The organism is Mycobacterium sp. 852002-51163_SCH5372311 (genome assembly GCF_001667115.1).
In the GTDB taxonomy this organism is placed as follows: Bacteria; Actinomycetota; Actinomycetes; order Mycobacteriales; family Mycobacteriaceae; genus Mycobacterium.
The window spans coordinates 57672-148719 of the sequence record NZ_LZIJ01000079.1; the positions used below are offsets into that span (position 1 = coordinate 57672).

Sequence of the window (91048 nt, forward strand, 5' to 3'; positions counted from 1 at the left end):
ACCATAAGCAAGCGCCGTTCATGCCGTACCGGCGGATGCTGCGGCGCCCCAGTTTGCGCCGTATCCCACCGAAACCTCGAGCGGCACGTCGAGCGGATAGGCGTCGGTCATGTGTTCACTCGTCAACGCCGCCAACGTGTCGCGCTCGCCATGCGCAACCTCGAAGAGCAGCTCGTCATCGACCTGCAACACCATGCGTGATTTCAGACCGGCGTCCTTGATCGCCTGGTTGATGCCGGCCATCGCGACCTTGACGATGTCCGCTGCGCTGCCCTCTACAGACATGGCCAGCGCCGCACGCTCCGCAGCCTCACGGACCTGAGGGTCACTGCTGTCAAGGTCCGGCAGGTAGCGGCGGCGGCCCAGCAGGGTGGACGCGTACCCGAGCCTGCGGGCGTCGTCGACGATCGAGAGCTTGGACTCGGCGTGATCCTCGCTGCTGGCTTCGATCAGGCCCGCATTGCCGCACAGGTGGGCCAGGACCCGCGGTTCGATCCGCCGGTAGTGCGCCGTCATCAGTTCGGCGTAGCCCTCCCCCGCCACCAACGCCTCCCGGATCTGCCGGCCGGCACGCGGATGGTTGGTGATGTCGTGCAGATGTGGATCGGAAGACGAAAGCCTGCCGCTGGTCTGGTGAAAGGTGGCGTGGATACGGCCGTCGGAGGCGATCGAACTCAACAGTCCGCCGACGGTGTCTTCGTCGACAACATCCCGGATGCGCGTCAGCACCGTGCGATCCACCGCGATGCCGGCGGTTTCCATGTCGACCAACGCCCGCTGGGCCGGCAGCTCCAGCCGACCCAGCAGCGACGAGGAGTCGATACGCGCCAATTCCTCGTCGAGCACGTCAGCGAGATCGAGCACGGCGCAGGCCCTCAGGATCAACGCCGGCGCCGCCTCTGGGTTGGGCGATGAAAGTTGCTGCAATGCAGCAGCTTCCGTGGGCAGCGCACAACGCATGTGGTGTATCAACAGATCATTGAGCGCCAAGCTTCGATGCTCGGGGCGCAACAGGTATGCCGCCAACGCGGTGTCCGAGGTGACACCGCGCAACGTCCAGCCGCATCCGGCCAGAGCATGCGTCGCCGGCTTCGCGTCGTGTACCGCCTTGGGCGGGCCAGGGTCGGCAAGCCAGGACGCCAACGCTGCCTCGTCGTCGGGCGTCAACGCGGCGGCGTCGATGTAGCGACCATCTCCGTCGGCTGCCACGATCGCCAGGACGACAGCTCTTGCGCCGTAGCCCAGACCGGTACCGGCGACGGTTAGGCCGAAGCGATTCCCCAGGCTGTGTTCGGCCAGCCAGGCGGCGAGCTCTCCGTCTTGCAGCGCTCGCCCGCGCACGTCGAATCCATTCGACACGTTCTTCATCTCCGCCATGGTCTGCCAACCATTGTGACGACCCGCTGCGCATGACCCTCTCATGTACCCGATCGACCGGTGTCGCTACGGTCACTAGATAAGTGACGGAGGTTTCTATGGCTGGGCAAATCCCGTTGGTCGATTATCTGGTGCTCGACGATGGCGAACCGCATCTGGTCGCGCAGGAATGTACGAATTGCGGTGCTCGGTTCTTCGATCGCCGCAACGCGTGTGCCGGCTGTTTTGCGACCGAGTTCAAGTCCGTCCCGGTGGCGACCGAGGGCACGGTGCGAACGTTCACCATCGTCACCTTCGCGGCGCCCGGGATTCCCGTCCCGTTCGTGGCTTCGGTGGTCGACTGCGATGGCACCCAGGTCCGGGCCAACCTGATCAACGTCGAACCCAGTCCCGAGCATGTGCGCGACGGCATGAAAGTGCGGTTGGCCACCTACCCCATCGGCACCGACTCGGCAGGCACCGAGGCGATCGGCTTCGGTTTCGAGCCCGTCACCTGACTTAGCAGCGATTGACAAAGGAGCAGCGACGATGAGCGCCAGCGACGAGATTTGGATCCTCGGTATCCGGATGACCAAGTTCGGCAAGCACCCCGACCGCGACACGGTCGACCTTGCGGCCGAAGCAGCCACCGGCGCGCTGACCGACGCCGGCGTGAGCATGGCCGACATCGGAGTTCTGGCGGCGGGCAACCTGATGAATGCGAATGCCGGCCTCGGCCAGCAGCTGCAGAAGCAGATCGGCCAGACCGGTATTCCCGTCTACAACGTGGCCAACGCGTGCGCGACCGGCGCCACCGCGCTGCGCACGGCCATCATGGCCGTCAAGGCCGGCGAGGTTGATTACGGCATGGCCGTAGGCGTGGAAAAGCTGTCCGGTGCGGGGCTGCTCGGAGCGGGCGGAAAGACAAAGGCCGACACCGACGTCTGGGCGCCGAAGGGGCGCTATGGCGCCGTCGCGCCCGTCGACGGGCGGATCGGCACTGAGGCAATGCCCGGTGTGTTCGCCCAGATCGGCACCGAGTACGGCCACAGGTACGGCGGCACCAGCTTCGAACTGTTCGCCAAGATCAGCGAGAAGAACCACGCCCATTCGACGCTGAATCCCCTTGCCGCCTACCAAAAGCGGTTCACTCTCGAACAGATCATGAACGACGTCATGATCGCCTACCCCAACACGCGGCCGATGTGTTCGGCCAACTGTGACGGTGCCGCGGCCGCGGTCGTGTGCAATGGCGAGACGCTGAAATCGCTGTCGCCCGAGCAGCGTCGGCGCGCGGTGAAGGTGTCGGCGTCGGTGCTGACCACCGACCCCTACGAGCCGGGGTGCCAGGTGTTGCCGAACGTCAACACACTGACCCGCAACGCCGCACGGACGGCATACGAGCAAGCCGGAATCGGACCGAGCGACCTCGACCTCGTCGAGCTGCACGACTGCTTCGCCACCGCCGAGCTGGTGCACTACGACAACTTGATGCTGTGCGACGAAGGCGGCGCCGCCGACTTCTTCAACTCCGGCGCCACTTGGCGCGACGGGTCGACACCGGTGAACGTGTCGGGCGGGCTGCAGTCCAAGGGCCACCCGATCGCGGCCACCGGCATCGCCAACATCTGGGAAATCTGCCACCATCTCCGGGGAGAAGCCGGCGATCGTCAGATCGACAATGCGAAAGTCGGCCTGGCCCACGTCATCGGCCTGGGCTCGGCCTGCGGCGTGCACATCCTGGAAAAGTCGGCGGCCTAGTAGCGCGAGCAGCACTGCGGGTCGAGCCCGTCGTCACCGCAGAATCAATCCGCACCGATTCGTGAGCCGCAAGAATTTCGCAAGCCAACCGATGCAAGATTCCACTAGCTCGGCGCGGCAATGAAGAGGACCGATCATGAGGCGAGGCATCGCATGGCTGACAACGGCTCTGCTGATGTCCGGTGGCGTGGTTCTGGCGGGTCTGGGTACGGGGACCGCGCAGGCGACCGGCCGGCCGTACTGCCCAGGCGATCCGCCGAACTGGGCTCCTGGCGGCCCGCCGAACACGAGTTTCGTGCACTGGAACTGGAACGTCTGCCACAACTATCACTACGGCCCTACCGGTGTGGTCGACGAGGACACGGGTCATGTGTGGCTTTATCCCACCGGTCCTATCCCGCCGGCAGGGCCACCCGCGCCTCCGGGATCACCGCCGCCGCCCGGCTGTCCGCCGTGGGCCACGATCTTCAGCGGCCCGGCGCAGTGCGGCGGCCTGTGAGGACCTAGATCGGGGCTACCCGGTCGGTCCACGGGAGCGCCTGTTCAAGCTGGGCCGCCAGCCGGATCAGCAGTAACTCGCCGCCCAGCGGCGCGACGAACTGCACACCGAGCGGCAGAGACTCGGCGGTCCAATGGAGCGGAAGCGAAATCGCCGGGCGCCCAGTGAGATTCGCCAGCTGGGTGTACGGCACCCAGCCGAGGTTCTGCTGCACCATGTCGTCGACGATCTTGGTGTGACGCAACAGGCCGGCGGCGCGGGTCTTGATCAGCGCGTCGGCTCCGCGCTGCAATGCGCCCGGCAAGTCGAATTCGCCGATCTTCGGCGGCGGGGTCGCCAATGTGGGGGTCAGTAGCAGGTCGTACGACTCGAAGAACGTGGTCAGCCGTCGGGTGTGCTCGTGGCGCTGCTGGACGGCGTGGACATAGTCGACGCCGCTGGTCGCGCGGCCGAGTGCGGCCATGATCAGCGTGTCGCGCTCGAATGACTCGTTGCCCGCTCCGGTCAACCGTTTCGCCTCGTCGACCTCCCAGGCCAGGTGGACGAACCAGGTGAGCAGGAACTCTCGGGCGAGGGCGGCGTCGTCGTACGGTGCTTGCGCCAGTTCCTCGACGTCGTGGCCAAGGTCGGTCAGCACGCGTGCGGCCGCTTCGACGGCCGCGAAGGCCTCCCGGTGCGGCTTCGGATTGATCGCCGACGGCACCCGCACGCCGATCCGGAGTTTCCCGGGGTCCCCGTCCAGGGACGACGTGAACGGCGCGTCCGGCACGGCAGGCAGGTATGGCCCGAAAGGTTCTCCGCCGCAAATGATGTCGAGCATGGCGGCCGTGTCGCGCACAGTCCGTGAAACCACGCCCTGCACCGCCGCGCCGTGCATGGACTCACCGGTTGCAGGGCCCATGGGCGTCAGCCCACGCCCTGGCTTCAGACCGACCAGACCGCAGCACGCCGCCGGGATGCGCGTCGACCCGCCGCCATCGTTCGCGCCGGCGCACGGAACGATGCCCGCCGCGACCGCGGCTGCCGACCCGCCTGACGACCCGCCCGGCGTCCGCTGCAGATCCCACGGATTGCGCGCCGGCCCCCAGGCCACCGGCTCGGTGATCCCCTTGGCCCCGAACTCCGGCAGGTTGGTCTTGCCGAAGATCACCAGACCGGCGTCGATCCAGCGCTGGACAACGGTGGCGTGCTCGGCAACAGGCGTCGACATCAGCGAGCGTGAGCCTTGCGAGGTGGGCAGACCCGCGTAGTCCTGGGCGATGTCCTTGATCAGAAACGGGACCCCAGCGAATGGGCCACTGAGGTCGTCGGGCGACGCAGGGATGTCACGCACGATCGCGTTGATCCGCGGGTTCACGGCGGCGGCCCGCTCCCGAGCCTGCGTGAGCAGCTCGGCTGCCGTCACCTCTTTGTCAGCGACCAGCTTCGCCAGCCCGGTGGCGTCGTATTTCCGGTACTCGTCGAAGTTCATCGTCTGACCGTATGTCGGGCGGCCGCCTTTCGGTAACGACGAGTACCCATGGCAGGGTTTCGCGGCGAGTGATTCGGGAGATCCTGATCGGAAGCAACTACTGACTTCCGGGGAGGCTTAGCGTGGATCAGCCAGGCAACAGCAATTCGGCGCCGGTGCCGAAGGACGCCCGGAAGGCAACCGAAGCGCAACGTGAAGAGGAAGAGCAACTGGAGCACCAAGGCGACGACCCTGACGCGCCGGGCTCGCACCAGTCTCAACGCCAACTTCCCGATGAGAGCACGCGGTAGCCCGCCGCTGCCGTAGTGCCATTCACGCTTCGCGGTGCGGAACAAGATTTCCGCAATTGCTGCTTCGGCGCGACGGCCAGGAACAGGAAGCGCCATGGACGATTGGGTGGCCGATCAGAACGCCCCGGAAAAACGGGTCGCGGCTTCCCACGGTTTCGTTCTCAGGTTGCCGGCGGGCTGACCGGGTGTTAGCCGGCGCAGGCTACGGCTTCGGATGTCGCCGGGGCTATCGTTTTGCAGACACGCAACACGGCCCGATTTTCCGATGCGCGAATGGCGGGTGTGATCGGGTGCCATCGTTAACATGCTCCGCGCCGGAGGGGTGAGCAATGACAATCAGCGTGGACGAACGTGCCGAGTTGAAGGCAGCGATCCGAGACCTGCTGCATGACAGCTGCACCGAGGCCGACGTGCGCCGTGTGATCGACACCGAAGACGGGTTCGATCACCACGTTTGGCGGATGCTGGCCGAACAAGGGGTCACCGGCGTCCTGGTCGACAGCGAGTACGGAGGGGTCGGACTGAGCGCGCTCGAACTCGAGGCCGTCGCGGAGGAGATCGGCGCCGCACTACTTCCCTCGCCGTGGTTGTCCAGCGCGGTCCTGACCGTCGCGCTGATTCAGGCGGCGAGTTCGGAGGACGACAAGCGCCGGCTGTTACCTGGCCTCGCCGACGGCTCAGCGATCGGTACCGTCGCGATTACCGGTGAGCGCGGAACTTGGACACCGGAAGGCGTTGCCGTGCAGACGAACACCGACACTACGCTCTCCGGTGCTGCACATTACGTCACCTGGGGCCAGGTCGCCGACGTCATTCTCGTTGTCGCCCACACCCCCGACGGCATCGGCGTATTCGAGGTGGCACCCGACGCCGACGGTTTCGCCCGCACCGCGGCAACGGTTTTCGATCCCACCGTGCGACTGTCGACGTTCACGTTTCGTCACACACCTGCGCGACGACTTGGCAGCGCGGGATGGCAAGCCGTTCAGGACGCGCTGGACTTCGCGGTGATCGCACTCGCAGGAGAGCAGGTCGGCGGATCTCGCAGGATCTTCGATATGACAATCGATTACCTCAAGACGCGGGTCCAATTCGGGCGGGCGATCGGCAGCTTCCAGGCGCTCAAACATATGGCCGCCGATCTACTCCTGGAGAATGAATCCGCGATGTCCGCGGCACACCATGCCGCGGCGACAAAGGCTTCACAAAGCGAGAAATCCACCGGGGCAATCGCTCTGGCGGGATTCGTATGCGCCGAAGCCTACGAGTCCACTGCCATGCAAGCGATTCAGATGCACGGCGGCATCGGATTCACTTGGGAGCACCCCGCCCACCTTTTCCTTCGTCGGGCCCGCACCGGCATGCAGCTGTTCGGAGCCCCCGCACTCTTCCGCGAGCGTTACCTCGTTTCGAAAGGCGCGTGAAATGTCCTCCGCTACTTTGCCTCCCGCCGGCGAATTGCGCGCCGAGGTCCGCGGATGGCTGGCCGCCAACTGGACCGAGCTTCCGAAATCCGATGATCCATGGAGCAGTCCGCCGGAGCGGATTGCGTGGCTGGAGAAGGTCGTCGACGAAGGCTATGCGGTACCGACGTATCCAACCGAATGGTTCGGTCGGGGGTATCCCCCTGAACTCGCCACTGTGGTGATCGAGGAGTTCCGTGCTGTCAAGGCGCCCGGTGCTGGACAGGACAAATACAACATTTTCGCCAACACCGCGCTGAAGTTGGGCTCCGACACGCTCAAGCACGAGTTGCTGCGCGACTTCCTGACCGAGCGTGCCCGAACCTGCCTGTTGTACAGCGAGCCCGGAGCAGGCTCCGACCTTGCCAGCGTGCGCACGACAGCGGTCAGACAAGGCGACCACTGGATTGTCAACGGGCAGAAGGTGTGGACGTCGGGGGCGAAGACCGCCGACTACGCACTTCTGATCGCCCGCACCGATTGGGATGTACCCAAACACAATGGGCTGACTTTCTTCCTTCTCCCGATGAAACAGCCCGGTATCGAGGTCAGACCGTTGGTGCAGATCACCGGAGAGTCGCACTTTAACGAAGTCTTCATCACCGACGCGACGGTGCCCGACGAATACCTCCTCGGTGGCGAGGGCAACGGGTGGCGATCGCTGCAGACCGCGCTGGCCTACGAGCGCTCCATCATGGGTGACAGCGGTCGCGGTTCCCGTAACCGTTCGCGTGCGGACGATCTCATCGCGTTGGCCCGCGACCATGGCCGCCTCGACGATCCCGCCGTCCGGCTGCGATTGGCCAAGGTCGTGGCCATGCGAGAACTCAACTCGCTCAACAATGCACGCGCCAAAGCCACGGCAGCACAGGGCACGTCGAGTTCGATCATGTCCCTGGGAAAACTTGCGATGTCGAAGATTCTGCACGCCGAGGCCCGGATGAAAACCGAGCTGATCGGAGCCCAAGCTCTGCTGGCGGGCCGCGACAACCCCGAGGCCGACGACGTCAACTTCCTTGCCCTCAACGCCTTCTTCACCTCGATCGGGGGCGGTACCGATCAGATCCAACGCAACATCATCGGGGAACGCGTGCTGGGGCTGCCCAAGGAACCCGAAGCCGACCGCGACATTCCCTTCCGCCAAGCCCGGCGCAGCTGAACCATGGCCTCTACAGGTTGAGCCCGGAGAACATGACCCGGCCGGGATCATACTTCTGCCGTACGGCGCTCAGCTGGGACAGATTCGGCCCGAAGTACCGCGACGCAGGCTGGTTGGGCTCCAGATAATTCACGTAGCCGCCTACCGAATACGGTTGCACCGCTTGGTGTGCCGTGTTGAGCCAGCCGGCCGCCGCCGATGGGTCACCCGAAGTTTCGACATACCACTGCACCAGCGCGGACTGTCGGCGCCAGGGAAAGGCGGTTGCCCCCGGTGCCACGCTGGCCATGGCGCCGTCCAGCGCGTGCATGATGGCCAGCATGCGGCCCGCGCCACGGGGAAAGGCGTCGACCGCGGCGGCGATCCCCTTTGCGACGGCGGCGTTGACGGTGGGGAAGACATCAGAACCGCCGACATATCCGAGCGGCGACGGGTTGAGGTTCCCGACGGCCAGATACTTCACCAGGTCCATGTAGTCGAAAGTATGGTTCTCGGTGCCGGTTGGTTGTAGTCCGACAGCCGAAATGATCGCGGCCGCAACGCTATTCCCCGACCCGGCCGGGCTGGTCGCAAGAATCCGGCAATGTGTACCCGTCGGTTCGACGGTGGCGTCCGCCAGTGCCCAGCTGTTTCGGTCGGCGGTACGCAGCCAGTTCTGCCAACCGACCAGCACCTGTGCGAAAGACTGCGGCGGAAAGTTGAGGTTGACCACGTCGAGGTTCTTGGTGGCGAACGTGGCAAAGGTCAGCGAGGTTGTCACCCCGAAATTACCGCCGCCCCCGCCGCGCAACGCCCAGAACAGATCGGGGTTGCTGGCGGCTGACGCGGTGACCGCCTGGCCGCCGGGCAGCACCACCGATGCCGACGTCAACTGGTCGCAGAGCAGGCCCGCGTGACGGGAATTGGCCCCCATTCCACCGCCCAGGGCATGCCCTGCGGAGCCGACCGACGGGCAGGTCCCGGTCGGGATGCCCCGGCCGGCTCCGGCCAGCGCCTCATGCATCGCGTACAAACTCGTCGCGGGAGTCACCGTGACCTGGCCGCTGCCGGCGTCGAAATTGATGCCACCCGGCGACTGACGCAGGTCGAGCACCATGGTTCCGTTGGCGGTGGACGCCCCTGTATAGGAGTGGCCTCCACTGCGCGGCGCGACCTTGAGATTGTGGGCACTGGCGAATGCCATGGCCTTTTGCACGTCGGCAGTCGAGGTCGGAGTGACGATCGCGGCCGGCGTCGAGTTGTTGTAATTGGTGTTGAAAACTTGTTTGGCCGTTGCGAATTGGGGCCCATCCGGGAGCAACACCTTCCCGCCGAGGGCGGAAGAAAGGCCTTCCCAGCCAGAGGCGTTAGGAGCGGCCGTGGCACGCACCGGGCCGAAGACCGCGCCGGCGGCCAACGCTCCGGCGGCACCCCGCAGAAACGTCTGACGCGAAAACTCATGCGCCAACGTCGCGCTCCTGTGCAGTGACGGTCGCGAGCGCGGCGCAGCCGGGCGCTGCGGGCCGGCACCATCCCGCGTTTTGCGTCATGTCCCGCATTGTTAGCTATGGGAGGACGACTTCCCCGGTTGCCATGTCGCGCGATACTTAACCGTGGCCGAACCTTTACCGTTGGCGGGCAGACGGTTTTCGGGCGTGGCCTCAGCCGGCGCCCTTGCCGTTGTCAACCCGGTAGACGGCACCGTGAACGGCCGCGGCGTCGTCGCTCGCAAGAAATGCGATCACGTTGGCGACATCACCGGGCTGCATCATGCCGCGCGGTGCGGCCGAACGCATGATCAGATCGTAGTTGGGATGCTCTGGGGCGCTGAACTGTTCGATCTGCGGTGTGAGCATCCCGCCGGGGCATACTGCGTTGACGCGCAAGCGATCCGCCGTGTACTCCACGGCCAGCGCACGGGTCAACCCGATCAACCCGTGTTTGGCCGCGCAGTATCCGGCCGAATACGCCTGGCCCTCGACGCCGGCGATGGAGGCGACGTTGACGATATTGCCGCCGCGGGCCAGCAGGTGCGGCAACGCGGCGCGGCACAGGTAGAACGGGCCGCTCAGATTGGTGGCGAGGTCGTCGGTCCAGTCCTCGTCGCTCATCAGCTCGGTTCGGCGCATCTGGTGCCGCCCGGCGATGTTGATCAGCACATCGAGTCCACCGAACCTTGCGACGCACTGCTCGACAGCACCGCTGCAGGCTTGCGCCGAGACCACATCCACCGATGCATAGGCACCACCCTCGACGTCGGCGAACACCGCGGCGAGCCGATCGGCGTCTCGTGCGATGCCGAAGACCGTCGCGCCCCGGTGGGACAGCAGGCGTGCCGTCTCCGCGCCCAGACCCGACGAGGCGCCTGTCACCAGCGCGATCTTGTCCCTCAAAGCTGTCAATGTCTGCCTTCCGACCTCAGCCGTCGCTCTCTAGATGCGTTGTGCCGCAAAGGTATCAGATGCCTACGTATCTCCGTTTGACGCATGTCAATAGTTGCACCCGGTGGACGGGCCCAAGCGGCCTTGTCTCGAGCGACGGCCTCTGTGAGTCGACGTTGCGGCGCTCGGCCCGAGTGGTTCGACAAACCAGCTACGGCGACGCAACTACGGGCGTAACGTAACGGCTGCTATGGGGGCCCATGACTTGCGTCGTCCGCACAGCCGGCTACTGCGCCCGTCCAGACATCCGTGGCCTGCGTTCCACGGATGACTTTGGGTATCCCCTGTGGGACGTACAGGCACACGAGTCTGCGCGGCGCGGAGTCGGGCTTTGCGCGCTGGATTGCTGCTGCCGATGCGTCCAATGATCGAGGTCGCTCTGACGGGAGGACGACGTGACGTCCAAGAGGCGAGATGAGTCGCCAGACGGCAGGGTTGTTCAGGAGAAGGATCCTCCGCCAGTCGGCCATCACGGTATGCCCCAGCCGGCAGACGAGGCCTGGACCTCGCAGTTGGCTGACGAACTGAGCGTCATCGACGAGGTGCTGGGAGCCGGCGGCTCGCAGCGGGTCGGCAGATTCCGATTTTTCCTCGAAGGCCAGCGCTGGGAATGGTCAGACGCGGTGGCGCGCATGCACGGCTACGAAAGTAGCGAAGCGGTACAGCCCACAACTGAGCTCCTGTTGCGACACAAGCATCCCGACGACCGGCACCAAGTGGCGGCTGCCTTGGAACGAGTGCTGCGGGGCGAACCGTTCAGCAGCCGGCACCGCATCATCGACACCGCCGGACACACCCGCACGGTGGTAGTGGTCGGCGACTCCTTACTCGACAAAACCGGGACGGTCGTCGGCACTACCGGGTTCTACGTCGACGTCACCGAGGCAGTGCAATCCGACATCACCGCCGTGCTCTCCGAGGCGGCGACCGCCCGGGCCCGTATCGAACAGGCCAAGGGCGTACTGATGGCCGCGTATGGGATATCGGCCGAGCGTGCCTTCGACATCCTGGTTTGGCGCTCCCAGGAAACCAACTCCAAGCTGCGCGACCTGGCCACCCGCTTCCTGGCCGCCATCAAAGAGAAAGCACCGCCCGAACGGCTGGCCTACATCGACCACGCCCTGCTCACCGCTTAGCAAGCGGACGCACGCGTCCGGTGGGCTACGACTTCGTCAGCTCGACATACCGCGCGACGTGTTGATCCGTCGTCCCGAACTCGTACTGAATTGCGGTGAGCCGCTTGAAGTAATGGCCGATCGCCAGCTCCTCGGTCATCCCCATCCCGCCGTGCAGCTGCACGGCTTGCTGGCCGATGAACCGCGCCGCCCGGCCGACGGTCGCCTTGGCAACCGATACCGCGCGAGCCCGGAGAGCGTCGTCGGCGTCCAGGTTGAGGATTGCGAGATAGACCGCGGCGACAGATTGTTCGAGTTCCATATACATGTCGACCATGCGGTGTTGCAGCACCTGAAACCGGCCGATCGGCTGCCCGAACTGCTGGCGCTGCTTGCAGTATTCGACGGTGTCCGCCAAGACTTTTCGCATGCAGCCAACTGCCTCGGAGCAGATCGCCGCGGCGCCCTCGTCTCGCGCCCGAGCCAAAGATGGCCATGCTTTGCCCGCATCGCCGAGCAAGGCGTGCGATGGCAGCCAAAGATCATTGAACTCGATGTCGGCCGCACGCCGGTCGTCGATGGTTCGATACGGGTGTGTCTCGATACCAGTGGCGCCAACCTCGGTGAGAAACAACGAGATTCCGTCTGCGCCGGGGGTGCGTGCGGTAACCAGAAGATGGGTGGCGAGCGGCGCACCCATAGCCATGATCTTGGAGCCATTCAATGCCCAGCCGTCACCGTCGGGTTGGGCCACCGTCGACACGTCCTGCCAACGATCACCCGAATTCGCCTCCGCAGCAGCCAACGCCACAATTGCATTTCCCGCAATGATCTCCTCCAGCACCGATGTCGCGGCCGGCCCACCGGCGCGGCGCAACAACCCGCCGGCAACCACGACCGCGTCGACATACGGTTCGATCGCAAGTGCGTGGCCGAGCGCCTCGGTGATAACCATGAGTTCGACTGGGCCGCCGCCGATTCCGCCGACATCTTCGGGAAACGAGGCGCCCAGAATGCCCAGCTCGGCCGCGAAGCCGCGCCAGATATCAGGTTGCCAGCCGGCACCGGTCTTCGCGGCCGCGCGGCTCGTCTCGAGGTTGTATCGTGCGGCGAGAAACCTTGCCAGCCCGTCCCGCAGCAGTTGCTGCTCATCGGTCAGATTGAAGTCCATTTACAGTCCCAGCGCCGCCTTGGCAAGGATGTTTCGCTGAATCTCATTGCTGCCCGCGTAAATTGAGCCAGCCCGGTCGTTGAAATACCGAAGCGGCGCTACCGCCTGCCACGGCTCGCCGGACAGGTATCCGTCGGCAGGCGGCTGGAATTCGGCGATCGGGCCGCCGGGCATCGTCGCGTGGGGCTGGTAGGCGCGGGCGCGTGGTCCGGCCGCCTCCAGCGCGAGTTCGGTGAGCACCTGACTGAGTTCGGTGCCCAGGATCTTGAGCATCGACGACGACGCGCCGGGGTTGCGGCCCTCGGCCACCGCGGCCAGCACCCGGTACTCGAGAACCTCTAACACCTCCGCCTTGATACGGGCGTCCGCCAGTTTGCGCATGAAGGCTTGGTCGTCGGCCAGCCGTCCGCCGCCCGGTCCGGGTTGGCCTTTTGCCGCCGCACCAATCTCCTCGGCCCGTACTTGCAGGGCCGGCGCTACCGCGCCGCCACCGCGCTCGAACTCCAACAAATACTTCGCCACCGTCCAGCCGCTGTCGATTTCGCCGACGACATTGGCTTTGGGCACCCGTACTTCGTCGAAGAACACCTGGTTCTGAATCTGTTCACCCGAGGTCATGACCAGCGGGCGAATCGACACACCGGGCGAGGTCATGTCTATCAACACGAATGTGATGCCTTGCTGTTTCTTTTGCATGCGGGAGGTGCGTACCAGCGCAAACATCCAATTCGCCTCGGCGGCATGGGTGGTCCAGATCTTGCTGCCGGTACATACCAGATCGTCGCCGTCCGCTACGGCAGCCATCGACAGCGCCGCCAAATCCGACCCGGCCTCGGGCTCGGAGTATCCCTGGCAAAAGAAGACCTCGCCGGTCAGGATGCGGGGCAAGAAGTAGTCTTTCTGCGCGTCGGTGCCATACGCGATGATCGCGTGCGCGACCATCCGAATTCCCATGGGAGACAACGCCGGAGCGCCTGCGAGTGCCGATTCGCGACTGAAGATGTAGTGCTGCGTCAGGGTCCAGTCACAACCGCCGTATTCAACCGGCCACGCCGGCGCCGCCCAGCCGCGTTCGTGCAGAACTGCCTGCCACGCCATGCTCGCGTCGTGGTCGGCGTAGACGCTGGTCATCAGACGGCCCGCTCGGCGCAGATCGGGGGTCAGCTTCTGGTCAAGAAAACGCCGGACCTCGTCCCGGAATGCCCGGTCAGCCTCTGACCATTGCAGATCCATGTATGTCCCGGCGGTGAAGTCGTATCAGGTCCGGTGAGTCTAGCTCTCACTGAACCGGTTGTAGCTGTGGGTTCGCCTGCACCGGCAGCGTCAGTCGACGACCCGGTACTCGACGTCGAGTGAGCGGTAGGTGCGCTCCGCCCGGCGGTCACGCGTGAGCAGGATCCGGCGATGGGTCAATGCGGCCTTGCCGACAAGAGCGTCATAGACCGATCCGCCGAGGATATTGTCGACGGCGAGTTGCTCGAATAGGCGGTCTGTCGCCGTTGCATCGAGCCAACACTTTGTCGGGAATGCCTCCATCAGCACCGCGGCCGCTTGGGTAGCAGTCAGACGCAGCGGAATCGGTAGCCGAGTCAGCACCGAATACGTCTCGAACATCGCATGGCCTGCGAGTGCCGGGCGAAATTGGACGAGTGCTCGTCGGCACGCCGAGTGGGCTTCGTGGGTCGGATCGAGAGCAGCGACAGCAACGCTGGTGTCGCATGCCCAACGGTCACCTTTGGACGTCATCGCGAAGTCGGCGGACGTCATCATCCGTCAGCACGGCACCCTCGATGCTGCCGAGTATCGGAAGCCCGTCTCGTGTCTCGATCGACCGTTGTCGCCGCTGCACGGGCTCGATTCGTAAACCGGAGCCGTCCGGAATCAATTCGAGTTGCGTGTCCGGTGTGATGCCCAGTGCTACGCGCAGCGCCTTGGGAATGACTAGCCGCCCCAGCCGATCCACCGTCACCTGCATGGCACCAAATTACCATCCAATTGGCAAAATGGTAGCTGGCTGACATGAACGACGTCGCGCCTGTTCAAAAGGCCCAGCTTCCCTGCGGGGAGAGAACCCAGCCGTGTCGTTGGTCGTCGTTCGTCAGCTCACAGGCCGTCTCGAAGTGTCCGCGCCGCACCTCTGCAGCGGTCCGTCGGTATAACTCGGACAGCCGGCAACGCGTCGCCACGCGCTAGTGTGCTTCGGTCGGCCTCAACAACCAGCCGACGGAACGGTAGAGGAATCATGACCGCAGCAGCAGAGGCATCGGCGATCGAATCGCGGGTCGGCCACTACTACCGGATGGCGGACACCTACGAGGTCGGCCGCGAGAAAGTGCGCGAATACGCCCGTGCAGTCCAGGACTATCACCCTGCGCATTGGGATGTCGCCGCCGCTGCCGAGCTGGGTTATTCGGGCCTGGTGGCGCCGCTGACGTTCACATCGGTCCCAGGCATGGCGTGCAATCGGCGGATGTTCGAAGAGGTGGTCGTTGGTTACGACACCTACGTGCAGACCGAGGAAGTTTTCGAGCAGCACCGCCCGATCGTGGCGGGCGACGACCTGCTGGTCGACGTCGAATTGACATCGGTACGCAGGATCGCCGGAAGAGACCTGATCACCGTGACCAATACCTTCACCGACACCGCCGGCGAGCGGGTGCACACCCTGCACACCACCGTCGTCGGCCTCACCACCGAGGATGTCGATCCTGCGGTCAAGGCCGCCGTGCACAGGGCGATGATGCACGATTTCAACGTCCTCGATATTGAGGAGTCCCATTCCGCCTACCAGAAAACGGTGCGGCCTGAGGGTGAGGTTCGGATCTCCGAGGGCGGCACGACCCGCACGCCGGGGAGTAGGTCTTTCGACGACGTGAAGGTCGGCGACGAGCTACCGGTGCATCATGCCCGGCTGTCCCGTGGCGACCTGGTCAACTATGCGGGGGTGGCCGGCGACGCCAACCCGATCCACTGGGACGAGAACCTTGCCAAGCTGGCCGGGCTGCCCGACATGATCGCCCACGGAATGCTCACCATGGGTTTGGGCGCCGGATTCGCCTCCGCATGGTCGGGCGACCCCGGTGCCGTTACCCGCTACGCGGTACGGCTGTCCGCGCCGGCGATCGTATCGGCCGCAGAGGGCGCAGACATCGAATTCAGCGGCCGGATCAAGTCCCTGGACCCGGCCACCCGCAGCGGTGTCGTCATCGTCGGCGCGAAATCCGGCGGCCGAAAGATCTTCGGCCTGGCGACGTTGCACGTCCGCTTCCGCTGAGCAGACGCAAAAGCCCCCAATTTCGTTGTGGATCGGGGGCTTTCGCGTTTGCTCGTCAGGCTGGTGCTACCTCGCCTGCACGAGCTGATTTCCGTCCGCGTCGAAGAGTTCCTTGGACCAGCGGTCGAGGACCTCGGTGCTGTCCCAGTCGTCGGGGTGGAATCCCGGGCGGGTGTAGGAGGCGATGCGACGACGAGTCTCGGCGCTCAGCAACGGCGATTTGCGGAAATCGTTGAGGCTTCGCAGCAGCCGTCGGGGATTGTAAGACGCGCGGTCGCGGGCCATCGACCGGAGCGTCTGGAAGACCACCTCGGCCAAAAAGATCACCGTGGCAATCCGCATGGCCCGCACCCGGCTGCGCTCGGTTCCGCCGACCGCTTGGAAAACATCGAAGGCCACCGCTTTGTGCTCACACTCTTCGAAGGCGTGCCACAGCAGGATCGGGCGCACGTCCGATCGGCCGAGCAGCTCCAGCATCTCGTCGTCGGTGAGCAGGAGCTCCGCCAGCGTCGCCGTGTAGTGCTCCAGGGCCGCGGTGCCGGCCAGGGCCATCTCGGTGGAGAACATCTTTTCCAGCTTGGCGAGCAACCACGCGACGTGGCGGTCGATCCGCGCGGTGGGATAACCCATCTCCAGGAGCCGGTCGTTGAGCATCCGGTGCTGATGGCGATGGGTGGCCTCCTGAGCGATAAATCCCTTGACCGCATCCTGCAGTTCCGGGTCGGTCACCTGGTCGCGATAGTTGCGCACGGACCGGATGAACAAGTCCTCACCCTCCGGAAACACCGCGGACAGCACCGCGAGGAAGTGGCTCATCACCAGGTCGTCGCCGCAGAAATGCTTCCGGCTGCCCGTGGGAAGCGTGAACTGAACCCGGCGGGCTTTCAGAGCAGGGCGTTTGGCCGGCGATGCGCTGGACATAGCGGTCTCCTGTCGGTAGAAACTTACATCTGACTTTACGCCTAGTCAGATAGGAATGACAGACTGTAGCCCGTGAGTCCGGCGCGGATTTATGGCGGCATGACAGCTGAGCAGCGCGAGGCGGGACGTCGAGCACGTCTCATTGATACGGCGATCGAGCTGATGGGCACCCGGGGCGCCGCCGACACCACGGTCACCGCGGTCTGCGCGACGTCCGGGGTGACCTCGCGCTACTTCTACCAGCACTTTGCTGACCGCGACGCGCTGCTGCGCGCCGTCGCCGAGCAACTCCGCACCACCATGCAAGGCGCCATCGTGGCGGCTATCCCCGAAGGTAACCTCGCACCCGATGCGCTGGCGCAAGCCCCGATCCGCGCGATGCTGACCATGATCCACAACGACCCGCGGCTGGCCCGGATACTGTTCGTGGAATCCGGCACCGAACCCACTTTGCGCCAACTCCGCAGCGAGCTGATGGCGAGCTTCGCCGACCTCGTCTGGCAACAGGCCCGGCTGCACCTGGACATCTCCGATTCCGCGGTCGAGGTCGGCCAACTCGCCGCAATCCTGGGTGTCGGCGGAGTGTTCGAAGTGCTGCGCCGCTGGGCCGACGGCGAACTCGACTACCACCCTGATCAACTGGTTGAGCACTGCGCCGGGTTGTTGGGCAGCCTCGCCGGCTACGTTCTGGCGGACCGCGCCGCCGAATAGCTGGTCCCGTAGTTCGATACGCCGCCTGTCGAACTCGAGGTCGCCGATTACGCTCAACACCAGAGACCAGCCGCCGGCTGAATCTCAGATCGCAAAGTCTCCGGACTTACCGGTGCAGTTCAGAATGTGAAGTAGGACATGCAGGTGAGCGAACCGGATCTGGTCGGCGCTAAGCGGGTGTCGGCAGTGGCGATTTGGGAGCTCTCCGGGGATGTGCTTGGTGTGCTTCCGCGGCACCGGCATAGCTTGTCACGTGATGCGGTGCGCTCCTCGCAGGAGGCCCGGTTGCGGGTGGCCACCGTGGAGGTCGTGGCAGAACGCGGCTACAGCGGGGCCAGTGTGCGCCAGATCGCCGCGCGGGCGGGAATTTCGACGAAGACGTTCTACGAGCTGTATCCCGACAAAGAGAGCGCTTTTCTGGCGACCTATTCGGCGGTCGACCTCCTCGTGTATCGGATGCGGGTGGCTGCCGCTGCAGCTCAGAGCGCGAAGGCAGTGATTGGAGCCGGGCTGACCACTTACCTGGCAACGCTGGCCGCCAATCCGGCTTTCACGCAGAGTCTGGTGGTGGAGGCGGTGGCCTCCACCGACCGGATCCGAGAGCGTAGATCACGCGGTTTGGCGGATTTTGCGGCGGTGCTGGTGGAAGGACTGCGCCGGGTACGCGGTCCGGAAGGGCCGGATCCGGCATCGACCTCGATGGACCGTGCGCTGATCATTGCTGGACTCGGCGGGGTCAATGAGCTTGTGGTGCAACATCTCGGATCGGCGCCGGCGTCGAGCTTGCTTGACATCACTGCGCCAGCGCAGGCGGTGCTGGAACGCGTCGTGCTCACCGTTGAAGAACGCCAGCAGCCGCTCGGCAAACCCTAGCAACGGCATCGCCGCGGCGCACTCAACGACCCATCGGCGGCTGGCGGTCGTCGGGAGGGGCATGCTAACGTCCCCCCAATTGAGAAGACGGTCGTTTTCTGATCTCAGTTCACCCGCTTGTGAGGAGTTCGTTGTGGCATACGCCCCCGCCCCCGCCGCCAGCCGCAGCTCCGTGCTGGCCGAAGTCGATTCGGACGCTGCCCGCCCGCAGGTCTCCGCCGGGAGGCTCGAAGACCCGCTCGGTGAAGGTACATTCGGCCGCTGGGTAGTCGCTCATCCTCTGGTATTGCTGTACGCCAACGTGCCAGCGCTGATCATGCCGACGCTGCACCCCAAGATCGCCCATGTCCTCAGCGAAAAGGACCGTGCACTGAGCGGCAGCGAGGACCTTCCCACACTGCAAGCCGCCAGCCGACGGCTGCTGAGCACCTACGAGATGGTGATGGGCATTGTGTTCGCCGGCCCCGAAAGCGACGACGTCGCACACGGACTACACGAACTGCATCGCCCGGTGGCGGGTTCAATGCCGGACGGCAGCGCCTACCACGCGTGGAACAAGGACATGTGGAACTGGACCTGGGGTTCCATACTCAAGGGCGGGATCGACATCGCCGACCAGTTCGGCTTGCTGCGCAATGACGCTGAGCTTGAGGACGCCTATCGCGGTCTCAACGAGCTGGGACGCCGGTTCGGTGTGCGCAGCCTGCCCGACACCTACCCCGAGTTCTGCGCCTACTGGCAGCCCATCGTCGACGACACGCTCCAAGTCAACCCACAGGTCCGGTTTATCGTCGAGCACGCTCTCCGACCGCCGAAACCGCGCGGATGGGACCGGGTCCCCATGCCGGTGTGGCGGCTGGTGTCGCTGCCGCTGACACGCACCATCCGGGTCGGCGTGCTGGCGGGTGTTCCGCAGAAATTCCACGCCGACATGGGATTACGAACGACGTTCGTCGACCGCGTCGAACGCCGTGCCCACAGTCTTTTCTGGCGCGCCGTGCCACGGCCCGTCACTGGCCGTTTCGGCCCCACCTACTTTGCCCTTCGCCGGCGCTTCGGCCAGCCGGGCTGGCGAACCCACTACTCCCGTGCCCAGCTGGCGGCCAACCGCCCCGCCGCCGACGAAGCCCGCCTCGCCGCCCAGGCGGGTTGATCGGCACAGACAACCCGGTGGACATTCTCGTCGCCGAAATCCGATAGCCACGACATCAGGAGAACGTCTGTGGGCCACTACAAGAGCAACCTCCGGGACCTGGAGTTCAACCTGTTCGAGGTGCTCGGGATCGGTGAAGTCCTGCAGACCGGCGACTACGGAGATCTGCGCGAAGACGTCGCCCGCGCCATCCTTGACGAGGTGCGTCGTCTGACTGAGGGACCCTACGCCGAGTCGTTCGCCGAGGCCGACCGCAACCCGCCGACTTTTGATCCCCGCACCCATGAGGTGACTTTGCCCGAGTCGTTGAAAACCTCACTGCGCACCGCTTTCGAAGGCGGCTGGGACCGGCTTGGCTTGCGACCTGAGGTCGGCGGCACACCTGCACCGAAGGCGCTGTACTGGGCGATGGTGGAAATGTTTTTGGGGTCTAATCCGGCCGCGCATGTGTACTGGGCCGGCGCAACCTTCGCCAACATTTTGTTCGGTCTTGGCACTGAGGAACAACAGAAGTGGGCAACCCTCGCCGCCGAACGCCATTGGGGCGCAACGATGGTGCTCACCGAACCTGACGCAGGCTCAGATGTCGGCGCCGCGCGAACCAAGGCGGTCAGGCAAGCCGACGGGTCGTGGCATATTGACGGCGTCAAACGGTTCATCACTTCAGGCGATTCCGGCGATCTGTATGAGAACATCTTTCACCTGGTGCTGGCGCGCCCAGACGGAGCCGGACCAGGCACCAAGGGGTTGAGCTTATTCTTCGTCCCCAAGTTTCACTTCGATACCCAAACCGGTGATCTCGGCGAACGCAACGGCGTGTTCGCCACCAACCTCGAACACAAGATGGGTCTGAAAGGCTCGGCCACCTGCGAGCTGACGTTCGGCGGCCACGGGATCCCAGCGGTGGGATGGCTGGTCGGTGAGGTGCATCAAGGCATCGCGCAGATGTTCGACGTGATCGAGTACGCGCGAATGTTGGTGGGCACCAAGGCGATCGCCACGCTGTCCACCGGTTACCTCAATGCGCGCGAGTACGCAAGGACCCGCATCCAAGGGTCGGATATCACCCAGATGACTGACAAGACCGCGGCCAAGGTCACCATCATGCATCACCCCGACGTGCGGCGGTCATTGATGATGCAGAAGGCCTATACCGAGGGTCTGCGTGCGGTCTACCTCTACACCGCCGCCCACCAGAATCACGATGTGGCGCAATTGGTTTCGGGCGCCGATCAGGACCTTGCGTTCCGCGTGAACGACCTCCTGCTCCCGGTGGTCAAGGGTGTCGGCTCCGAACGCGCCTATCAATGCCTCGCCGAGTCGTTGCAGGTGCTCGGGGGATCGGGTTATCTGCAGGACTATCCGATCGAGCAGTACATCCGAGACGCCAAGATCGACTCTCTGTATGAGGGCACCACCGCCATTCAGGCCCAAGACTTCTTCTTCCGCAAGATTGCCCGCGATAAGGGCGTCGCACTGGCGCATTTGGCGACACAGGTCCAAAAATTCATCGACAAGCCGCCCAACGGCTGCCTTGACCCCGAACGAACCCTTTTGGGCGCCGCCCTGGCCGATGTGCAGGCCATGACCGCCGCGCTGACCGGCTACCTGATGGGCGCGGCGGCGCAGCCGACCGAACTCTACAAAGTGGGCCTGGGCTCCGTGCGGTTCCTGCTCGCCTTCGGCGACCTGCTCATCGGCTGGCAACTGCTGCGGCAGGCCGACGTCGCGATCGCCGCCCTCGCAGCCGACCCAACCCGTTCCGATGCGGCGTTCTATGAGGGCAAGGTCACGGTCGCGAAGTTCTTCTCCCGCAATGTTTTACCGCAGCTGACCGCCTTGCGCCACACCCTGACCACTCTGGACAACGACATCATGGAACTCACCGAGTCAGGATTCTAAGGATCCGCGACGGTGACATTGACGCTTTCGGGGTCGCGGTCAGCTGAATGCATCGCGGCGGGAGAAGCTGCCCAGGCCGATCGGCGTGCCGTCGCGCATGGTCATTGCCGAAGGTCGCGAACGGCCTGCGTTGCCGCTGGGGTCACCGGATCCAGAATGTCATCGAAATCGTGATGCTTTTTGACGTACTTGGCGACATAGGGGCACACCGCGACGATGCGCTTGCCGTCCGCGCGGGTGTCGCTCAATGCCGCCGCCACCAGGGTCGCGGCCAGGCCGCGGTCGGAGAACTCGGGGCTGGTCTCGGTGTGGTAGAAGATCCGCTGACCGTTGGTGTCGACATAGGCGGCAAACCCGGCGCTATCCCCATCGATCGTGATCTCGTAACGTTGCGACTCGACCGCGTTGTGGACCACCCGCGCACCGGGCGGCTCGGGACCATCAGGTGACATACCAAACCAGTATGCCCGCAGCGGTGGTGCAGCTGCACACATACGCCCGAGCTGTACCCAAGGATGGAAAGGTGGTGTCGTGTCCGGCATGCAATTCGGGATTTTCACCGTCGGCGATGTGACCCCGGACCCGACCACCGGGGTGCTACCCACCGAAACCGAGCGCATCCGGGCAACCGTGGCGATCGCCAAGAAAGTCGAAGAGGTCGGTTTGGACGTCTTCGCCACCGGCGAGCACCACAATCCCCCATTCACCCCGTCATCACCGACGACATTGCTGGGGTACATCGCCGGACAAACCGAGCGGATCATTCTGTCCACCTCGACCACGCTGATCACCACCAACGATCCGGTCAAGATCGCCGAAGACTTCAGCGTTCTGCAGCACCTGTCCGGTGGCCGCGTCGACGTGATGCTCGGTCGCGGCAACACCGGGCCGGTGTACCCCTGGTTCGGTCAAGACATCCGAGCGGCGCTGCCGTTGACGGTCGAGCACTACGGCCTGTTGCGCCGGCTCTGGCGTGAGGAGGTGGTGGACTGGGAAGGCAAATTCCGTACTCCCCTGCAGGGTTTCACGCTCGCCCCGCGTCCACTGGACAATGTGTCGCCCTTCGTCTGGCACGGGTCGATCCGAACCCCGGAAATCGCTGAACTGGCCGCGTACTACGGTGACGGTTTTTTCGCCAACCACATCTTCTGGCCGTCCTCGCACACCGCCCGGATGGTGCAGCTGTACCGGCAACGGTTCGAACATTACGGTCACGGCAGCGCCTCCCAGGCGATTGTCGGTTTGGGCGGGCAGCTCTTCATCCGGAAGAACAGCCAGGACGCGATCGCCGAATTCCGGCCGTATTTCGACAACGCCCCGGTATATGGGCACGGGCCTTCGTTGGAGGACTTCATGGCGCAAACCCCGTTGACGGTCGGCTCACCGCAGCAGATCATCGACCGAACCCTGGGGTTTCGCGACTACGCCGGCGACTACCAACGGCAACTGTTTTTGATCGATCACGCGGGCCTGCCGCTCAAGACCGTTCTCGAGCAGCTCGACTTGCTGGGTGAGGACGTGATCCCGGTGCTTCGCAAAGAATTCGCCGCGGTGAGGGCCAGCAACGTGCCCGACGCCCCGACCCACGAGTCCCTGGTGGCATCGGCAGCAGCCGAGTCAGACAAAGGCGACCAACCAGATGAGGAGAGCACGTGACGACCACCCTCGCGATCATCTCCGGAGGACTACGGGAACCGTCTTCCACCCGACTTCTGGCCGATCGGATCGACACCGCCGTGCGCGCCGAACTGGCCGGCTTAAAGGCGCCGGCGACCTCATCGGTGGTCGAACTGCGCCCGATCGGCCGGGCCATCATGGACGCGATGCTGACCGGGTTCCCGCCCAGCGACCTGGAATCAGCGTTCGACATCGTCGCCGAAGCCGACGGTGTCATCGCCGTGACACCGGCATTCAATGCCTCCTACAGCGGATTGTTCAAATCGTTCTTCGACGTCTTGCCCGAAGGGATTTTGTCCGACATGCCGGTGCTGATCGCGGCGACCGGCGGGACCGAGCGTCATTCGCTGGTGCTCGAACACGCGTTGCGGCCGATGTTCTCCTACCTGCACGCCATCGTGTCCCCCACCGGCGTGTACGCAGCCACCGATGACTTCGGCGCCCGGCAAGGAACGGCGCTCAGCGAGCGGATCACCAAGGCGGCCGCCGACTATGCCCGATTGGTGCAATCCTGCGGCTCCCACCAGCGACGCGACCTGTTCGCCGAGGAAGCCGCAACCATGGAACAGCTGCTGGAATCGGCTGGCGGCGCTGGTTCCTGGCGCGATAGAGCCGACGCCGGCACCGTCGAGGACTGAGCTCCCCCAGCAAACGTGGTCTATCGACGCGTGGCGGGAAACTTCAAGCACCGCACGGCCGTCGCGCAAGTCGAGCACCTGGTTGACCCCGGCGACTCCGTTGCGCAGTTGCAGGGAGGTGATCTGATCGCCGTCGTCACCGTCGGTGAGGAAAGCAGTCCGGACTAGGAGTCGAATCAGTTCCGCCGCAACGCAAAGAGAGGATCACACAGATGGGGCAACTAAACAGGCTTGAAGGCAAGCGGGCGCTGGTGACCGGTGGCGGTCGCGGAATCGGCGCGGCTATCGTGCGTCGGCTCGCGGCCGAGGGGGCAGCGGTGGCCGTCAATTATGTGTCCAACGCTGCTTCCGCGGAGGCTCTGGTGAGGGAGTTGCGCGACGCCGGACATCAGGCGTCGGCATTTCAGGCTGATGTTGGCGACCCGGCGCAAACCAGGGAGCTGGTGCAGAAAGTGGTGGCCGAGTTCGGCGGGCTCGACCTGCTGGCCAGCAACGCCGGTGTCGAGCATTTCGGCGCGCTGGACTCTATCACCCAGGCCGATTTCGATCGTGTTTTCCAAATCAACGTCGCCGGCCAGCTCTTCGCCACCCAAGCTGCGGTCGCCGCGATGTCTGAGGGTGGGCGGATCACGCTGACCGCCTCGATAAGCGCCCGCATCTCGGTCTACCAGCACACCCTCTACGGGGCGGCCAAGGCCGCGGTGTCGGCCATGGCGCGCAACCTCGCACCCGAACTCGCTGAACGGGGTATCGCCATCAACGCCATCGCGCCCGGGGGCACCCACACCGACATGGCCGCCACCGCCACGGACAGCTATATCCACCCCGCCCTTAGGGAGCAGGACCGCGAGGCGGTGCTCAAATCGAAGAACGCGTTGGGCCGATGGGCCGACCCGCGCGAAATCGCCGCCGCTGTAGCGTTTTTGCTCTCCCCCGACGCCTCCTACATCACCGGCTCCACTCTCGAGGCCGCCGGCGGCTGGATGTAGACCGCCACTGCAGGAAGTGGTGCACCAGCTCGGCGCACCACTTGAGCCGGAGTGGGGATACCGCGGTCCGATTTCATGGCAAACAGTTCGCACTCGTCGTGGACCTCGGTCGAGCGCTCACAAAGCTGAATTGCGGACATGCGAGTGAGGCCGCTACGGCATAGTGGTTCGGTATGTCAGAGGACCGTTCCGAGCCGACCGAGACGCCCTCGGTCAGAAATGCAGAAGAATCGCACCGCTATGAGATCTGCGTCGGCGAAGAACTCGCGGGACTGACCGCATACGTCGATACCGATGGCCAGCGGATCTTCTACCACACCGAGACCAGCCCCGAGTTCTCCGACCGCGGCCTGGCCGCGACCCTGGTGGCGGCGGCATTGAGCGACACCCGCGCGGACGGCAAGCGCATCGTCGCGGTGTGCCCCTATGTCGCCAAGTACGTCAAAAAGCATCACGACTTCGATGACGTCCTCGATCCCGTGACACCCGCGGCGTTGACGGCAGTTCGCGCCCGCCAGGGTTGACGTGATGCCAGGACGAATTTTCATCGATAAGCAAACACCGCTGGTTTACAAAGCACTTGTCACCACGGCAACCGAGTTGCAGGCGCAGGCGAAAGCGGCCGGTTTGTCGCGCACCACAATGGAATTGGTCAATATCCGGGTCTCTCAGCTCAACCGGTGCGTCTACTGTCTCGATCTGCACACACATCTGGCGCTGGAGGCCGGTGAAGCGCCGCAGCGCCTGGCCGTTCTACCTGGCTGGAGAGAAACCGAGTTCTTCAGCGGCCTCGAGCGGGCGGCACTCGAACTCGCCGAGGCGGTCACATTGGTCGCCGAGCATCACCTCAGCGACGAGCAATACACCCGAGCCAGAATGCATCTCACCGACGAGCAGGTGTCGGTGCTGCTGTGGGGTGCGATCACGATCAACGCATTCAACCGGGTCTCCATCCTCAGCAGGCACCCAGTACCGCGTCGGCCCGCGGCCGCACCGGCCGCTACATGAGGCCGAGTTGCTGCATGAACGCCAGCCGGTCCCAGAAGATGCTCACCTCCGAGATCTGCCCCTCGTCGTCAAACACCAGATGCATGGCCGCGCGCAGATCGAATTTCTTGCCGGTCGGTTCGATGGTGCGCCCGCTGGTCGGATCGACGTACGAGCCGGTGAGGGTACCGGTGACGCGTTCCCACGATGCCGCCTCGTTGCCCTCGATCGTCGAGCCTTCCCCGTGAAAGTGCATGTCGGGGAAGGCGTTCCAGAGCATCCCGAAAAACTCGACCATGTCCGGTTTGGTCAATGGCCTGGGGTTCTGCGGCTGGTGCATCACGACGTCGTCGGACATGATCTCGGCGAGCTTGCGCGAATCCAGGGTATTGCCCGCGTCCAGCCAGCGTTGCACGTGGGCCTTGGTAATCGTTACCATCCCTAGTTCTCCTTACTTGCGGTCACTAACCAGCCGGGCAGTGGCACCCATCCGCGCTCTTCGGCAGCGACAGTGGACGATTCGGACCCAACGGGCAGCGCGGTGTTAGTCGCGCACAAGCTCGCCGGGCGGATCTCATCGACATGGAAGTATTTGGACACCAAATCGCGCAGCTCATCCTCGCTGAACTGTGCGGGCAGCGGTTCGGTATACCCGGGGAAGGCGCCGGCCCCGAAGGCCAAAATGTAGAACTTCGCCCCCGCAGTGGCAGCGCGATACATCGACTGCAGGTAATTGTCACGCGCGTCGGCCGGCAGCGCGTGCAGCAGACCGCTGTCGAAAATGGTGGAGAACCGGCCGTCGAAGCCGGTAAGCGAAGAGATATCGGCCTGCACGAACGTGACGTTGGAAAGTCCGCGCTCTTTGGCAGTCGCGGTGGCAATCTCGACCGCCGTCGGCGTCAACTCGACGCCGACCACCCGATAACCGCGCGCGGCCAAGGCCAGCGACAATTCGGCGTAGCCGCAGCCGGCGTCGAGCACCTCGCCGCGAACCGCGCCCTCTCGGTCGATCAACTTGGCCAACTCGGGCTGCGGCTCACCGAGGTTCCATGCCGGGGCCTGCTCTTGGCGGTAAGCCTCGTCCCAATCTATGCGTTCTGTCACGTACCGCTCCTTCCGTTTAAATCCTTGACACCAGCAATCGGTCAATGACGGGCACCGGTGTCGACGTTGCGTGCGGTGGTGCCTGGTCCGTCAAGTCCCCATGCCACGATCCGTCGGGGCACGATCGAGATGATGTCGCCACTCAAGCCGCCCTCGGTGCTGCCGCATCCGGTCAGTCCCGCGGCGATGCCGCGGACTTCGATGCCGCGGGCGTTAGGCGGCTGCACGGAGATCACTTCGTCGACGATGAACGCCACCCGGGGATTGCGGATGACGTTGCGCCACTTTTGGGTTTGTGCGAGCGCGTGTCCGACGATCTCGATGGTCGAGCCGTCGTGACCAAGATGCACAGCGACCGGTCTGATTTGCGGTTCGCCCGATGGCCCGATCGTGCACAGACGCCCGATCGGCTGCTGCCGTAGATACGCCATCTCGGCGGGGGAAAAAATCATGCTCTGTCCTCTGCCGCTTTCAGTCGCTCCCCCAGCCTGGTGAAAGCGCGTCCCATACACGCCAGTTCATCAGGTTCGAGGTTGGCAAGGAACAGTTCGCGCACCGATGCCGCATGTTTGACCGCTGCCCGGCGCAGGGTCTCGTACCCCGTGGCGGTAAGCACGGCCCGGTAGCCACGGCCATCATCTGGGGCTGGTTCGCGCACCACGTGTCCCCGCCTAGCAAGCGAATTGACCTGGTAGGTGATCCTGCTTCGAGAAAAGACCATCGAGTCGGCGAGCTCGTTCATGCGCAGCCGATGCTGCGGCGCCTCCGAGAGCAATACCAGCAGGTGATAGTCGATCAGGGTCAGCCCAGTCCCGGCACGCAGCGCTTCATCGAGCCGCGTTTCCAGGCGGATGCTGGCTTCGATGTACGCACGCCACGCCCGCTGCTCGTCGGGACATAACGCTGCGACCATCAGGGACCTCTCTTTGATTGGGACAGTTCAATGTCATACAATATTTAACTAGTCTGACTAAGGCTATCCGGCCGCCGCCGGAGAGATGTTGTGAGAACTAGACTACCACAGTAGATACATTTAGTATAAATTAAAACTACTTTGGATCTGCACGTTAGAGGGACGGTAACTTCCCGGGCAACGCCCGCCTCAGTGGTCGGTGAAGCTTCAACAATCTCGGTGTTGGCAGGTGAACACGTACGGAGGCGAGTAAGCATGGCTGACAACGTATTCGAGTACACGATCTATGTTGCGACTGATTCTCATCGCCTCTGGCAGGCGCTGACCGATCCGGCAGACACCAATCGCTGGTGGGGCGTGCGGTTCGACACAGATTGGCAAGCGGGCTCGCCGATGGTCTGGGAAAGCGCGGGCGCGCGGGTCGATGATCCCGATCAGCGCGTCGTCGAGGCCGAACCATCCCGCCGGTTGGCCTACACCTGGCACGGATTCACCTCCGAGTGGGCACACTCCCACGGGTTCGGCGACGACGTGGTGCCAATAGCCAGCGCCGAGCCGGTGTCCACCGTACGGTTCGAGCTCGAACAGCTCGGGCCGCTCGAAGGATTGCCGACAATCGTCAAGCTCAGCGTCGTCCACGACGGTTTTCCCGCCGACAGTGTGGTGCGTGCGTCGGTCGCCCGCGATTGGCCAGCGGCCTTGTCCAGCCTCAAGACGCTGCTCGAGACCGGCCAGCCGCTGCCCAGCGTGCATGCTTACGAAAAATGACGCCGACGGACACCGCCATGACGAGGGTCGGCCTCAACGGTTTGGGCAAGATGGGTGCGGGATGGGGGCCGACGCAATGCAAACGGTGAAGCTAGGCGCCGATGACGTCCTGTCGGAGCAGGAACGCCAGCGCCGCACTCGTGAAGGCCGCCGTCTGCTCGAGCATCACCCAGTGACCGCAATTGGGAAACACATGCAGTTCGGCGTTGGGAATGGTGCGCATCGGAATCAGCGCCATATCCAGCGGCGTGACCCTGTCGTCGCGACCCCAGCAGAGCAGGGTGGGCGCAATGATCGCATGCATCATCGCCCACGGCGGCGGACCGTGCGGGTGCGCGGAGGCCTTGACCACGTCTGCGAAGGCGGACTGGGCGAACGTCCGCCGGGCACTGGCCAGCGTGTGCGGCTGGGCGGTGCCGTTCCAGCGCTCCTCGATGAGTTGTTCTGTCAGGGTGGTCGGGTCGAACAGCATCGCGTGCATCCAACGGATCAACCGCTCGCGACTGGGATTGTCGCTGAAATCCTGCAGCACCCGGATGGCTTCCGAGGGAGCCGCGCTGAAGAGGTTCGGACCGCCGCCGCCGATGGTTACCAGTCGGCGCACCTTGCCCGGGTTGGCGATCGCGTAGTCGATACCGACACCGCCGCCCATCGAGTTGCCGATGATGCTTACGCGGTCCAGGCCAAGAGCGTTCATGAACCGGACAAAAGAATCCAGCGCGGTCAACATCGGATGGCCGTCAACATTGTCGCTGACGCCGAAGCCGGGAAACTCAAGGATCAGGCAGCGAAAGTTCTCAGCGAACGCTGGCAGCACCCCGCGGAAGTCACGCCAGCCCGTCACACCCGGGTCAGAACCGTGCAACAACATCAGCGGCGGACCGTCGCCGACTTCGCGATAGCGCAAAATGCCTTGGTCCGTGGCGATCTCGCGCAGCGTTGCTTCCGATGTGGGGCCCGAAGCCATGCCTGCCTACCCCCGTCGATGCCAATCCCGATGCCGGCGACGAACGTGTCGTCATCGCACAGCATAACGATCACCGCGGCCGCCGCAGTGGAATCCGGCCTGCCGGCGCTGGCAGGCGGCGGCGCAGTCAGCGCCATCGATATCAGGCTAGGGCACAACGGCCCGGTCGCGAACGCGCAGAAGAATTTGCCTGCAACAGAAGGCTTTTCACGGTTCCTTGCGAATCTCGCCAATCAGCGACGCTACGCATTTTCAACCACCAACCCAGCCGGTGGTACGGCCGCGATCCTCAATTCGGTTGCTACCAATAGCCGAAAGGCGCATAACAATGACTAACACAAGCGAGCAGTTGCCTGAGCCCAGCCCTTCCTCCGCGGTAAGCAAGGGAGGGGGCCCGCAATTCGCCTCCATCCACGTCTACGTGCAGCCGCGTCAGGCGGACCCGTTCATCAACAGCTGGATCGCCACCTTCGGCGGCCGCGTCAATCCCATGGGCATTGTCACGGTCACACCCACGCCCAGCCTGATCAACTCGGAGGTCATCCTCTCACCGGTCGGGACTCTGTCGGTGTTCGAGTTCATCGGACCGATGCCCTACCCGTTCGGCAACGAACGCGTCGGCTGGCGGGTCGCTGACCTCGACGCTGCCGTCCACGAAGCCCGCACCAACGGCGCGGCGATCCTGGTCGCACCGTTCGGGGACCCGGTCGGGCGACACGCCATCGTCCAGCTACCGGGGGCCATCACCGTGCAGCTGTATCGAGTAGGCCTACCGCTGCCGTGGGGCCCGCTGGAGACGATTCCCGATAGTCGGATATATCTCTCACCAGACACCGTCGACGCGTTCTTGCACGCCTACCTGCCAATAACGGCAGGCCAGGTAGCCGCCGACGATGCTGAGGCGGACGGCGCCGCAATCGGCAAGCCAGGCAGCATATTTCGACAAATCCGGATCACCTCGCCGATCGGCAACACCGTGGTCTTGGTGACCGATGGGCACCTGCCCTATCCTTTTGGGCGCGAGATCGCCGGCTACAGCGTGGCCGATCTGAATGCCACCCTCGTCAAGGCCAAATCGGCCGGCGTGGCGGTGCTGGCAGCTCCGATTCGCGTGGGCGGGACTCACAGTGCGGTGTTGCAGTTCCCGGGCGGCTATATCGCCGAAGTTCACGCGTCGGACGCCGCAGACAACGGTCCCTGACCAAGGCTTGCCCCGGACATCGATCTGTGCTCGGTTGCACGCAAAGGTCGGCGTTGTCAGCGGAATTGGATCTGAGTCACTGGTTAGCTCCGCCGCTTTGCGCGGGCGGATCGGCCAATATGCCTTGTAGCAGACCGGTGGCTTGACCCACCTCGATCAGATAGCCGTCCGGATCGCGCAGATAGCAGCGCAGCTCGGCCTTACGGTCGATGGGTGGAGTCAGAAATCGCGCGCCTTTGGCGCTCCACTGCTCATAACAGGCCGCGATGTCAGCGACGCGAAGGTTCAAAAAACTCGAGACCGTGCTCGGGTCTCCTGGAGGTTCCAGCGTGACGTCGGGCTTGTCCGGGGTCGGCCCGCCGCCCGGGTTCATGATCAGCCAGCTGTTCGCCAGCTTGACGATGCACGGGTTCTCCTCCAGCACCACCTGCCCGCCGAGAACCTCGGTGTAGAAGCGTCGTGCGCGGGCAATGTCGCGCACCGTCAAGAAATGTGTCACGAGCATCCCCTCTTCCGGGGCCGGCAAATCGGTTGTCACCGTTGTTCTCCTCGACCGCGTTGTCCGACGACCACCGCCGGGCTGCAACACCAGTGCAGCATCACGGTCGCCATGTCGCAGCACTTTGCGTGCCAACGCTCGAAGTGTGGTCGGCGCACCGATTCGACCGGAATGTGCATCGCCTCGACACCGGCGTACTGTCCTTGATTGCTTGCAGACCGATTGATAGCACTGCCCTCGGGCCGGCGGCCTCTGGCAGCCCTACGCCCTGCGCCACCGGGCGCACAAGAAGTCGCGGTTCACTCCGGACTCGATCAGCTTCCATGCCGAGGTAGTGGGAAGCAGCCGACCACCGCTACCCAGCGTGCGCGGGGCATAGGTGACAATCAGCTCGTCGACTAACCCCGCGTCGACGAATTGCGCCGCAGCGTCACCGCCACCCACCACCCAAATGTCCTGGTAGCCAGCCACCGCCATCAGTTGTGGGTGCAACTCGGCTACGTCGCCGCTGAATGTGTGGACCCGATGGCCCGAGGCCACGATCTGTGGGCGGTGGGTCAACACCCAGGTCGGCTGCGAATAGGGCCATCCGCCGGATTGTTGGTTCGCCATCCACTCGTAGGTTTTGGCCCCCATCACCACCGCACCCACCGAACGGCTGAACGCTGCATAACCAAAGGGACCCGCGGGCTCTAACTCGCACGAGACCAACCAATCCATGCTGCCGCGGTCATCGACGATATATCCGTCCAGGCTGGACGCGGTGAAGTAAATGGTCGGCATCTACACTCCTGCAGGGCGACGATTGAACGGGGCAAGTTACGCCGTTGCGCGTTCGAGGATTGCACGGTTGATGCCGCTGACGCGGGTGTGCGGTTAGGGCGATGCACCGAGTCGGTCGTAGAGCTGGTCACGGGTGAGCCCGAACCTTCCGAGCAAATCATCGTCTCGTGTCAGGTCGATGGGGTCAGGCAACGCCGATTTAGCCTCTTCGACTCGTGCGGGCGGCGCTCCCACTTTGCGCATCTCGTCCAAAGCAACGTCGCGCGGACATGATGTCATGGCGGCCAGCCTAGCGCGGTCAGCGCAACCGCGGCGACCAGGTTGCCAGCACAATCGGAAGGCCGGACCCCGTGACTTCGCGAGCGGCTGAGGTGGGGCGGGCTTTGTCAAAGATGGACGATCTCGAACGCCGCTGCCAAATCGGTGCCCAGTCGTTGTCCGGCGTGCTGTGCCATGTCACGCAGCATCGGCATGGGGTCTGAATCGGCGCCTAGCGCGGCGAGATAGCCGCGGTGCTCGGCCAACGAAGCCATCCCCGTCTGGAAGGTGTCGGTGACGTCGACGGCGTGGGTGGCGTGCGGCGAGCCGCCGATCGCGACCATCGTTACACCACCCCAGGCGAGCAAACCCTGATCGGCCAGCTCAGGGAAGATCCACCGGTTGCCCGCGTCGCGGGCGGCATCAATCGCCGCCACACCGACCGCGCGGTGATCTGCCATATTCCACCCGCCTGTTGGCCAGTGGTCGTGATGATTAAGCGTCAAGACCAGCTCAGGGCGGTAACGCCGGATCGCTGCGGCGATATCTCGCCGCAGCGCAAGGCTATACATGATGGTGCCGTCCGGATAGTCGAGGAAATCGACATGCTCGACGCCGACCACGGCCGCCGCGGCCCGCTGCTCGGCCTCGCGCTGCGGGCCAGTCTGCTCGGGGGGAAGATCGTCGATGCCAGCTTCCCCGCGACTCGCCAGCAGATAGGCGACCTGCTTACCCTGCGCAGTGAACCCAGCGACGGCCGCCGCCAGACCGTACTCGACGTCGTCAGGGTGGGCGACCACCGCTAGCGCGCGCCGCCAATCCTGCGGAAAGTGCTCTAACGGCGAGCTGTTCACAAGCGATCACCCTCACCGAATGTCCATGAAGTCCTTGCGGGCGCGCTGCCGACCTCGAGCAGGGCAGACCAGTTCCACGTTGCCATATTCACCGCGCGTCCACCGTTGTTGTAGTTGAGCTAAGTGGCGACGAGGCCGAGGAGCTCGTCCACCGACCACTGATCGTCGGCGTGCACGCCGTACTTGCGAGCGAGCACGGTTCCATCGGGGGCGATGAGGAAGTCTGCCGGCCTGCCTAAGTGATCCTCGCCGATTCCGAGTGGGCCGGCCAGCGATCGACTGCGTAGCAGCCCGCGGACGGCGCCACGCATCGCGCCGGGATGCAGCACCGCGCCAATCGATGACTCCACACCAAATTCCTTGTACAGCTTACGATCTGGGTCAGCGACCACCGCGAAGGGCAAGTCGGACTGGTAGCGGCGGAGCGCATCGGGGGCAGAGTGGAAGACCACGATTTCGGTGACTCCGGCTTCGGTGATCTCGCTGCTGCGGCGGGCCATCTCGCGAAGATGAAGGCTGCAAATGGGGCAGCCGGCGAACCGTCGAAATTGAAGGTGCACGGTTTCATTCGGTGCCGGAAACGCGATCTCCGCGCCACCGATCGTCGTGAGTGTCCGCGGGTCGACCTTGTCGCCGGCCTTCAGCATCGCGGGACCTCCATTATTGAGTGAAACGACTCCAAACCCTTAATCGCAGTATTGAGTAAAATGACTCCAAATGTCAAGCTCACCCGTTGCCGACGCGCGTGGCCCGGGGCGCCCGGCACAGTTCGATCGTGACCAGGCGCTCGACGGTCTGCTGATGTTGATCTGGCGGAAGGGCTACGACGCGGCCACGCAAGAGGAGATGCTAGCCGCGACCGGCCTCTCGTCGTCGACGCTCTACCGATCCTTTGGCAACAAGGCAGACATCCTAGGGGTCGTTCTGCAGCGCTATCTCACTTCCACGAACGCGATGCTCGCCCCGCTCGAAAACGGCCGCGCGGGCACCGCGGATGTGCACGCGTTCCTCAACCACATCCGCGCGCAGCTCGACGGCCCAATGAGCACCGCCGGATGTCTCGTGGTGGACACCATGCAAGACCCGATAAATCAGGACCCACGAATCAAGCGCCTTACCGATAGCCACATGGACCGGATGCGTCGGGGCCTTACCGCAGCGCTGCAACGCGCCGCAGATGCCGGCGAGCTTGCGCCGTCCGCAGCGTCGACATTGGCCGACGCTCTGCGGGCCGGCGTCTTCGGCGTGCTGGTCCGGGCCCGAGCCGGCGACATCGAGGACGCAATCACATTGCTCAGGGGCGTGCGCTCGCTGCTACCAAAACAGGGGCGCTACGTTTCCGGCTCACGTGTCACAAACGACATCGAGATGACACGGCAAACCGGAAAATGACACGCGGAGTGAAGAACATACACACCACGACACCTGCCGCTGCTGCGGAAGAGGCTGTCTCCGTATGCATTCCGTCACAGTGACGCCTGTGCGTCTGATCGCCCGACGCTGGGCATCACCGTACTGACGCAGTAGTCGCACGCCGATATCTACACCGTTGGCCTGGGCTGGCGGCGGTGGCGCGATTCCGAAGAGCACTACACCCGTCGCAACATCCGGGACTACTGCAGGCCCTCCTCGACGCTGGCGTGTATCGCCACGGCGTCCCCGTGGAGGCAATGGCACAACTGGGGATATTACCCAAATCGGCATCGCGCTCGCCGAAGCGCCCAAGCGAACGCGCAGACAGATCCGACACGAGCTGACGACTGCAATGCACCCGCTCATGGCAGGCCAACGCCGACCCACTCCGAAGGCGAAACGAAGCCCAGCCACCGAAGCAGGCACCACCTGGGCGAGATACGTTCAGCGGTAGGAAAGTTCGGACTCCGGACCCGATCAGTCGCGTTTCGTCTCGTAGCGCAGCAGGACCGTGCCGCCCGGGAAGGTGCGATTCTCCAACAGTCGCAGCGAGATCCATGACGGCAGGGTCGGGAAGAACGGGGTGCCGCCGCCCACGGCGGTGGGCGTGACCACGATCCGGTATTCGTCCACCAGTCCGGCCTGCACGATCGGTGCGGCCAGCGTCGCGCCGGCCACCTCCAGCCTGCCGTCGGTTTCGGCTTTCAGCTTCGTCACCACCTTGACAGGCTCGCCACGTTCCAGGCGGGAGTTCCAGCCGACGGACTCCAGGGTGCGCGAGAACACGACCTTGGGCATGTCGCGCCAAATGCGGGCGAAGTCAACGATCAAAGGGGTGGCATCCGGCGCCTTGTCGGCGGTCGGCCAGTACGCGGACATCAGTTCGTAGAGCCGCCGGCCGTAGAACGCAAGGGCGGTCTCCCGCTCGAAGTCGTTCCAGTACTGGTGCAGTTCTTCGCTCGGATCGGCCCAGTCAATGTTGCGTCGTGCGTCGGCGATGTACCCGTCCACCGACACGTTGAAGCCATAGATCAGTTTGCCCATGCAGATCAGACTTCACCGGAGGGCAAAACTCATCGCGACGCCACACGAGAGATTGTTCAAAATGTCCAATTGGACATCGTGTGGACAATTCAGACGAGAATTGGACACGCAGGTTGAGGACCTAGAACTACCAGGCAATCACCTGGCCATGTTGGCGAATCGCGACAAGTGCAGTTGGTGCGCGACGGTCACCGTCCTGGTCGGACCGTTACGGTGTTTGGCCAGAATCAAATCCGCTTCTCCCCCGCGCGGATCGTCGCGATCGAACGCGTCGGGCCGATGGAGAAGAATCACGACGTCAGCATCTTGTTCCAGCGAGTTGTGTACTGAGATTCCTTGTGCCACAAAGTTATTGGTGCCGGGCACAGTGCCATCGTAGACGTCTTGCTCACCAAGGCTGGCGATCTCAACAACCGTATCCCAATACACGTCGCTAGTGGAGAGCGCATGAATGTCGCCATCGTCCAATAAAGCCGCCGCACGATGCAGTCTCGCCCGGCTGGGTGAGTGCTTCCACATCGTCGACCCACAGAACTGGGTGTTCATGGCAGCAGCGAACTGCCGGTGCGTTATCCGCCTGCTGGACAGCAGCTCGCGGACCTGCGCCCAAACCTCTTTCGGCACCGTGTCCTGATTTGTATTCCGCACCACATATTCGAGGCGAGTCAACACCTCCTGCGCCGCTGCTCCTCTCGCGCCGTGCACCCCGACGTGATTAAGGAACCTGGCTTGATTTTCCGCCCCGTAAATGTATAAGTGCCAGCACTCGCGGTAGCCGAGTTTCTGCGCGCGCTTGATCCTCGTGAAGACGCCCACCCGGAGGAGCAGTTGAGCGACGTCATCGACAAGTCGACGGCTGGTCGATGCGTAGTAAATCTGGCCCTGGCCAGCCGTCGCATCCCAGCGCACAGACCCATCCGTGGCCCACAGATGACGCAGGAATAGCGCCACCTGATCGTTAGGAGCGCGGAATATGGCCTCCGGCACGAATTTTTCGTGACTCCGCTTCCCGAACAGGCCGAGGCTGTCTAGCCAAGCCGCAATTGGGTTGCGACGACCGCGCGCCACCCGCTCTGGTGCCGGCATCCGCAGCGTGGTCACTCGGGCCGCGGGGTATTCGTCCCGCACCGCTTTCACACCGAAGTGCGCGGCTGAAATCGTCACCGCGACCAGATTCGCTTCGTCGATCGACGCGTAGCGGATCGGCTGGTTCTTCACACACGAACCGTCACCGATCATGTGGGCCAGCAGAATCAGCTCGGACTCGTCCATCCGCTGAGTGTCGACGGGCTCGGGAACCCGTCGGGGCACCGCGATACGATCACCAATCTTCAGCTGCTCCAAGGGAGTCCAACCCTCGAGCTTCATAAATGGATGGTTAGCCGTTGCCTCGACCTCCCGCCCCGAGGCCAGCCGCAGCCGGAACACCTCTTTGCGGCCACTCGGAAACACATTGGTCATCGGCCGGGCGACCATGCGCAGCCGCTCGTCGAGCGACCACACCAGGGGGCGTTCGCCGGTCTGCATCAGCTCGCCAAATGTGACCTCAGTTCCGGTGTCGGCGCGCAGGATTCGCGTGGCAGCGGTCAGACACCCCGACTCGCGAAGGTCGGCCAGCATCGGCTTCTTGTCGGTGCGCTGCTCGGGCCCACGATTCAGCTGGCTGATCGCGACCACGGGAACCTCCAGCTCCTTCGCTAAAAGCTTGAGATGCCTGGAAAACTCGGAAACCTCCACCTGTCGCGACTCATACCTCTTGCCCGAGGTCATGAGCTGCATGTAATCCACCACCACCAGCCTGAGGTCGGCCTTCTGCCGTAGCCGCCGGGCCTTGGCCCGGACCTCCATCATGGTGAGGTTGGGCGAATCGTCGATATACAGTGGCGCCTCGCTGATTTCGCTCATCCGCCGCGCCAGCCGAGTCCAGTCGTCATCGTTCATCCGGCCCGAACGCATATCGGAGAGCTTGATTTTCGCTTCCGCTGAAAGCAGCCGCATCACGATTTCGGACTTGCTCATCTCCAGCGAGAAGATGACGCTCGCCATGCGGTGCTTGATCGAACACGACCGCATGAAATCCAAGCCCAGGGTGGAGTTGTGGGTCGGAACCATCCCGTGGCCCGCCAGGTACAGATGGTCGATGTTGTCCACTTGGACGCAGCGCACTGCCACGCTGGGCACTCGACGCACCGAATCGACCTGCAGCACCGGAGTCAATACGGCAGTCTGCCGCTGGGCGTAATGCGCGGTCGACCCGGCTGCGTTGATGGTGTCCAAGCCACAACGCAACTGATCCGACGTCCGGATGCCGTAGCTCGTCGGCCACTGATGCGCCGCGTCGGCGACAATGACTGTGCCGTCTGAGAACTCGATCTCGTAGCACGGCCGTCCAAGCATCACCTCGGTCGCTGCCACCACCCGCGTCGGCTTCCCGTCGGCGCCGAGCAACTCATCTCCGACACTGACGTCGCCCATCGGCGTCCAGCCGGTCGGCGTCGGCAGCGCCGTATCCAGCGCAAGCGCCTTCCCCACACCGGGACGGGCCGCGACGATGACCATCTGCCCTGGATGCAGACCGTTGGTCACCTCGTCGAGTTCGGTGAAACCCGTCGGCACACCGCGCGCCAAGCCGCCGTTGGACGCGATGGCGTCGATCTCGTCCATCGTCGGCTGCAGCAGATCCTCGAGCGGCACGAAGTCCTCGGACAGCCGACGATCGGCGACGTCGTAGATTTCGGCCTGTGCGCGGTCGACCACCTCGGCCACATCGGCGCCCTCGGCACCGGCGTAGCCGTACTGCACGACCCGTGTCCCGGCTTCCACCAGGCGGCGCAGCAGCGCCTTCTCCGCGACGATGCCCGCGTAGTAGCCCGCGTTCGCGGCCGTCGGCACCGTCGAAATGAGCGTGTGCAGATACGGCGCACCGCCGATACGGCGCAGCAACCCACGCCGGTCCAGCTCGGCCGCTACCGTCACCGCGTCGGCCGGCTCACCCCGCCCGTACAAGTCGAGGATGGCGTCGTAGACGTTCTGGTGTGCCGGGCGGTAGAAGTCGCCGGGCCGAAGCCGTTCCAGCACATCGGCGATCGCATCCTTGCTCAGCAGCATCCCGCCCAGCACGGACTGCTCGGCGGCCAGATCCTGCGGTGGCTGACGGCCGAAGTCCTCACTGGGCGGCGTGGCATCCATGCCCGGGTGCCCCAGATCGTCAACGACCGCCATACGCTCTCACCTCCTCCGACCAGGCACCCGAACATACATTCGACAGCTGTTCTCAAGAGCGTAAGTCACGACACCGACACCCCCGCCCCGCTCCAATTGGCCGGCTGCTCAGCAGGTCGCTGTGCAACCCGCATTTGTCGCCGTCCTGAAGCACCTGCCATCGCCTCGCGCCGGGATGACGTTAAACGTTGCTGGAAGGTACTCCAAGAGGTGTTGTTCATGGAGCTGTGCATCGCGTGTGCATATCCGTCGGCACCTGTGTTGAGCGGGGTGTGGAGAACCTGTGGATCAATGCGGGGTGTTACGACATCACTGCTGATAAACGTCCCATGACACGCAGCATTCTGTGTGGACAACAATCTCTTCGGCGTGTCGGGCCAGGTTACCTAGTCGGGCGTGTTGGTTTTCGGCCAGATTTTCGGTGCGTTAAGCACCGGTAAAAACGGTCGCCTCGAACCGTGTTCGAAATAGTTCGCCAGCCACGGCCGCGGTCCAGTCCCCTACATATGCGATGGGACGGCCGCGAAAAGACGCAACAGCAACCCATTCGCCGGAAGCGGGGTGCTGTTGCGTCTGTTCGCCAGAACTAGCCTTCGGCGACGACGTCGACGGCAACCTCGACGTCGACTTCGGGGTGCAGGTGCACCGCCACCGGATGGGTGCCGACGGACTTGATATGCGCCTTGGGCAACCGGACGATCCGCTTGTCGAGGTTGGGCCCGCCGGCCTTCTTGATGGCGGTCACGACGTCGTTGGCGGTCACCGAGCCGAACAACTTGCCGGAATCGGCCGCGGTCTTCACCGGCAACGAAACCGGGCCCAAGGCCTCGATCGCGGCCTTGATTTCGTTGGCGTGCTCCAGGTCTCGCACGGTCTTGGTGTCGCGGGCCCGGCGGATCTCGTCGGCCTGTTTCTGGGCGCCACGTGAGGCGACGATCGCCAGCCCGCGCGGCAGCAGGAAGTTGCGCCCGTACCCGTCCTTGACCTCGACCGTGTCGCCGACGGAACCCAGGTGGTCGACGTCGGCGGTCAGAATAAGCTTCATCGTATTACGAACTCTCCGTTAAGTTTTCGTCGATTACCGCGCCGACGAGGTGAAGGGCAGCAGGGCGACCTCGCGGGCATTCTTCACCGCGAGCGCGATGTCCCGCTGGTGCTGCACGCAGTTGCCGGTGACCCGGCGCGCCCGGATCTTGCCGCGCTCACTGATGTAGGTCCGCAGCAGCGTGGTGTCCTTGTAGTCGATCACTTGTTCTTTCTTGGCACAGAAGACGCATTTACGCGCCTTGATGGGCTTTTCCGGAGCCGGGCGCCGCTTGGTGGATTTGGCCATGTCTCTCGTTCTTTCCGTTCAGAAGTGTCTTGAAGTGTCGTGAAATCAGAAGGGGGGTTCGTCGTCGCCGCCGCCGAACGAACCCGACGCCGGGGCGCTGCCCCACGGGTCGTCGGCCGGTGCGCTGCTCGGCTGGGCCGGCGCCTGCCGGGATCCACCGCCGCCACCGCCACCGCCGCCACCGAAGCCGCCGCCTCCGCCGCCGCTGCGGCTGGCCTTGTTGACCTTGGCGGTGGCATAGCGCAGCGAGGGGCCGATTTCGTCGACCTCGACCTCGACGACGGTGCGCTTCTCGCCTTCGCGGGTTTCGAAGGACCGCTGCTTGAGCCGGCCGGTGACGATCACGCGGGATCCGCGGGTCAGGCTTTCGGCCACGTTCTCCGCGGCTTCACGCCAGATGTTGCACCGCAGGAACAGCGCCTCGCCGTCTTTCCATTCCCCGCTCTGGCGGTCATAGATCCTGGGTGTGGACGCCACGGTGAAGTTCGCCACCGCGGCACCCGACGGCGTGAACCGCAGTTCCGGGTCGGCCGTCAGGTTTCCGACGACGGTGATAGTGGTGTCACCAGCCACAACATTCCTCCTGGTCCTGCCCTGGTCCTGTCCTGGTCCGACCCGGTTCTGCCCCTGGTTTTCGCCTTGAATCGGCCGATAGGACATAACGAGCTATTCAACAGACTAAGCAACCGCGCTGACAGCGGACAGTCAGTGCTTGTCGGTGCGCATCACCTTGGTGCGCAACACCGACTCGTTGAGGCTGAGCTGACGGTCGAGCTCGGACACTGTCGCCGGCTCGGCCTTCAGGTCGATGACCACATAAATGCCCTCGGCGTGCTTGGCGATCTCGTACGCCAGCCGGCGCTTACCCCAGATGTCGATCTTTTCGACCGTTCCGCCGTCTTTGCGGACGACGTTGAGGAACGTCTCCAAGGACGGGGCCACGGTGCGTTCGTCGAGCGTGGGGTCAAGAATGACCATGATTTCGTATGGACGCATGGAAACCTCACCACCTCCTCTGGTCTGTACGGCCACGGCCTTTCCGTGGCAGGAGGGTCGCCTGCGTCGGCAACCCCGCCAGGCTACCGGACGGCAGGTCAGCTGGGAAAATCCGCGACCTGATCACTGCCTGGCATGCAGGAATTCCTCGGCCCTGGCCTTCGTCGCCGCGTCGGCCTTGGCGAGAGAGCCCGAATCGAACGGAGGCTGCGGGTCGTATTCGATGAGCAGCTGAGCGGCCTGCGCCGCCTGCGCATCGACCAGCAGCTCGACCAGCCGCAGGGCCATGTCGATGCCACTGGACACACCCGCGGCCGTGATGATCCGCTGCGGCAGGTGCTCGACGACGCGCTCCGGCACGTAGCGCGCGCCCAACTCGTTGAGCAGGTCGGCCGCCCGCCAATGCGTCGTCGCGGTAAGTCCGTCGAGCAGGCCCGCGGCGGCCAGCAGCAGCGCACCGGTACACACCGAGGTGGTGAAGGTGGTGTGCGGATGCACCTGCTGCAGCCAGCCCCGGATGATTTGGTCGTGGATCAGCTGGCGGGTGCCGATACCCCCGGGGACGACCACGACGTCGGCTGTCCCGACTTCGTCGAACGTGGCGTCGCAGGTGACCCCCAGCATCCCGTTCTCCGTACGCATTTCACCCCGCCGGTGGCCGACGAAGACCACGTCCACCGCCGGAATGCGTTGCAGCACTTCGTAGGGTCCGATGGCGTCCAGTGCGGTGAATCGGGCAAACACCGGGATTGCGACCAGCATCAGGTGCTCCTGGCGGCGGTCGGGGCGTCGTCTCCCGTGGCTGCCTCGGTCTCGGCGGGAACCCGCGCCGGGACCGCGCGCCGCCGCCCTCCGGCCGGACGCAGCTCCTCTGGCAACCAACCGGGTGGCGCGTCGGGCGCGCGGTCGAAGGGCCCGCCCACCGGATCGTCCAGCCGCCCGTTCCACCGCACCAGGTCCTCGTCGGGCCGGTAGATCTGCCGGATCACCAACGCGCACAGCGCTACAACGGCGATGTCGCGCAGCAGCACGGTCGTGGTGAACCACTGCTCGGGCAGCGATCGGTTCGGGTTGCCGTAGAGGTAATACATCCGGGGAACCCACACCAACGCGTCAATCGTCATCCACGCCAGCAATATTCGGCGGTGCGGCAATGCCAGCACCGCCAGCGGTACCAGCCACAGCGAGAACTGCGGGCTCCACACCTTGTTGGTCAACAGGAACGCGGCCAGCGTCAGGAAAGCCAGCTGCGCCAGCCGTGGCCGCTGCGGCGCGGTGAGCGCGATGTAAGCGATTGCCGCACAACACACTGCGAACAACCCCGTCACCACCGCGTTCAAGACCGTGGGCGGCTCCCAGAAGCCCAGATTCGGATCGAATCCCCGCCAACCGGTGAACGATTTCACCACGTTGTACAGCGAGTCCATGTCGTCGCCGCGGCGGGTGTTGAGCCGGAAGAACTCCGACCAGCCGCGCGGAAACAGCACCAGCACGGGCAGATTCACCAGCAACCAGGTCGCGGCCGCTGAGGCGGCCGTCCGGGCCACCGCCGGCAGCCGCCCGGTGCGGATGCCCAATATCAACATCGGGCCCAAGAACAGCAGCGGATACAGCTTGGCCGCAGCACCCAACCCGATCAGAACGCCCGCCAGCGCCGGTTTGCGCCGCGCCCATGCCAGCAGTCCGGCCATCGCGAATCCCGTTGCCAGAGCGTCGAAATTGGTAAAGATCTGGAAGATCACCAGCGGGGAAGCCGCCACCAGCGCCGCGTCCCAGATCCGCCGGCCCGCCAGGCCCGAGGTTGCCCAAACCGTTGCCAGCCAAGCCAGCGCCAGCCCGAATGCGGCCACATCGAAGAACACCACGACTTCGGCAATCACCGGCAGCGCAATTAGTTTGCTCAGCGCCGTATAGGTTTTGGCCACCGCCATCGACACGTACTGGTAGACGCCGGTCAGCACCGGATACTCCATGTAGCGCACCGCGGGCTTGCCGTCGTAGCGGGTCTGCGGGGCGCCGCTGCCGTCGGTCTCGATCCAACTGGATTTGTACGGAAACTTGCCCTGGCTCAACAACTCCGCGCCGTACAGCGGCACGGTATCGGAGTAGCACAGTTCGTAGTAGGCGCGTTGATTCTCCCAGACCGCAACGCGCTGATCGCCAGGCCCGGTACCGGTGGTCTGCAGACAGGCCGCCTTCGTCGACCAGCCCAGTCCCAGGAACACCAGCGCGATCACGAACATCACCCGCAGCGGGGTCATCAGCCGGGCCCGGCCGATCAGGGCGTGCCGGCCAACCGGTCCGCCGCCCCCGTCGGAAACCGTCATCCAGCCGACCGTGGAAGTTGCGCCGGGTATCACGATCCCGGTCGGTCCGCCGTCGACGATCACCCTCGCGCCGCCGCCGCCGGCGCCGCCCGCCGGTCCGCCCGCTGAGCCCCCGCCGCCGTGACCGGCGCTCAGCAGCAGCGCGCCACCATCTCGCCGCATCCGTTGGCCGCGGATCTGCGGAGTATCGACAACCGCGATTGCCCAAGCCGCACCGACCCTTTGGCTGCCGCGCTGGCAGACGTCATCGGCGGACCGGTTGGCCGGCACGCCCTGATCGGCCGGGCCCGGCTCGGGGGGCGGAGCCGGCACACCCGCGTAGCCGCCGATCTCGGTGGGCTTGGGGAAGGATTCGTTGGAGGTGCCCTTCAGCGCCCCGTCCATCGTTGACTTCCAGATGTCCGACGGCAGGCCCGAACCGTAAACCGCTCCGCCCGACGCGGTTACCAGCGGTTGGTCGCCCTTGACGGTGCCCACCCAGACTGCCGTGGACAGCGAGGGCGTGTACCCGACCATCCACGCGTCTTTGTTCGACTTGGTGTCACCCAGTTGGGTGGTGCCGGTTTTGGCCGCCGACGGCCGGCCGCCGGCCAAACTGTGGCCGCGTGAATAGCCGGCTATCGGCTGCATGGCAGCGGTGACGTTATCGGCCACCGCCTTGGGGATGCGCTGGTCGCCGGCGCTGTTCGCAGTACCGGCGTCGAACAACACCTGGCCTTCGGCGTTGACGACCTTCTGCACGAAGTGCGGCCGGTAATAAATGCCGGACGCCGCCAGCGTGGCGTACGCGGATGCCATGTCGATAACCCGAGTTTGGTACTGGCCCAGCACAATTCCGTTGTTGGGTGGTCCGCCCTTGCCGTCCTCGGACAGGGTATGCGGGACACCCGGGAAGCTGGTCGCGATCCCCGCTTGATGCGCAGCGTCCGCGACCGCCTGCGGTCCGTTCTTCAGCTTCAGCATCAAGCGGTAGTAGGACGTGTTCAACGATTGCTTGAGCGCCTCGGCGATATTGCAGGTGCCGCAACCCTCGCCGTCGACGTTGGTGATCTTGATGCCGTCGACGGTCAACGGGGAGCTGTCGACCTGGTAACCCAGGCCGATACCTTGTTCGAGCGCCGCGACAAGCGCGAACACCTTGAACGACGAACCGGTCTGCAGCCCGGCCTGAGCGAAGTCGAATCCGTTGGCCTCAGAACCGCCGTAGTAGGCGCGGATGGCGCCGTTGTGCGGGTCGATTGACACCACGGCGGCGCGCATGTCGGGATTCTGGCCGTCGAGGTACTTCGATACCGCTTTCACCGCGGCCTGCTGAGCCTGCGGCTCGATGGTGGTGGTGACCTGCAGGCCCTGGGTGTTCAGCGTCTGCTCGTCGATGTTGAACAGCTCCATCAATTCCCTGGTGACCTGCCGCTCGATAAGCCCGTTGGGGCCGGTGGTCTGGAACTGCGCGCGGGCCTGATCCGGCGGCACGGTCGCCGGAAACACCTGTGCCGCCCGGTCACTCGCTGACAGGGCCTTGGTTTCTACCATGCCGTCGAGAACCCAGTTCCAGCGCGCGTCGGCACCCTTGGGATCGACGGCGGGATCCAGGCTCGACGGCCGCCGGATCAGCGCCGCCAGCAACGCCCCTTCGGAGACGGTGAGTTGCTCGACGGGTTTGTTGAAGTAGGCCTTCGCCGCAGCCGAAATCCCGTAGGCCCCGCGGCCGAAGTAGATGATGTTCAAATACGCTTGCAGCACATCGTCTTTGGACCACTCCCCCGACATCTTGGTGGCGATCACCAATTCCTTGGCCTTGCGCATCAGTCCGCTCCACCCGTGCTGTGCGGAACCGACCAGCGCGTTCTTCACATACTGCTGGGTGATCGTCGAGCCCCCCTGCAGATCACCGCTGCCGAACAGGTTGTTGTTCACCGCGCGCGCGAACCCGCTGAACGAGAAGCCGGGATTGGTATAGAAATTGCGATCTTCGGCGGCGATCACGGCCCGGCGCACATGCACCGGCACTTGACTGATGTTGACGTCTACCCGATTGCCTTCGGGCGGAATGATTTTCGCGATCTCCGAGCCGTCGCTGGCCAGTATCGTCGATACCTGGTTGGTACGGATGTCACCCGGCTTGGGGATGTCGACGATGAAGTAGGCCATGGCGAAGGTGACTATCGGCAGCAGCAAAACCACCACCGCGGTCAGGACCAGCGCACGTCGCACCCACTTCCAGTTGACCTGCTGCTTGAGCTGCTGCAACCAGGGCAAATTCGTACCGCGCCCACGGCCGCGCGCGCCGGATCCTCTGGGAGTACCGGATGGGGGTGGTGGTCCGCCTGGCGGACGCCGTCCGGAGCCGGGCCGTCGCTGCCGGTTCGGCGCCGGCGCGTCCAGCGCGGCCTTGACTTCCTCGATCGGATCACGTCTCGCAGGCGCCTCGGGCGGCGCGGCGGCGTCGCGCGGCGTGGGTGTCGACAACTGCCGCTTCTCCGGCGCAGGACGATCCAGGGCGGCCTTGACCTCCTCGATCGGGTCCGTCCGGCCAGGGGCGCGGTCGTCGCGGACCGGCGGGATGATCGACGTCAACCGGTCGTCGGGGGGAACCTCTCGGCGCTGGCCCCGCGGACGAGACCCCGCGGCCTCGTCCGGACCCGCATGCTTGCCTGCACGTTCAGTCGGTGACCCCTTCGGGTCGTCACTGGACTGATCGTGGCGCCCTTCGTTATTCACTGGCCGTGCGGGCGCCGTTGCGCGCCGTCCGCGTGCCGCGCGTCCCCCTCGGGGGCGGTGCCGGGCGTGCCGCGCCGAGCACATACGACTTGACCAGGTGATTCCAGCTGCAGGTTCGGCATACCTCCACCACGTGGACGGCGAATTCGGAGAACCGGGTTGCCAGCAACACCAATTCTTCGGCCGTGCGGGCCGAGCCCGATACCGCGCCCAGCTGGTCGCCGAACACCCACGACACCAACGTGAGCTGCTCCTTGCGGCATATCGGGCAGATCACCTGGCTCGTCTTCCCGTGAAACTTCGCCGCGCGCAGCAGATATGGATTTGCGTCACACACCTCGGAGACACCGGTGCGTCCCGAGTACACCTCAGCCAGCAGTGAGCGCCGCCGAAGCGTGTAGTCCACCACCTGTCGCTGCAGTCGCACGGTGACCAGAGTACGTCCCCCGGCGCAGCACCGTTAGGCAACCAAGGCGGTTGTCCGCGTCGTCGCCGGGCTGAGCGGCGGTATCGCTGATCGCGACCGGCGCAGTACTTCTACGATCAACGCGTGGCGAAATGGCTCGGGGCACCGCTCGGCGGAGGGTTGACCACTGCGACCCGCGCCAAGGACACCGACCGGCAAGAGATCTGCACGGTTCTCGACAACGCCCTGGCCGACGGCGAGCTCTCCGGAGAAGAGCACCGCGAACGGATCGGTAAGGCCACCAACGCCGTGACGCTCGGTGATTTAAAGGTTCTGGTGTCGGATCTACAGAGCGGCACCGCCCCGGCGCGACTGCGTGACACTAAGTTTCCGCTGAAGATAACGCGATGGCGCGCGATGGCAGCCGCCTTCATCGGCTCGGTACTGCTGGGCGTCCTGATCGGCTGGGGACTGTACGGCAACACCGGCTCGCCGTTGCACTTCGCTGCGAATGCCGGGGACCCGGGGGCCAAGCCCGACGGGATCGCGCCGCTGGTGCTGACCCCGCCTACCCAATTGCACTCGCTCGGTGGGCTCACCGGCTTGCTGGAGCAAACACGCAAAAGGTTCGGAGACACCATGGGCTACCGGATGGTGATCTACCCGACCTACGCCGTGTACGACCGGCCGGACCCGTCCGACGATCGGCGCAAGCTGGCCTACGACTACCGCGGCGGCTGGGGCGACCCGACTAGTTCCGCGAAAACCAGCGGCGAACCGGACGTGCCCGTCGACCTCGGCAAGTTCGACGTGGCCAAGACCGTCGGCATAATGCGTGGCGCCGCGCAGACTCTCCACATCAAGCCCTCCGACGTCAAGAACATGTACCTGATCGTCGAACCCGCCAAGGATCCGTTAAAGCCCGACGCGTTGACTCTGTCGGTATACGTGTCCAGCGATTACGGCGGCGGCTCCATCAACTTCGCAGGTGACGGCACTATCAAGCGGCTCAGTTTGCCCTCTTGACGGCCGTTCGGCTGTCGAGCCGACCGATGTGACTAATAGCGCACCAACACCAGGTGGTGTTGTCGCAAATATATCGGAACGATACGATGGCACGAGGCGTCGAGCCGCTAATACGTTGAGTAACCAAGCCGAGCAAAGGAGGTGACTCGATGCTGGAACTCGCCATCCTGGGCCTCCTGATCGAATCGCCAATGCACGGCTACGAACTACGCAAACGCCTCACCGGTTTACTCGGTGCATTCCGCGCCTTCTCTTACGGTTCGCTGTATCCCGCTCTGCGGCGCATGCAGGCCGACGGCCTGATCGCCGAGAACGCCGCCCCGGCCGGCACCCCGGTCCGGCGTGCCCGGCGGGTCTACCAGCTAACCGAAGAAGGGCGACGTCGCTTCGCTGAATTGGTCGCCGACACCGGCCCGCACAACTACACCGACGACGGCTTCGGCGTACACCTGGCCTTCTTCAACCGCACACCGGCCGAAGCCCGGATGCGCATCCTGGAGGGTCGCCGCCGTCAGGTGGAGGAACGCCGGGAAGGTCTGCGTGAAGCGGTGGCCCGGGCCAGCAGCTCGTTCGACCGCTACACCCGCCAGTTGCACCAACTCGGGCTCGAGTCCAGCGAACGTGAAGTCAAGTGGCTCAATGAGCTCATCGCCGCGGAGCGGGCCATGCCCGGCCTCTCCGAGCAAACGTAGATCCCGCACCAACCGAACAGCCAAACCCCAACACCGAGACAGCAGGTTATGAAGTTAGGAGAACGCCCAATGAGTGAGCACCAGCCTTTAGGGGCGCCGGAGACGCAGACGGACGTACGAGTCGCGATTGTCGGCGTCGGTAACTGCGCCTCCTCGCTGGTCCAGGGCGTCGAGTACTACCAGAACGCCGACGAGAACTCGTCAGTGCCCGGCCTGATGCATGTCCGCTTCGGCCCGTATCACGTCCGCGACGTCAAGTTCGTCGCGGCGTTCGACGTGGACGCCAAGAAGGTCGGCTTCGACCTTTCGGACGCGATCTTCGCCTCGGAGAACAACACCATCAAGATCGCCGACGTCGCACCGACCAATGTGCTGGTGCAGCGCGGTCCGACGCTGGACGGCATCGGCAAGTACTACGCCGACACCATCGAGCTGTCCGACGCCGAACCCGTCGACGTGGTCCAGGTGCTCAAGGACGCCAAGGTCGACGTGCTGGTGTCCTACCTGCCGGTGGGCTCCGAAGAGGCCGACAAGTTCTACGCCCAGTGTGCGATCGACGCCGGGGTGGCTTTCGTCAACGCGCTGCCGGTGTTCATCGCCTCGGACCCGGTGTGGGCCAAGAAGTTTGCCGATGCCGGGGTGCCGATCGTCGGTGACGACATCAAGAGCCAGGTCGGTGCCACCATCACCCACCGCGTGATGGCCAAGCTGTTCGAGGACCGCGGTGTGCAACTGGACCGCACCATGCAGCTCAACGTGGGCGGCAACATGGACTTCCTCAACATGCTCGAGCGTGAGCGGCTGGAGTCCAAGAAGATCTCGAAGACCCAGGCCGTCACGTCCAACGTGCAGCGCGAGTTCAACGCCAAGGACGTCCACATCGGCCCGTCGGACCACGTCGGCTGGTTGGATGACCGCAAGTGGGCCTACGTGCGGCTGGAAGGCCGCGCCTTCGGTGACGTGCCGCTGAACCTGGAGTACAAGCTCGAAGTGTGGGACTCGCCGAACTCGGCCGGAGTCATCATCGACGCGGTGCGGGCGGCCAAGATCGCCAAGGACCGCGGGATCGGCGGCCCGGTGATCCCGGCGTCGGCCTACCTGATGAAGAGCCCGCCCGAGCAGCTGCCCGACGACGTTGCGCGCGCGCAGCTCGAAGAGTTCATCATCGACGCCTAGTCGGCTCTGCGCCGGAACTGCGCCGCTCCTGCGCCGAAACTGCGGTGAGGGCGGGTCGTCAGCGGCATGCGACGCCCTGAGCGCAGTGTGGGTGCCGCCTCCGCAGCCTCGACGCGGCTCGTAGTGTCAGGGCTGTGACTGAGATCTCCGAAGACAAACTGGCCGGCCTGTCCGAGTTCTCGCTGCTGGCCGAGAACGCCGAGCAGGCCGGCGTTTCGGGTCCGCTGCCTGACGTGGAGCGGATCGGGTCGGGCACCGGTGAAGCCAGGATCAGCGCACTGCGCTGGGGTCAGCGCCCGCGAATCATCTTTCTGCACGGCGGTGGGCAGAACGCGCACACCTGGGACACCGTGATCGTCGGCCTCGGTGAGCCCGCGCTGGCAGTGGATCTTCCCGGCCACGGGCATTCGGCGTGGCGGGAAGACGGCGACTACTCCCCACAGCACAACGCCGCCGCGCTGGAGCCCGTGCTGCAACAGCTCGCACCGGATGCCGAGCTAGTCGTCGGCATGTCGTTGGGCGGGCTGACGGCGATCCGGCTGGCGGCGCAGGCACCCGACCTGGTCAACGAACTCGTCCTGATCGACGTCACGCCGTCGGCGTTGCAGCGGCACGCCGAGCTGACCAAGGAGCAGCAGGGCACGGTGGCGCTAATGCACGGCGAGCGGGAATTTCCCAGCTTTCAGGCCATGCTGGACCTCACCATCGCTGCCGCGCCGCACCGAGAGGTCAAGGCATTGCGCCGCGGCGTGTTCCACAACTCGCGCCGGCTGGACAACGGCAACTGGACGTGGCGCTACGACGCTATCCGCCAATTTCCGGACTTCGGCGCTCTGTGGGACGACGTCGACGCGCTGGCAACTCCCATCACCCTGATCCGCGGCGGCTCGTCGGGCTTCGTCAGCGATGAGGACGCGGACGAACTCGCCCGTCGCGCAACGCATTTCCGCAAGGCGCACGTCGTCGAGAATTCCGGGCACTCGGTGCAAAGCGACCAGCCGCGCGCGCTGATCGACCTGCTGCGCGGCGTCCTCCACGGACGCTGAGTTGAGGCGGCGAGTCGGCCGCTGAGTCACCAGAGCATACGGTGATCAGATGACTTCCGACCGTCCCGTTCGTATCGGCGTGCAACTGCAACCCCAACACGCCCCGCACTACCGCAACATCCGTGACGCCGTCCGCCGCTGCGAGGACCTCGGCGTCGACATCGCCTTCACCTGGGATCACTTCTTCCCGCTCTACGGGGATCCCGACGGTCCGCACTTCGAATGCTGGACGGTGCTGGCGGCCTGGGCGGAGCAGACGTCGCGGATCGAGATCGGCGCATTGGTGACGTGCAACTCCTATCGCAATCCGGAGCTGCTCGCCGACATGGCACGCACCGTCGACCACATCTCCGACGGACGCCTGATCCTGGGGATCGGATCGGGCTGGAAAGACAAGGACTACCACGAGTACGGCTACGAGTTCGGCACGGCGGGCAGCCGTCTTGACGACCTGGCGGCCGCGCTACCCCGAATCAAGTCGCGACTGGCCAAGCTCAACCCGCCGCCGACGCGCGAGATCCCGGTGCTGATCGGCGGCAAGGGTCCGCGCAAGACGCTGCGGCTGGTCGCCGAATACGCAGACATCTGGCACGGCTTCACCACGGTGGATACCTACCCGGCGGCGGCAGCCGTGCTGGACGAGCACTGCGCGGCCGTCGGACGAGACCCGGCCGCCATCGAACGGTCGGCCGGGGTGGAGAACAACACCGGCGTCGCCCGCGGCGAAGGTGCCGACGCGCTGATCGCCAACGCCGAGGGGCTTGCCGAACTCGGCGTGACGCTGCTGACCGTCGGCTGCAACGGCCCGGACTACGACCTCACCGCCGCGGAGGCGCTGTGCCGGTGGCGCGCCCGCCGCTGAGAGTGCTTTGGCTTCATCTGACGAACACCTAATAATCCGCGCCAAGTCGTGAGAAACTTGCCGCGCTGATCTACGGGGTTTGAGAGAGGCCACCTGAAACCCATGCCGAAAAAATACGGGGTCAAAGAAAAGGACCAGGTTGTCTCGCACATCCTCAACCTGGTGCTTACCGGCAAATTGCGCACCGGCGACCGGGTCGACCGCAATGAGATTGCGCATGGCCTCGGAGTCAGTCGTGTTCCGATTCAAGAGGCGCTGGTCCAACTCGAACACGACGGCATTGTGTCGACCCGCTACCACCGGGGTGCCTTCGTCGAGCGATTCGACGAAGCCACCGTCCTGGAGCACCACGAACTCGACGGGCTGCTGAACGGCATCGCCTCTGCGCGCGCTGCCACCAACCCCACGCCCCGGATCCTCGGACAACTCGACGCCCTGATGCGCGCGCTGCGCTCGGCCAAGGAAGCGCGGGCGTTCACCGAGGTCGCTCGGGAGTACCGGCGCACCATCAACGACGAATATGCGGGGCCGAGGCTGCACGCCACGATCCGCGCCTCGCAAAACCTGATTCCCCGGGTCTTCTGGATGACTTACCAAGTCAACCGAGACGACATGTTGCCGTTCTACGAAGACGAGAACGCCGCAATTCATCGGCATGACCCGGTAGCCGCGCGGGCTGCCTGCGTGGACCGCTCGTATTTGATGGCTCAGACGATGCTGGCCGAACTTTGCCGGCGCCGGGTATTCGCCGCGCCTGACACTCCCGACACCATTCCCGGACACCTTCCGGTACTGACAGGAGCCGACGCGGCGCGCACGGAACCATCGATTGTCCGCTGACCGCTTCGGCCGTCGGTCGATACGGTGGCGTTGATGAGTTTGCATGTGAGCCTGCGGGCCAATCGCGGCGCAAGCCTGATTTCGAAGCTCGTTTTGATGGCCCTCTCCATCGTGATGGTGTGCGGTCTGACGTCGACGACGCTGGCTGCACCCGCGAGCGCGGACCGAAACCAGTGCGCGCCACCCGGGTTGGACAGCGCCACCACCTTGCCGAAGGACCTGACCGAGAATCCCGCGGTGGCACAAGACGATCCGAACACGACACCGACGGTCGAGCCGTTGAGCTCGGTTGACATCGGCGCGCTGGGACTCGGCACGCCGGGCGTCCTCACCGTCGGCACGCTGTCAGACGCCCCGCCCAACGCCTGCATCAACCCAACCGGCCGATTCAGCGGGTTCGACAATCAGCTGTTGCGTGCCCTTGCCAAGAAGCTGAATCTGCAGGTCCGCTTCGTCGGCACGAATTTCGCAGGTCTGCTTGCCCAGGTGGCGTCGCGGCGCTTCGACGTCGGCTCGGCATCCATCAAAGCCACCGACGCGCGTCGTCGCACCGTCGCGTTCACCAACGGCTACGACTTCGGCTACTACGCGCTGGTTGTGCCGCCAGGGTCGGCGATCAAGAAGTTCAGTGACCTCGCAGAAGGGCAGCGCATCGGCGTTGTGCAGGGCACGGTCGAGGAGTCGTACGTCGTCGACACCTTGCAACTGCAACCGGTGAAATATCCCGACTTCGTCACGGTGTATGCCGCCCTCAAGTCTCGGCAGCTGGACGCTTGGGTGGCGCCGTCGTTGCAGGCACAGACCGTGATGCGGTCGGGTGATCCGGCGGTGGTCGTCGCGAACACGTTCAGCCCGGGTTCCTTCGTGGCCTACGCGGTCGCCAAAGACAACCAGCCGCTGCTCGACGCGTTGAACTCCGCGCTGGACGAGGTGATCCGGGACGGGACCTGGATGAAGCTGTACAACGAATGGGTTCCCCGGTCCCTGCCACCGGGCTGGAAGCCCGGGTCGCGGGCCGCTCCCGGCCCGATCCTGCCGGACTTCGCCGCGATCGCCGCCGGTCACCACCACAAGCCGGTCGGTCCGGCCGCGCCGAAGTCCACCCTGGCCCAGCTGCGCGACTCCTTCCTCGACTTGGACATGTACCGGCAGGCCATTCCCACGCTGTTTCGCACCGGGCTGCCCAATACGTTGATCCTGACCGTCAGTGCCAGCGTCATCGGGCTGGCGGTGGGCATGGCCCTGGCGATCGCCGGAATCTCCCGTTCCCGCTGGCTCCGCTGGCCGGCGCGGGTGTATACCGATGTGTTCCGCGGCCTTCCCGAAGTGGTGATCATTCTGATCATCGGGCTGGGTATCGGACCGATAGTGGGCGGCCTGACCAACAACGACCCCTACCCGCTGGGCATTGCCGCGCTGGGTTTGATGGCCGCCGCCTATATCGGTGAAATTCTGCGGGCCGGGATTCAGAGCGTGGACCCCGGCCAGCTGGAGGCCTCACGCGCGCTCGGCTTCAGTTATCCGGCGGCGATGCGGCTGGTGGTGATACCGCAGGGAGTCCGCCGGGTGCTGCCGGCACTGGTCAACCAGTTCATCGCGCTGCTGAAGGCCTCGGCGCTGGTCTACTTCCTGGGCTTGGTCGCCCAACAGCGCGAACTGTTTCAAGTGGGCCGCGACCTGAACGCGCAGACCGGCAACCTGTCGCCGCTGGTGGCTGCCGGCGTCTTCTACCTGATGCTGACCGTTCCGCTGACACATTTGGTGAACTACATCGACGCCCGCTTGCGCCGAGGGCGGGCAGCGGTTGAGCCAGAAGAGACGCCGGACATGCTCAAGTCCACTTTCGGCCAGGAGATGACATGACCGAAGACCAGGTGGGCCGACAGTCAGTGTCCTTGGCAGCCAAGGATATCCACCAAACCCTGAACGGCACGGTGGTGCTGCGCGGTGTCGATGTCGAGGCTCCGGCGGGTAGCACTGTTGCCGTCGTCGGACCGTCGGGTTCAGGCAAGTCCACGCTGCTGCGCACCCTGAACCGCTTGCACGAGCCCGACAGCGGGGACATCCTGCTCGACGGCCGGTCGGTATTGCACGACGACCCCGACGAATTGCGTCAGCGTATCGGGATGGTGTTCCAGCACTTCAACCTGTTTCCGCACCGCAGCGTGCTGGACAACGTCGCACTGGCGCCGCGCAAGTTGCGCCGATTGTCCGCCGACGCCGCGCGTGAACTTGCATTGACGCAACTGGACCGCGTCGGCTTGAAACATAAGGCAGGTGCCCGTCCCGGCACGCTCTCCGGCGGACAACAACAACGGGTCGCGATCGCTCGGGCATTGGCCATGGCCCCGCAGGTGATGTTCTTCGACGAGGCCACCTCGGCGCTGGATCCCGAGCTGGTCAAGGGCATCCTGCAGCTCATCAGTGACCTGGGCGACGAGGGTATGACGATGATCGTGGTCACCCACGAGATGGGCTTTGCCCGGTCGGCCTCAGACACGGTCGTTTTCATGGATCACGGCAAAGTGGTGGAATCCGGGCCGCCAGAGCAAATATTTGAAGCTGCGCGAACCGAGCGCTTACAGAAGTTCCTTTCCCAGGTACTTTGACGATCTAAGACTTCTCCGGGTAACTGCCGTCTACGTGCGGCATAGCGCGTTAGACTCCCGACTTATGGCGGACAGCGAACCCACCGAGCCCGAGTTGGCGGAGCTGGCAGAAGGTTTGCACCGTGCGCTGTCCAAGCTGTTTTCGATCCTGCGCCGCGGGGATCCCAACGGGGCGGCGGCGGGGGATTTGACCCTGGCGCAGTTGTCGATCCTGGTCACGTTGCTCGATCAGGGGCCCATCCGGATGACGGACCTGGCCGCGCACGAACGGGTGCGGACCCCCACCACCACCGTGGCGATCCGTCGGCTGGAGAAGATCGGGCTGGTAAAGCGCTCGCGCGATCCGTCTGATCTGCGCGCCGTGCTGGTCGATATCACGCCGCGAGGGCGAGCGGTTCACGGCGAGTCGCTGGCCAACCGGCGCGCCGCCCTGGCCGCGATGCTCGGTCAGCTCCCCGCCTCCGACCTGAATACGCTGATGAAGGCACTCAAGCCGCTGGAGCGCCTGGCCTCCGGTGAACCAGCGGCAGGTGACCCGCCCGCACGCAAGCAGGCTTGAAAGTATATGAATATCAACTGCATTGGATGCATTGGATAGTAGCCCCGGTGGCCGCCCCTAAGCTGGAACGATGCCCACTGCACTCATCACGGGCGCCGGTGGCGGGATAGGCTCCGCCATCGCCGACGCGCTGGCGCCGACGCACACCCTGCTGTTGGCCGGTCGACCCTCCGACCGCCTTGACGCGGTCGCGACGCGCCTCGACGCCGCCACATTCCCGCTGGACCTGACCGACACCGACGAGATCGCTGCCAGCTGCGAAATCATCGACGCACTCGACGTGCTGGTACACAACGCCGCGGTGTCCATCCCCGCCCGGTTCGCCGACTCGACCGTCGATGAATGGCGGACCGTCTTCGACGTCAATCTTATTGGCCCAGTTGCTCTTACGCTGGCGCTGTTACCGGCACTGCGGCAGGCTCGCGGTCAGGTGGTGCTGATCAATTCCGGCGCGGGGCTGCGGGTTTCGCCGGGTCTGGCGGCATATTCGGCGAGCAAGTTCGCGCTGCGCGCGTTCGCCGACTCGCTGCGCCAGGACGAACCGGACCTACGCGTGACCACCGTTTACCCGGGCCGCACCGACACCGAGATGCAGCGGGAAATCAGAAAGTTTTCCGGCGGCGAGTACGACCCTTCGAAGTTCATGCGGCCCGAAACCGTGGCGGCGGCCGTCGCCGCCGCGGTCAATACCCCACGCGATGGCCAACTGGACGAGGTGGTGATCCGTCCGGGCCGCGCCTAAGTCGTGTTAGCCGCTTTACACGACCAGGTTGACCAGCCGGCCGGGGACGACGATCACCTTGCGCGGTGTGGCACCGGCCAAGAACGCCTGCACCTTGTCGTCGGACAGCGCTGCAGCCGTTAGGGTTTCCTCGTCGGCGCTGGCCGCCACCATCACCCGGCCACGCACCTTGCCGTTCACCTGCACCGGATATTCGACTGTGTCGTCGACCAGGTAGGCCGGATCGAACTGCGGGAACGGGCCGTGCGCCAACGACGTGGTGTGCCCCAACCGCAGCCACAGCTCCTCGGCCAGGTGCGGCGCCAGCGGCGCCAGCATCAGCACGAGGGGCTCGACCGCCGTGCGGGGCACGGAGTCACGGTGCTCCTTGGTGAGGTGGTTGGTGTACTCGATCAGTTTGGCGGCGGCAGTGTTATTACGCAGTGCCGCATAGTCTTCCGAGATTCCGGCGATAGTGCGGTGCAACGCTCGCAGGGTGTCCGTGGCCAACTCGCCATCGACCACCCTGATGCCTCCGGTGTTCTCGTCGACCACCAACCGCCACACCCGCTGCAGAAAGCGATGTGCGCCGACGACATCCTTTGTGGCCCACGGCCGTGAGGCCTCCAGTGGTCCCATCGACATCTCGTAGACGCGCAGCGTGTCTGCGCCGTATTCGTCGCAGATCTCGTCGGGCGATATCGAATTCTTCAGGCTCTTACCGATTTTCCCGAATTCCTGGAATACTTCGATCTCACCGGCGGGCCCAGGGTAGTAGAACTTGCCGTCGCGCTCGATCACGCGCTCTGCGGGCACATACGAGCCGCGCGCGTCGGTGTAGGCGAACGCCTGGATGTAGCCCTGGTTGACCAGCCTCCGGTAAGGCTCCCGGGACGTGACCTGCCCAAGGTCGAAGAGGACCTTGTGCCAGAACCGGCAATACAGCAGGTGCAGCACCGCGTGCTCGGCGCCGCCGACGTACAAGTCGACGCCGCCGGGGTCGTCGGGGCCGTGCTCAGCTGGCCGCGGACCCATCCAGTAGGCCTCGTTTTCCTTGGCGCAGAAGCGATCTGAGTTGTGCGGGTCGGTATAGCGCAGTTCATACCACGAGCTGGCCGCCCACTGCGGCATCACGTTGGTGTCGCGGGTGTAAGGCTTCAGGCCATCGCCCAAGTCCAGCTCTACGTGCACCCATTCGCTGGCCTTGGCCAGCGGCGGCGAAGGCTCGCTGTCGGCGTCGTCCGGATCGAAAAGCACTGGCGAATAGTCCGGTACATCGGGCAGCTCGACCGGCAGCGCGGCCTCGTCGAGGGCATGGGGGCGTCCGTCGCTGTCATAGACAATGGGAAACGGCTCGCCCCAATATCGTTGCCTGGCGAACAGCCAGTCGCGCAGCCTGTATTCGATGCGGGGCCGCCCGCGCCCTTCGGCTTCCAGGCGCGCCGTGATGGCCTCCTTGGCTGTCGCCACGTCCATGCCGTCGAGATAACCGGAGTTGACCAGGGTGCCGTCGCCCGGGTATGCGGCCTCCGAAATATCGCCGCCGGCAATGACTTCGAGGATCGGCAGACCGAATTCACGCGCGAAATCCCAGTCGCGCTGGTCGTGGCCGGGGACTGCCATGATGGCGCCGGTGCCGTAGCCGAGCAGCACGTAGTCAGCGATGAAGATCGGGACGGGTTTGTCGTTGGCCGGGTTGATCGCGTGACTGCCCAGAAAGACGCCGGTCTTCTCCCTGCTCTCCTGGCGCTCCAAGTCCGACTTCGCCGCGATTGCTCGGCGGTACGCGGCCACCGCCTCAGCCGGTGTGGCGGCACCGTACGTCCAGCGTGGGTTCGTCCCGTCCGGCCAGGCGGCGGCCACCAGATCGTCGACCAGTTCGTGTTCGGGCGCCAAGACCAGGTACGTGGCGCCGAACAGGGTGTCGGGCCGGGTCGTGAACACCTCGATGTCGAGCGGTTGGCCGTGGCTGCTGCTTGCGGAGAACAGTGCCTGCGCGCCGGTGGAACGGCCGATCCAGTTGCGCTGCATCGTTTTTATCTGCTCCGGCCAGTCCAGCAAATCCAGATCGTCGAGCAGCCGGTCGGCATACGCGGTAATGCGCATCATCCACTGCCGCAACCGTTTCCGGAATACCGGGAAGTTGCCGCGGTCGCTGCGGCCATCCGCCGTGACCTCTTCGTTGGCCAGCACGGTGCCCAGTCCAGGGCACCAGTTCACCATCGAGTCCGCCCGGTAGACCAGTCGCCAGCTGTCGACGACATCGGCCCGCTCCCCCGCCGACAGCTGAGCCCAGTCCCTGCCGTCGGCGAGACTGCGTGCGCCGGAATTGAATTCGGCGATCAGCTCCGATATCGGCCGAGCCTTGTTGGCCGCTACGTCGAACCACGCGTTATAGATCTGCAGGAAGATCCACTGGGTCCACTTGTAGAACTCGACGTCGGTGGTTGAAAAACTGCGCCGGCTGTCGTGAGCGAGACCCAGCCGGCCCAGCTGGCGCCGAAAGTTGACGACGTTGGCCTCGGTTCTGGTGCGCGGGTGGGTGCCGGTTTGCACCGCGTATTGCTCTGCGGGCAGGCCGAACGAATCGAACCCCAAGGCGTGCAGCACGTTACGGCCAAGCATCCGGAAGTAGCGCGCGTAGACATCGGTGGCGATGTATCCCAGGGGGTGTCCGACGTGCAATCCGTCGCCCGACGGGTAGGGGAACATGTCCTGGACGAACAGCTTGTCCGCCGGTACGGCGCCACCGTCCGTCGGGGCCAGCGAACCCACCGGGTTGGGCACGTTGAATGTCTCGAGGTCAGCCCACTTCTGCTGCCAGTCGCTTTCGATCCGGCCGGCCAGTTCCGCGGTGTAGCGGTATCGCGGCGCATCGGCGTCCGGGGCAACAGCACCTGCTTTGCCGTCGGACGCAGCGGTCGGGGATTCGCTCACGTGAACAGGGTAGAGGGCGGTGCCGGTGGACCCGCCGGCCACAGGTTGGTATCGGTTGCGTAGCGCACCGATCAGAGGTTCATCCCAGCTCGATTTCAGGCCTGTTCACCCCGTTTGACCTCTGGTTACAGTCGGCCTCAAGGACGGGCCCGTGCCCCGGGCTCAGGAGGGATCGACGCAAATGTTTCAGGTCGCACGGACGTGGCTGGCCGTCACTGGAGGTCTGGCCGCCGGCGCGATCGGTGTCACCGCCTTCGCCGGTGCCACCGCATCCGCGGCGCCTTTGCAGCCACTCCCCCCACCCACCCCAGGTGTCACAGCGCCGGCACCGGCCCCGCAGAACGTCACCGGCCTGCCTGGCACCACCAACAGGTTCGCGCCGAGCATCCCGGGGGCCAACCCAGCCACGCCACCCGTTCCTTCGGCGGCCACGGCGCCCACCGCGGGGACCCCGCTGCCGGCCACCGCGATCGCACCGGTTGCCGGAACGATCCGCGACTACCTGCAGTCGAAGGGCGTCAAGCTTGAAGCGCAGAAACCTCAGGGGTTCAATGCACTCGATATCACCCTGCCGGTGCCCACCCGCTGGACTCAGGTACCCGACCCCAATGTGCCCGACGCGTTCGCGGTGATCGCCGACCGGACCGGCAGTAGCCTGTACACCTCGAACGCGCAGGTCGTGGTCTACAAGCTGATCGGTGACTTTGATGCCAGGGAGGCCATCGCGCACGGCTTCGTCGACAGCCAGCAATTGCCCGCGTGGCAGACCACGAACGCCTCGCAGGCAGACTTCATGGGTTTCCCGTCGTCAATCATCGAGGGCACCTACCGCCAGAACGAGATGGTGCTCAACACCTCGCGTCGGAACGTCATCGCGACGTCCGGAAAGGACAAGTACCTGGTGTCGCTGGCAGTGACCACCGCCCAGTCGCAGGCGGTTGCCGACGGACCCGCGACCGACGCCATCATCAACGGGTTTCGCGTGACGGCTCCGGCCGCTCCAGCGGCTCCGGCGGCACCCGCCGTTCCGGCGGCTCCGGCCCCGGTGGCTCCCGCTCCGGTGGCACCAGCGGCTCCTGGCCAAGCGCCTGCTCAACTGCCGGCCGCCGCTCCTCCGCAGGCATCCGTAGCCGCTCCCCCGCGAGCGCCCGTCACGGCTCCCACACAGGCACCCGTCCCGGCTCCCACACAGGTGTCGGCTGCGGCGCCGATCGCCGTGCCTATCCAGGCGCCCGCGGTGGCGCCAGGTACGACGACACTTCCGGCGCCGGCAGGACTTCCGGCCGCGGCGCCGGCACCCGGCCAGTCACTCACCCCGCAACCAACACCTAATCTGCTGGCCCTGCTTCCGGGGCTGCCGCCACTACCCAACCTGCACCTGAACCTGCTGGGAACCCAACCGCGTTAGTGGTGATCGCGAGCGCGGCGGAGCCGTGCGAAGCGGGTCGCCACCATCGGGAAAAGCCGGTCGCCACCATCGGGACTAGGCGCGCCGGGAACCCGACGAGCGGATCGTCGGCCGCCCTCGTATTGTGAGCCCATGTTGATCGCGGGCGTGCTATGCGTGTGTGCGGCGGTGGTCTCCGCCGGCTTTGGAACCTGGTCGCTTTCCCACGCCCCCACCGCCGACGCCACCCACACGGCTCTGCGTGCCATGGCGCCGACCCAGTTGGCGGTCGCGGTGATGCTGACGGCCGGCGGCGTAGTGGCTTTGGTAGCGTCGCCCCCCACCGCTTTGGTGCTGGTGATCGTCTGTGTCGCAGGCGCTTTCGGCACGCTGACCGCCGGATCCTGGCAGAGTGCACGCTTCGTGCTGCGCCGCGAGGCATCCGTTGAGCCAGCCGCGTGCGCAGGCGATTGCGCGGTCTGCACCCTGTCCTGCCACTGAATATGTGCGGATGACGGTCGAAGGAAGCGCCCGGCCGGGAAACGAACTTAGCGATCCTTATTCATCAGTTGACATCGTGTTCGAGGCACGGTAACGCGTCGAACGTGGGGGATATGCACGCAGTCCGACCGCTTTTCGTCCAAGTCACCCACGTTCGGCGAGTGAGGCATGCAGTGCACGAGACGTGAAGACCACGCCATCGCCATCAGTTTCGGCTGACGTCGATGGGATGAGTTGCCAGCAGCGAAAGCGGCAACGGCTGACGGCGCAGCACCTGGCCCCACAGATCAGATCGCGGCCCGACCAGAACGTCAGAGGGCAACGCAGACAACACGATCCAGTCGTCGCGCTCGATTTCCCCTTCGAGCTGACCGATGGTCCAGCCGGAGTACCCCGCGTAGATTCGCACCCCCTCCACCAGCGGTGCGATCTGATCGGGGTCGGCATCCAGATCGACCATCACCATCCGGCCGGCCACATGCCGTAGGCCCGGCACATTTTGCGGATCGGCGCCGATGCGCAGCACCGCCAGACACAGCGCCGCGTCCCGCTTCACCGGCCCACCGATGAACATCGTCTTTGGCTTGGCCGCAAGCTTCGCCCACTGCGGCAGCACGTTGTACACCGCCGTCTCGCTGGAGCGGTTCAGCACCACGCCCAATGTGCCGCCGTCATTGTGCTCGACGATGTAGATCACGCTGCGGCGAAACGTCGGTTCCAGCAGATCTGTGTTGGCCAGCAGCAACGTACCTGCACGTACCCGTTGCGCGGCAGGTGCGACATAGTCCTCGGGGTCCTCGGGCTGCGGCACCATTCCATCATCGCACTCCGGACGGCATCGCCGGGCCAAACGTGGACGGCTCACGGATATTTGTACTGTTGTTGGATCGGCCTCGAGCGAAGGTGAACTTGCTGCCCCGATCGTTGGAAATGGGTTCTGTGGATCAACCCCGGATGCACGGGAGCGCGCCCGTCGCCCTTTGGCGGTCGGTGCGCGATTTGCCCGACTTCTGGCGACTGCTGCAGGTGCGCATGGTAAGTCAGTTCGGCGATGGCCTTTTTCAGGCGGGAATGGCCGTCGCGCTGCTATTCAACCCGGACCGCGCCGCCGACCCGATGGCGATCGCGCGCGCCTTCATCGTCCTGTTTCTGCCTTACTCACTGCTAGGACCATTTGCCGGCGCGCTGGTGGACCGGTGGGATCGACGGCTGGTGCTTGTGGGCGCCAACCTGGGCCGGCTGGTGCTGGTCGCGGCCATCGGCATCATCCTGGCCACGCGGGCGGGGGAGTGGCCGTTGCTGTGTTTGGCGCTGGTCGCCAACGGCTTTACCCGGTTCGTCCTGTCCGGCCTGTCGGCGTCGTTGCCTCACGTCGTGCCGCGCGAACAGGTCGTCACGATGAACTCGGTGGCCACCGCGTCGGGCGCGGTTGCAGCTTTTCTTGGCTTCAACTTCATGCAGCTGCCCCGCTGGTTGGCAGGCGGCGGGGATAAGGGCTCCGCGGCCGTCGTCTTCATCGTCACGATCCCACTGGCGATTGCGTTGCTGTTGTCGTGGCGATTCGCGCCTGGCGTGCTCGGCCCGGACGACACCCGGCGCGCCATTCACGGATCAGCCTTCTACGCGGTGATCACCGGGTGGGTACACGGCGCACGAACCGTGGTGCAGATCCCGACGGTCGCTGCCACCCTGTCCGGCTTGGCCGTACACCGAATGGTGGTCGGAATCAACTCGCTGCTGCTGTTATTGCTCGTCCACCACCCGAAATCTCCGGCGGAGGGTGGGTTGCAAATAGCGCTGATCTTCCTTGCAGCGTCGGGGCTTGGCGCCTTTCTCGCCACCGCACTCACCCCGCCCATGATCCGTCGCTGGGGGCGCTACGCCACCGCCAACGGGGCGCTGGTCGCGGCCATGATCGTCCAGCTCGCCGGCGCCGGGCTGGTGATACCGATCATGGTGGCGTGCGGCTTCCTGCTCGGGGTGGCCGGTCAGACGATCAAGCTCTGCGCCGACTCCGCAATGCAGATCGATGTCGACGACGCGCTTCGCGGACACGTGTTCGCTGTGCAAGACGCGCTGTTCTGGGTCGCTTTCCTCGTCTCGATAACCATTGCTGCGACGATGGTTCCCGACGACGGTCGCGCGCCGGGTTTTGCGCTGTTTGCGGCGGGGCTCTATCTCGTCGGGCTGGCCGCTCACGGCATCATCGGACGCCGTCGGCAGCCGGCGCCGGTAACAGACAACTCGTTCAGGAGGCGCTAATGGCGGGTGCAGCATCGATCGTGGCCGACCTGCGGGCCGAAAGCGACGACCTCGACGCGTTGGTGGCGCCTCTGCCGACGGGGCGATGGGCCGATCCGACGCCTTCCCCGGGATGGACCATCGCGCACCAGATCGCGCATTTGCTGTGGACCGACCGGGTGTCACTGACCGCCATCACAGACGAGGCGGCGTTCGGTGACGTGCTGACCGCGGCAAGCGCCGATCCCGCCGGCTTCGTCGACGCGGGCGCCGAGGAATTGGCGGCTCTGGCGCCGCCGGAGCTGCTCGCCGACTGGCGGGGCACTCGTACGCGGCTGCACGACGCGCTGCTGACCGTTGCCGACGGTCGCAAGCTGCCCTGGTTCGGGCCTCCGATGAGCGCTGCGTCGATGGCCACCGCGCGGTTGATGGAGACCTGGGCGCACGGGCTCGACGTCGCCGACGCTCTCGGCGTCGACCGGCCGGCCACCGAGCGGTTGCGCTCAATCGCGCACCTGGGGGTGCGGACCCGCGACTATGCCTTCTTGGTGAACAATCTGGCGCCACCGACCGAGCCGTTCCTGGTCGAGTTGCGGGGACCCGGCGGCGACACCTGGTCCTGGGGTCCGCCCGATGCGGCCCAGCGAGTCATCGGGTCCGCGCAGGACTTTTGCTTCCTGGTCACGCAGCGGCGAGCGTTGAGCACCCTGGACATCGCGGCGGAGGGACCGGACGCGCAGCGCTGGCTGCAGATTGCGCAGGCCTTTGCCGGGCCTCCCGGCCCCGGTCGATGAGCGCGCGTAGCGCGCGAAGAGAGCCGGGGCCCATCCGATCCAAGCCCCGGTCGATGAGCGCGCGTAGCGCGCGAAGAGAGCCGGGCAACATCATCCGACGCATCGAAATCCAGGCCAGTCGACCTCTCGCCAAGGCGCTCGCGATAACCACCGAGGACTGAGGACGGCTATCCCGGGGCCGCTCGATCACGAATCTATCGGGTCGTCGCCGTGGACGACGACACGGGCGCGTGCGACGTCCTTCTCGGACTGACCGCCGTCGCGCGGCGACATGCCCGCCGGCGTCAACGGCATCGGGGCACCGCCCATTCCGGCTGCCGTTGTGGGACTGCGTATTTCAGCGGCATTGAGCACCCCTGCGCGCAGCCCGACGGGCCTGCCGCCGGTCTCCGGCTCGAAACTACTGGTCGGCCGGGTGTAGCTGGTCAGCCCGGCGCCGGGGAAGCCTCCCAGCGTTCCAGCGCCGCCGCCCGACGCGCCTCCCACACCCGCGGCAGCGCCTCCCGCCAGCACCGGTTCCGCCACGGCCGCAGCGACATTCGGGCTCGAGGCGGCGGGAAACATCCCGGCCATGGATTGCAGCATGCTTTGCGGCAGGCTGGTGACTCCCTGAAACGCCTGCATCGGCGCCTGGGCCAGCTGTTTGAGCGGTTCGGTGCCGCTGGATATCATCGACATCGGTTGCTGCATAAGCGACCCCAGATGGCTACTCGCATCAGCGGGCGTGGCTGACGTCTGCCCTGCGGTCTGGGCGGCCTGGGTCGACACCTGCATTGCATCGTTGATGCCGGTGTGTGCCGCGGCCTGTCCGACAGCCTCTGCGGCTGCCGCGGGGGCGGCGGGCGAGGCCCCGAGCGGGGCGATTGGCGGCGGCACGGCCAGTGCGGCGGCCAGCGTGCTTAGGACGCCGGAATACGTCCAGCCGCGAATCGAGTTGTGCGGCCAGTGTTCTCCGAAGTACTCCGTGTCACGTTCGACGATCGCCGGGGTGTTCTGACCGAAGAAATTGGTGGCGTTCAGCGCGGCCCACTCGTCTCGGTTGGTCTGCGAAACCACCGACGGAATGACCGTGGACTGCGCAACCATAAAGGCTTCGACGGCGGCTTGCGTGACGCTGATCTTGTGCGCCGTCCAGCCGACCAGCGTCTGCAGTCCCGCGTTGAGTCCCGTCGCGGCGACCATCGAGGCGACGGCGCCCAAACCCTGCCATTGCGCGGCTGTGACAAGGGTATTGACCGCCGAAAGACCCATCGACAGTTCCTTGTTCGCAGTCTCGGTGACCCAAACCAGGTTGTTGGCGATCACCGATGCCGCACTACCCGCCTCGAAAATCGCCGCCACCAGCTCGGGCGGACCTGACCACCTCGGGTCGGCCATGGCGTCCTCTTACAGCAGGCCCGCGTTGATCGCCTCTACGGCGGTCGTGGTGGATGCAGCCATGCCTTGCGCACCTGAGAAAGCCGCGCGCTGACCGACGTGCTCGGCGGTCGAAGCCAGGTAGGCGGTTCCGGCGGCATTCAGCGCGGCAGCGAACTGGACGGAGTCCGCGTCCGCCGCCATCGGCAGCACCCCGGTAAGGGCGGCCGCTCCGGCAGCGGTTGTGGCCGCCATCCCCTCGCTGATCCCGGCCTCGGCCGCAGCCGACAAGTCGACGCCGTCCGGAATCATGCTGAACAAGCCGCCCATATATCGATCTCCCCTTGTTTGTCGGCCGCTGGAGCTGTCTGAGTTTAAGAAGGGTGATACAAGCTGTCGAGTCAGGGTGGACGACTTCGGCTTGCGCCCTATTCCGGCGCTCCGACCAGCACCCCTTCGATCGCGCCTTCGGTGGTGACCAGCAGGCCGCGGCCGGGCGGCAGCTGCTGCGCGCTTATCCGGCCGAAGACCTTCACCGCCACGGGATCGTTGTCCATGAACAACGTGGGTGCGCGCGAGCTGGTCATCTTCTGCAGGAACGGGTTCGTCACCGACACCCCCGCCCAGTTCCCGGGCAGCCGCGAAACGATCACGTGCAGCCCGATCTCCCGACTGCGTTCGATCAATCCCCACAACGGCGCTGTGGCAGCGTTCTTGCCGATCACCCCGTGCGGTCGCAGCTCCTGCTCGTCGTCGATCAGGAGGAAATGGTGGGGACCTTGCCAGGTGCCCCGGCTCAGCAGTTCTTCCTGACTCAGGCCGGACGGTGGCAGGCGGTCGCGCATGATCTGCGCCAACCCTTCGATCACCTCGTCGATGTCGTCCTGGGTATAGGCGTACGCACGCACATGCGGAGCCTGGATCTTGCCGATGAGCGACGTCTTGGGGTCAATGATGCTGATTTGTGCCTGTTCTGGGGTGAAGCGGCTGACGATCGCCTGCCCGAGGGCGGCCAGCGTGGTGGTCTTCCCGCACAGCTGGCGGCCCAGGACCAGCAAGTTGGGCACCATCCGGGTGAGCAGAGCCACCGGCTGCAGCGCACTTTCGCCGATCGCGAACGGGATGTTCAGTGGATCGGCGGCGTCGGCGGTGTCTGGGGTATTTACGAAGGCGGCAATCACCTGACTGAGCTCGATCCGCTCGGGCAGCCGCGCCAATCGCTCCACTCGACCGGCACCGGTCAGACCGGCGATCAGCGGGCCGAGCTCCCGGGTGGTCACGCGGGCACCGCTGCTCGCGGTGATCTCCGGCACGCCCACCAGCAGCTCGTAGCCGTCGCGAGTGACCCCGAACCCGGGCCTGTCCAGCGTGTTTCGGGCCGCTTTTCTGCGTTCGAAGCCTTCGCCCATCTGCGTTTCGTCCGGGTTGCTCAGCCGCAGCTGGATGCGTGCGTTCGACACGTTGACCAGCTGTTGCTTCTGGCCCACCAACCACGCCGTTGCGCTGGTCATGACATGCACCCCGTAGGACAGGCCCTGGCGGGCGATCGCGATCAGACGGTCGCCCGTCGCGGCGTCCTTCTCGTAGAGGTCGCTGAAATTGTCGACGACGAGGAACACGTCGCCGAACTTGTCGCCGGGATCGGTCGGGCCGGCGCCGCCAGTGCCGAAGCGCCGATCGCGGAATTCCGAGATGTCGATCTGATACCGCTTGAACGACGCCTCCCGGGCGAGAACCAATCCCTCCAAGGAAGCGATCGTCCGCGACACCCCCTCGCGGTCCGTCTGGCTCACTACGGACGCCACGTGCGGCAACTCTTCGACCGGGTACAGCGCCGCCCCGACGCAGAAGAACGTCACCCGCTCGGGGCGGTACATCAACGCCGCCGACGTCATCAGGGTCATCAACGTGGTGGACTTGCCGCGCTGAGCGGTGGCGACCACCATGATGTTGTCCATCTCCGCGTCGATTGCGTGCACTCGCTGGGCATGCTCGTCGGGGATGTCCACGATTCCAACGGGGAACACCAAGCCCGGGTTTTCGCCGTAGTCGAGATTCCAGGGCTTGCCACGCCACCGCGCCACCAGCGCATCCACCGGCTCGCTGACTTCCAAAGGTGGCAGCCATATCTGATGCGGCGGCCGTGCCGGGTGCGAGAGCAGCGACTCGCGGATCACGTCGACCAGCTTCTTCTTCCGGAATCCGTCGGGATGGAAGAGGAACTCGTCAGGCTCCTCGGGTTGGTCGGCCACCGCCAAAGCGGCGCTGTCGGATTCGCTGAGCGGCTGGTATGCCCACGTATACGAGCGTGGTTGGGAAAAGCTGACCGCCACAGTCTTGTTCACGTTGACGGCACGCTTCGGCACCACGAAGGGAGCGGACACATAAAAGCACCGGAACTGCTCGAGGTCGCGCGGCCCGACTTTGAGCAACGCGTAACCGTTCTCTTTCGACGGCAGGTGCAATGCCGAATCACTACCGATGACATCACGCGAGTCTTCGGCGGTTTCCGCACGTAGTGCAACCCGAAAGGCGATGTTGCTCTTGACTTTGCTGAGCGATGACAGATCCAGCCGCTGGCCGCCGAGTGTGAAGAAGACGTTGCAGCCTCGGCCCTCCTGTCCGATGTGAATCACGAGATCGATCCACTCCGGGTGGTGAATGAACAGCTCCAGGTACTCGTCGATGATGACCAGCAGAATCGGCACCGGTTCCAGATCCCGTCCCGCGAGCCGCATCTCCTCGTACTCGTTGGCATCTCGCGCCCCGGCGTCCTTGAAAAGCCGGTAGCGCCTGGCTATCTCGCCATTGATCGCCTTGCGCATCCGCTCGGCCAGGTGACGGTCGTCCTTACCCAGGTTGGACAGCGAACCGGCGACGTGCGGAAATCCCTGCAAGTCTTGGGCCGCCGACTCGAACTTCATGTCGACGAAGATCACGATGAAGGTTTCCGGTGAGTGCGTCAGCGCGATCCCGCTGCACAATGACAAGAAGTATTCCGACTTACCCGAGCCAGACGTGCCGATCACCACAGAGTGAAAGCCGTAACCACCAAAGTCCTTGGCGCGCAGAATCACATGCTGCAGTTCACCACCTTGCTTGACGCCGACCGGCACCATCGCCCACTTGTGGTCGCCGCGGCCACGGCTGTCGGACCAGAGCCTGTCGACGTCGAGTTCTCGAGGGTCGGTGATACCCAGCGCGCGCAGTAGCTCACCGCCCTGGCTGTCCGTTTCGGACAGATCCGCAGCGCTCATCGGGGACCAGCGGGCAAGCGCCCGCGCGTACCTGTTGGCGGTGCTCTCGGCGAGCATATCCGCCACGGCGTAGAACGTTTCGCGATGCGTGAGCCGGCCTTCGCGCAGCGCAAACCGCTGCTTGTCGTCAAACCCGACGCCGACGCCTTCGCGAGTCGCCAACCGCAGCACCGTGATTCCGGCCATACCCTTCTGTCCGGTCACGCCCTCCCATTGCTCGGGCGTGCCGATGTTGTCGTCCACGATCACCCAATGTGGTCCCAGCGCTGGCCCGCCGAGCGACTCCACGGGCGACGGCATCGACGTCGGGCTGGTCCCGACCGGTGGCGTCCACGGTCCGCGGCCCTTGCGGTGCAACTCGGCGTCGAGTGCTTCTTCCAGCTCCGCCGGAGACGCAAACACCAACCGCCGCAGTCCACATGCATCGAACATCTCGTCGTGCTGATTGTGCGGCAGCCACACCAACCATGACCAAAACTCGGGGTGGCGGGTGACTACCATCAGCTTGAGGTCGCTGGGGCTGTGGTAGACGGCGAGCGAACACAGCACGGACCGCATCAGGCTGTGCAGCTCACCGGGCTCTGCGCCGATGAAGCTGAAACCCGGGCTTGACCGCAGGCTCAGTACCTTGCCAATCCCGCGAATCTTGCTCTGCTCCAGGATGAAATCCCTTAGGGCGCCACCGGTTACCGGCTCCAGCTCTTCGCCGACTGGAACGTCCGGCCATTGCAGCGAAACCGCCGACTCGTTGGCCTGCTGCACGCCGAGCCCGAGGCGGACGTCGAGGAAGTCGGGGTCGTTAGGCCGGCGTTCCCACATCCGCGGTCCGCCGATGACCGTGTCCAATCGCTGCGGATCGGCGTGCACGAACAGCTGGCCATCGCGCTGCTCTTGGGCGGCGCGCTGCACTTCGTCGCGGTCCTCGTCGAGTTGGCGCAGATAGCTGCGGCGTTGCTTTTCCTGTTCGCCCCAGCTGATCCGGCGTGCCCGTCCGAAGCGTCCGCTGAACATCAGCGTGCCGAACCCCACCAGGCCGATCATCGGGAAGAACCCGGACTGCAGGGATCGAATCCCCGACGCGTACATCACCACCAGCGTGCCGATGATGCCGACCAGCAGCGCCGGCAACGCGATCATCAGCAGGATGTTTCGTGGCTCGCGTTCGGGCAGCGCCATCGGCGCGCCGATCGCGATTCGCACCGGCGGGATGTCCGGTGCCGGCTTGCGGGCGGCGCGGACGAACCCTCGTTTGGACATGCCTAACCCCCGATGTTCTGCTCGTTGGACCCGGAAATGGGTGCCACCATCCCACCTCCGGGGAGGGCGTCGCGAGCCACCAGCGCGGCATCACGGCTGATGGCCGGTCCCGTCGCAAACGTGCGCACGATGGGCCACGGCGCTTGCACAGCAAAGCGTGGATCTATGCCCAGCGCCTGCAGCGTCCGTTGGTCCGATTGGATGCCATACCGAACCCCTTGCGGCGAAAGCCAATACAAGCTCTCCCGACTGCCGGCCGTGACGGCACCGCTCGTCGTCGCGACGAAATTCGCCGCGCCCGGCAACACCAGCGTCTGGTTGGCCTCCACGGAATCGGGATGGCGGTCGTCGCGAACCAACTGCACCAAGTGGGAATCCATGCTGCCCGGTACCGGCAGACCGCGCCCGCTGAAGACAGCGATCCGCGCCTGGGGGTCGCCGGCTTGTTTCTCCCACCCCACGCATGTCACCGGATTCGCCGACGTATCAATGAAATCCAGCTTTCCAGACGGGTAGTAGTCGACGTTGAGGACATCGACTACCGGAATGTGTATCAGCTTGTCCGGCGCGACCAGCGTCGGCGTCGGAGAACCATGCGAATCCCCGGCGCGCAACATGTCCGCGACAAAGCTGCTGATTTTCTGCACGCCGCCGGGCAGCAGCACATAGAAGCCGTTGACGGCCCCGTTCGCATCGCGGGTCTCCAGGACGCTGCCCACCGACGTCCCGGTTAACCATTGTGACGGTGTGCCGGCATCCGGAATGGCGGGTAAAACAACAGGTTCGGTTGACGGCAAGGCGTCGAAGAGGGCGTTGGAGATCTCAATCGGATAGGTCACTCCGGGGTCGAGACCGAGATTGAAGGTCACCGCCCGCTCGGTCGGGTCGACCCGGGATCGCTGGCCATGCCAGATGACGTAGGTCGCGCCCCGATGGGTGGCCAGGATCGCCTGCGTGGGGCTCATCGCCGCGGCCCGCCCCAACGGCGAGAGCTGGCCCGCGATCGCTGTCACCACCGCAGCCGTCCCGCCGGTTTGGGTGGCGCCGCGGTTGGCCGCAGTGTCGCACACCGACCAGGCCGATAGGGCGTTCGACGTGATCGGCAGGCTATCCGGCACACCGGGAATGCCGATCGTCGGGCCGGTGGGGTATTTGGCAATCTCGCCCGCCTTGACCCAGGCCGGGGCGGCCGCATTGCCCACCGCCAACCGTGCGGAGGTCAGGTTGAGCGCGGGGTAGAGGTGCCCATTGATCTTCGCGTACACCGCGCCGGTGTCGCGGTCACCGATGATCGCCGATTCGCCGATCAGACCTGCGGGCTTCATGATGTGCAGTAGAGCCATCCAGCCGACGCCAATGACCACCAGCACGATCGAGAGTGCCACCGCCGCTTGCTGTTTGCGGTCGTCGTGCTTCATGCGCACGGAGAACCTGGTGATCGCAGCGCGCAACCGCCGGTTGTAGAACAGGTGCCCCGAATTCTGGTCCCGATTGGACAGATTGAGTGGCACAACGATTCTCCTTTCAGGAGATAAGCTTTCGGCAGGATTATTTGTCCGGCAGCCCAAGCACACTTCCGTGCTGCATTGGCACCGGCGTCAGCGCAAGTGGCCGCCGTACCTGGCCTGGTTCTCGGCTTCTGCCTCTTCGCGCAACGCTGCGATCGCGAGGTTCAACCTGTCGGTCAGTTCTCCATGTGCGTATCCGGTCATCACGTCCGGATGCAACGTCAATTTGAGCAATCGGCCGTCGGAATTCGCGACGGCATGAATATCACCCAGATCCACGCTGTATGTGACGGTTTCGGCCTGCGCGACAAGGGCTTCCCACTTGTCCGCCGCCTCGCTCAGCTCACGCAGAACCGACTCGACGAGATCTTTGTCCATCAGGTCACTCAGCTCGCTGCTGCGACTGTCCGACCCCGACACGATGACAGTATGTCGACCCCTCCCACCAGCGTCAATTCAAGGTTCGGGTCTCGCCTTGAGGCTCACGACGTGGTCTCCCACCGGCTGGCCGGTGGGGCGTCGAGTTTCTGGAACCAGGACAGATGATAGTTGGCAGCTATTCGGTCGCCGGTGACAAATCCCTCGGTAGCGGCCAACAGCAGACAATTCTGCAAATGCGCGGGTTCGACATCCGGACTTTGGTTGAGCAGTTGCTGATACGCGGTGTCGAGATGCACTCGCAGCAGGTCGACTTCGTCGTCGACGACGCCGGTTCCCGCCGCAGCGGCCCTCGCCAAGGTGTGCACCATCCGCGGCACGCCATCGCGCCAGTGGGTAGCTTGGCTCAGGTCCCATCCCAGGTCATCGATGTCAGGCAGTTCGCGGGGCTGCACCGACGTCGGCGTCTCGGCGAACTCGGCCGACCAGTCCAACGAATCGCCCGGTGCGTAGGTCACCAGGCGCAATGTGTCGCCCAGCATGGATGAGGCTTTGCCAGTGCGCCGTTCAGGCGGCAGTAGCCGCACCCCTTCGGGAATGTCGATGCGTGCGGGTATCCAGCCGTGCGCGAGGTCCGTGACCAGCACCGTCGTGCCATCCGCACAGTCGCCGACTGCCCAGTTCAGCTTGGGTTCTTGACGGACCACGAACGAGAGCAGTCGCTGCAATCGTTCGTCCCCCGCAAGCGGGAGGTGCCCCCAGTTGGTTTCGGCAGGAGCTGCGGGCACTGGCGTCTGCGGTGGCGGTTCCGGCTGCGACTCCGGCGCCACCGCCGGGGTTTCGAAGACAGGTTCCGGGATCGGTGCTACGGGCGGTTGGACGGCCGTTGCGTCAAGGTGCCGGCCGTCAACCCGCACGACATCAGGACTGACCGTGTCTGCCGCCGCCGCGCCGGGCGGTTCCGAGTCCCTCACAGCGGGTATGACCTGCGTCTTATCGAGATCAATCGGGGCAGAATCCCGTCGGACGGGTGGTCTGGCGTGCCGGGCCGGCGGCCGAGCCGTCATCGGCTGCACACGGCGAATTACCGACTCGACTCGTCGCACAGCGCGGGCACGCGCCTGCTCGATCACCTTGGCCTCTTCCGCCTGCCGAACCGGGTCGGCCATTCCGGCTCGTCTCATCAGCTTCAGCTGGTCGTTGGCGCTACGGGCGATCCGCTGCAGGTCGTCCCTGAGATGGTCTGCGACCGTGGCGTTTTCGGGGGTGATCGTCGACAGCTCAGCCGGCCAGAGCCCACCTATCACCCACGCGGTGCAATCGATGGGAGAGCTGAATGCCGGAATCGTCAGGGATTCCTCCGCCGCTCTCCGGAGGCGCTGACGCGCTGACATCCGACCGAACATTGCCACCGGGCAAGCGTACCGGCATCCTCCATGACGTGCGCAGACGGTGAATTGTGCGGCCATCACGGCGTGGGTAGCGTGGGGACATGGCTGATTCTGCGCTGCAGCAGCAACTCGACGAGGTGCGCGCGCTACTCGGCCGCGCCCGAGAGCTGTTCGGCGCCAACCCAATCGAGCCGCCCGCCGATATCGTTCCCGATCCTGACGCCGCCAAGACCTGGTTGGTGTGAACTTCAGCTGCCGCGCCGGCGCAACTGATGCGCCAGTAGTTTCTCGATCGCCTCATCGAGATCGTGCGGGGTCGGGACCTCCGCAGAGGGGGTGTGTCCGGCCGCCACGATCTCATCCCGCACTTCCAGCAATGCCTTGAGACACGACACGTCCGCCGTCAGCAGGATGCCCTGCGCCAGGGTTGACGCGTCGGTGTCCATCGCCTCGGCGCTCAGCGCGACGCTGTGCATGTATCCGCCGCGACACGAGCGGACCAGGATGTGTCCGCTCGGGTGAACGGTGTCGAAGGCGGGGTTGGCGTCCGTCATCGACCGCCGTCGGCGACGCCGCCGAGGTTGCGCGCCGCTTGGTGTTCGTGCTGGTCCCACGCCGTCGCGGTGATCCTGAGGTTGCGCGCCATCTCGGCATGGTCATCGGCCTGCTGCTCATAGCACTGTCGCCTCAGCTCGAGCAGTTCGCGTCCCGCATCGCGAAGCTCGCCGAAGATCGGCCCCAGCGAGTCCAGGCTCTCCTGGATCGCAGGATGCGACGACGGCACGGTCCGCAGATAGTCGGAGACCTGCTCGTGATGCGCAGCTGCTTCACGCAAATGCGTGGGCATCACATGGACTTGATCTGCCATCGGTTGTCTCCTAGTCGTGCGCCGAGGGTGGGACCGGCGGGCTCACTATTGTGCCCTGGCCAACCCCACCGGCGTAGCCGCCGGCCGGGTCGGTGTCGGTGGTTCGGTCTGCGCCGGCGCTGTACCCGGTGCCTGAGTAGCCGGCTCCGGCGGATGCTCCCAGCCTAGAAAGCTGGGTCCGCTCACCGTGGAGATGTGCTGTATCTGACCGTCCATGATCGCCTTGCTGTGGCCGAGCGCAAGCGCGTGGCGATCGGTGAACATGCCGACGTCTCCCGGTGTGACTTGCGACGGCTCGATCGGCTGGGCAACCGGCGTGCCGGGCGGGGGAATCGTAATGCCCTGCTGGCGAAAGGCCTCGGGAATCGGAACGCCAGCGGCTGCGGCCTTGATGGCCGCTGCCAACTGCGGACTGGCAGCCGTGACCGTTTCGCCGTCGGGCAGCGTCACCGATGTCGGACCCGCCGCTTCGGGATCCGCCGATGAGGCGTCCTTGTGTTCGCCGTCTTTGTCGTGTGGGTTGTCGTGGAGGTCGCCGGGACCGTCACGGTCTGTCGGTTTGGACGGCGCGTTCCTGTCGTCGTCGAGTTCTCGTAGCTCCGGATCGATTCCGCTGCCCCTTGACGCGCCGGCCAGCGGCAGTCCGCCCGGCAGCCCCAAACCCGGCATGGCGGTCGGCACTGCGCCGCCGGGCGTCGCTGCTCCGCCAAGGTTCGGAATGCCCGGTATCGCGGAACTCATCGGGATTCCCGGCGCTGGTGGGGCCGTCGCGACACCCGACGGCGGTGAATCCGCGTCCGGCAAGCCGGGATCGTCGGCCAGCAGCGCATCCAGGTACGGTTCCGAGCCCTCGTCGGTGAGGCCACCCGTGGGCGTGGGTGCGGTCGTGGGCGGCCGCCCCTCGCCCGCACCGCTGGATCCAGCCGTGGATGCGTTGTACAGCGATGTCCACGCAGCCATCAATGCGGACTTCGACGTATCGTCGAGGCTCGCATCAGCGACCACTGACCGGATGTCGCGCAGCTTGCCGATGAGGAACCGCTGAAAGTCGCGAGCACCCGCGGGAGTATCCAGATCCGATCGTCCTCGAAGCGCTGCCTCGATCTCTTGCTGCAACTTGGTCAGCGCCGCCCGGCCGTCGACGGTTTTGAGGTGGGCATTCAGGATCGCCGAAACCACTTGCAGATCGAGTTGGGAACTGGCCGAATTCTGATGTGCCAGAGCGGCTTCGGCCCGCGCTATGGCTTCGGCGGCGTCGCTGTCGGGTCGATCCGCCGGCGGTCCGGCCGCTGGCGCACCCGTCCCGACATTGAACAGCTCTGGATGCTGGCGGCGGACCTTGCCCAAAATCGCTTCGAGTTGCTCCGGACTGGTGAAGGGGATGACGACAGCCTTCACCTCGTCCGTCGTCAAGCCGGTCTTCCATGCTTCCGGGTCGCCGGTGGCCGCCCGGACACGTGCCAGCGCTGCGACTAGATCTCCCCATGTCGACATCGGTCAGACCAAGCGCGTTGTCGCCGGTTGTGGGTGCCGTCGCGAGCCCTCCATGCGGCGTCACAGTACGCAGGCGGCTGGACTGCGACAATTCACCTTCCGCAGTTGGCGCAAGAATTTCGCAAGTGGTCGGCAGTAACCTACGGCCGACGCCAGCGAGGAACCACGATGCACACCATCCGCACCATAAAACCAATTCTCGAAAGAGCCCTGCTGTCAACCGGTGTGGTGCTGTTGGGCTTTGGGTTGACCGGGGGCACAGCCGACGCCAGATCTGGTCCGGTACCCCTGGGCGCCTGGCCCGGCTGCCCGGAAGACCACCCGGCAGGGCCGTGTCACTGGTGCCCAGGAGATCCTCCGGTGCAGACCGGCAATCTTCGGGTGAACCCGGTGATTTGGGACAACAACGTCTGCCACACCTACTGGTACGTGTACTTCGGGCAGGGCAATGTTGCGCAGAACATCTTTGAGGGAGAAGTTCCGCCGCCACCGCCTCCGCCGCCGCCCCCGGGTCTCATCAACAAAGACAACTGCCGGTTCATCCTCGGAAACTTCTGTCCGCGTGCATAAACGCGTGATTGGTCACTGACGTCGATTACGCCAAGGAAATGCGGGCGGCTAGGGCCCGTTAAGACGCCCCGGCTGCATATTGATCTCGCAGTTCTTGCAGCACAGCGCTTTTCGCCTGAGCGAGTTCGCGGGCGTGCGCCACGACCGCTGCGATCTCCCGTTCTTTCGCGACCAGGAACCGTTGAAACTCGCGGGCGCCCAATGGGGTGTCGACGGCGGACTGGTCTGACACGGCGCGCTCGATTTCCGCTGCGATCGCATCGAGTCGACGGACGCTCTCGCGCATCTCGGCATGAGCGCTGCCAATTGCCTCCGTCAGAAACCGGTCGGCGTCGGTGATGGCATTGTGCCGGCTCGCCAGGCCCGCCTGTTTTGCCTGTATCGCGGCTATCGAAGGTTCAGCCTGCTCCGCCATGCTTCAACCTCCTCAAACCGGCCGACGAATCTGCACGTAATTGCCCAACCGGCTGATCCGCACCGATGCACCCGAGTAAGGCGCTTCGACGACCAGATTGTGGCCGATCGCCATCTGCACGTGTCCGGCGTGCGGAAAGACGAGATCGCCAGGCCGTACTTGCGCGCGCGGCACCGGAATTCCGTCGTTGATCTGTTGATACGTGGTGCGGTCCAAGCGGATTCCCGCTTGGGCGTAGGCCCATTGGACCAAACCCGAGCAGTCGAATTGGTTGGGCCCGGTCGCGCCCCAGACATACGGGCGGCCCAGCCGCGACAGCGCGGCGCGTACCGCGACTGCGGCCCGACCGCTCGCCGACGGCAGCCGCAACCCGGCGCCGCGATAGTGCGACAGCCGGTACCGCAGCGCCCGCAACGCCGCCGCATGCCGCCGCGCTCGCCAGCGTGCCGCCAGCACGTGCCCGCGCTGAGCCCGCAGCCGCGCCACCCGACGCCGTATCGCCTCACGCTGGGCCATCGGGGTGGCAGCGACGGTGGCGGCATCGGCGCGGGCGTCATCGAGGACAACCTTCGTCAGCTCGTGTGCCCGCATCCGGTCCCGGTGAGCCCCGGCCAGCACAGCGGTGATGCCACCATCCGTCCGTGCCGACGACAGCACAGCCTCCCGGCTCCTGTGCACCGCCAGCCGATAATTCCCTTGTGCCGCACCGGCATTCACTCCGGCGACTCGTTGCAGCAGGTCCGCGTAATGTCCGGTGCCGGCATCCACCGCGATGTGTCGCGTGCCGCCGGCGAACAGTTGGTGGGCCCGGCTCAATTCGTCGATCTCACTCTGAACCACTGGTTCCCCCAGCCTCGATGGCATCGGTGAACGCCCGGACGCGGGGGAGTGCACCGGGCGGGATGGCTCCCCGGTTTCGGATGTCCCACACTTCGTCACCGCCGACGCCCAGCAGTGCGGCGATGATGGTCTCCGGCAACGCCGACCGCGCGCACGCGCGATCGAACCGCGCGCTCAAACTGGTGGGCATCCGCTCCAAGAGCGCGCTGCGCGTCGACTCGAGCTGCTGCAGGTGTTCCATCAGCCGGCCGGTCGAGTCGGCACCGGCATTCACCGCCACCCGCCAGGAGCTGGCCGCCAGTAGTTCGGCCTTCACACACTGCGCGATCACAGAGAGAATATACGTCTCATATTCGTTTGATGTTGACGCCGGCAGTCGAGCGATCACCGATCTGATGGCATCGAGCTGGGCTTCGGCGTAACCTTCGAGCACTTCTGTGTCGCTCTTGCGGTCCACGACGACCGTGTTAGGACCCCTTGCGGCGAGCGGCTCGGGTGGCTGTGCGGCGATGAGCCGCGCCAACTCAGCATCAGGATCGGCGGCCACCAGCAGCCGTGAGTAGGTGCCCGGAGGCAAACCAAGTCCGTTTTCCACCTTTTGAACAGTGCTTTTGTGAGGTTTGCGGGCGCCGCGCTCTAGATAGCTAAGGCCCATGATGCTGACGCCGGTCGCGGCCGCCAGGTCCGCCAGCGACAAGTCGCGTGACTCGCGCAGCGCTCGTAGCGCCGCGCCGGCCGATTCACGGCCCATCGCACGCTCCGGCCACAGACCGGATATTACACAACCGACCAGTCCGCCATGTAGATATACGTTTCTGTCACGTTTCTCTTGCAATCCCTCCCGGTCCGTGTATACGCTTTCGCCTACGTTTCGCTTCTGACAAGGAGATCAACATGGGACATCCGTGCGCGGTCAACCCGGAACTATGGTTCGGCTACCCAGATGACGACTGTGGAGACGGCGCGGCGAAGGCTCGCGCATACGAGCGCTCAGCCACCGAGGCGCGGATCCAATGCCTACGCCGCTGCCCGCTGGCCCAGCAGCGGCTGTGCGCCCAGCGTGCGATCAAGCATCGCGAAGAGTACGGCGTCTGGGCCGGGGTGAAACTTCCCGGCGGTCAATACCGCAAACGTGAGCAGCTGGCCCGCGCCCACGACGTTTTGCGGCGCATCGCCGCCGGCGAGATCAACGCCAGAGAGCTGCCCGAAAACGCGGCGCTGCTCGCCCGCCGCGAACGCGATGCCGTTCCGGCGGCCGCGGTGGTGGTGCACCTGCCGGCGGTACGAGTGGGCCCGCGGCCCGCGGCCTGACGAAGTGGTACGCCGCGCCAGTTTGCTGACCGATCCGACGGGGTAGCCGCGCATGCATGACGTTCGACCTGACGCCGACGGCAGCGCAGCACGACCTCGCCCGGCGCACCCACGAGTTCTCCGAAGATTGCATACGCCCGGTCGCCCTCGAGTATGACCAGCGGCAGGAGTTCCCGTGGCCCGTGCTGGAGGAAGCTGCCCAGCGCGGGTTTTACAGCCCGCTGTTCTACCGCGATCTGATCGGTGACCCGACCGGCATTTCGTTGCCAATGTTCATGGAGGAGCTGTTTTGGGGTTGCGCCGGCATCGGTCTGGCCATTGTCATGCCGGCGTTGGCGTTGTCGGCGATCGGTCAGGCCGCATCACCTGAGCAGATGCTGGAATGGGCACCCGAATGCTTCGGAACGCCAGGCGATCTCAAGCTCGCGGCGCTGGCCATCTCGGAACCCGAAGGCGGCAGCGACGTGCGCAATCTGCGCACCACAGCCCGCCGCGACGGCGACGACTGGATCATCGACGGGCACAAGATGTGGATCGGCAACGGCGGGATCGCCAACGTGCACGTCGTCAACGCGGTCGTCGATCAGGAACTCGGCCACCGCGGTCAGGCGCTGTTCGTGGTGCCCGGCGGCACGCCCGGACTGGAACTGGTGCGCAAACTGGACAAGCTGGGCTGCCGCGCGTCGCACACTGCCGAGTTGCGGTTCGACGGCGTTCGGGTTCCGGGAGCGAATTTGCTTGGCGGACAGGAGAAGCTCGACGCCAAACTTGCGAAGGCCCGCGAAGTGGTGGCCGGCGGCCAGCGCTCCGGCTCGGCGACGCTGGGCACCTTCGAGCAGACACGTCCGATGGTCGCCGCCCAGGCGATCGGGATCGCCCGCGCCGCACTGGAATACGCGACGGCCTATGCCACCGAACGGGAGGCGTTCGGCGGTCCGATCATCGACAACCAGGGCATTGCGTTTCCCCTGGCGGAGCTGGCCACCCAGATCGATGCCGCCCGGTTGCTGACGTGGCGCGCCTCTTGGATGGCGGCCAACGGAGTGCCGTTCGAGCGAGGGGAGGGCTCGATGTCCAAGCTCGCTGCCAGCGAGGTCGCCGTCAAGGCCACCGAACGCGCCATCCAGACCATGGGCGGCTGGGGTTACATCACCGACCACCCGGTGGAGAAGTGGTATCGGGATGCCAAGCTGTACACCATCTTTGAAGGCACCAGCGAGATTCAGCGCATGGTTATCTCCAACGCGCTGGGAGCATCGGTGGATACGCCGCCGCTGCATGTGGTGCTCGAGCCCTCCGGCGGACCTCTGAACCGGATGTTCGGTCGTGGCACCCCGTTGCGATCACGCGCTGCCGATGCCGCGCTGTCGATGCAAGATCGGGTTCCCGAGCCCGTCATGCGCTTGGCGATGAAGGTACTGCGGCCGCCGGGGAGGTAACGACCCGAAAAGAGGTAGCGTCGGGCTGGTGAGCAACCTCGAGGCGGCGCCGGTCGAAGTGGCTTGCTCCGCGTCCCGCGCCGCGGGTATCGAGGTGCTGCAGCCACGTGAGGTTCCACTGGGCGGCCCGCGTGCGATCCCGGTGCAACGCACGCTGCCGCAGCGTCAGCGCTCGCTGGTCGGTGCCTGGTGCTTCGTCGACCACTACGGTCCCGTCTCGGCGAGGATGGACGTTCCGCCTCATCCCCACACCGGGCTGCAAACGGTCAGTTGGTTGTTCAGTGGGGAAGTGGAGCATCGCGACAGCGGCGGCGTCCATGCGATGGTGCGGCCCGGCGAGCTGAACCTGATGACGGCGGGAGCGGGCATCTGCCACTCCGAAGTCTCGGCGCGATCGGATTCCGGCACGGTGCTGCACGGCGCGCAGCTGTGGGTGGCGCTACCGGAGGCCGCTCGCGACACCGGACGGGACTTCGCTCACTATGTGCCCGCGCCCATTTCGTTGCCGAATGCGGCCGCGCGGGTATTCCTCGGGGAGCTGGCGGGCAGCCGTTCGCCGGTGCCGACGTTTACACCGCTGCTGGGCGCCCAGATCGACCTCGCCCCGCGCGCTCGGTTGGACATCGACATCGACCCCGCATTTGAACACGGCGTGCTGTGCGACGTGGGTGAGGTAGAGATGGGCGGAACTGCTCTGGCGGTCGCCGAGCTCGGGTACCAAGGGCCGGGCAACTCTGTCCTGCCGCTGCGCAACGCCGGGGAGCAGCCCGCGCGGGTGCTGTTGCTCGGCGGCACACCGTTCACCGAAGAGCTGGTGATGTGGTGGAACTTCGTGGGTCGCAGCCATGACGACATCGTCAGCTATCGCCAACTGTGGGAGGACGCCGACGAACGCTTCGGCGCCGTCTCCGGGTACCAGGGCGCGGTCGCCAGGCTGCCCGCCCCGCCGATGCCGACCACCCGGCTGCGGCCAAGACCGATACCGAACAGGAGGGAATCCGAATGACTGCGGACAAGACGGGCGCCGAAACCACGGTGAGCACCGAGGACGGGCGCTACACCATTGCCGTGGAGGGCAAAACCGTCGGGCTGGCCGAATTTGCCGATCGGGGCAATCAGCGCGTCTTCCACCACACCGAGACCGATCCCGCATACGGAGGACGAGGATTGGCGACAATTCTTGTCGAGCATGCGCTGAAAGCGACGCGCGAGGCGGGCAAGCGCATCGTCCCGCTGTGCTCCATGGTCGTCACGGTGTTGAAGAAGCATCCCGAATACGACGACATCACCGATCCCGTCACGGTCGACATCCAGCAGTGGGCGCAGACCTTGCCGTAGTCGCATCGCGGTTTCCGCGTGGCTCAGCCCTCTTCGTCTTCACTCGTGCGCGGACGCGACGCGTCCCCACCCCCGAACAGCGGCCGGCGTACCTGCTGGTGCCCGTAAACGCCTTCGGCATAGGCGGTTTCGGCGTGCTGGGTCAGGTCGACTCCGCTGACCTCGTCTTCGGTGCTGACCCGGAAACCCATGAAGCGCTCGATCACCATGGCCAGTAGGTAGCTCACCACGAAGGCGTAGACACCGACCACCACCATCGCCAGTGCCTGCTTGCCGAGTTGGCCAAGGCCGCCGCCATAGAACAGGCCGTTCGCGCCGTGGGTCATCACGGCGGTAGCGAGCAGTCCGATCAACAGCACGCCGACGACTCCGCCGACGAAGTGCACGCCCACCACGTCAAGTGAGTCGTCGTAGTTGAGTCTGAACTTCACCGCGACCGCGAATGAGCACACGATTCCGGCCATCAGTCCGACGACGGCGGCGCCCAACGTGTTCACCGTGCCGCACGACGGCGTGATCGCCACCAGCCCGGCGACCACTCCTGAGGCCGCGCCGAACGTCGTCGGCTTGCCGTCCCGGATCCGTTCCACCGCAAGCCATCCCAGCATGCCCAGGCAGCCGGCAACCAAGGTGTTGAGGAAGATCGCGGAGGCCAGCCCGCTGGCGGCCAGCGCCGAACCGGCGTTGAACCCGAACCAGCCGAACCACAGCAGTCCGACACCGAGCAGGACGAACGGCAGGTTGTGCGGTCGCATGGCCTCCACCTTGAAGCCGATACGCGGACCGAGCACCAGCGCCAAGGCGAGCGCGGAGGAACCCGAGACGATCTCGACGACCAGTCCCCCCGCGTAGTCGAGCACCCCCATCTTGGACAGCCAGCCGGTGGGCGCCCAGACCCAGTGCGCCACAACGGAATACACCACCACCGCCCAGATGGGCACGAAGACCATCCAGGCCGCGAACCTGGCGCGGTCGGCGATCGCGCCGCTGACCAGGGCCACGGTGATGATCGCGAACGTCAACTGAAAGGTGGCATACAGCAGCTCCGGTACCTGGCCGTGCAAGGTCTCCGGGCCGATGCCCCGCATCCCGGCGTGCGCAAGTCCGCCGAGAAATCCGCCGGCGCCGCCGTCGGAGAACGCCAGGCTGTATCCGACCAGCAGCCACGCCACCGTGACCAGCGGTATGGAGATGAAGCTCATCATGATCATGTTGAGCACGCCGCTGGTGCGCACCATGCCCCCGTAGAAGATGGCCAACCCGGGCGTCATCAGCAGCACCAGCGCGGTACTGGCCAGCAACCACGCGGTAGCGGCGGGATCAATGTTCAACGTTGCGCCTCTCTCGATAATCGTCGATGAGAATATCGGCGCAATTTTGCAGACGAGCGGCAGACCGGCTGGGCGCCGGTACGCCGTGAATTAAGTGGACCGCCGGGCCATGTCGACCAATCGGTGGGCGATCTTGGCGACCGTGTCCAGCTCCCCGGTCGCCACCGCGATCACCAACTCGAACTTCTCGTCCTCGGACGCAGCGATGGTGTAGCCGTTGTAGCCGTAGAACAGCCGCATGGCGACCCAGCCCAGCCGCTTGTTGCCATCGACGAGGGCGCGGTTTTTGACCAACGACTCGAGTAGCGCGGCGGCCTTCTCGTGGATCGTTTGATAGGCATCCTGTCCGAACACCGAGGTCGGCGGCCGGGCAAGTGCGGATTCGAGCAGGCCGTAATCGCGGACCTGTGGTGGGCGTCCAAGATAGGCCGCAGCCGCGGCCAGCAGGTCATCGAGATCGAGGTACTCGCTGCTCATGCATCCGCAAGGCGCTCGAGCAGCCCGGCATCCTCGTCAACGATCTGGGCCAGCAGGGCGGCGCGGCGTGCCTCGCGGTTGTCGAGGTATTGATCGACGGCCTTGAGGGCAACGGCCTGCATCGACAGACCCTCCCGAGCAGCAGCATCGCGCAGCCGCGCAGCCTGGCTTTCGCTCAGTCGCAGTGTCATCGCCATGAGAAGCAACGGTATCGCGTGATACCTGCAGATACCACCGTTTGTATCGGAAGGTCATATAGTGGTGAACCTCGGCCGGAAGGACCCGCGGCATTTGGCTGTGCGAGGAAAGCGTCTGCAAGAGTGCGCTCACAACCACTAGCGAGACCTCGTTGACACGACGTGCTGATGCAAGCCATTGCAGACCTTGTCAGATGCGCAAAACAAGCGCTAACCTGCGCTTTTACCGGTGGGCGAAGGGGGACTTGAACCCCCACGTCCCGAAGGACACTGGCACCTGAAGCCAGCGCGTCTGCCATTCCGCCACTCGCCCGAAACAACCGCAGGACCATATCACTCTAGTGGTATCGCGCGCCCAGCCGCTCACGGGCTGGTGAGCTGGGTCGGTGCTTCTTAAAGGGATTGTGAATACCCGCTACGCGATTCTCAGGATTCTCACGGTGCCGAACGGTCGCACTGTCCCGATACCATGCATGGGTGATCCAGCACGCAGGCGAGTCGTTTGCCTTGCGGTTGCGATATGCCCGGGTATATGGGTGCGGGCGCTGAAAGATGGGTAGCCAAAGAGGGCTCGCTCAGCGCATCGAGCGCAAACTTGAAGCAACCGTAGGAGACGCGTTTGCCCGGATGTTCGGTGGATCGATCGTCCCGCAAGAGGTCGAAGCCCTGTTGCGCCGTGAAGCAGCCGACGGCGTCCGCCCGCTCCAGGGAAATCGCCCGTTGGCGCCCAACGAATACATCATTACCCTCAGTGTGCACGACTTTGAGAAGGTGAGCGGCGATCCGGATCTCACGACGCGCGCTTTCGCTAGGTACTTGGCGGACTATATCCATGAACAGGGGTGGCAAACGTATGGTGATGTGGTCGTCCGGTTCGAGCCGTCGGCGAACCTGCATACCGGCCAGTTCCGCGCCCGCGGTGCTGTCAACCCCGACGTCGAGCCCCGCCCGACGGTCACCGATTCCGCCCGACCACAATCAGATCAAGCGTTTGGCGCAGAACCAGGAGTACCACCAATGACCGACAATTCGAGCTACCGCGGGGGTCAGGCGCAGGGGCGACCCGGCGACGAGTATTACGACGACCGCTACGGCCGTCCGCAAGACGGCCCGGATCCCCAGGGTGCACACGAGCCGCGCGGCGGATATCCGCCGGAACAAGGTGGCTATCCGCCCCAGCAGGGGTATCCGCCGCCCCGCCACGAGCAGGGTGGCTATCCCGGCCAAGGCGGCTACCCGGACCAAGGCGGCTACGGCCAGCAGGGCGGCTACGGGCAGCAGGGTGGCTACGGCGGCCAAGGCGGCTACCCCAGCCAGGGCGGCTACCCGGACCAAGGCGGCTATGGCGGCCAGGGCGGTCAGGGTGGCTATCAAGACCAGGGCGGCTACCAACCCGCGCCGCCGTCGTATGAGCAACAGCCTCCTACCGGCTATGGCGGCGGACAGGGCGGACAGGGCTATGAACAGGGCTACCGTCAGGACGCAGGCGGCTACGCCCCGCCGCAAGGCGGCGGCCAGCCCGGCTACGGCGACTACGGGCGCCATCAGGACGAGGGCGGCTACGGCTCGGGGGCCTCAGCGCCGGCCGAACAGCGGCCCGGGTACCCCGACCACGGTTTCGGATACGACCAGGGTTACCAGCAGGGCGGCGGCTACGGCCAACAGGACTACGGCCAACAGGACTACGGGCAACAGGACTACGGGCAGCAAGACTACGGGCAACAAAGCTATGGCCAGCAGGACTACGGCCATCAGGAGTACGGCCAGCAGGACTACGGCCAGCAGGATTACGGCCAGCAGGATTACGGGCAGCAAGACTACGGCCAACAGGACGCTTTCACTCGCTACGCCGACGCCCCTCCCGGTGCGGGGTACGCCCCTCCCGGCGGCGACTACGGCGAGCCCGCCCGCAGTGACTACGACTACGGTCAGTCGGCCGGGGCCGCGGACTACGGCCAGCCGGCCGGAGGGTACGGCGGCGGCTACGGTCAAGGCGGCTACGGGGCTCCGGCCGCGTCGGTCACCCTGCAGCTGGATGACGGCAGCGGGCGGACGTACCAGCTGCGCGAGGGTTCCAACATCGTGGGTCGCGGACAGGACGCTCAGTTCCGGCTACCCGACACAGGCGTGTCGCGCAGGCATCTGGAAATCCGGTGGGACGGGCAGGTCGCACTGCTGTCCGACCTCAACTCCACCAATGGCACCACCGTCAACAACGCACCGGTACAGGAGTGGCAGTTGGCCGATGGCGATGTGATCCGTTTGGGCCACTCCGAGATCATCGTCCGCATTCACTGACTCGCCGGGGCACAGCCGCCGGGCTTCGCCCCCGCGTCGACCACTGTCCAAGTATCGTGACGTTGCCGAAGTGCTCGGTGCCACGGATGCGGGGGATACGGCGCCAGGACGGAAAGGACGCCAGATGCAGGGATTAGTACTGCAGCTGACGCGCGCCGGATTTTTGATGTTGCTATGGGTGTTCATCTGGTCCGTACTGCGGATCTTGAAGACCGACATCTACGCACCTACCGGCGCTGTCATGGTGCGCCGCGGCCTGACCTTGCGCAGCACGCTGCTGCCGTCGCGCCAGCACCGACATGCAGCGCGCTATCTGGTGGTCACCGAGGGGGCGCTGGCCGGCGCGCGCATCACGCTGAGCGGGCAGCCGGTGTTGATCGGGCGCGCTGACGACTCCACCTTGGTGCTGACCGACGACTACGCCTCCACGCGGCACGCCCGGCTTTCTCAACGCGGTTCGGAATGGTATGTCGAGGATCTAGGATCGACGAACGGCACCTACCTCGACAGGGCGAAGGTGACGACTGCGGTACGAGTCCCAATCGGAACGCCGGTTCGGATCGGCAAGACAGCAATCGAGTTGCGCCCGTGACACTGGTCCTGCGATACGCCGCCCGCAGTGATCGCGGCCTGGTACGCGCCAACAACGAAGACTCCGTCTACGCCGGCGCACGCCTCCTGGCCCTGGCCGACGGCATGGGCGGCCACGCGGCCGGTGAAGTGGCCTCCCAATTGGTGATCGCCGCACTGGCGCACCTCGACGACGACGAGCCCGGCGGGGACCTGCTGGGCAAGCTTGATGCGGCGGTACGCGCCGGCAACTCGGCCATTGCCGCGCAGGTCGAGATGGAACCCGATCTCGAGGGCATGGGCACCACGCTCACCGCAATCCTGTTCGCCGGCAACCGGCTCGGGCTGGTGCACATCGGCGACTCCCGCGGCTATCTCTTGCGCGACGGCGAGCTGACCCAGATCACCAAGGACGACACCTTCGTCCAAACCCTGGTGGACGAGGGCCGGATCACCGCCGAGGAAGCGCACAGCCACCCGCAACGCTCGCTGATCATGCGCGCCCTGACCGGTCACGAGGTCGAGCCCACTCTCACCATGCGAGAAGCGCGCGCCGGTGACCGTTACCTGCTGTGCTCGGACGGGCTGTCCGACCCGGTGAGCGACGAGACCATCCTTGAAGCGCTGCAGATCCCGGACGTCGCCGAAAGTGCTTATCGCCTCATCGAATTGGCGCTTCGCGGCGGTGGCCCGGACAACGTGACCGTGGTGGTCGCCGACGTCGTCGACGACGAATACGGCCAGACTCAGCCGATTCTCGCCGGAGCCGTATCCGGCGAAGACGAGCACGCGACGCTGCCCAACACGGCCGCCGGCCGCGCTTCGGCCATCGGCCCGCGTAAAGAGACCGCCAAACGCGTAACCCCGCCAGCCGAACCACCGCGTCGGTCGCGGTGGACGAGGTGGCGACTGCCGATCATCGTCGCGCTGCTCACCCTGGTGCTGGTCGCCGGTCTGTTCGTCGGGTGGATGTTCATCCAGCAGAACTACTACGTCGCCGAACACAACGGCAATGTGACGATCATGCGCGGTATTCAGGGCGGGTTCTTGGGCATTTCCTCGAACGACCCGTACTCCGTAGTGTGCGCGAACGGCAGCAACCAGCCGTCCTTCATCCCGTACGGCTCCAAGAGCCGCTCCGACTGCCAAGTGGTGGCCCTCAAAGATCTGCGCCGTCCCGGCCAAGAGCAGGTGCAGAACAAAAAGCTTCCGGGCGGCAATCTGGGCGACACCGAAAGGCAGTTGAAGGAGTTGCTGGCGGCCAACCTGCTGCCACTCTGCCAACGGCACGGACTATCACCTGAGCCCTCGGAACCGCAGCCCAGTGGTTCGGAAACGACGACGCCCGCCACCTCGACCGCCGGCCCGCCGCCCAGTTCGACCAGCACCCGTCCCTCCGGCGCAGCCACGACGACGACCCAGCCCAGCACTGCCCCGTCACCGGTGAGCACAACCCCGGGACCGCCGCCTTCTAAGCCGGGCGTCGACTGCCGGGAATCCGGATGACGACGCAAGTCCAGCCGCCGGTGGCGGTAACGCCTCCGTTGCCGACTCGGCGCAACGCCGAACTGCTACTGCTGTGCTTCGCCGCGGTGATCACCGTCGCCGCGCTGCTCATCGTGGAGGCCAATCAGGAGCGCGGCCTGCGGTGGGACCTGGCCGGCTACGGGCTGGCCTTTCTGACGGTCTTCGGGTGTGCGCATCTGGCCATCCGACGGTCGGCCCCCTACACCGACCCGCTTCTGCTGCCGACGGTCGCGCTGCTCAACGGGCTCGGCCTGGTGATGATCCACCGGCTGGACCTGGCCGACAAATCGTCCCACGCTCACCGTCATCCCGGGGCCACTCAGCAAATGCTGTGGACTGTGGTCGGCGTGGGCGCCTTCGCGCTGGTGGTCACCGTCCTGAAGGACCACCGGCAGCTCGCGCGGTACGGCTACCTGTACGGACTCACCGGTCTGGTGCTGTTGGCGATCCCCGCGCTGCTGCCTGCGTCGCTGTCGGAACAGAACGGCGCGAAGATCTGGATTCAGTTCCCAGGCTTCTCGATTCAGCCCGCCGAATTCTCCAAAATTCTGCTGCTGATCTTCTTCTCGGCGGTGCTGGTGGCCAAGCGCGGGTTGTTCACCAGTGCCGGCAAGCACGTGATGGGGATGACCGTGCCGCGCCCACGCGACCTCGCCCCGCTGCTGGCGGCGTGGGTGATCTCGATCGGCGTGATGGTCTTCGAAAAGGACCTCGGCACTTCGCTGTTGCTCTACGCGTCTTTTCTGGTGGTGGTGTATCTGGCCACCCAACGCTTCAGCTGGGTCGTCATCGGGCTGGCGCTATTCGCCATGGGAAGCGTTGCGGCGTATTACATTTTCAACCACGTCCGGGTTCGCGTGCAGATGTGGTTGGATCCCTTCTCCGATCCCGACGGCAGCGGCTATCAGATCGTGCAGTCACTGTTCAGCTTTGCTACCGGCGGCATTTTCGGGACCGGGCTGGGTAACGGTCAGCCCGACACCGTGCCGGCCGCCTCGACCGATTTCATCATCGCCGCATTCGGCGAAGAGCTTGGCCTGGTCGGATTGGCCAGTCTGTTGATGCTGTACACCATCGTCATCGTCCGGGGCATGCGTACGGCGATCGCCACCCGCGACAGCTTCGGCAAGCTGCTGGCCGCCGGCCTGGCGTCGACGCTGGCCATTCAGCTGTTCATCGTGGTCGGTGGGGTCACCCAGCTCATTCCGCTGACCGGGCTGACGACGCCCTGGCTGTCATACGGCGGGTCGTCGTTGTTGGCCAACTACGTGCTGCTGGCCATCCTGGCCCGCATATCGCACGGCGCCCGGCGTCCCTTGCGCACCCGCCCACGCAGCAAGACGACAGCACCGATCGCCAAGGCCACCACCGAGGTGATCCAGAAGGTATGAACACCTCTCTCCGCCGGATCTCGGTGACCGTGATGGCGTTGATCGTCCTGTTGTTGCTCAACGCAACGTATACGCAGGTGTTCACCGCCGACGGGCTGCGTGCCGACCCCCGCAATCAGCGCGTCCTGCTTGACGAGTACTCGCGGCAGCGCGGCCAGATCACCGCGGGCGGTCAGCTGCTGGCGTTTTCGGCGGCCACCGACAACCGCTACCGGTTTTTACGGAAATACCCCAACCCGGAGGTGTACGCACCGGTCACCGGCTTCTACTCACTGCGCTACTCGAGCTCCGGCCTGGAAAGGGCCGAGGACGCGCTGTTGAACGGCTCCGACCAGCGGCTGTTCGGCCGTCGGCTCGCCGACTTCTTCACCGGCCGCGACCCGCGCGGCGGCAACGTCGAAACCACGCTCAACCCGCGGGTGCAGCAGGCCGCCTGGGATGCCATGCAGCAGGGCTGCGGCGGTCCGTGCAAGGGAGCGGTCGTCGCCCTGGAACCGGCGACCGGAAAGATTCTGGCGCTGGTGTCGTCGCCGTCCTATGACCCCAACCAGCTGGCCTCGCACGATCCCGGCGAGCAGTCGCGGGCCTGGCAGCAGCTTCGGGACAATCCGGACTCGCCGATGAGCAACCGCGCCATCTCCGAGACGTATCCGCCGGGTTCCACGTTCAAGGTGATCACGACCGCGGCTGCGCTGCAGGCCGGCGTCAAAGAGGACCAGCAGTTGACGGCGGCGGCCAAGATCCAGCTGCCCGACAGCAAGGCCTGGCTGGAGAACTACGGCGGCACCCCGTGCGGCAGCGGCGAGACCGTCTCGTTGAGCCAGGCATTCGCCCTGTCCTGCAACACCGCGTTCGTCGATCTAGGTCTCAGCGTCGGCGCCGATGCGCTGCGCAGCATGGCGCGTTCGTTCGGCATGGACAGCATTCCGAGTGTGATCCCGCTGCAAGTCGTCCAGTCGACGACTGGGCCGGTCACTGACCGCGCGGCACTGGCGATGTCGAGCATCGGGCAGAAGGACGTCGCACTGACGCCGCTGGAAAACGCGGAAATCGCCGCGGCCATCGCAAATGCCGGGGTGATGATGCAGCCATACCTGGTCGATAGCCTCAAGGGGCCGGACCTGGCCAATATCAGTACGACCGCCCCATACCGGCAGCGCCAAGCGGTGTCGCCGCAGGTCGCCGCTAAGCTGACAGAGCTGATGGTCGGCGCCGAGAAGGCCGCACAACAGAAGGGGGCCATTCCCGGCGTGCAGATCGCTTCGAAGACCGGTACCGCAGAGCACGGCGCCGATCCCCGTCATACTCCACCGCATGCGTGGTACATCGCCTTCGGGCCCGCGCAGCAGGCGAAGGTTGCGGTGGCGGTGCTGGTGGAGGACGGCGGCGATCGCCTGTCCGCGACCGGCGGTGCGCTTGCGGCGCCCATCGGGCGGGCCGTGATCGCGGCCGCACTGCAGGGGGGACCATGAGTCCACGAGTTGGCGTGACCCTGTCCGGCAGGTACCGCCTGCAGCGCCTCATCGCCACCGGCGGCATGGGGCAAGTCTGGGAGGCGGTCGACAGCCGGCTGGGCCGACGCGTCGCGGTCAAAGTGCTCAAAGCGGAGTTCTCCCAGGATCCCGAGTTCATCGAACGGTTCCGCGCTGAGGCGCGGACCACGGCGATGCTCAACCATCCGGGGATCGCCCAGGTCCACGACTACGGCGAGAGCCAGATGAACGGCGAGGGCCGTACCGCCTACCTGGTCATGGAGCTGGTCAACGGCGAACCGCTGAACTCGGTGCTCAAGCGAACCGGCCGGC

91 protein-coding genes, 1 tRNA gene and 2 pseudogenes are annotated in these 91048 nt (G+C 65.2%); 48 read left to right on the forward strand and 46 right to left on the reverse strand.

Annotated features, from left to right (window positions below; all coding sequences use genetic code 11):
- Positions 1–18: 18 nt before the first annotated feature.
- Positions 19–1386, reverse strand: a pseudogene (locus A5791_RS10235) (DNA polymerase); the annotation flags it as partial.
- Between the two features lie 89 nt (positions 1387–1475).
- Between A5791_RS10235 and A5791_RS10240 the strand changes: the two are divergent.
- From A5791_RS10240 to A5791_RS25940, 3 genes are all read left to right on the forward strand, one after another.
- On the forward strand, positions 1476–1874 hold the full coding sequence (locus A5791_RS10240) for a Zn-ribbon domain-containing OB-fold protein (protein ID WP_067234921.1): 399 nt from the start codon (positions 1476–1478) through the stop codon (positions 1872–1874).
- 31 nt (positions 1875–1905) lie between these two features.
- A complete protein-coding gene (locus A5791_RS10245; RefSeq protein WP_067234925.1) occupies positions 1906–3117 on the forward strand; it encodes a thiolase family protein in 1212 nt (403 codons plus the stop codon).
- Positions 3118–3253: 136 nt separating this feature from the next.
- Positions 3254–3616: a hypothetical protein gene (locus tag A5791_RS25940; RefSeq protein ID WP_156661118.1), complete on the forward strand. Its 363-nt coding sequence runs from the start codon at positions 3254–3256 to the stop codon at positions 3614–3616.
- A gap of 4 nt (positions 3617–3620) precedes the next feature.
- Here A5791_RS25940 and A5791_RS10250 read toward each other — a convergent pair whose 3' ends face one another.
- Positions 3621–5087 carry an amidase gene (locus A5791_RS10250; RefSeq protein ID WP_067234929.1) on the reverse strand — a complete coding sequence of 489 codons (1467 nt, stop codon included), beginning with the start codon at positions 5085–5087 and terminating at the stop codon, positions 3621–3623.
- Between the two features lie 122 nt (positions 5088–5209).
- Between A5791_RS10250 and A5791_RS26740 the strand changes: the two genes are divergently transcribed.
- The 3 genes from A5791_RS26740 (at position 5210) to A5791_RS10260 (ending at position 7999) form a co-directional block, all read left to right on the forward strand.
- Positions 5210–5377: a hypothetical protein gene (locus A5791_RS26740; RefSeq protein ID WP_197504650.1), complete on the forward strand. Its 168-nt coding sequence runs from the start codon at positions 5210–5212 to the stop codon at positions 5375–5377.
- A 329-nt stretch (positions 5378–5706) separates the two neighbouring features.
- Entirely contained in the window at positions 5707–6801 is a 1095-nt protein-coding gene (locus A5791_RS10255; RefSeq protein WP_067234933.1) for an acyl-CoA dehydrogenase family protein, read from the forward strand.
- A 1-nt stretch (position 6802) separates the two neighbouring features.
- Positions 6803–7999, forward strand: coding sequence for an acyl-CoA dehydrogenase family protein (locus A5791_RS10260; protein WP_067234937.1), 1197 nt, complete (start codon positions 6803–6805; stop codon positions 7997–7999).
- Between the two features lie 10 nt (positions 8000–8009).
- On the opposite strand, the gene A5791_RS10265 is transcribed toward A5791_RS10260, so the two are convergent.
- Together A5791_RS10265 and A5791_RS10270 are read right to left on the reverse strand one after the other, a co-directional pair.
- The gene (locus A5791_RS10265) at positions 8010–9446 is read right to left on the reverse strand and encodes an FAD-binding oxidoreductase (RefSeq protein WP_067234940.1); all 1437 of its coding nucleotides are present in this window, start codon (positions 9444–9446) and stop codon (positions 8010–8012) included.
- Positions 9447–9639: 193 nt separating this feature from the next.
- Positions 9640–10380 (reverse strand): SDR family NAD(P)-dependent oxidoreductase, encoded by a 741-nt coding sequence (locus tag A5791_RS10270; protein WP_067234943.1) that lies wholly within the window; start codon positions 10378–10380, stop codon positions 9640–9642.
- A 515-nt stretch (positions 10381–10895) separates the two neighbouring features.
- On the opposite strand from A5791_RS10270, the gene A5791_RS10275 reads away from it, so the two are divergent.
- Positions 10896–11555, forward strand: a complete 660-nt coding sequence (locus A5791_RS10275; RefSeq protein ID WP_067234947.1) for a PAS and ANTAR domain-containing protein — start codon at positions 10896–10898, stop codon at positions 11553–11555.
- A gap of 25 nt (positions 11556–11580) precedes the next feature.
- On the opposite strand, the gene A5791_RS10280 is transcribed toward A5791_RS10275, so the two are convergent.
- The 4 genes from A5791_RS10280 to A5791_RS10295 all read right to left on the reverse strand — a co-directional run bounded on the left by A5791_RS10280 (position 11581) and on the right by A5791_RS10295 (position 14680).
- Positions 11581–12705, reverse strand: a complete 1125-nt coding sequence (locus tag A5791_RS10280; RefSeq protein WP_067234952.1) for an acyl-CoA dehydrogenase family protein — start codon at positions 12703–12705, stop codon at positions 11581–11583.
- Positions 12706–13938: an acyl-CoA dehydrogenase family protein gene (locus A5791_RS10285; RefSeq protein WP_067234955.1), complete on the reverse strand. Its 1233-nt coding sequence runs from the start codon at positions 13936–13938 to the stop codon at positions 12706–12708.
- A 90-nt stretch (positions 13939–14028) separates the two neighbouring features.
- Positions 14029–14475: a type II toxin-antitoxin system VapC family toxin gene (locus A5791_RS10290; protein ID WP_369828042.1), complete on the reverse strand. Its 447-nt coding sequence runs from the start codon at positions 14473–14475 to the stop codon at positions 14029–14031.
- Positions 14435–14680, reverse strand: a complete 246-nt coding sequence (locus A5791_RS10295) for an AbrB/MazE/SpoVT family DNA-binding domain-containing protein (protein ID WP_067234958.1) — start codon at positions 14678–14680, stop codon at positions 14435–14437. Before A5791_RS10295 ends, A5791_RS10290 begins: the two co-directional genes overlap by 41 nt.
- A 267-nt stretch (positions 14681–14947) precedes the next feature.
- On the opposite strand from A5791_RS10295, the gene A5791_RS10300 reads away from it, so the two are divergent.
- Positions 14948–15979 carry a fused (3R)-hydroxyacyl-ACP dehydratase subunits HadA/HadB gene (locus tag A5791_RS10300; protein WP_067234960.1) on the forward strand — a complete coding sequence of 344 codons (1032 nt, stop codon included), beginning with the start codon at positions 14948–14950 and terminating at the stop codon, positions 15977–15979.
- Between the two features lie 66 nt (positions 15980–16045).
- On the opposite strand, the gene A5791_RS10305 is transcribed toward A5791_RS10300, so the two are convergent.
- Positions 16046–16900: a metal-dependent hydrolase gene (locus A5791_RS10305; protein ID WP_067234963.1), complete on the reverse strand. Its 855-nt coding sequence runs from the start codon at positions 16898–16900 to the stop codon at positions 16046–16048.
- Between the two features lie 72 nt (positions 16901–16972).
- Here A5791_RS10305 and A5791_RS10310 point away from each other — a divergent pair, with 72 nt between their 5' ends.
- The 4 genes from A5791_RS10310 to A5791_RS10325 all read left to right on the forward strand — a co-directional run bounded on the left by A5791_RS10310 (position 16973) and on the right by A5791_RS10325 (position 21539).
- Positions 16973–17611, forward strand: a complete 639-nt coding sequence (locus tag A5791_RS10310; RefSeq protein WP_197504651.1) for a TetR/AcrR family transcriptional regulator — start codon at positions 16973–16975, stop codon at positions 17609–17611.
- A 144-nt stretch (positions 17612–17755) separates the two neighbouring features.
- Entirely contained in the window at positions 17756–18484 is a 729-nt protein-coding gene (locus tag A5791_RS10315; RefSeq protein ID WP_197504652.1) for a TetR/AcrR family transcriptional regulator, read from the forward strand.
- Positions 18485–18617: 133 nt separating this feature from the next.
- Complete coding sequence (locus A5791_RS10320; RefSeq protein WP_067234970.1) at positions 18618–19637, forward strand: oxygenase MpaB family protein; 1020 nt, start codon at positions 18618–18620, stop codon at positions 19635–19637.
- A gap of 69 nt (positions 19638–19706) precedes the next feature.
- Complete coding sequence (locus A5791_RS10325; RefSeq protein ID WP_067234972.1) at positions 19707–21539, forward strand: acyl-CoA dehydrogenase; 1833 nt, start codon at positions 19707–19709, stop codon at positions 21537–21539.
- A gap of 101 nt (positions 21540–21640) precedes the next feature.
- On the opposite strand, the gene A5791_RS10330 is transcribed toward A5791_RS10325, so the two are convergent.
- On the reverse strand, positions 21641–21991 hold the full coding sequence (locus A5791_RS10330) for a GNAT family N-acetyltransferase (RefSeq protein ID WP_067234974.1): 351 nt from the start codon (positions 21989–21991) through the stop codon (positions 21641–21643).
- A gap of 88 nt (positions 21992–22079) precedes the next feature.
- Between A5791_RS10330 and A5791_RS10335 the strand changes: the two genes are divergently transcribed.
- The 6 genes from A5791_RS10335 to A5791_RS10355 all read left to right on the forward strand — a co-directional run bounded on the left by A5791_RS10335 (position 22080) and on the right by A5791_RS10355 (position 25851).
- Positions 22080–23195: an LLM class flavin-dependent oxidoreductase gene (locus tag A5791_RS10335; RefSeq protein ID WP_067234978.1), complete on the forward strand. Its 1116-nt coding sequence runs from the start codon at positions 22080–22082 to the stop codon at positions 23193–23195.
- On the forward strand, positions 23192–23854 hold the full coding sequence (locus A5791_RS10340) for a CE1759 family FMN reductase (protein WP_082966852.1): 663 nt from the start codon (positions 23192–23194) through the stop codon (positions 23852–23854). The genes A5791_RS10335 and A5791_RS10340 overlap by 4 nt, the downstream gene beginning before the upstream one ends.
- Positions 23855–23884: 30 nt before the next feature.
- On the forward strand, positions 23885–24022 hold the full coding sequence (locus A5791_RS26440) for a hypothetical protein (protein WP_156661119.1): 138 nt from the start codon (positions 23885–23887) through the stop codon (positions 24020–24022).
- Between the two features lie 44 nt (positions 24023–24066).
- Positions 24067–24843: an SDR family NAD(P)-dependent oxidoreductase gene (locus A5791_RS10345; RefSeq protein WP_067234982.1), complete on the forward strand. Its 777-nt coding sequence runs from the start codon at positions 24067–24069 to the stop codon at positions 24841–24843.
- 173 nt (positions 24844–25016) lie between these two features.
- Positions 25017–25367 carry a GNAT family N-acetyltransferase gene (locus A5791_RS10350; RefSeq protein ID WP_067234985.1) on the forward strand — a complete coding sequence of 117 codons (351 nt, stop codon included), beginning with the start codon at positions 25017–25019 and terminating at the stop codon, positions 25365–25367.
- 4 nt (positions 25368–25371) lie between these two features.
- The gene (locus A5791_RS10355) at positions 25372–25851 is read left to right on the forward strand and encodes a carboxymuconolactone decarboxylase family protein (protein ID WP_067235275.1); all 480 of its coding nucleotides are present in this window, start codon (positions 25372–25374) and stop codon (positions 25849–25851) included.
- On the opposite strand, the gene A5791_RS10360 is transcribed toward A5791_RS10355, so the two are convergent.
- The 4 genes from A5791_RS10360 to A5791_RS10375 are packed head-to-tail and all read right to left on the reverse strand — an operon-like array spanning position 25844 to position 27847.
- Positions 25844–26269: an ester cyclase gene (locus A5791_RS10360; RefSeq protein ID WP_067234988.1), complete on the reverse strand. Its 426-nt coding sequence runs from the start codon at positions 26267–26269 to the stop codon at positions 25844–25846. The genes A5791_RS10355 and A5791_RS10360 overlap by 8 nt on opposite strands.
- Before the next feature lie 2 nt (positions 26270–26271).
- Positions 26272–26934: a class I SAM-dependent methyltransferase gene (locus tag A5791_RS10365; protein WP_156661121.1), complete on the reverse strand. Its 663-nt coding sequence runs from the start codon at positions 26932–26934 to the stop codon at positions 26272–26274.
- Positions 26935–26975: 41 nt separating this feature from the next.
- The gene (locus A5791_RS10370; protein ID WP_067234990.1) at positions 26976–27386 is read right to left on the reverse strand and encodes a PPOX class F420-dependent oxidoreductase; all 411 of its coding nucleotides are present in this window, start codon (positions 27384–27386) and stop codon (positions 26976–26978) included.
- Positions 27383–27847 carry a MarR family winged helix-turn-helix transcriptional regulator gene (locus A5791_RS10375; RefSeq protein ID WP_067234993.1) on the reverse strand — a complete coding sequence of 155 codons (465 nt, stop codon included), beginning with the start codon at positions 27845–27847 and terminating at the stop codon, positions 27383–27385. Before A5791_RS10375 ends, A5791_RS10370 begins: the two co-directional genes overlap by 4 nt.
- A gap of 255 nt (positions 27848–28102) precedes the next feature.
- On the opposite strand from A5791_RS10375, the gene A5791_RS10380 reads away from it, so the two are divergent.
- A complete protein-coding gene (locus A5791_RS10380) occupies positions 28103–28615 on the forward strand; it encodes an SRPBCC family protein (RefSeq protein WP_067234995.1) in 513 nt (170 codons plus the stop codon).
- A gap of 91 nt (positions 28616–28706) precedes the next feature.
- Here A5791_RS10380 and A5791_RS10385 read toward each other — a convergent pair whose 3' ends face one another.
- Positions 28707–29582 (reverse strand): alpha/beta fold hydrolase, encoded by an 876-nt coding sequence (locus A5791_RS10385; protein WP_067234998.1) that lies wholly within the window; start codon positions 29580–29582, stop codon positions 28707–28709.
- Positions 29583–29612: 30 nt separating this feature from the next.
- On the opposite strand from A5791_RS10385, the gene A5791_RS10390 reads away from it, so the two are divergent.
- Positions 29613–29918: a hypothetical protein gene (locus tag A5791_RS10390; RefSeq protein WP_067235001.1), complete on the forward strand. Its 306-nt coding sequence runs from the start codon at positions 29613–29615 to the stop codon at positions 29916–29918.
- Positions 29911–30783: a glyoxalase gene (locus A5791_RS10395; protein ID WP_067235007.1), complete on the forward strand. Its 873-nt coding sequence runs from the start codon at positions 29911–29913 to the stop codon at positions 30781–30783. Before A5791_RS10390 ends, A5791_RS10395 begins: the two co-directional genes overlap by 8 nt.
- Before the next feature lie 76 nt (positions 30784–30859).
- On the opposite strand, the gene A5791_RS10400 is transcribed toward A5791_RS10395, so the two are convergent.
- From A5791_RS10400 to A5791_RS10420, 4 genes are all read right to left on the reverse strand, one after another.
- Entirely contained in the window at positions 30860–31321 is a 462-nt protein-coding gene (locus tag A5791_RS10400; RefSeq protein WP_231995850.1) for a VOC family protein, read from the reverse strand.
- Positions 31322–31543: 222 nt separating this feature from the next.
- A complete protein-coding gene (locus tag A5791_RS10405) occupies positions 31544–32065 on the reverse strand; it encodes a dihydrofolate reductase family protein (RefSeq protein ID WP_067235014.1) in 522 nt (173 codons plus the stop codon).
- A gap of 386 nt (positions 32066–32451) precedes the next feature.
- Positions 32452–33177: a PIG-L deacetylase family protein gene (locus A5791_RS10415; protein WP_067235021.1), complete on the reverse strand. Its 726-nt coding sequence runs from the start codon at positions 33175–33177 to the stop codon at positions 32452–32454.
- Positions 33178–33296: 119 nt separating this feature from the next.
- Positions 33297–33821 (reverse strand): peroxiredoxin-like family protein, encoded by a 525-nt coding sequence (locus tag A5791_RS10420; protein ID WP_369828045.1) that lies wholly within the window; start codon positions 33819–33821, stop codon positions 33297–33299.
- Positions 33822–33894: 73 nt separating this feature from the next.
- Between A5791_RS10420 and A5791_RS10425 the strand changes: the two genes are divergently transcribed.
- Entirely contained in the window at positions 33895–34569 is a 675-nt protein-coding gene (locus A5791_RS10425; RefSeq protein WP_067235027.1) for a TetR/AcrR family transcriptional regulator, read from the forward strand.
- 498 nt (positions 34570–35067) lie between these two features.
- Here A5791_RS10425 and A5791_RS10430 read toward each other — a convergent pair whose 3' ends face one another.
- The 9 genes from A5791_RS10430 to A5791_RS10470 form a co-directional block, all read right to left on the reverse strand.
- Entirely contained in the window at positions 35068–35634 is a 567-nt protein-coding gene (locus A5791_RS10430) for a dihydrofolate reductase family protein (RefSeq protein ID WP_067235031.1), read from the reverse strand.
- A gap of 138 nt (positions 35635–35772) precedes the next feature.
- The gene (locus A5791_RS10435; RefSeq protein ID WP_067235034.1) at positions 35773–38856 is read right to left on the reverse strand and encodes a replicative DNA helicase; all 3084 of its coding nucleotides are present in this window, start codon (positions 38854–38856) and stop codon (positions 35773–35775) included.
- A gap of 586 nt (positions 38857–39442) precedes the next feature.
- A complete protein-coding gene (rplI, locus tag A5791_RS10440; RefSeq protein ID WP_067235037.1) occupies positions 39443–39901 on the reverse strand; it encodes a 50S ribosomal protein L9 in 459 nt (152 codons plus the stop codon).
- Between the two features lie 33 nt (positions 39902–39934).
- Positions 39935–40189 carry a 30S ribosomal protein S18 gene (gene rpsR, locus A5791_RS10445; protein WP_067235040.1) on the reverse strand — a complete coding sequence of 85 codons (255 nt, stop codon included), beginning with the start codon at positions 40187–40189 and terminating at the stop codon, positions 39935–39937.
- 45 nt (positions 40190–40234) lie between these two features.
- Positions 40235–40762, reverse strand: coding sequence for a single-stranded DNA-binding protein (locus A5791_RS10450; RefSeq protein WP_067235282.1), 528 nt, complete (start codon positions 40760–40762; stop codon positions 40235–40237).
- A gap of 132 nt (positions 40763–40894) precedes the next feature.
- Positions 40895–41185, reverse strand: coding sequence for a 30S ribosomal protein S6 (gene rpsF, locus A5791_RS10455; RefSeq protein ID WP_067235043.1), 291 nt, complete (start codon positions 41183–41185; stop codon positions 40895–40897).
- Between the two features lie 123 nt (positions 41186–41308).
- Positions 41309–41947 carry a DJ-1/PfpI family protein gene (locus A5791_RS10460; protein WP_067235046.1) on the reverse strand — a complete coding sequence of 213 codons (639 nt, stop codon included), beginning with the start codon at positions 41945–41947 and terminating at the stop codon, positions 41309–41311.
- Positions 41947–46089, reverse strand: a complete 4143-nt coding sequence (locus A5791_RS27695) for a transglycosylase domain-containing protein (protein WP_369828046.1) — start codon at positions 46087–46089, stop codon at positions 41947–41949. The genes A5791_RS10460 and A5791_RS27695 overlap by 1 nt, the downstream gene beginning before the upstream one ends.
- Positions 46090–46225: 136 nt before the next feature.
- Entirely contained in the window at positions 46226–46660 is a 435-nt protein-coding gene (locus A5791_RS10470; protein WP_067235049.1) for a DUF5318 family protein, read from the reverse strand.
- A 123-nt stretch (positions 46661–46783) separates the two neighbouring features.
- On the opposite strand from A5791_RS10470, the gene A5791_RS10475 reads away from it, so the two are divergent.
- From A5791_RS10475 to A5791_RS10520, 10 genes are all read left to right on the forward strand, one after another.
- Complete coding sequence (locus A5791_RS10475) at positions 46784–47665, forward strand: DUF1707 domain-containing protein (protein ID WP_067235051.1); 882 nt, start codon at positions 46784–46786, stop codon at positions 47663–47665.
- Positions 47666–47814: 149 nt separating this feature from the next.
- Positions 47815–48357, forward strand: coding sequence for a PadR family transcriptional regulator (locus A5791_RS10480; RefSeq protein ID WP_067235053.1), 543 nt, complete (start codon positions 47815–47817; stop codon positions 48355–48357).
- Between the two features lie 69 nt (positions 48358–48426).
- Positions 48427–49533, forward strand: a complete 1107-nt coding sequence (locus A5791_RS10485) for an inositol-3-phosphate synthase (protein ID WP_067235056.1) — start codon at positions 48427–48429, stop codon at positions 49531–49533.
- A 134-nt stretch (positions 49534–49667) separates the two neighbouring features.
- Positions 49668–50579, forward strand: a complete 912-nt coding sequence (locus A5791_RS10490; protein WP_067235060.1) for an alpha/beta fold hydrolase — start codon at positions 49668–49670, stop codon at positions 50577–50579.
- A 49-nt stretch (positions 50580–50628) separates the two neighbouring features.
- Positions 50629–51441: an LLM class F420-dependent oxidoreductase gene (locus A5791_RS10495; protein ID WP_067235073.1), complete on the forward strand. Its 813-nt coding sequence runs from the start codon at positions 50629–50631 to the stop codon at positions 51439–51441.
- Positions 51442–51543: 102 nt separating this feature from the next.
- A complete protein-coding gene (locus A5791_RS10500; RefSeq protein WP_067235087.1) occupies positions 51544–52281 on the forward strand; it encodes a GntR family transcriptional regulator in 738 nt (245 codons plus the stop codon).
- Positions 52282–52377: 96 nt separating this feature from the next.
- Complete coding sequence (locus A5791_RS10505; RefSeq protein WP_369828047.1) at positions 52378–54144, forward strand: ABC transporter substrate-binding protein/permease; 1767 nt, start codon at positions 52378–52380, stop codon at positions 54142–54144.
- The gene (locus A5791_RS10510) at positions 54141–54890 is read left to right on the forward strand and encodes an amino acid ABC transporter ATP-binding protein (protein WP_067235094.1); all 750 of its coding nucleotides are present in this window, start codon (positions 54141–54143) and stop codon (positions 54888–54890) included. Before A5791_RS10505 ends, A5791_RS10510 begins: the two co-directional genes overlap by 4 nt.
- Before the next feature lie 64 nt (positions 54891–54954).
- On the forward strand, positions 54955–55449 hold the full coding sequence (locus A5791_RS10515; RefSeq protein ID WP_067235103.1) for a MarR family winged helix-turn-helix transcriptional regulator: 495 nt from the start codon (positions 54955–54957) through the stop codon (positions 55447–55449).
- Positions 55450–55519: 70 nt separating this feature from the next.
- Entirely contained in the window at positions 55520–56191 is a 672-nt protein-coding gene (locus tag A5791_RS10520; protein WP_067235112.1) for an SDR family oxidoreductase, read from the forward strand.
- A 15-nt stretch (positions 56192–56206) separates the two neighbouring features.
- Here A5791_RS10520 and leuS read toward each other — a convergent pair whose 3' ends face one another.
- A complete protein-coding gene (gene leuS / locus A5791_RS10525) occupies positions 56207–59107 on the reverse strand; it encodes a leucine--tRNA ligase (RefSeq protein ID WP_067235288.1) in 2901 nt (966 codons plus the stop codon).
- 181 nt (positions 59108–59288) lie between these two features.
- Between leuS and A5791_RS10530 the strand changes: the two genes are divergently transcribed.
- Together A5791_RS10530 and A5791_RS10535 are read left to right on the forward strand one after the other, a co-directional pair.
- The gene (locus tag A5791_RS10530; protein ID WP_067235121.1) at positions 59289–60515 is read left to right on the forward strand and encodes an LpqN/LpqT family lipoprotein; all 1227 of its coding nucleotides are present in this window, start codon (positions 59289–59291) and stop codon (positions 60513–60515) included.
- Positions 60516–60647: 132 nt separating this feature from the next.
- Positions 60648–60995: a hypothetical protein gene (locus A5791_RS10535; protein ID WP_067235135.1), complete on the forward strand. Its 348-nt coding sequence runs from the start codon at positions 60648–60650 to the stop codon at positions 60993–60995.
- A 205-nt stretch (positions 60996–61200) separates the two neighbouring features.
- On the opposite strand, the gene A5791_RS10540 is transcribed toward A5791_RS10535, so the two are convergent.
- Complete coding sequence (locus A5791_RS10540) at positions 61201–61809, reverse strand: YqgE/AlgH family protein (protein ID WP_156661122.1); 609 nt, start codon at positions 61807–61809, stop codon at positions 61201–61203.
- Positions 61810–61949: 140 nt separating this feature from the next.
- On the opposite strand from A5791_RS10540, the gene A5791_RS10545 reads away from it, so the two are divergent.
- Both A5791_RS10545 and A5791_RS10550 read left to right on the forward strand, forming a co-directional pair.
- Complete coding sequence (locus A5791_RS10545) at positions 61950–63257, forward strand: MFS transporter (RefSeq protein WP_067235142.1); 1308 nt, start codon at positions 61950–61952, stop codon at positions 63255–63257.
- Entirely contained in the window at positions 63257–64030 is a 774-nt protein-coding gene (locus A5791_RS10550) for a TIGR03084 family metal-binding protein (RefSeq protein ID WP_067235148.1), read from the forward strand. Before A5791_RS10545 ends, A5791_RS10550 begins: the two co-directional genes overlap by 1 nt.
- A 186-nt stretch (positions 64031–64216) precedes the next feature.
- Here the strand turns inward: A5791_RS10550 and A5791_RS10555 are convergent, their stop codons facing one another.
- From A5791_RS10555 to A5791_RS10580, 6 genes are all read right to left on the reverse strand, one after another.
- On the reverse strand, positions 64217–65407 hold the full coding sequence (locus A5791_RS10555) for a PPE domain-containing protein (RefSeq protein WP_067235155.1): 1191 nt from the start codon (positions 65405–65407) through the stop codon (positions 64217–64219).
- 9 nt (positions 65408–65416) lie between these two features.
- Positions 65417–65716: a PE domain-containing protein gene (locus A5791_RS10560; RefSeq protein WP_067235170.1), complete on the reverse strand. Its 300-nt coding sequence runs from the start codon at positions 65714–65716 to the stop codon at positions 65417–65419.
- Positions 65717–65814: 98 nt separating this feature from the next.
- Positions 65815–69900, reverse strand: coding sequence for a type VII secretion protein EccCa (eccCa, locus tag A5791_RS10565; protein WP_067235172.1), 4086 nt, complete (start codon positions 69898–69900; stop codon positions 65815–65817).
- 2 nt (positions 69901–69902) lie between these two features.
- Positions 69903–71411, reverse strand: coding sequence for a type VII secretion protein EccB (eccB, locus tag A5791_RS10570; RefSeq protein WP_067235174.1), 1509 nt, complete (start codon positions 71409–71411; stop codon positions 69903–69905).
- A gap of 87 nt (positions 71412–71498) precedes the next feature.
- Positions 71499–71831: a DUF2710 family protein gene (locus A5791_RS10575; protein WP_156661124.1), complete on the reverse strand. Its 333-nt coding sequence runs from the start codon at positions 71829–71831 to the stop codon at positions 71499–71501.
- Positions 71832–71890: 59 nt separating this feature from the next.
- Positions 71891–73192, reverse strand: a complete 1302-nt coding sequence (locus A5791_RS10580; RefSeq protein ID WP_369828048.1) for a DUF5631 domain-containing protein — start codon at positions 73190–73192, stop codon at positions 71891–71893.
- Positions 73193–73278: 86 nt separating this feature from the next.
- Between A5791_RS10580 and A5791_RS26745 the strand changes: the two genes are divergently transcribed.
- A complete protein-coding gene (locus A5791_RS26745) occupies positions 73279–73422 on the forward strand; it encodes a hypothetical protein (protein ID WP_197504653.1) in 144 nt (47 codons plus the stop codon).
- 3 nt (positions 73423–73425) lie between these two features.
- On the opposite strand, the gene A5791_RS10585 is transcribed toward A5791_RS26745, so the two are convergent.
- The 3 genes from A5791_RS10585 to A5791_RS10595 are packed head-to-tail and all read right to left on the reverse strand — an operon-like array spanning position 73426 to position 75539.
- Entirely contained in the window at positions 73426–73731 is a 306-nt protein-coding gene (locus tag A5791_RS10585; protein ID WP_067235178.1) for a DUF2694 family protein, read from the reverse strand.
- Entirely contained in the window at positions 73728–74045 is a 318-nt protein-coding gene (locus A5791_RS10590; RefSeq protein WP_067235181.1) for an ESX-1 secretion-associated protein, read from the reverse strand. The genes A5791_RS10585 and A5791_RS10590 overlap by 4 nt, the downstream gene beginning before the upstream one ends.
- A gap of 45 nt (positions 74046–74090) precedes the next feature.
- A complete protein-coding gene (locus A5791_RS10595) occupies positions 74091–75539 on the reverse strand; it encodes a DUF4226 domain-containing protein (protein ID WP_067235184.1) in 1449 nt (482 codons plus the stop codon).
- Between the two features lie 360 nt (positions 75540–75899).
- Here A5791_RS10595 and A5791_RS10600 point away from each other — a divergent pair, with 360 nt between their 5' ends.
- Positions 75900–76109: a hypothetical protein gene (locus A5791_RS10600; protein ID WP_067235189.1), complete on the forward strand. Its 210-nt coding sequence runs from the start codon at positions 75900–75902 to the stop codon at positions 76107–76109.
- Positions 76110–76167: 58 nt separating this feature from the next.
- Here the strand turns inward: A5791_RS10600 and A5791_RS10605 are convergent, their stop codons facing one another.
- The 3 genes from A5791_RS10605 to A5791_RS10615 are packed head-to-tail and all read right to left on the reverse strand — an operon-like array spanning position 76168 to position 78115.
- Positions 76168–76524, reverse strand: coding sequence for a DUF4226 domain-containing protein (locus tag A5791_RS10605; protein WP_067235192.1), 357 nt, complete (start codon positions 76522–76524; stop codon positions 76168–76170).
- A 12-nt stretch (positions 76525–76536) separates the two neighbouring features.
- On the reverse strand, positions 76537–77364 hold the full coding sequence (locus A5791_RS10610; protein ID WP_156661126.1) for a C40 family peptidase: 828 nt from the start codon (positions 77362–77364) through the stop codon (positions 76537–76539).
- Positions 77351–78115, reverse strand: a complete 765-nt coding sequence (locus A5791_RS10615) for a helix-turn-helix domain-containing protein (protein WP_067235199.1) — start codon at positions 78113–78115, stop codon at positions 77351–77353. The genes A5791_RS10610 and A5791_RS10615 overlap by 14 nt, the downstream gene beginning before the upstream one ends.
- 143 nt (positions 78116–78258) lie before the next feature.
- Here A5791_RS10615 and A5791_RS10620 point away from each other — a divergent pair, with 143 nt between their 5' ends.
- From A5791_RS10620 to A5791_RS10635, 4 genes are read left to right on the forward strand one after another with little or no spacing between them, the layout of a single operon-like run.
- On the forward strand, positions 78259–78675 hold the full coding sequence (locus tag A5791_RS10620) for a WhiB family transcriptional regulator (protein ID WP_067235202.1): 417 nt from the start codon (positions 78259–78261) through the stop codon (positions 78673–78675).
- Between the two features lie 56 nt (positions 78676–78731).
- Positions 78732–80114, forward strand: a complete 1383-nt coding sequence (locus A5791_RS10625; RefSeq protein ID WP_067235206.1) for an acyl-CoA dehydrogenase family protein — start codon at positions 78732–78734, stop codon at positions 80112–80114.
- Positions 80115–80142: 28 nt separating this feature from the next.
- A complete protein-coding gene (locus A5791_RS10630; RefSeq protein ID WP_067235209.1) occupies positions 80143–81120 on the forward strand; it encodes a pirin family protein in 978 nt (325 codons plus the stop codon).
- The gene (locus A5791_RS10635) at positions 81117–81452 is read left to right on the forward strand and encodes a GNAT family N-acetyltransferase (RefSeq protein WP_067235213.1); all 336 of its coding nucleotides are present in this window, start codon (positions 81117–81119) and stop codon (positions 81450–81452) included. The genes A5791_RS10630 and A5791_RS10635 overlap by 4 nt, the downstream gene beginning before the upstream one ends.
- A gap of 23 nt (positions 81453–81475) precedes the next feature.
- Here A5791_RS10635 and A5791_RS10640 read toward each other — a convergent pair whose 3' ends face one another.
- From A5791_RS10640 to A5791_RS10655, 4 genes are all read right to left on the reverse strand, one after another.
- Complete coding sequence (locus A5791_RS10640; RefSeq protein ID WP_067235216.1) at positions 81476–82783, reverse strand: ammonium transporter; 1308 nt, start codon at positions 82781–82783, stop codon at positions 81476–81478.
- Positions 82784–82873: 90 nt separating this feature from the next.
- A complete protein-coding gene (locus A5791_RS10645) occupies positions 82874–83260 on the reverse strand; it encodes a type II toxin-antitoxin system death-on-curing family toxin (protein ID WP_067235218.1) in 387 nt (128 codons plus the stop codon).
- Positions 83257–83457 (reverse strand): hypothetical protein, encoded by a 201-nt coding sequence (locus tag A5791_RS10650; RefSeq protein WP_067235220.1) that lies wholly within the window; start codon positions 83455–83457, stop codon positions 83257–83259. Before A5791_RS10650 ends, A5791_RS10645 begins: the two co-directional genes overlap by 4 nt.
- A gap of 230 nt (positions 83458–83687) precedes the next feature.
- Positions 83688–83770: transfer RNA gene (locus A5791_RS10655), tRNA-Leu, on the reverse strand.
- Between the two features lie 239 nt (positions 83771–84009).
- On the opposite strand from A5791_RS10655, the gene A5791_RS10660 reads away from it, so the two are divergent.
- The 6 genes and pseudogenes from A5791_RS10660 to pknA all read left to right on the forward strand — a co-directional run.
- Positions 84010–85755, forward strand: coding sequence for a DUF3662 and FHA domain-containing protein (locus A5791_RS10660; RefSeq protein WP_067235223.1), 1746 nt, complete (start codon positions 84010–84012; stop codon positions 85753–85755).
- 124 nt (positions 85756–85879) lie between these two features.
- Positions 85880–86347 (forward strand): FHA domain-containing protein, encoded by a 468-nt coding sequence (locus A5791_RS10665; RefSeq protein WP_067235225.1) that lies wholly within the window; start codon positions 85880–85882, stop codon positions 86345–86347.
- Complete coding sequence (locus A5791_RS10670; RefSeq protein WP_067235229.1) at positions 86344–87831, forward strand: PP2C family serine/threonine-protein phosphatase; 1488 nt, start codon at positions 86344–86346, stop codon at positions 87829–87831. Before A5791_RS10665 ends, A5791_RS10670 begins: the two co-directional genes overlap by 4 nt.
- The gene (locus tag A5791_RS10675; protein ID WP_067235236.1) at positions 87828–89243 is read left to right on the forward strand and encodes an FtsW/RodA/SpoVE family cell cycle protein; all 1416 of its coding nucleotides are present in this window, start codon (positions 87828–87830) and stop codon (positions 89241–89243) included. The genes A5791_RS10670 and A5791_RS10675 overlap by 4 nt, the downstream gene beginning before the upstream one ends.
- Entirely contained in the window at positions 89240–90715 is a 1476-nt protein-coding gene (gene pbpA, locus A5791_RS10680; RefSeq protein ID WP_067235240.1) for a D,D-transpeptidase PbpA, read from the forward strand. The genes A5791_RS10675 and pbpA overlap by 4 nt, the downstream gene beginning before the upstream one ends.
- Positions 90712–91048, forward strand: a pseudogene (pknA, locus tag A5791_RS10685) (serine/threonine protein kinase PknA); the annotation flags it as partial. The gene pbpA and the pseudogene pknA, both read left to right, overlap by 4 nt.

Coding starts and splice junctions, on each gene's coding strand:
- eccCa (WP_067235172.1), bottom strand. CDS start 69,900: ATGTCCAAACGAGGGTTCGTCCGCGCCGCCCGCAAGCCGGCACCGGAC.
- A5791_RS10290 (WP_369828042.1), bottom strand. CDS start 14,475: ATGATGACGTCCGCCGACTTCGCGATGACGTCCAAAGGTGACCGTTGG.
- A5791_RS10660 (WP_067235223.1), top strand. CDS start 84,010: ATGGGTAGCCAAAGAGGGCTCGCTCAGCGCATCGAGCGCAAACTTGAA.
- A5791_RS10635 (WP_067235213.1), top strand. CDS start 81,117: ATGACTGCGGACAAGACGGGCGCCGAAACCACGGTGAGCACCGAGGAC.
- A5791_RS10590 (WP_067235181.1), bottom strand. CDS start 74,045: ATGGCAGATCAAGTCCATGTGATGCCCACGCATTTGCGTGAAGCAGCT.
- A5791_RS10395 (WP_067235007.1), top strand. CDS start 29,911: ATGACTAACACAAGCGAGCAGTTGCCTGAGCCCAGCCCTTCCTCCGCG.
- A5791_RS10515 (WP_067235103.1), top strand. CDS start 54,955: ATGGCGGACAGCGAACCCACCGAGCCCGAGTTGGCGGAGCTGGCAGAA.
- A5791_RS10295 (WP_067234958.1), bottom strand. CDS start 14,680: ATGCAGGTGACGGTGGATCGGCTGGGGCGGCTAGTCATTCCCAAGGCG.
- A5791_RS10460 (WP_067235046.1), bottom strand. CDS start 41,947: ATGCTGGTCGCAATCCCGGTGTTTGCCCGATTCACCGCACTGGACGCC.
- A5791_RS10245 (WP_067234925.1), top strand. CDS start 1,906: ATGAGCGCCAGCGACGAGATTTGGATCCTCGGTATCCGGATGACCAAG.
- A5791_RS10550 (WP_067235148.1), top strand. CDS start 63,257: ATGGCGGGTGCAGCATCGATCGTGGCCGACCTGCGGGCCGAAAGCGAC.
- A5791_RS10645 (WP_067235218.1), bottom strand. CDS start 83,260: ATGAGCAGCGAGTACCTCGATCTCGATGACCTGCTGGCCGCGGCTGCG.
- A5791_RS10435 (WP_067235034.1), bottom strand. CDS start 38,856: ATGGCGGTCGTTGACGATCTGGGGCACCCGGGCATGGATGCCACGCCG.
- A5791_RS10620 (WP_067235202.1), top strand. CDS start 78,259: ATGGGACATCCGTGCGCGGTCAACCCGGAACTATGGTTCGGCTACCCA.
- A5791_RS10380 (WP_067234995.1), top strand. CDS start 28,103: ATGGCTGACAACGTATTCGAGTACACGATCTATGTTGCGACTGATTCT.
- A5791_RS10335 (WP_067234978.1), top strand. CDS start 22,080: ATGCAATTCGGGATTTTCACCGTCGGCGATGTGACCCCGGACCCGACC.
- A5791_RS10615 (WP_067235199.1), bottom strand. CDS start 78,115: ATGGGCCGTGAATCGGCCGGCGCGGCGCTACGAGCGCTGCGCGAGTCA.
- A5791_RS10430 (WP_067235031.1), bottom strand. CDS start 35,634: ATGGGCAAACTGATCTATGGCTTCAACGTGTCGGTGGACGGGTACATC.
- A5791_RS10385 (WP_067234998.1), bottom strand. CDS start 29,582: ATGGCTTCGGGCCCCACATCGGAAGCAACGCTGCGCGAGATCGCCACG.
- A5791_RS10585 (WP_067235178.1), bottom strand. CDS start 73,731: ATGACGGACGCCAACCCCGCCTTCGACACCGTTCACCCGAGCGGACAC.
- A5791_RS10535 (WP_067235135.1), top strand. CDS start 60,648: ATGTTGATCGCGGGCGTGCTATGCGTGTGTGCGGCGGTGGTCTCCGCC.
- A5791_RS10485 (WP_067235056.1), top strand. CDS start 48,427: ATGAGTGAGCACCAGCCTTTAGGGGCGCCGGAGACGCAGACGGACGTA.
- A5791_RS10505 (WP_369828047.1), top strand. CDS start 52,378: ATGGCCCTCTCCATCGTGATGGTGTGCGGTCTGACGTCGACGACGCTG.
- A5791_RS10555 (WP_067235155.1), bottom strand. CDS start 65,407: ATGGCCGACCCGAGGTGGTCAGGTCCGCCCGAGCTGGTGGCGGCGATT.
- A5791_RS10530 (WP_067235121.1), top strand. CDS start 59,289: ATGTTTCAGGTCGCACGGACGTGGCTGGCCGTCACTGGAGGTCTGGCC.
- rpsF (WP_067235043.1), bottom strand. CDS start 41,185: ATGCGTCCATACGAAATCATGGTCATTCTTGACCCCACGCTCGACGAA.
- A5791_RS10650 (WP_067235220.1), bottom strand. CDS start 83,457: ATGGCGATGACACTGCGACTGAGCGAAAGCCAGGCTGCGCGGCTGCGC.
- A5791_RS10510 (WP_067235094.1), top strand. CDS start 54,141: ATGACCGAAGACCAGGTGGGCCGACAGTCAGTGTCCTTGGCAGCCAAG.
- A5791_RS10605 (WP_067235192.1), bottom strand. CDS start 76,524: ATGGCGGAGCAGGCTGAACCTTCGATAGCCGCGATACAGGCAAAACAG.
- A5791_RS10545 (WP_067235142.1), top strand. CDS start 61,950: ATGCACGGGAGCGCGCCCGTCGCCCTTTGGCGGTCGGTGCGCGATTTG.
- A5791_RS10260 (WP_067234937.1), top strand. CDS start 6,803: ATGTCCTCCGCTACTTTGCCTCCCGCCGGCGAATTGCGCGCCGAGGTC.
- A5791_RS10370 (WP_067234990.1), bottom strand. CDS start 27,386: ATGATTTTTTCCCCCGCCGAGATGGCGTATCTACGGCAGCAGCCGATC.
- A5791_RS10355 (WP_067235275.1), top strand. CDS start 25,372: ATGCCAGGACGAATTTTCATCGATAAGCAAACACCGCTGGTTTACAAA.
- A5791_RS10580 (WP_369828048.1), bottom strand. CDS start 73,192: ATGTTCGGTCGGATGTCAGCGCGTCAGCGCCTCCGGAGAGCGGCGGAG.
- A5791_RS10330 (WP_067234974.1), bottom strand. CDS start 21,991: ATGTCACCTGATGGTCCCGAGCCGCCCGGTGCGCGGGTGGTCCACAAC.
- A5791_RS25940 (WP_156661118.1), top strand. CDS start 3,254: ATGAGGCGAGGCATCGCATGGCTGACAACGGCTCTGCTGATGTCCGGT.
- A5791_RS10665 (WP_067235225.1), top strand. CDS start 85,880: ATGCAGGGATTAGTACTGCAGCTGACGCGCGCCGGATTTTTGATGTTG.
- A5791_RS10375 (WP_067234993.1), bottom strand. CDS start 27,847: ATGGTCGCAGCGTTATGTCCCGACGAGCAGCGGGCGTGGCGTGCGTAC.
- A5791_RS10675 (WP_067235236.1), top strand. CDS start 87,828: ATGACGACGCAAGTCCAGCCGCCGGTGGCGGTAACGCCTCCGTTGCCG.
- A5791_RS10625 (WP_067235206.1), top strand. CDS start 78,732: ATGACGTTCGACCTGACGCCGACGGCAGCGCAGCACGACCTCGCCCGG.
- A5791_RS10405 (WP_067235014.1), bottom strand. CDS start 32,065: ATGCCGACCATTTACTTCACCGCGTCCAGCCTGGACGGATATATCGTC.
- A5791_RS10250 (WP_067234929.1), bottom strand. CDS start 5,087: ATGAACTTCGACGAGTACCGGAAATACGACGCCACCGGGCTGGCGAAG.
- A5791_RS10360 (WP_067234988.1), bottom strand. CDS start 26,269: ATGGTAACGATTACCAAGGCCCACGTGCAACGCTGGCTGGACGCGGGC.
- rpsR (WP_067235040.1), bottom strand. CDS start 40,189: ATGGCCAAATCCACCAAGCGGCGCCCGGCTCCGGAAAAGCCCATCAAG.
- A5791_RS10300 (WP_067234960.1), top strand. CDS start 14,948: ATGACCGCAGCAGCAGAGGCATCGGCGATCGAATCGCGGGTCGGCCAC.
- A5791_RS10560 (WP_067235170.1), bottom strand. CDS start 65,716: ATGGGCGGCTTGTTCAGCATGATTCCGGACGGCGTCGACTTGTCGGCT.
- A5791_RS10275 (WP_067234947.1), top strand. CDS start 10,896: ATGCCCCAGCCGGCAGACGAGGCCTGGACCTCGCAGTTGGCTGACGAA.
- pbpA (WP_067235240.1), top strand. CDS start 89,240: ATGAACACCTCTCTCCGCCGGATCTCGGTGACCGTGATGGCGTTGATC.
- A5791_RS10305 (WP_067234963.1), bottom strand. CDS start 16,900: ATGTCCAGCGCATCGCCGGCCAAACGCCCTGCTCTGAAAGCCCGCCGG.
- rplI (WP_067235037.1), bottom strand. CDS start 39,901: ATGAAGCTTATTCTGACCGCCGACGTCGACCACCTGGGTTCCGTCGGC.
- A5791_RS10425 (WP_067235027.1), top strand. CDS start 33,895: ATGTCAAGCTCACCCGTTGCCGACGCGCGTGGCCCGGGGCGCCCGGCA.
- A5791_RS26745 (WP_197504653.1), top strand. CDS start 73,279: ATGGCTGATTCTGCGCTGCAGCAGCAACTCGACGAGGTGCGCGCGCTA.
- A5791_RS10520 (WP_067235112.1), top strand. CDS start 55,520: ATGCCCACTGCACTCATCACGGGCGCCGGTGGCGGGATAGGCTCCGCC.
- A5791_RS10500 (WP_067235087.1), top strand. CDS start 51,544: ATGCCGAAAAAATACGGGGTCAAAGAAAAGGACCAGGTTGTCTCGCAC.
- A5791_RS10240 (WP_067234921.1), top strand. CDS start 1,476: ATGGCTGGGCAAATCCCGTTGGTCGATTATCTGGTGCTCGACGATGGC.
- A5791_RS10480 (WP_067235053.1), top strand. CDS start 47,815: ATGCTGGAACTCGCCATCCTGGGCCTCCTGATCGAATCGCCAATGCAC.
- A5791_RS10595 (WP_067235184.1), bottom strand. CDS start 75,539: ATGTCGACATGGGGAGATCTAGTCGCAGCGCTGGCACGTGTCCGGGCG.
- A5791_RS10255 (WP_067234933.1), top strand. CDS start 5,707: ATGACAATCAGCGTGGACGAACGTGCCGAGTTGAAGGCAGCGATCCGA.
- A5791_RS10390 (WP_067235001.1), top strand. CDS start 29,613: ATGCCGGCGACGAACGTGTCGTCATCGCACAGCATAACGATCACCGCG.
- A5791_RS10540 (WP_156661122.1), bottom strand. CDS start 61,809: ATGGTGCCGCAGCCCGAGGACCCCGAGGACTATGTCGCACCTGCCGCG.
- A5791_RS10285 (WP_067234955.1), bottom strand. CDS start 13,938: ATGGATCTGCAATGGTCAGAGGCTGACCGGGCATTCCGGGACGAGGTC.
- A5791_RS10495 (WP_067235073.1), top strand. CDS start 50,629: ATGACTTCCGACCGTCCCGTTCGTATCGGCGTGCAACTGCAACCCCAA.
- A5791_RS10350 (WP_067234985.1), top strand. CDS start 25,017: ATGTCAGAGGACCGTTCCGAGCCGACCGAGACGCCCTCGGTCAGAAAT.
- A5791_RS10280 (WP_067234952.1), bottom strand. CDS start 12,705: ATGGACTTCAATCTGACCGATGAGCAGCAACTGCTGCGGGACGGGCTG.
- A5791_RS10345 (WP_067234982.1), top strand. CDS start 24,067: ATGGGGCAACTAAACAGGCTTGAAGGCAAGCGGGCGCTGGTGACCGGT.